We start from the raw sequence: 113693 nt of genomic DNA on the forward strand, positions 1-113693 counted from the left end.
ACCGCCGCGGCGAACGGCACGATCTTCGCCTCCGCGAGCGCACGCACCGACTCCCGGAGCATGTCGTGCTCCTCGGAGGGCCGATACAGGTCGAAATCAGAAGAACCTGACACTCTCACTCACTCCCACACTTGCTAACTACCGTTAAGTAACTCAAAGGGTAGGGCGTGCCCCTGCCCCGGACCAGAGCGCGACTATGCTCGGGCAGGCATTCCGCCCGACGTTCACTGGAGACCCGCATGGCCCTCAAGATCACCGTGATCGGCACCGGCTACCTCGGCGCCACCCACGCCGCGGCCATGGCGGAACTGGGCTTCGAGGTCCTGGGGATCGACGTCGTCCCCGAGAAGATCGAGCTGCTGTCCTCCGGCCGGGTCCCGATGTACGAGCCGGGCCTGGAGGAACTCCTCGCGAAGCACGTGGCCGGCATCGAGGGTTCGAGCGGCCGGCTGCGCTTCACCACCTCCTGGGAGGAGGTCGGCGCCTTCGGCGACGTGCACTTCGTCTGTGTGAACACCCCGCAGAAGCACGGCGAGTACGCCTGCGACATGAGCTACGTGGACGCCGCCTTCGCCTCCCTCGCCGAGGTCGTACGCGAAGGGGCCCTGGTCGTCGGCAAGTCGACCGTGCCCGTCGGCTCGGCCGAGCGGCTCGCGGGCGTGCTCCCGGAGGGCGTGGAGCTGGCCTGGAACCCGGAGTTCCTGCGCGAGGGCTTCGCCGTGCAGGACACCCTGCACCCGGACCGGATCGTCGTCGGCGTCCAGGGCGAGCGGGCCGAGAAGCTGCTCCGTGAGGTGTACGCCGGGCCGGTCGGCGACGGTTCACCCTTCGTGGTGACCGACTTCCCCACCTCCGAGCTGGTGAAGACCTCCGCGAACTCCTTCCTCGCCACCAAGATCTCCTTCATCAACGCGATGGCCGAGGTGTGCGAGGCGGCCGGCGGCGACGTCGCCAAGCTGGCCGAGGCGATCGGGCACGACGACCGGATCGGCGCCAAGTTCCTGCGCGCCGGCATCGGCTTCGGCGGCGGCTGCCTGCCCAAGGACATCCGGGCCTTCATGGCCCGCGCGGGCGAGCTGGGCGCCGACCAGGCGCTGACCTTCCTCCGCGAGATCGACTCCATCAACATGCGGCGGCGCGGCCAGATGGTCGAGATGGCGCGCGAAGCCCTCGGCGGCAGCACCTTCCTGGGCCGCCGGGTCGCCGTCCTCGGCGCCACCTTCAAGCCTGACTCGGACGACGTCCGCGACTCCCCCGCGCTGAACGTGGCCGGTCAGATACACCTCCAGGGCGGCCAGGTCACCGTCTACGACCCCAAGGGCATGGACAACGCCCGCCGCCTCTTCCCGACCCTCGGATACGCCGAGTCCGCCCTCGAAGCGGTACGCGGGGCGGACGTGGTGCTGCACCTGACGGAGTGGCGCGAGTTCCGCGAGCTCGACCCGGCGGAGCTCGCCGAGGTCGCCGCCTCGCGGGTGATCCTGGACGGCCGCAACGCGCTGGACTCCGCGCGCTGGCGGGCGGCCGGCTGGACGTACCGGGCGATGGGGCGCCCGCGCGCCTGAGGACACGGAGCAGCAAGGAGGGGGCGCTGTCGTCAGCGCCCCCTCCTCCGTTCCCGCGGTCAGGCCGCCGCCGGCCTGATGCGGTTCGTCCGCGCCAGGAACTCCGTCTCGCGGAGCGCCCGCGTCACGTTGGCGTGCGCGAGGCCGACCAGTTCCTGTGCGGTCCAGCCCCGCCGGAGGAGCTCCGCGAAGAGCGGGACGTAGCCGACGGCCGGGGCGGTGGTGTGGGAGACGCCCACGCAGTGCGCGCCCGCCTCCGTACGCACCCGGTCCAGGACGTCGGCGACGGCGGCCGGATCGTCGGTCACCGTGACCATGCAGACGGCGCCGTTCTCACCGAGCAGGCCCAGGACGTCGTCGGGCAGGCCTTCCGGGGCCGCCCTGGTCAGCAGGGCGGGGGCGCGGGTGACCGCGAGGGTGCGGCGGACCGTGTCCTGGTCGGCGCCGGAGAGGTCCACGGCCAGGCCGATGCGGTTCATCTCCCGTACCGCCTCGCGGGCGAAGCGGTCGAAGCGGGTGAGGGTGACGGCCCGTACCCCCAGGGCGTGGTACGCCCGCAGGGTCGCGGCGGAGGCGCCGAGCGCCGTCCAGCTGACCGGGCCGAGCAGGGCGGCGACGCGGCCGCAGTTGCGGGCGTGGGTCATCTCGGAGGTCGTGTGGGCGAGGCGCAGGTCCTCGGGGCAGGCGGCGACGAGCGCGCGGATGGCGTCGATGCGCCGCAGGGTCCCGATGACGCCGGCCGCGTCCTCGCCGGGTCCGACGTGCAGCGACCAGAACTGGGCTCCGGCCTCCGCCGCGCGGACGGGCGGGAGGTCCTCCGGGTCGAGGGCCCGGGGCAGTTCGGTGTGTCCCTCGACGACGGGCTGGGCCGCCAGGATGGCGCGGGCGCGGGACGTCTCGTCGAGGGGCGGGGGTGGGTCGGGGGGCGCTGGCTCCACGGCGGCGGCAGGGAGGGTGGGGAGGGTGGGATGGGCGTCCAGCAGTTCCGCCATGGTCTTACTCCAACTCGGCGATGCAGTACCGCCCCGCCGAGTTGGGCGGGGCAGCACCGTCCACCGTGCCACCGGGCCCGCGCGGGGGCTCGGTGGGCTGAGCCGTCCGGGTGAACGCGGGGACCGCGGGCCGGGCCGGGAGCCCGGCTCCCGGCGCCTGCGCTGCCGGGCGTTCACGCGCCGTCAGGCGCCCGGCGCGTCCAGGGAGTCGATCGTCGCGTTCGACGGTGCCGTACGGCTCCGCAGGTCGCGCGAGACCGCTTCCGCGTCGCGGAGGACGCGGACGGCGTTGGACCAGGTCAGCTTCGCCAGGTCCGGGTGCGACCAGCCGCGGTGCAGCAGCTCCGCGATCAGGTTCGGATAGCCGGCGACGTCGTCCAGGCCGGCCGGGGTGAAGGCCGTGCCGTCGTAGTCCCCGCCGATGCCGATGTGGTCGATGCCGGCGGCCTCGCGCATGTGGTCGAGGTGGTCGGCGACCGTGGCGGCGGTGGCGATCGGCCGCGGGTTCGCCTCCTCGAAGGCGCGGTGCAGCTTCATCGCCTCGGCGGTGGTGTCGAGGTGGTCGAAACCGTGCGCCCGGAGGTTCTCGTCGGCCCGCGCGGTCCACTCGACGGCCTCGGGGAGGATGAACTTGGGCACGAACGTGGCCATCGCGACGCCGCCGTTGGCGGGCAGCCGCTCCAGGACGTCGTCCGGGATGTTCCTCGGGTGGTCGCAGACGGCCAGGGCCGAGGAGTGCGAGAAGATCACCGGCGCCACCGAGGCGTCGAGCGCGTCCCGCATGGTCGTCGCGGCGACGTGCGACAGGTCGACGAGCATGCCCGAGCGGTTCATCTCGCGGACGACCGCACGGCCGAAGGCGGAGAGCCCGCCGACGCCGGGCGCGTCGGTCGCCGAGTCCGCCCAGTCGTTGTTGTCGTTGTGGGTGAGCGTCATGTAGCGCACGCCGAGGGTGTGCAGGGCGCGCAGAGTGGCGAGGGAGTTGTTGATCGAGTGGCCGCCCTCGGCGCCCTTGAGGGAGGCGATACGGCCCTGCTCGCGGGCCGCCTCCATGGCGTCGGCCGTCAGTGCCGGGGCGAGGTCGCCCGCGTACCGCTCCAGGAGCTGGTCGACGATGTCGATCTGCTCCAGGGTCGCGCTGACCGCGTCGTCGCCTGCCAGCCGGCAGGGCACGTACACCGACCAGAACTGGGCGCCGACGCCGCCGGCCCGCAGCCGCTTGAGGTCGGTGTGCAGGGCGCCGGTCTGGTCCGCGCCGATGTCCATCCGGTCCAGGTCGTACCGGACGTGCTCGCGCAGCGCCCACGGCAGGTCGTTGTGGCCGTCCACGACGGGGTGGGCGGCGAGCAGCTCACGGGCCTCGGCGAGGCGGTCGGCCGCGCCGCCGGAGGCCCGGTCCGCGGCGCTCACTTGGCGAAGCCGAACGACTCCGCGCCCTCGACCTTGGCCCGCAGGCGCTTGCCCTTCTCGGTCGCCTGGTCGTTCAGCTCCTGCTGGAACTCCCGCATCCGGGCGAGCAGTTCGGGGTCGTGCGCGGCGAGGATGCGGGCCGCGAGCAGGCCCGCGTTCCGCGCGCCGCCGACGGAGACCGTGGCGACCGGCACACCGGCCGGCATCTGCACGATGGAGAGCAGCGAGTCCATGCCGTCGAGGTACTTCAGCGGCACCGGCACGCCGATGACCGGCAGCGGGGTGACGGAGGCGAGCATGCCGGGCAGGTGGGCGGCGCCGCCCGCGCCCGCGATGATCGCCTTGATGCCGCGGCCCGCGGCCTCCTCGCCGTACGCGATCATCTCGCGCGGCATCCGGTGCGCGGAGACGACGTCGACCTCGTACGGGATCTCGAACTCGTCGAGGGCCTGCGCCGCGGCCTCCATGACGGGCCAGTCGGAGTCGGATCCCATGACGATGCCGATCACGGGGGCGGTGGAGGTGGTGGCGGGGGCTGCGGCGGGGCTCGTGCTGCTCACTCGGTGATCGTTCCTCGCAGATAGCCGGCGGCGTGACGCGCGCGCTCCAGCACGTCGTCCAGGTCGTCGCCGTAGGTGTTGACGTGCCCCACCTTGCGGCCGGGCTTCACGTCCTTGCCATACATGTGGATCTTGAGCTGCGGGTCCCTGGCCATGCAGTGCAGGTACGCGGAGTACATGTCCGGGTAGTCGCCGCCCAGGACATTGCACATCACGGTCCACGTCGCGCGCGGGCGCGGATCGCCGAGGGGCAGGTCGAGGACCGCCCGGACGTGGTTGGCGAACTGCGAGGTGATCGCGCCGTCCTGGGTCCAGTGGCCGGAGTTGTGCGGGCGCATCGCCAGTTCGTTGACGAGGATGCGGCCGTCCGTGGTCTCGAACAGCTCGACGGCCAGGTGGCCGACGACGCCGAGCTCCTTCGCGATGCGCAGGGCCAGCTCCTGGGCCTGGCCGGCGAGCTCGCCGTCGAGGTCGGGCGCGGGTGCGATGACCGTGTCGCAGACGCCGTCGACCTGCCGGGACTCGACGACCGGGTAGGCGACGGCCTGGCCGTGCGGAGAGCGGACGATGTTCGCGGCGAGCTCGCGCGCGAAGTCGACCTTCTCCTCGGCGAGGACCGGGACACCCGCCAGGAAGGGATCGCGGGCGTCCTCGGGCTTCCGGACGAACCAGACGCCCTTGCCGTCGTAGCCGCCGCGGACCGTCTTGAGGATGATCGGGAAGCCCCCGACCTCGGCGGCGAAGGCCGCCGCGTCCTCGGGGTCCGCCACGATGCGGTGCCGGGGGCCGGGTGCGCCGATCGCGTCGAGCTTCGCGCGCATCACCCCCTTGTCCTGGGCGTGCACCAGCGCGTCGGGCCCGGGGCGGACGGGGATGCCGTCCGCTTCCAGGGCCCGCAGGTGCTCCGTGGGGACGTGCTCGTGATCGAAGGTGATCACGTCACATCCGCGCGCGAAGTCACGCAGCGTAGCCAGGTCGCGATAGTCGCCGATGACGACCTCGCTCACCACCTGCGCCGCAGAGTCCTGCGGGGTGTCGCTGAGGAGCTTGAACTTGATGCCGAGGGGGATGCCCGCCTCGTGGGTCATTCGGGCGAGCTGACCGCCACCGACCATGCCGACTACCGGGAACGTCACCCTCTTAGGGTATCCGCACCATCCGGGAACACGCGTCCGGCTGTGGTTTGGCACAAGAACGACGCTGGTGGCGGGCCGGTTCGCCAGCGGTTTCCGAGGTACACGGGCGGGTGACAGGAGCGCTGGTTAGCATGGTTGGGTTGACGTCACCCGGACGTCATCCGGACGGACGGGACAGAGCCATCACCATGAGTGAACCCGGCGCGCTGCGCACGCGACTCGACCGGCTCGCCCGGGAGGTCGCCAAATTCGGGGTGGTGGGCGGTCTCGGCGTCCTGGTGAACCTCGGCGTCTTCAACATCGTCCGGGGTGCGACGGACATCCCGATGGTCCGGGCCAGCCTGATCGCCACCGTGGTCGCGATCGTCTTCAACTACGTGGGGTTCCGCTACTTCACGTATCGCGACCGGGACAAGTCCGGACGCACCAAGGAGATGTCGCTGTTCCTGCTGTTCAGCGTCGTCGGCATGGTCATCGAGAACGGTGTGCTCTACGCGGCGACGTACGGCTTCGGCTGGGACGGCCCGCTCGCGAGCAACTTCTTCAAGTTCTTCGGCATCGGGATCGGGACGCTGTTCCGCTTCTGGTCGTACCGCACCTGGGTGTTCCGCGCGCTGCCGGCGAAGGAGGCGGTGCAGACCGCCGAATCCTTCCTGGAACAGGCGCCGCGGCAGGCGGCCAGGCGGCAGCCCGACCGCGTCTGAGCCACAGAACGTCGAAACCCCTGGTCAGCTCTTCCGACCAGGGGTTTCTTCCTGCCGTGGGCGAGCGGAGCGCTCGCGTCAGCGAACGGGGCGCTCCCGCTGCCCGTCCGAGACGCTGCGGACCTCCCGGCTCAGGAACAGCGCGAAGACCGGCGGCTGCTGCTGGAGGAGCTCCAGACGGCCGCCGTCCGCCTCCGCGAGGTCCCGGGCGACAGCCAGGCCGATGCCCGTGGAGCTGCGGCCGCTGACGGCCCGCTCGAAGATCCGTGCACCGAGGTCCGCCGGAACGCCCGGGCCCTCGTCGGTGACCTCGATCACCGACTGGTTGCCGGTGACACGGGTCCGCAGGGCGACCGTGCCGCCGCCGTGCATGAGCGAGTTCTCGATCAGGGCCGCGAGGACCTGGGCGACCGCGCCCGGGGTGCCGACGGCCCGCATGCCCTGTTTGCCCGAGTGGACGATGGCCCGCCCCGCGCTGCGGTAGGCGGGCCGCCACTCCTCGATCTGCTGCTTGATGACCTCGTCGAGGTCGAAGGCGACGGCGGAGCCGGTACGCGGGTCCCTGGAGTTCGTGAGCAGCCGCTCGACGACGTCGGTGAGCCGCTCGACCTGGGTGAGCGCGATCGTCGCCTCCTCCTTGACCGTGTCCAGGTCGTCGGCGAGCGCGACCTCCTCCAGACGCATGGAGAGGGCAGTGAGGGGCGTACGGAGCTGGTGCGAGGCGTCCGCGGCCAGCCGGCGCTCGGCGGTGAGCATCCGGGCGATGCGCTCGGCGGAGGCGTCCAGGACGTCCGCGACCCGGTCCAGCTCGGGCACCCCGTACCGCTTGTGCCGGGGGCGCGGGTCGCCGGAGCCGAGGCGCTCGGCGGTCTCCGCGAGGTCGGTGAGCGGGGACGTCAGCTTGTTGGCCTGCCGTACGGCGAGGAGGACGGCGGCGATGACGGCGAGCAGCGCGACCGCGCCGATGATCATGAGGGTGCGGCCGACCTCGGCGGTGACCGCCGAACGGGACTCCTCGACGACCACGGTCTCGCCGCGCTCGCCCTCGGCCAGGCCGCGGGTGACGTCGCCCTCCGGGCGGGTGCCGATCTCGATCGTGTCGCGGCCGGGGATGTGGATCTGGGCGTACCGCTTGGCGCCGCTCTGCTCGGACAGGATGTCCGGGTTCACCGGCTCGCCGCCGATGAGCCGGCTGTCGACGATGGAGACGATGCGGAGCGCCTCCAGGTCCACGCTCTCCTGGGCGCTGCTGGAGATGGTGCGGGTCTCGACGATGACGAGCGAGACGCCGAAGACGGCGATGACGACGAGGACGACGGCGAGGGTGGAGTTGATGAGGCGGCGACGCACGGCTGCCCTCCGGGCGGGAACGGGAGACGCTCCCGACCTTACGGGCCCGGGCTAGCTCTTCTCGAAACGGAAGCCGACGCCTCGGACCGTGGCGATGTAGCGGGGGTTCGCCGCGTCGTCGCCCAGCTTCTTGCGGAGCCAGGAGATGTGCATGTCCAGGGTCTTCGTGGAGGACCACCAGGTGGTGTCCCAGACCTCGCGCATGAGCTGGTCGCGGGTGACGACCCGGCCCGCGTCGCGGACCAGGACCCGCAGCAGGTCGAACTCCTTGGCCGTGAGCTGGAGCTCCTCGTCGCCCATCCAGGCCCGGTGCGACTCGACGTCGATCCGTACGCCGTGGGTCGAGGGGGCGGCGACGGGCTCGGTCGAGCCGCGCCGGAGCAGCGCCCGGACGCGGGCGAGGAGCTCGGCGAGCCGGAACGGCTTGGTGACGTAGTCGTCGGCGCCCGCGTCGAGCCCGACGACCGTGTCGACCTCGTCGGCGCGGGCGGTGAGCACCAGGATCGGGACCGTGTGGCCCTCGGCGCGCAGTCGCCTGGCGACCTCCAGGCCGTCCATGCCGGGCAGGCCCAGGTCGAGGACGACCAGGTCCACGCCGCCCTGGAGGCCGGCGTCGAGGGCGGTCGGGCCGTCCTCGCGGACCTCGACCTCGTACCCCTCTCTCCGCAGGGCGCGGGCCAGCGGCTCCGAGATGGATGCGTCGTCCTCGGCGAGCAGTACACGGGTCATGGGGTGATGGTAGTCCGCACGGGTGGGGGGCCGGGGCATGATCCACAGTGAGCGAGGGAACCCTGGGGATCTTGTGGGTATCTTGCACATGACCTTCGAATGACCCTGCGCGGTTGCACCCTCACCTGTGATCCATCTCTCAAGTCCTTCCATATCCGGCACTGTCGTGTCGTATGGTGGCTCGACGTCTGTAGCGGTAATCGGGGACCTTTGGCCAGCTTCGCGCGCCAAGGTCCTCTTTCTGCGTGAGGTCGGCTCAGCCGAACCTTGAGGACGGTGAATGACCTGTGGGCCGGGTCCCGGGACGCGAAGACGCATCTCCCGGGGCGTGGATCCCGGTGGAGTCCACTCCGACTCCGCCGGTGCCGGCCTCCCCCACCGGGCGCACCACGCTCACAAGGCGCGCGTCCCGACAGAGCAAGGATCGACATGGCGTCCAGCCTGACGAAGGACTCGGCCGAACCCCTCGGCTACGAGAAGACCTTCCTCGGCCACCCCCGTGGTCTGGCCACTCTCTTCATGACCGAGATGTGGGAGCGTTTCTCCTACTACGGCATGAGGGCCCTTCTCGTTCTGTACCTGGTCTCCGGCGGCGTGGACGCCGCTACGGGCAGCCAGGGCGGCGGCCTCGCGATGACCGCGGCGACGGCGACGGCGATCTACTCCGTCTACGTCTCGATGGTCTACCTGATGGCCATGCCCGGCGGCTGGTTCGGCGACCGCGTCTGGGGCGCCCGCAAGACCGTCGCGATCGCGGCCTCCGTGATCATGCTCGGCCATGTCTCGCTGGCCATCCCCGGCCAGGCGATGTTCTTCGTCGGTCTCGCGCTCGTCGCGGTCGGCTCCGGCCTCCTGAAGGCCAACATCTCGACGATGGTCGGCCACCTCTACAAGGGCGCGGACGACCCGCGCCGTGACGGTGGCTTCACGCTCTTCTACGTCGGCATCAACCTCGGCGCGTTCTTCGCCCCGCTGGTCATCGGCACCGTCGGCGAGAAGGTCAACTGGCACCTCGGCTTCGCCCTCGCCGCCGTCGGCATGGGCCTCGGCCTCGCCGTCTTCCTGATCTTCGGCAAGACGCTGAACCCGAAGAGCAGCGAGGTCCCGAACCCGCTGTCCGCCGCGGAGCGCAAGGCCGTCATCACCAAGGTCGCCGTCGGCGCCGTCGTGATCGCCGCCTTCTACGGCGCCGTCGTCGCGATGGGCATGTACACCCTGAACTGGGCGATGGTCCCGATCACCCTCGCCGGCCTGATCATCCCGGTCGCCGTCCTGGCCCGCATCAAGCGCGACAAGGACCTCGACTCGAGCGAGAAGTCGCGGGTGACCGGCTACATCTGGTTCTTCGTCGCCGCCGCCATCTTCTGGATGATCTACGACCAGGGCGGCTCGACGCTGTCCCTGTTCGCGGACGACAAGACCGCCGACACGATCTTCGGCCTCGGCTTCCCCGCCACCTGGTACCAGTCGCTGAACCCGCTGTTCGTGATGGCGCTCGCCCCGGTCTTCGCCTGGCTGTGGCTGTGGCTGGCCCGGAAGAACCAGGAGCCGAACACCATCGTGAAGTTCGCGATGGGTCTGGTCCTCGTCGGCGCCTCGTTCTTCGTCTTCATCGTCCCGATGAACATGGCGGGCGACGGCACCAAGGTCTCCCCGATGTGGCTGGTCACGATCTACATGATCCAGACCATCGGTGAGCTGTGCCTCTCCCCCGTCGGCCTCTCCGTCACCACGAAGATGGCGCCGAAGAAGTACGCCTCCCAGATGATGGGTGTCTGGTTCCTCGCCGTCACCGCCGGAGACTGCACCACGGGTCTGCTCTCCATCGCGGGCGTGGACCTGAACGGGACAGGGATCATCGCCATGCAGGCGGCGCTCGCCGTCGCCGCGGGCTTCGCGATCTACATGTACCGCAAGAAGGTCCAGGCGCTCATGGGCAGCGTCCACTGACCCTCCCCCGTACGGCCGTGAGGGCCGCCGCACCGATCCGGTGCGGCGGCCCTCCGCCGTTTCCGGCCCGCGTCAGCGCCTGAGGCGCGCCCACGGGGTGAAGGTGAACACCGCGCCGCCGAGCAGGATCACCGTGCCGGCGACGAGGGCGAGGGCGCGCAGGGCGCCGTCGTCCTCGGCGCCGGTCTCGGCGAGGTTCCCGCCGTCGGAGCCGCCGGAACCGCTGCCGGAACCGGAGCCCGACCCGCTGCCGGAGCCGGAGTCGTCGCCGGAGCCGCCCGCCGCGCCGCCCGCCTGCTTGCTCGTGTCCAGTTCGAGGGAGGCCTTCACGGCGCCCTTCACCTGGCACGGGATGTCCATCGTCGAGCTGCCGAGGGTGACCTTGATGGTCAGCGTGCCGGGGCTGAGCGTGGACGTGCCGGTCGCTCCGGGCTTGTACGTGCCCTTCATGTCCGGCAGGTTCACCGGGTCGCCCAGCTTCAGCGCGGTGGGGTTCGGGGGTCCCGAGACGTTCACCGTGCCGCTGTCGGCCCCGCCGATCCTGACCGCCATGGAGCCCTTCAGTGCGCCCGCGGGGAGGGCGGCGGGGCTGTTCATCACGCCCTTGGCCGTCCTGACCGTGAGGTCGTACACACCGCCGTTCTTCTTGGCGTCGATCGTCACCTTGCCGTTGATCGGGTCCGGGCCGGGGGCCTGGCAGCCGAACGTGACGGCGACCTCCTTGCCGGGGAAGGACGTCTCACCGCCGCCCCCGCCGCTCGCGCCGCCGCTGGAGGATCCGCCGGTGGACGAGGTCGAGCCCGAGCCGGAGGATCCGCCGGAGCCGCCGGAGGACGAGGTCGAGGAGCCGCCGGTGGTGGTCGAGCCGCCGCTCGTCGTGGTCGAGCCGCCCGTGGCGCTGCCGCTCGCGGTGCCGCCCGACGTCGTCGTACCGCCGGTGGTCGTCGTGGACCCGCCGTTCGTGCCGCCCGTCGTCGTACCGCCGCCACCGGCCGTGACCTTGATCGTGGCGGCGACCGGCACGGTCTCCTTCGGGGCGCACTTCGTGTCCGTCGACAGCGGCTTGGACACGTTGATCGTGTACTTGTCGGGGGTGAGGGTGATCTCGCCCGCCTTCGTCAGCTTCAGCTTCCCCTTCATCTCGGGCAGCACCATGGGGCTGTTCTTGGGAATCGGCGGGTTCTTCCGGGGCCCCTCCATCGCCACGGTGCCGGTCCCCGCGCCGCCCACGGTGAGGACGCCGGTCGGCTTGACCGTGTCCGCGCCGAGGTCGAGCACGTCGGGGTTCTTCGACGCGGCCTGGACCGTCTTCCAGACGATCTCGACCTCGTCGCCGACCTTGGCCTCCGCCGGTGCCGTGATCAGCACCTTCGTCGTGCCTTGCACGGGCGGAAGCCCGGAGATGGACGGCGGGATGCACTCCGTCCGGTACGAGACCTCGGCGGCCTGGGCGGGGCCGGCGGAAATCATGATCCCCGCGCCGCCGAGCATCAGCGCGACTCCGGCCGCGCTCATCCTCCGTTGCGTACTCACGCATGTCCCTTCGTCGTCGGGCTGCTCTCTGGGGCTGACGGTGCGGAGTCAGGACTGAACCACGGCAGGACCGCGGTCGGTTCGTCGTCCCCCGGGCCCCGGAGCGCGGAGTCGCGCGCGGGGCCGGGGGCACGTGTACGGAGCCGGGCCAGGGGTGCGGTCCGGGGCCGCGCGCGGGTCCGGGGCCGGGCGGGGCTCGTCGCCGGGCGGACGCGGTCCACCACGGCCATCCCGATCCGGAACAGCGCCGCCGGGACGACCACGGCGAGCAGCAGCCAGAAGAGCGTCACGCCCCAGGGCCTGCCGACCCCCCACGGCTGCTCGACCAGGACCTTGCCCGCGTACCGCACGGAGACCTGGTAGTCGCCGTGCGCGCCCGCCGTCAGTTCGACGGGGAGCCGGACGAGGGCCTTCTCGCCGGGGGCGATCGTGCCGCGCCACTGCCGTTCCTCGTACTGCGGCGCGAACACGCCGTGGCTGGAGCCGACCTGGAAGACCGGGTCCTTCACGGGGGCGGAGCCGAGGTTGCCGACGGTGAAGACGACCTCACGGCTCGGGGGCGCCCCGAACCAGGTGAGAAGGCCGCTGGAGCCGTCGAGGCGTACGGCGGCGAGGACGGCGAGCCGGCCGTCGCCCGAGGCCTCGGGGAGCGGCGCGACGGGATGTCCGGCGACGGTGAACTCCCGGTCGACGGCGTCCTGCCGGCCGGTCACGCCGGCGACGTGCACCACGCACGGGCAGGGCTTGGGCGGTTCGGCGACCGGGAGCTTCGCGCTGAAGCCGCCCCGGGCGTCGACGGTGGCGGCCCGGCCCTCGGTGTTGGCGCAGGAGTTGGTGCCGCCGATGACGCCCTTGCCGGGCGCGGCCTGGCCGCAGATCAGCAGCATGAGCAGCGCGCCCGGTTTCCAGCCGCTGCCGCTGACGGTGACCTCGCCGCCCTTGCCGCCCTCCGCCTGGGAGAGCTCGACGGCGGGACCGGGGGCCGCGGCGGCGGGGGCGGCCGGGACGAGACCGAGGGCGAGCACGGTCAGGAGCGCCGCCGCTGTACGTATCCACCTCATGTGGTCACTCCCGCCGAGGCTCGCTGGGTACGGGACCTGCCGCGCCGCCGTACCGCGAATCCGCCGCCGCCCGCAGCGAGCAGCAGCAGTCCGGCCGCCCCGGCGAGCGCCGGGCCCGAGGCGAAGGAGGCCTGGGCGCGGGCGGTGGCCGGGGCCGCGCCCTCGGCGGTCGCGGTCAGCCGGACGGTGACGGCGTCGAGGGCCGGCGGGTCGGGCCAGGCTTCGGTACGGGTGGCCCGCTGACCGGGCTTCAGGGTGAGCGGCAGGGGTCGGCCCGGCCGGTCGAGGACGGTGCCGAGGACGCCGTCGGCGCGCACCGCGAGGTGCGGGGCGAGGACGGTGGTGCCCCGGTTGACCAGGGTGTACCGGAGGACGCCGGTCGTGGTGTCGACGTGGACGTCCTCGACGGTGAGCGCGGCGATCCGCGGGCCGCTGACCCGCAGCCGCAGGTCGACGCGTACTTCCCGGCCGGCCGCCGAGGCCCGTACCGTCCCCCGGTGTTCGCCGGGCGGGGTGTCCGCGGTGACGGTCACGGCGAAGGGCACGTCCGCCCGGGTCCTGGCGGGCACGGTCACCGTCGGGGCGGCGAAGGACACCGGTGCGCCCTGCCCGCTGAGCCGGACCGTGAGCGGCCGGGCGCCCGGGTTGGTCAGCGACAGGGTGTCCTGGAGGACGCTGCCGGCGGGACCCTCCAGATAGGCGTACGGCCGGCCGGCGGCGGGCGCGGCCGTCCAGGAGGCGGGGGCCGCGGCCGGGACGCCGACGGGGGCCGCCGCCCCGGCATCGGCGGACACCACGGCCCGGACGTCGGCGGGGCCCGCGGCCCGGGCGCCCGAAGGCGCCGCCGCGACCGCGCCGACGAGGGCGGTCGCGACGGCCACGAGCCCGGTGCGGGCCGCCGTCCGCATCAGCGAGCCGTGCGCCGCGTGAGCCAGAGGACTCCGGCCGCGCCGGTGAGGAGGACGGTGCCGCCGAGGGTTCCGAGGGCCACGGCGGAGTCGAGCGGGCCGGTCTTCGGCAGTTCGGCGCCCGTGTTCTCCTCGTCGTCGCCCTCGTCGGCGGGCGGCGGTGTGTCGGTGCCGCCGGAGAGCCCCGTCACCTCCAGTTCGAGGGAGGGTTCGGGGTTGTTCTTCGGGGTGCAGACGGCCGCGTCCATGCCGAGCGCGTGCACGGTCAGGGTCCCGGCGGTGAAGGTGACCTTGCCGTTCTTCTTCGGGGTGTACGTGCCCGTGAGCGTGCCGATCCTGATCGGGGTGTCGGGCGGGATGGCGGCCGTGTTCGGCGTTCCCTTGACCTTGACGGTGCCGGAGTCCGCGCCGCCGAGGACGAGGTCGGCGCGCGGCGTCATGACGCCCTTGGGCAGCTCGACCGGGCTGTCGGAGACGCCCTTCTCGAACGACATCGTGATCGTGTACGCGCCGCCGCTCTTGACGGCCTTGATGTCGACGGGCGAGACGGCGCCCTTGGGCCCGATCTTCGTCTCACAGGCGTAGTTGACGTCGACGACGGCCGCCTGGGCGGTCGGCGCGCCGGCGAGCACGGCCACGCCCGCCACCGCGACCGCCGCCGTGAGCGCGGCGGTCGTTCTCCTCCGGTTCGGCTCCTTGGACACCCCGAGCACCCCTCACCGCAATGGAACTGACGGTCTTTCAGATTGGCCGTCAAGGTACGCCCGGGGCCTTACGGAGGGAAGAAGAGAGACGGTGAAAGTCCTAGGGGATGTCTTGTCGGTCGGGCTGGGCTCGCGACGCCTGACGCCGCTCCCTGATCCGGCCTGACCGACAGGACACCCCCTAGGCGGGTGCCGAGAGTTCGGCCCAGACCGTCTTTCCGGGGGCGCCGGGGGTGCGCTCGATGCCCCAGTCGAGGCAGAGCCGCTGCACGATGAACATGCCGTGGCCGCCCGGGCGCCCGGACCGGTGCGGGGTGCGGGGCGCGGGACTTCCGGCGCCCCGGTCGGTGACTTCGAGGCGCAGGGCCTTGGGCAGCCGCAGGACACGGAGGCGCTCGGGGCCCTCGGCGTGCAGGCAGGCGTTGGTGACGAGCTCGGAGACGACGAGCAGGACGTCCTCGGCGGCGGCCCTGCGGTCGGCGGTGGCGGCCGGCAGCCAGCCCCACTCCTGGAGCGCGGACCGCGTGAAGTCACGGGCGAGCGGCACAGTGCCACTGGTCTCGCCGAGGGCGAGCGTACGGACGTCGGAAGCTTGGTCCATCAGCGCTTCACCTCACCGATCGACGGGACAGAGGGCGGGACGTACGGGCGGTGCGTGGCCGGGTCGTGGGGGCGGGCCCGGCCGGACGGCTCAGCCGGGCAGGGCTGTGGCGAGTGTCTCGTGCACGGTGAAGACGGCCTCCGCGCCCGTGATGTGGAACACCCGGGCCACCGCGGGCCGCATCCCCACGAGATGGACGCCGCCACCGGCGGCTTCCGCCCTCAGCCGGGCACCGAGGAGCACGTTGAGCCCGGTCGAGTCGCAGAACTCCAGGCCCGAGCAGTCGACGACGAGCCGCGCACGGCCGGCGTCCAGAGCCTGGTCCAGCGGGGAACGCAGCAGTTCGGCGGTGTGGTGATCGAGCTCACCCACCGGAGCGAGGAGTTCGCTCCCGTCCATGGTCCGGACCTCGACCCGCAACCGCGCGGGCGGTGCGCTGCCGATGTTCTCGCGGTCCATGGCCATGCCTCTTCTCGCTCTCGCGGATGCCGACTGACGTCCTCGAACCCTACAAGCGAGACGCCCTCCGATGCACACGAGGTCCACCACATAACGGGACAAAGCGGATTATCGATACTTGCGACCTTCACCGTCGAGCAGGTAGGGCTAGTAGGTAACACCCGGCACGACCGGCCTCGGAGGCGCCGCAAACCGCAGCAAGAACCCACGAAGGAGACCCATGTCACCCCGGCTCGACGCCCCGCGCACCCCCGACGCGCCGTCGGCAGAACTCCCCCACGACCACCCGCTCGGCCACCCTGCCGGGCTCCCCCACGAGACCTTTCCCGGGCTCCCGCACGACCGGGCGCTCGAACTTCCCCTCGACCGGCCGCTCGACGGCATCGGACCGGTCGACGCGCGCGCCCTGTCGAAGCAGCTCTTCGCCCGGCTCGCCGAGCTCGAAGAGGGCACGCACGACCACGCGTACGTCCGCAACACCCTCGTCGAACTGAACCTGGCCCTGGTCAAGTTCGCCGCCGCCCGCTTCGGCACCCGCAGCGAGCCGATGGAGGACATCGTCCAGGTCGGCACCATCGGCCTCATCAAGGCGATCGACCGCTTCGAGCTCACCCGCGGCGTGGAGTTCCCCACCTTCGCGATGCCCACGATCATCGGCGAGATCAAGCGCTTCTTCCGCGACACGTCATGGTCCGTGCACGTGCCCCGCAGACTCCAGGAGCTGCGGCTCGACCTCGCCAAGGCGGGCGACGCGCTCGCCCAGCGACTCGACCGCGCCCCGACCGTCGCCGAACTCGCCGAGGAGCTCGGCATCGCGCCGGAGGAGGTCGTCGAGGGCATGGCCGCGAGCAACGCGTACACCGCGAGCTCGCTCGACGCGCAGCCCGACGAGGAGGAGGGCCCCGGCGGCGAGGCCACGCTGGCCGACCGGCTCGGCTACGAGGACCACGGCCTCACCGGGATCGAGTACGTCGCCTCCCTGAAGCCGATGATCGCCTCGCTGCCCGCCCGCGAGCGGTACATCCTCTCCCTCCGCTTCGTCTCCGGCATGACCCAGTCGGAGATCGGCACCGAGCTCGGCATCTCGCAGATGCACGTGTCCCGACTGCTCTCCCGCACCCTCGCCACACTGCGCCGGGGGCTCACTCTGGAGGAATGACCTCCACCGGCTTCCCCGAGCCGCCAAAATGGCTGCGGAAAGGGCCCGTTCACGGTCTTTCGACCCGTGACGGGCCCTTCCGCACGCCACGTCCCGAGCCACTCCGGCGGCAGCTCGCACGATCAACCGCGCGCCCGGAGGGCCTTGTTGACGCGGCGTCCGGAATGGGCCACATTGAGCCCGGGGGTTCAGGGGGGAATCACATGTTTTCTGCGTACGCGGAACTGGAAGAACGCATGCGCGGCCGGCTCGGGGGCAGGGAGTGCCTCTACGTGCCGTCGTGCCGCTTCGGGCTCTATCTCGCGCTGCGGCACTGGTGCCGGCCCGGCGGCAAGGTGCTGATGTCACCGGTCAACGACGACGTCATCTTCTTCGTCGTCCTGGCCGCCGGGCTCCGCCCCGTCCAGGCACCGCTCGACCCCCGGGACGGCTCGATCGACACGGCCGCCGTGCCCGAGTCCGTCTGGCGGGACCTCTCCGCCGTCCTGACCACCAATCTGTACGGGAACCCCGACCCGGCTCCCGAGCTGCGGGGCCACTGCGACCGGCTCGGCATCCCGCTGATCGAGGACGCGGCCCACGCGATCGGCTCCGCCGTCGGCGGCCGCCCGGTCGGCACATACGGCGAGGCGTCCGTCTTCAGCCTCTCCAAGCACACCGGCGCCAAGACCGGCGGCTTCCTGACCCTCGCCGACCCGGCGCTGCGCGAGGAACTCGCCGCCGCCCGCGAGGCGTTGCTGCACCCGACCCGTCCCACCGCCGAACTCGCCCACCTCGTACGGCCGTACGCCGAGTCCACCCTGCGCGGACTGCGCCTGGTCGGCGCCGCGCGGGCGGCCGTCCGGCGGCTCGGCCTGGAGGAACGGGAGGAGATCCGGATGCCGCTCCGCGCCGAGGAGCTGACCCGGGCCCTGACGGCGGCGCCCGCGCTCGAACCCTTCCACTCCTGGGTCCGGGTCGACATGCACGACTACCGGCTGCGGCCCGGAGCCGGCCGGCTCCGCCGCACCACCCGCAGGTTCGCCCGGCTCGACGACGTCCTCGACGCCCACCGGGCGGGCACCGCCCTGCTCCTGGCCGGCGAGTACGGCGCTGCGGAGGCGTTCCCCGGCGACGTGCCGGAGAAGTCCCCGGCCGGCGCGCCGCCGCAGCCGCTCTACCGGGTGCCGCTGCTCGTCGACGACCGGGACGCGGCCGTCGCCGCCCTCGCCCGGCGCCGGATCACCACCGGCTACCTCTACGACCCGCCGCTCGACAGCTACGCGGGCGAGGCCTTCACGGACCCCTCGCCCGCGCCGGAACCGGCCGCCTGGTTCGCCCGGCACGCCCTGCCGGTGGACCCCCGCCGCGCGGCCGAGGCCCTCGCGGTCCTGCGCGACGCCGGGATCCGCCCGGCGCGGCGGTCGATGGTCCCCGGCGGGTCGCGGTGACGGAGACGGTACGGCTGCGGGGGTCCGACCGGGACGACGCGGCCGACACGGCGAGCTGTGGACCCGCGCCGGCCGAGCCGCCGGCGGAGAACAGCCAGAGCGCCGGCTCCACCGACAACTCCATGTTCCGCAACGCCTACGCCCTGATGCTCTCCACCGGCGTCTCGGCGGCCCTCGGGCTCGGCTTCTGGCTGATCGCCGCCCGCTACTACTCGGAGGAGGCCGTCGGCCAGGGCTCCGCCGCCATCGCCGCGCAGCGGATGCTCGCCTCCCTCACCGCCACCACCATGATCGGCGCGGTCGTCCGTTACGTGCCCCGGGCCGGCCGCGCCACCGGGCCGCTCGTCCTGCGGATGTACCTGGTCAGCACCGTGGTCGTCGCCGTCGCCTGCGGCGTCTTCCTGCTCACGATCGACTGGTGGGGACCCTCGTACGCCCCGCTCGGCACCCTGTCCGCCGGGATCTTCTTCACCGCCTCCTGCGTCGGCTGGGCGCTGCTCACCCTCCAGGACGGCGTCCTCACCGGCCTCAGACGGGCGGTCTGGGTCCCCGTCGGCAACGCGGTCTTCTCACTCGGCAAGCTCGTCCTGCTCGTGCTGCTCGCCACCGCCCTGCCCGTGCTCGGCGTCTTCGTCTCCTGGTCGGCGGCGATCGCCCTCTCGGTGATCCCGCTCGCCTGGCTCGTGTTCCGGCGGCTCATCCCCCGGCAGGCCCGCGCCGACCGGGACCGCGAACCGCCGAGCCTGCGCGAGATCGGCCGGTTCATGGCCGGCGACTCCGTCGGCGCGCTCTTCAGCCTCGCCATGATCAATCTGCTGCCGGTGATGGTCGCCGTCCGCTTCGACGCCGCACACAACGCCTTCTTCTACACGGCCTACACCGTCGGCGGCACGATGGAGTTCATGGCCATCAACATGGCCTCCTCGCTCACCGCGCACGCCTCCCACAGCCCCGAGTCCCTCGCCGAGGGCGTCAGGGGCGCGCTGCGCCGCATGGCGCTGCTGCTCGTCCCCGTCGTCCTCGTCCTCGTCGTGCTCGCGCCGGTGATCCTGGCACCGTTCGGCCCGGACTACGCCGAGCACGGTACGACCGTGCTCCGGCTGCTCGCCGCCGCCGCGCTCCCCCGGGTCGCGGTGGAGCTGTACATCGGCGTCCTGCGCGTCCAGGGACGTACGGGCAGGCTCGCCGTCCTCCAGGGCGCGATGTGCGTCCTGGTCCTCGGCAGCGCGGCCCTGCTCCTCGGGCCCGTCGGGATCTCCGGCGCCGGATTCGCCGTCCTCGCCTCGATGACGCTGATGGCGGCGGTGTCGGCGCCGGGTCTGCGGGCCGCGCTCAAGGGGCGCGCGCCGGTGGAGCCGCCCCGCGAGGCCACGCGTGCGAAGCCGCGCGCGGAGGACGGATACGGCACCGGCTGGGCGCGGGAGAGCGCCTATCTGCGGGGCGCCCACGACTCGATGACCCCCGCGTTCGGCATCCCCGTGTTCGTACCGCCGCAGCCGGGCGACGGAGCCTCGGGCCGGACGGCGCCCTCGCCCGCCACGGCCGCACCCGTACCGGGGACGACGGACGGGGCGGACGGGGCGGACCGGTGGGTGACCTGGCTGTGGCTGCTGCTCGGCCTGGCGGCCGGGCTCTTCTGGTTCCCGCTCGCCCACTCCGGCGAGCTGGAGGTGGCCCGGCTCTCCGGGACGGGTCTGCTCGCCGCGCTGCCGCCGGTCACCCTCCTCGCCGGGCTGCTGCTCGTCGCCCTCCAGGGCGCCGCCGTGGGACTCCGGGTGTTCCGGCCCGTGTTCGCCGGGACGGTGCTGCTCGCCACCTTCCTCGCCCTGCACACCGCGCCGCCGCTCCTCGGCCTGCGGCCGGCCGAGGCGGCCGGTCCCGGCGCCGCGCTCCTGGGCGAAGGGGTGGAGCGGGCCGTGGCGCCCATCGCGCTCCAGGCGCTGTGTCTGCTGCTCGCGGCCGTGCTGCTGCGGGTGGTCGGGGTGGGCGCGCGGGTCACCGCCGGGGTGGTGTGGGTGCTGGTCTGGGCGGGCTGGGCGGGTCAGCAGGCCTTCGCCACCGCTCCGCTGCCGCTCTTCCTGGGCCTGGCCGGCGGGACGATGGCGGTGTGCGCCTTCCGCGGTCTGACGTCGGGCCGAGGAAGGCCCTGAGGCCCCTCTCGGCGGGTCAGCGGTCCGGTACGTCCTGCCGGAAGTACGGGTCACGTCCGGCGATCCGGTACCCCTCCAGGCCGGGCCCCGCGTCGACGGTCAGGTCGCAGCCGGGACCGGGAACGGCCCGGTTCCAGTGCACGTACGCCCGCGCCGCCGGCAGGGTCGGCGCCACCTCCGGGATCGCGGTGTACCAGTCGCGCTGCCGCTCGGGCCGCTTCGGGTCGGGGGCGGTGGAGAACTCGGAGAGCATGATCGGCTTGTCGCCGGAGATGTTCTTCCGGAGCCAGTCGTAGCTCGGGCGCTGGCTCCTGTCGAAGTCGAGCCAGTCCGGCGACTTGTGGCACAGGTAGTAGTTGTACTGGTCCATGCCGATCCAGTCGACGTAGTCGTCGCCCGGGTAGAGCGCCTTCATCTGCGGGGCGTTGCCGAGCCAGCCGGAGACGGTCCACACCCACACCACGTTGGTGACGCCCAGCTTCCGGAAGCGGTCGTGGAGGTGGCGGTAGGCGGCGACGTACTCCTCGGGGGTCCCGGCGCCCTCGGGGATGCGGAAGTCCGCCTCCTGGTCGAAGGAGAAGAAGACCCGCTTGCCGTACTCCTTGATCCGCCGTGCCTGCGGATCGATGACGGAGGTGTCGTACCGCCCCGAGGCGATGTTCTTCCAGCCGAGCTGCCGCTCGGTCCAGCCGGCGTGGTGCTTCTCCGTCCACACGGTGGACTCCCAGGCCAGCATGAGGAGTCGCTCGCGGCCGAGTTCGCGCTCGTCGGCGGTGATCAGCTCGCCGTCCGCCGTGCTCCCCGACATGTCGTGGTACGTGTACACGAGGTCGAGCTTGCGGCCGATCTTCTTCTCGAAGGCGTACACGGGCCGGGTGAGCGAGCTGTCCTCGTCGTACGGGATGTACGCGCCCCACCAGGCCCCGCACGGGGCGACGAGGGCGGTGTCGGGGGTGCAGCGGTCGTCGCCCTCGGCGAAGGTCGACCAGACCCCTATGCCGGCGGTCAGCGCGCCGACGGCGGCGAGCGCGATCGCGAGCCGGGTCCAGGGGCCGCCCCGGCCGTGCCGCCGGGTCATCCGCCCCCACCGGCCCCTCGTTTGCGGAACTGCGGGACACGGAACCGGAAGGTGCCGGTCCCGGCGGGCCGGGCGCCGTCGCGCTCGACGGCCCCGCGCGTGGCGGCGGGCAGCGGGACTCCGGGCAGGGTGGCGACGACGCTCACGAAGACGGCGAGGACGACGAGGAAGACGGTCAGCGAGAAGGCCTTCGCCAGGAACAGGGTGGTCGCGACGAGGGTGGCCACGGACAGGCTGACCGGCGCGGCCAGCGCCAGCGCCTCGAGACGGGCGCCGGGGCGCAGTCCGAGCGGCTGCGGGAGCAGCAGGGCCAGGCCGGGCGCGAGGACGACGAAGGCGAGGACGGGGATCCAGCGCGCCGGGGAGCCGCCGGGGAGGGCGGTCGCCGCGAGGGCGACCCATCCGGAGGCCGCGAGCGCGGCTCTGCGCTGGGCGCGCGGGGTCAGGCGTGGGTGGGCCATGGCGTACCTGCTCCTCGTACGGGTGGGCCGGCGGACGGGTCGTCGGCGGGGTGTGCGGCCGGTGGTGGGCGGTCGTGCTCAGCCGGTGGTGGTGGGCCGGTAGCGCAGGACGAGCCCGTACCGGCTCTCCTCCACGACCGCGAACAGCGGCGAGGCCTTGAGCGCCGCGCCGAGGCGGTCGAAACCGCCCTCCGGGAGGTAGCCCTCGCCGATGACGGCCTCGCCCTGGGTGGGGGTGAGGATCACATAGGCCGGGCGGCCCGCGGGGATGCCGCCGGCGAGATAGCCGGCCGGGTCCTTCAGCATGCGGAGGTTCTCGTCGACCTCCTGCTCGGTGAAGAACCAGCGCTCGTACTGGTCGTAGCGGTAGTACGAGTCGGCGAACGCGCCGGTCGCGGCGAGGATCAGCGCCCCCTCGGGCGCCCGGTCGAAGGCGCGGCGGGTGAGCGCGGTCTCGCCGGGCGGCGCGTAGTGCATGCCCTCCTTGCCGTAGTACGAGGGCAGGAAGCCGGCGAGCATGGCGACGAGGGTGAGGGGCAGCGCGACGGTGGCCGTGCGGCGGGCGATCGTCGCGGCGCGGCTCGCGGCCCCGGCGGCGGGGACGAGCGCGGCGGCCGCGAAGAAGGCGGCGCCGGGAAGGCCGAAGAGGTAGACCCGGAAAATCATCTCGCCGCCGTAGTCGTTCACGGCGAACATCGGGAGGGGCGCGGCGGCGACGAGCAGCAGCGGCAGCGCGCTGCGGACCAGCCTGCGGCGCAGGAGCACGGCGGCGGCGGCGAGACCGCCGAGCGCGAGCACCATCAGGATGTTGGCGCTGCCGACGAGTTCGGGGCCCGGCCCGGTGGGGTCGCCCGCGAAGCCGGGGCGCGAGTTGCCGAGCAGGTCGCCGGCCTTCTCGCGCAGGGTGCCGAGGGTGTCGAGGAACAGCTCCCGGCCCATCGTCAGGTTCCAGGCCAGCATGATCAGGCCGGTGACGGCGAGGAGCCCCAGGTTGCGGTAGCGCCGGGTGAGGCAGAGGGCGAACAGGCTCGCGCACAGCATCACGGGGGTGAGCTGGTGCGAGGCGTTGATGGTGGCGATGATCGGGACGAGGAAGAGGACGGCGACGGCCCGCTGCCGGGTGGTCGTGGGCGGCGGCACGGCCGCGGCGGCCGGGTCGAGCGTGGCGCGGTCGCGGAGCGTTCCCGCCGAGCCGGGCAGCACGAAGTGCCGGACGACGACGGCGAAGACGGTGAGGTACAGCAGGTACGAGAAGCCCTGCGGGGAGAGGTAGTCCTGGCCCACCCAGTTCGCGAGCTGGAAGATCCACACACCGGTCCACACGAGGCGCCAGTCGTCGCTGAACGTGCGGTAGACGAGGATCAGGACGGGGACGGTCAGCAGACCGAGCGCGACGGGCGCCCAGTTGATGAACGAGGCGGCGGCGTCCACGCCGAAGGCCCGGACGAGGGCGGCGTCCAGCGAGAAGAAGCCGGGCCACTGGTCGTAGGCGGACATGCCGCCGGAGAGCTCGGTCCCGGGGTGGACGGTGCCCTGGGCGAGGAGCCTGCTGATGATCGCGTCGTGCTTGGACGCCCAGGCGTAGCGGACGGTGTCGTAGAGGATCGCGGGCGGCGCCTTGAGGGCGACGAGCATCGCCGCGCAGTAGGTCGCCGGCCAGAGCGGCGCGGTGCCGGCGCGGCGCAGGGTGATGACGAAACCGCAGGTGAGGACGGCGAGGGCGGCGTAGAAGGTGAGCGGGAAGCGGTCGAGGAGACCGAACTCGTCCATGCTCCGGAAGTCGATGCCGGGCAGTGCCCAGAGCCAGAGGGCGCCGGCGACGAGGAGGGGGACGAGGTTGAGGGCGTCGGGGGACCGGAGGACGGCGGCGAGCCGGGCCCGGGGGGCGGCGGCCCGCTCCCCGGACGCGCGCTCCCCGGACGCCCGCTCCGTCGCCTCCCGCGCCCCTGGCGCCGGGTCAGCCGCCGTCCGCTCCCTCGCCTCGCGGTCCTCCGCCCCGCGGCCACCCGCCTCGCGGTCCTCCGCCTCGCGGTCCGTGGCGGAGGGCCGCGGTGGCGCACCGCTCCCGGTCACCGGTGCGGGCCCCTGACGCTGCACGGCCTCTCCCCCCACGAACTGTCCTTTTCGACGAAGTACAGGAAGGTACTTCGGTTTTGTTCGGGCTTTCAACTGCCGGGCCGGTCGCCGGAGTTGTCGATCTCGGGACACACCGGCACTCAACCGGCGAACTCGGGCCCCTTCACCAGGGCGCGGGCCCTGCGGTACATCCGCCAGCCGACCGTGGGCAGCGAGTCGGGGTACGGAGCGGTCTTCGCGCCGCGCCCCTCCATCCACCGCTCGATGTCCGCGACGGTGTGCCCGCGGCGCAGGATCAGCCGGGCGATGCGGTAGATCTCGTCGGTCCCGGAGCTGAGCGCGTGCCGGACGGCGACGGCCGAGGTGTACCCGGCGGCCGCGGCGGCCCGCCGTACGGCCGGGCTGTTGTAGCCGTGCGGGTAGGCGAGATGGCGGACCTCATGCCCGAGGACGTCCTCCAGGACCGCCTTGGACTCGCGCAGTTCCCGGCGGAGCGCGGCCGGCGCCAGGGTGTCGAGCTGCGGGTGGGTGGCGGTGTGCGCGCCGACCTCCATCCCGTACTGCTCGAGGCGCGGCGCCTGGGCCAGGGTCATCATCGGCGCGGGCGGCAGCAGACAGGGCCGGCCGCGGGTGATGGCCCCGGTGGTGAGGTACGCGGTGGACGGCAGGCCGCGGGCGGCGAGGGCCTCGGCGGTCGGCCCCACCAGATCGGCGAAGCCGTCGTCGAAGGTGAGGACGACGGGCCGGGGCGGCAGCGGGGCGCCGGTGGCGAAGTGCGCGGCGAGGGTGCCGACGGTGACGGCGGTACGGCCGCTGGCGACGATCGCGTCGAGCTGGGCGGCGAAGTCCTTGGGCGAGACGGTGAATTCGGCGATCCAGTCCGGGGGGTCCTCCATCACGGCGTGGTAGAGGAGGACGGGTATGCGGGAGCGCGCGGCGGTACCGGTCATCGGGCCACCGCCGAACCACCGCGCGGCGCCTGCGAGCGGGCCCGCGCCGGAGCCGTGGCGCGGGCCCGCGTACGGGTCTGTGCGCGGGCCTTGGCGTAGCCGATCGGGCCGTAGAGCATGCCGCGCCGCTCCAGCCGGGAGAGGGAGGCGGGCCAGGGGTGGTGCTGGGTGCCGTGCTCGCCGGGCACGCCGCCGTCGGGGGTCTCCCCCCGCTGGGCGGTCATGGTCCGGGCGTACGCGAGGCCGCGCGGCAGCCGGGCGAGCAGGGCGGGCAGCAGGCGGGGGCTGCGGACCAGGGTGGCGGTGAGGTACGCGGTGAGCCCGGCGCCGTAGCCGTACGCCTGGTTCCGCAGGTCCTGCCAGGTGTCGCGGTGGTGGTGCCAGACGAGGGCCTCGGAGGTGTAGCGGAGGCGGAAGCCGGCGGCGAGGACGGCGACGAAGGCGTACAGGTCGTCGCCGCCGCGGGCGGCGGTCCCGGTGCCGGTGGCCGGGTCGAAGCCGCCGGCCCGGCGGAGGGCGTCGGCGCGGAAGGCCATGTTGGCGCCGGAGCCGAAGCTGCCGGCGGTGAAGGGGAAGAGGGGCTCGTCGGCGGGCGGACGCGCCGGGTCGTAGAGCCGGGGCGCGAAGCCCTTGGCGAAGCCGCCGTGGGATTCGAGGAGGATCTGGGCGGGGGTGCCGAGGCGGGCGGGCAGGATCAGACCGGTGACACAGCCGAGGCCGGGATCGGCGGCGAAGGGCGCGGTGAGGGCGGTCAGCCAGTGCGGGTCGGCGATCACGTCGTCGTCGGTGAAGGCGACGACGGCCCCCTCGGCGGCGGCGAGGCCGGTGTTGTGGGCGGTGGCGAGACCGGGCGTGTCCTCGCGCACGTACCGGACACGGACGGCGCGGTCGGCGTCGTCGGCGTCGTCGGCGTACTTCCGGGTGACGAGCTCGTGGGTGCCGGTGGTGCGGGGCGCGTTGTCGACGACGATCAGCTCGAAGTCCGGGTGGTCCTGGGCGAGCAGCGAGTCGAGGGCGCGGGCGAGGGACTCGGGGCGCTCACGGGTCGCGACGACGACGGAGGTACGCGGCGGCGTGGGCGCTTCGAGGGCGGCGGGCCGGGCGGCGGCGAGGCGTTCGGCGTCGGTCCCGGGCCCCTCGGCCTCGGCGAGCCGTCGCCTGGCGAGGGCGGCGAGCACCTCGGCGGGGTCCTCGCCGTCGGGGACGGTCCCGACGACGGTGGCGGCGGGCCGGCCCCGGAGCCGTACGAGCGCGTAGACGTCACCGGGCACGACGGCCGGCGCGCCGGGCGCGGGCCTGAAGCCGAGGACGTGCCCGTCGGGCGCGTCGAGATCGAGCTCGGCGACGGAGAGGGGCCGGGGGGCGGGGGTGCTGCTCATCGGGGGTCTCCCCAGAGACGTACGGAGGCGGGTGGGGCGGGTGGGACTGATGCGGCAGATGGGGCTCGTTCGGCGGTGGGGCTAACGGTGGCCCCGCAGGCGGGCGAGACCGTTGAGGACGGCGCGCCCACGGGCCGCGAGCGCCGGCCGGGTGCGGACGAACCGGTGCACGCGCAGCGGGGGCTCCCGGCGCAGCCAGTGCACCGCGCCCAGCACACCCGGCCGGACGACGGCACCCTCGTGCACCGTCAACTCCCCCGTCTTCAAGGCGTCCTTGTACTCGGCCGCGCCGCGCCCCAGGTCCAGCATCCCGATCCCGGCGGCGGCCGCGGCCTCGGCCATCCGCAGATGGAGGACGAGCCCGGGCGAGTACTTCGCGAACTCGGGGTCGTACGCCGGGAACCAGCAGGACAGCACGGTCCGGGACCGCAGCCCGAAGTGGGCGGCGATCGGGCGCTCCCCCACGTACAGCACGGACAGGACGCCGGAACAGCCGGGCGTGCGGAGCGCGTGGAGGCGGCGGACGAGCGCGCTGATCCACTCCTGGGCGAAGCGGTCGCCGCGACCGGTCCTGCGGTACTGGGCGGACTTCCACGCCATGAGGGTGCGCAGGGCCGCCGGATCGCGCTCGTCGAAGACGAAGCGCACCTCGCCGTCCGCCTGGCGGCCGAGCTTGCGCTCCTTGGCGAGCGTGGTCCTGAGGAACTTGGGCGACTGGACGCGGAGCAGGGCCTCGTAGGCCGCGTACCCCTCGCCGACGTCGATCACGGGCGAGGCGAAGGACTCGGTGGCGGCGCCCTCGAAGACCGGCTGCCCGTCCTCCAGGTTGTCGAACCGCCAGACGGCGAGACCGCAGGCGCGCAGCAACGCCCGGGCGCCCGGGCGCAGTCCGGAGCGCAGGACGGCTCCCTGGCTGTCGGAGACCCCGAAGCCGATGGCCCGGCCCCCGCCGAGCAGGCCCTTCTCGTACGGGAAGAAGCCGACCGGCTCGCCGTCCTCCCACCAGACGGCGACCCGCGAGCCGGGGCGGACCTCGGCGACCGCGCGGGTGAACTCCGGTTCCATGAAGGGATTCGCGGGCCCGCCGGCTTTGGCGCGCAGCTCCCGCCAGGCCTCGATCTCGCGCTCGCCCAGCTCCCCCGGCCGCACGACGCGGACGCTCACAGCACTCACTTGCCGACCCCCCGGTCTACCCCCTGAGCACTACCAGGACAGGACGCTACCGGTCCGTGGTCACCCGCGGCAGGGATACTGGGGCTTTCCGTGACCAACCCGTGAAGGAGGGGACATGACGGGGATCCGTGGTGATCAAGAGGCTCGCGGGGTGGACGAGTTGGAGATCATCGGGTGGGGCAGGACCGCGGACGTGTACGCGCTGCCGGGGGACGACGCGTGGGTGCTGCGGCGCAACCGCGACGGCGGCGGCACGGCCCGGGAGGCCGAGGTCATGACGCGGCTGGCGCGGCAGGGCTACCCGGTCCCGGCGGTGCTGCGCGCGGAGGGGTCCGATCTGGTGATGGAGCGCCTCACGGGGCCGTCCCTCCTGGACGCCCTGCTGTCCGGCACGTACGAACCGGAACCGGCGGGCGCGCTGATCGCCGAGCTCCTCACGAGGCTGCACGCGCTGCCGGGGGCACCGCCGGCGCATCTGGACCTGCACCCCGGCAACGTCCTCCTGACGGCCGGCCGGGGGCCCGTCGTCATCGACTGGGAGACGGCCGAGGAGGGGCACCCGCCGGGCCTGGACCACGCGATGTCGGCGCTGATCCTCGCGGAGGTGGCGGTCTCCCCTGCCCCGTACGCCCCGGGCGCCCGGGCGGGCCTGGCCGCGCTGCTTTCGGCCGCGACGGCCCCCGTGCTGCCGTACATCGCCACGGCCCGGGCACGGCGCGCGGCGGACCCGCACCTGACGGAGGGGGAGGTGGCGGCGCTGGGCACGGCGGCGGAACTCGTGACGGAGCTGGCGGCGGCCTGAGCGGCGGGGCGGCGGGGCGCGGGAGCGGCCTGGGCGACCCGGCCGCCGGGAGCGGCCTGGGTGACTTGGCCGCCGGGAGCGGCCTGGGGCCCGGCGAAACCCGGTGGCCCGCCGCCCGGCCCCGTCGATACCGTCGGGGCCCCCGCGGACCGGCGTCCGCGGTCCCCCGCGAGAGAGAGTGAACCCCCGTGACCGCCGCCCACCGCCCGACCACGACCCTGTGGCGCCCCACCGGCCCGGCCGAGCTGGACCTCGTGCGCGAGCTGGAGTGGCGGGCCTGGCCGCCGCGGCTGCCGGAGCAGCCGATCTTCTACCCGGTCCTCGACGAGGAGTACGCGGTGATGATCGCGCGCGACTGGAACGTCAAGCACGACGGCGCCGGCTTCGTCACGCGCTTCGAGGTCGACACGGAGTTCCTGCGCAGGTACCCGGTCCGGCAGGCGGGCGGCCGGACGATCCTGGAGCTGTGGGTGCCGGCCGAGGAGCTCGACGAGTTCAACGCGCACATCGTGGGCGGGATCGAGCTGGTTCACGAGTTCCGCTGAGCCCTGCTCGCTAGGGTGCGGTCATGGGAGCACTGACGACCGCCGTCCGCGGGCACGAGGAAGCCGCCCGGTTCCTCGCCCGGCCCGGCGCCTTGGAACTCGACCGTCGCCGGCACGCCGAGGAGGGGAGCCCCCGATGACGATCCGCCGCGCGGTGCCCAACCTCCACACCGCCTCCCTCGGGGAGAACCGCGACTTCTACGCGCTGCTCGGGTTCGAGGCGGTGATGGACCACGGCTGGATCACCACCCTCGCCTCCCCGTCGGCCCCCACGGCCCAGATCAGCCTGATGACCCACGACCTGACCGCCCCGGTCACCCCGGACCTGAGCGTGGAGGTCGACGACGTGGACGCGGCGTACGCGACGCTCCGTGCGGCGGGCGCCGAGATCGTCCACCCCCTGACCGACGAACCCTGGGGCGTGCGCCGCTTCTTCACCCGCGACCCGGACGGCCGGGTGATCAACGTCCTGGGCCACCGGGCCTAGCGTTCCCTTCCCGGGCCGGGTCACGAGCCGTTCGGCCCGCGCTTCACCTTGGTGACGTCGGTGATCGGCGTGTCCGGGAGCCCGAAGGGGTCCGCTGTCACCCCGGCGGCGGTCGTGGTGACGTCCACGGCCAGGTTCTCGATCACGCCCGTGGGGCGGAGGTCGAGCCGGACCCGGGGCCTGCCCCCGTGGTCGGGCATCCGGTGGATGCCTTCCGGAAGGTAGTGCAGGGCGATCAGCCGCTCGCGCAGTTCCGCGTAGCCGGCCGGGGCATCGCCGTCGAACGCCTTCCGGATGCGCTCGGCGTGGGCGTTCCCGACGCACGTGCCGAGGGGGGACAGGGGTGCTTCCTCGGCCGGCTCGGGCCTCGCCCGCTCGGAGAGGGGCGGTTCCGGGAGGTCCGTGGGGAGCGGAACGGGTTCGGGGCTCTCCGTCGCGTACGGGTCCGGTCCCACCGAGAGGTCGTCGACCGCCGGCAGGGCCGGCAACTCGGGCATGCTGCCCGGCGCGCAGGTGTTCGCGATGCGGGTCTCCAGCGCCAGCGACCTGACCTCCGGGTCGGGGTGCTTCTCCAGGGCTTCCGGCGGGATCATCCGCGTCGGGGGCGTCGCCGTCGGCTCCTGCTTCGCCGGGGCGGTCGCGGCGGACACCTTCCCCTGGGCCCGGCCCGTGGTGGCGTCCGCCGTACCGCACGCGGACAGGGCCATGCCGCCGAGCGCGGCGGCCAGGACGATCTTCGTGAAGCGGGTCGCGTTCCTCATGCGGGAATCATGCGGGCGGGTGATGCCCGCCCACATGAGTAGCCCTACTCAGCGATCGCGGTCTCCCGCACTCAGACCACGCGTACGCCCGCCCGCCAGACCTCCGTCACCAGCGGGACGCCCGGTCGGTACGCCAGGTGCACGTGGGACGGGGCGTCGAGGAACGTGAGGTCCGCGCGGGCGCCCGGCGTCAGCCGGCCGACGTCCGTGCGGCGCAGGGCCGCCGCGCCGCCCGCCGTGGCCGACCAGACCGCCTCGTCCGGGGTCATGCCCATGTCCCGCACCGCGAGGGCGATGCAGAAGGGGACCGAGGACGTGAAGGACGAGCCGGGGTTGCAGTCCGTGGACAGGGCGACCGTCACGCCCGCGTCCAGGAGGCGGCGCGCGTCCGGCCACTGGGCGCGGGTGGAGAACTCCGCGCCCGGGAGGAGGGTCGCGACCGTCGATCCGTTCGCGAGCGCGTCCACGTCGGCGTCCGTCAGGTGGGTGCAGTGGTCCGCGCTGGCCGCGTCCAGCTCCACCGCGAGCTGGACGCCGGGGCCGTACGTCAGCTGGTTCGCGTGCACCCGGGGGTGCAGGCCCTTCGCCTTGCCGGCGGTCAGGATCGCGCGCGCCTGGTCGCCGTCGAAGGCGCCCTTCTCGCAGAAGACGTCCACCCAACGGGCGTACGGGGCGCACGCGTCCAGCATCTCGCCCGTCACGAGGTCCACGTACGCGGCCGGGTCGTCGGCGTAGTCCGGGGAGACGATGTGCGCGCCGAGGTAGGTGACCTCGTCGGTGTGCTCGGCCGCGATGCGCAGCGCGCGGGCCTCGTCCTCGACCGTGAGGCCGTAGCCCGACTTGGTCTCGAAGGTCGTCGTGCCCTGGCGGAGGGCCTCGCGGAGGTAGCGGGCGACGTTCTCCGAGAGCTCGGCGTCGGTGGCCGCGCGGGTCGCCGCGACGGTGGTGCGGATGCCGCCGGCCTTGTAGGGCTGGCCCGACATGCGGGCGTTGAACTCGGCGGTGCGGTCGCCCGCGAAGACGAGGTGCGAGTGGGAGTCCACGAAGCCGGGGATCACCGCCCGTCCACCGGCGTCGACCCGGTTGTCAGTGGCCGGTGCTTTGCTGGATTCACCGACCCAGACGACGCGGTCGCCGTCGATGACGACGGCCGCGTCCTGGATCAGACCCAGGGCACTGCTGTCACCGAGGGAGGGATCGTTCGTGACGAGGCTGGCGATGTTGACGATGGCGGTGGCGGTCGTCGCCACGGCGCTGTTCGCGCTCGTGGGGGCGGAGCTCGCCATCGGGTTGTTCGTCGCCGCGGGGCCCGTGTTCATGGTGAGGGGTGTCTCCTTCAGGCGCTTCAGCCGCGCAGTGCGGCGATCGAGTCCGCGAGGGCGCGGGGCACGTCCGGCACGGTCTGGTGGACCCCGTCCCGTACGACGTGACGTCCGCCCACGACCGTGTGCCGGACGTCCGCTGCCGACGCTGCGAATACCGCCGTCTCGGCTGCCAGACGCGGTACCGGTCCCGCTGTCCTGACCGAGTCGAGCGCGATCGTCGTGAAGTCGGCGAGGGCGCCGGCCTTCAGGGTGCCCGCGTCGGTCCAGCCGAGGGCCGCGTGACCGTCCGCCGTGGCCGCGCGCAGGAGGGCCGCCGCCGTCCAGTGGCCGCGGGTGCGGGTGCGGAGGCGTTCGTTCAGTTCCATCGCGCGCGCCTCCTCCAGGAGGTCGATCACCGCGTGGCTGTCGCTGCCCAGGGACAGCGGGGAGCCGGCCCGCTGGAGGGCGACGGCCGGGCCGATGCCGTCGGCCAGGTCCCGTTCCGTCGTGGGGCACATGCACGTGCCGGTGGACGTCGAGCCGATCAGGGCGATGTCGGCGTCCGTCATGTGGGTGTTGTGGACGCCCGTCGTCCGGGCGCCGAGCACGCCGTGGTCGGCCAGGAGCTGGGTGGGCGTGCGGCCGTGGGCCGCGAGGCAGGCGTCGTTCTCGGCGGTCTGCTCCGAGAGGTGGACGTGGAGGGGGGCCTGCCGGTCCTGGGCCCAGCGGGCCACCGTGGACAGCTGGTCCGCGGGGACCGCGCGGACCGAGTGGATCGCCGCCCCGATCCGTACGCCGTCCCGTTCCTTGAGGCCGCTCGCCCGCTCGGCCCAGGCCTCGGCCGTGCCGTCGGAGAAGCGGAGCTGGTGCCGGTCGGGTGCGGCGCCGAAGCCGGCGGAGAGGTACGCGGTGTCGAGGAGGGTGATGCGGATGCCCGCCTCGCCCGCGGCGGCGATCAGGGCCTCGCCCATGGCGTTGGGGTCGGCGTACGGGGTGCCGCCGGGCGCGTGGTGCAGGTAGTGGAACTCGCCGACGGCCGTGACGCCGGCCAGCGCCATCTCCGCGTACACGGCGCGGGCGAGGGCGAAGTAGCTGTCGGGGGTGAGGCGTTGGGCGACGTTGTACATGACCTCGCGCCAGGTCCAGAACGTGCCGGAGCCGACCTGGACCGTGCCGCGCAGGGCGCGGTGGAAGGCGTGCGAGTGGGCGTTCGCGAGGCCCGGGATCGTCAGGCCGCGCAGCACGACGGCGCCGGGCGGCGGGGTGTCGACCCCGGTGCGGACGGCGGTGACGCGGCCGTCCGGGGAGCCCGCGGCGGAGCCGCCGGTGGACACGGTGAGGGCCACGCCCGGCTCGACGTTCGTGTCGAGCCAGGCGTGCTCCAGCCAGTACGTCGTCAGCGGCACGCCAGCTCCTCCAGTACGTCGGCGAGTGCGAGGACCCCGGCCACGCAGTCGTCCTCGGCCGCGAACTCGGCCGGGGAGTGCGAGACGCCGGTGGGGTTCCGTACGAACAGCATGGCGGTCGGAATCGATTCGGAGAGGATTCCCGCGTCGTGTCCGGCACCGGTGCCGAGGACCGGGACCTTTCCGGAGTCGCCGAGGATCCGGGACAGCTCGTCGCGCAGGGCGTGCGAGAAGTCCACGACCGGGGTGAAGGACTCCCGGACGACCGTGAGGTCGATGCCGTGCCGCTGGGCGTAGTCGCGGGCCGCCGTCTCGACGCCCGTCACGACCGTGTCGAGCGCGTCCTGGTCGGCGGCGCGGGCGTCGAGCCAGCCGCGGACCAGGGACGGGATGGCGTTGACGCCGTTCGGCTCGACCGCGATCTTGCCGAAGGTGGCGACGGCGCCCGCGAGCTCCGCCTCGCGGCGGGCGGCGAGGACCGTCTCCGCGTAGGTGAGCATCGGGTCGCGGCGGTCGACCAGGCGGGTGGTGCCCGCGTGGTTGGCCTCGCCGGCGAAGTCGTACCGCCAGCGGCCGTGCGGCCAGATGGAGGAGGCGATGCCGACGGAGTCCCCGGACAGGTCGAGGGCGCGGCCCTGCTCGACGTGGAGTTCGACGAACGCGCCGATGCGGGCGAGCCGTTCGGGGTCGGGGCCGATGGCCGCGGGGTCGTACCCGGCGGCCTCCATGGCCTGCGGGAGGCTGATGCCGGAGGCGTCGCGGAGCTCGTACGCCTGCTCCTTCGTCAGCCGGCCTGCGGTGAGGCGGGAGCCGACACAGGCGAGGCCGAAGCGGGCACCCTCCTCGTCGCCGAAGTTGGTGATGGCGAACGGGCGCTTGAACGAGACGCCGCGCGAGCGGAGTTCGTCGAGGGCGGCGAAGGCGGAGACGACGCCGAGGGGGCCGTCGAAGGCGCCACCGTCCGGGACGGAGTCCAGGTGGGAGCCGGTGACGACGGCGTCCCCCGCCGTGGGGTCGCCGAGCCAGGCCCACTGGTTGCCGTTGCGGTCGGTCTCGACGTCCATGCGGCGGGCCTCGGCCTGCATGCGGAACCAGAGCCGGCAGTCGGCGTCGGCCTCGGTCCAGGCGTAGCGCCGGTAGCCACCGGAGGCGGCGCTGCGGCCGATGGGCCGCAGCGACCGCCACATGGCGTCGAAGCTCGCGCTCACGCGTCGTCGCCCTCGCGCATCGGGACGCGGACGCCGCGCTCGTCGGCGACCCGCTCCGCGATGTCGTAGCCCGCGTCGACGTGCCGGATGACGCCCATGCCGGGGTCGTTCGTCAGGACGCGGCGGATCTTCTCGCCCGCGAGCTTCGTGCCGTCGGCCACCGAGACCTGGCCGGCGTGGATGGAGCGGCCCATGCCGACGCCGCCGCCGTGGTGGATGGAGACCCAGGACGCGCCGGAGGCGACGTTCACCATGGCGTTGAGGAGCGGCCAGTCGGCGATGGCGTCGGAGCCGTCGAGCATCGCCTCGGTCTCGCGGTACGGGGAGGCCACCGAGCCGCAGTCGAGGTGGTCGCGGCCGATGGCGAGGGGCGCGGCGAGGGTGCCGTTGCCGACCATGTCGTTGAACATGTCGCCGGCCTTGTCGCGCTCGCCCTGGCCGAGCCAGCAGATGCGGGCGGGCAGGCCCTGGAAGTGGACGCGCTCGCCGGCCATCTTGATCCAGCGGTGCAGGGACTCGTTCTCCGGGAAGAGGTCGAGGATCGCCTTGTCCGTCTTGTGGATGTCCGAGGCCTCGCCGGACAGGGCCGCCCAGCGGAACGGTCCCTTGCCCTCGCAGAACAGCGGGCGGATGTACGCCGGGACGAAGCCGGGGAAGGCGAACGCGCGGTCGTAGCCGGCCAGCTGGGCCTCGCCGCGGATCGAGTTGCCGTAGTCGAAGACCTCGGCACCGGCGTCCATGAAGCCGACCATGGCCTCGACGTGCTTGGCCATCGACTCGCGGGCCCGCACCGTGAAGCCGGCCGGGTCCTTCGCGGCGGCGTCGGCCATGTCGTCGAAGGCGACGCCGACCGGGAGGTAGGACAGCGGGTCGTGGGCGGAGGTCTGGTCCGTCACGATGTCGATCGGGGCGCCCTCGGCGAGCATCTGCGGGAGCAGCTCGGCGGCGTTGCCGAGGAGGCCGATGGAGAGCGGACGGCGGGCGTCGCGGGCCTCGGTGGCCAGCTGGAGGGCGTGGGCGAGGTTGTCGGCCCTCACGTCCAGGTAGCGGTGCTCGATGCGGCGCTCGATGGCGCGCGGGTCGACGTCGACGCAGATCGCGACGCCGTCGTTCATCGTCACGGCGAGGGGCTGGGCGCCGCCCATGCCGCCGAGGCCGGCGGTGAGGGTGATCGTGCCGGCCAGGGTGCCGTTGAACTTCTTCGCGGCGACGGCGGCGAAGGTCTCGTACGTGCCCTGGAGGATGCCCTGGGTGCCGATGTAGATCCAGGACCCGGCGGTCATCTGGCCGTACATGGTGAGGCCGAGCTGCTCCAGGCGCCGGAACTCCTCCCAGTTGGCCCAGTCGCCCACCAGGTTGGAGTTGGCGATGAGGACGCGCGGGGCCCACTCGTGGGTCTGCATGACGCCGACGGGGCGGCCGGACTGGACGAGCATCGTCTCGTCCTGCTTCAGCGTCCGGAGCGTGCGGACCATGGCGTCGAAGGAGCGCCAGTCGCGGGCGGCCTTGCCGGTGCCGCCGTAGACGACGAGCTTGTCGGGGTGCTCGGCGACCTCGGGGTCGAGGTTGTTCTGGAGCATCCGGAGGGCGGCCTCCTGCTGCCACCCCAGGGCGCTCAGTTCCGTACCGCGCGGGGCCCGTACGGGGCGGGGTCCTGACATGGCGGTGCCTCCTCGAATGTCGTTCAGATATTCACATCCTGGCGGCTTGAATAGTTGTAGTCAACAGCTGCGGGGGCGCACGTCCCGGTGATGGGATGGACACATGGCCTCCTCCCGCCGCGATCTCGCCGTCCGCGCCGCCGTCGACCAAGGGCTCCTCTCCCCCGCCGAACCGGTCGTCGCCCTCCTCGACACCGCCGGCATCCGCGCCTCCGCCGCCGCCCTGACCAGCGCGTTCGCCGCCGTCACCGACGCGCCCGTGCTGCACGCCTTCGCCGTCAAGGCCGCCCCGCTCGTCCCCGTGCTCCGCCTCCTGCACGAGGCCGGGCTCGGCGTCGAGGTCGCGAGCCCCGGCGAGCTGGCCCTCGCGCGCGCCGCCGGGGTCCCGCCCACCGCCACGGTGCTCGACTCCCCCGCCAAGACCCCCGCCGAACTGCGCCAGGCCCTCGCGCTCGGCATCGCCGTCAACGCCGACAACCTCCAGGAACTGGCCAGGCTCGACGCGCTCGTCACCTCCGCGCCCACCGCCTCACCGCTCGGGCTCCGGGTGAACCCGCAGGTCGGAGCCGGTTCCATCGGCGCCCTCTCGACCGCGACCGCCACTTCCAAGTTCGGCGTGGCACTCCGCGACGAGGGCGCCCGCAAGGCCGTCGTCCAGGCCTACCTGGAGCGGCCCTGGCTGACCCGGCTGCACACCCACACCGGCTCCCAGGGCGTCCCGCTCGCCCTGATGGCCGAAGGCGTCGGGGAGGCGTACGCGCTCGCCGAGGAGATCAACCGCGCGGTCGGCCGGCAGCAGATCGACACCCTCGACATCGGAGGCGGCCTGCCGGTCAACTTCCACTCCGACGAGGAGACACCGACGTACGCGGAGTACGCCCGGCTGCTCGCCGACACCGTCCCGGGGCTCTTCGACGGCCGCTACGGCCTGGTGACCGAGTTCGGCCGCTCGCTGCTCGCCAAGCACGGCACGGTCCTCGCCCGGGTGGAGTACACCAAGAGCTCCGGCGGCCGCCCCATCGCCGTCACCCACGCGGGCGTACAGGTGGCCACCCGGACGGTCTACGCCCCCGACACCTGGCCGCTGCGCGTCCTCGCCTACGACTCCGAGGGCCGCCCCCGCACCGGGGAAGTCACCGTCCAGGACGTGGCGGGCCCCGCCTGCTTCGCCGGGGACCTGCTCGCCACCGGCCGGGCGCTGCCGCTGCTGCACCAGGGCGACGTGGTGGCCGTCCCGGACACCGGCGCGTACTGCTTCGCCCACCACTACGCGTACAACAGCCTGCCCCGGCCGGGAATCCACGGCTTCACGGTGACGGAGAACGGGGACGGGGACGCGGGCGGCCTCGGGAGCGGCGACGGGGCCGGCGGCGGGGTGGTCACCTTCAGGACCGTACGGAAGCCCCAGACGCTCGCGGAGATCGTCGCCGAGTCGGGCGGGGCGCACGCGGACGCCCTCGTCGGGTAGCGCGGGCCGTGCGTCGCGGTTTCGATGAAGCCATGACTGGAACGGGAACCGGCTCGAACACCACGACCGTCGTCGTCGAGCGGCGGGTCGACGCCTCCCCCGGGCGGGTCTGGGAGTCGATCACCGACCTGCCGGACATGCCCCGCGTCCTCTCGGGCGTCGAGCGGGTCGAGGTGCTCACCGAGGGCGGCTTCGCCGTGGGCACCCGCTGGCGCGAGACCCGGCGGATGCTGGGCAAGGAGGCCACCGAGGAGATGCTGGTGACGGAGTGCGAGCCGCCCGACCGGTACGTCACGGTCGCCGACTCGCACGGCATGCACTACGTCTCCGAGATCACCCTCACCCCCGACGGGACCGGGGCGACCACCCTGCGGATGACGTTCTCCGCCCGGCCCTCCCGCGGCCGCCGACAGGGCTTCCTGGGGCGGCTGATGACCCGCTTCGGCGCGAAGGCGGTCGCCAAGGCGCTCACGAAGGACCTGTCCGAGATCGCGAACGCGGTGGAATCGAAGACCTGAGGGTCGACCTGACACACATCCGAGCCCGATTGTCGTCGGGTGCTGGCATGTTCCGATGGAAAATGCCAGAACACCCCCCTGAGGCCGCTGCGTTGAGTAACGTCACCGTCACTGCCGCACGTTCGCACGCCGCATCGGGAGGGGAATCCGCGTGCCCGGAATCGACGAGTGCCTTCTGGAGGCCATGGCCCTGCCGGGCGCTCGCGGGGCCTCCCTGGTCGACTGGACCAGCGGGCTCGCCCTCGGGACGGCGGGTGACTCACCGGTCGGCGACCATGAGACGACGGCCGCCGAGACCGCCGAACTCGCCCGCGCCGCCGCCGAGTTCGACTCGTTCGCGGCCGCGGACGAGGACCCCGGCGACGAACCGCCCGTAGAGGACCTCATCGTCACCACCCGCGCCGGCTACCACGTCCTGCGCTTCGTCGAGACGTCCTTCGACAGCAGCGTCTTCCTCCACCTCTGGCTCGACCGCGACACCGGCAACCTCGCCCTCGCCCGCATACGGCTCCGCGACCTCGCCGAACGGCTGGTCCTGGGATGAGCGCGCCCGGAGCGACCGCCGTCGCCACCCCCGTCTCCCCGATGCTGGTCCGGCTGGCCGCCGAGAAGGCCACCGGCGCCCTGCTCCGCGACCACGGCACGCTCTACCTCGTCGACGGCCGCGTCGTGCACGCCGAGAGCCCCGCCGCCCCCGGCGTCGACGTCCTCCTCACCACCGGCGGACGGCTGCCCCGCGAGGGCTGGGACGAGGCCGTCGACCGGGCCGGGGCCCACCGTGCCGTCGGCCGCTTCCTCGTCGACAGCGGCCGGCTCCACGACGGCGAGCTGGAGATCTGCCACCTCGGCGCCGTCTTCGACGCGGCCTTCTTCGCCCTCTCCCCCACCAGCGGGCCGACCCGCTTCCGGTACGGGGTCGGGCACTGGTTCGGGACGGTGCGGCCGGTATCGGCCGAGGCCGTGGAGCGCGAGACGGTACGGCGCCGCGAACTCCTCGACGCCGTCTGGCCGTACGCCGCCGTGGACACCTCCCCCGTCGTGCCGCGCGCCGCCGCCCCCGGCCAGACCGTGGGGGCGCGCCAACGGGCCCTGCTCGCCGCCGCCGACGGGCGGCGGACCCCGGCGGAGCTGGCCCTGGTACTCGGCCGCCCCGCCTTCCACACCCTCCTCGACGTCCGGCGGCTCGCGGCCGCCGGACTCGTCGAGACGCCGCTCGACCCCACCCCCGAACCGCTGCCACCGCCCTTGCCTGCCCTCTTACCGGCCCTGCCGGTGGCCGATCCCGACATCGCCCTGCTGCGCCGGCTCCGTGACGCCCTGGAGGCACACCTGTGATGAGGCGTGCCCTGCGCCTGCGCGCCGAAAGGAAACAGCTCATGACGGCAGAAGCCGAGGTACTCGGCGAGCTCAGACGGCTGCGGGCCCGGCTGCCCCAGCTGACCGGAGCGCTCGCGGCCAGCGCCGACGGGCTCGTCCTGGCCCACGACACCGTGGACGGCGAGGCGGAGAGCGTGGCCGCGCTGACCGCGGCGGCGCTCGGTGTCGGCCAGCGGCTGACCGACAGCACCGGCCAGGGCCGGTTCCGGGAGCTGCTGGTACGCGGCGAGAACGGCTACGTGGCGACGTACGCGGCGGGCGGCTCGGCCGTCCTGACGCTGCTCGCCGAACCCCGGATCAACGTCGGGCGGCTCCATCTGGAGGCCCGCAGGTCCAGCGTCCGGATAGGCGAACTCGTCGACGGCGCGCTGGAGCGCAGAGACCTGAACTGACGCACCGCACCACGCAGAACGAGCCCCACGCAGAACAAGCATCACGCAGAACGAGCATCACGCAGAAGACACGTACACGAGAAGGAAGTGCGACACCCATGGCGAACACCGAGACCTCCCTCAAGGAAGCGGCCTCCATCGAAGGCGCCCTCGGCGCGGCCCTCGTCGACTACACGAGCGGCATGGCACTCGGCACGATCGGCGGGGGCAAGGACCTCGACCTCAACATGGCCGCTGCCGGCAACACCGACGTCGTCCGGGCCAAGGTCCGCACGATGGAGATGCTCGGCCTCGGCGACGAGATCGAGGACATCCTGATCACCCTCGGCCGGCAGTACCACCTGATCCGGCTGCTCAAGGGCCAGGGCAAGAACGGCCTGTTCCTGTACCTCGCGCTGGACAAGGACCGGGCGAACCTGGCGATGGCCCGCCACCAGCTGAAGAAGGTCGAGACCGACCTGGAGGTCTGACCCGGCCTGTACGGGCGGGAGCCGGCGGGGGTCTATTCGACGAACAGGCCCCGCGCCGCCGCCTTCGTGTCGAACTCCTCCAGACGCGCCTGCGCGTCCGGGAGTTCGTCGGCCATGGCCTCCAGGAGGACCCGGCCGAGCATCATCGGCGCACAGGCGGTGTCGAAGGCGAGCCCGGTGCCGACGGCGGCCGGGATGAGCAGGTCGCTGTGGGCGGCGACGGGCGCGAACGCCGACTCGGCGACGGTCACGACCGTGAGCCCGGCCGCCCGCGCGTACTCCAGTGCCTCGACGACCTCCCGCGGGTGCCGGGGCAGCGCGAAGCACAGCAGGGCCGTGGCCCCGGCGCGTACGGCGGCGTCGACGCGGTCCGTGAGCATGGAGCCGGCCTCGTCGAGGAGCCGGACGTCCGGGTGCACCTTGGCGGCGAAGTAGGCGAAGCCACGCGCCTGCGAGGAGGCGGCCCGCAGACCGAGCACGGGCAGCGGCCGGGAGCCCGCGAGCAGCCGGCCGGCCCGCTCGACGGGCGCGGGGTCGGCGAGCAGTCCGGCGAGGTGCCGGAGGTTCTCGATCTCGGCGAGGACGGCCTGCTGGTACTCGTTGAGCGCCTCGTCCTCCCCCTCGGCCGCACCGGGCTCGGGGGGCGCGACCTCGCGCAGATGGCGGCGGAGCGCCGGATACCCGTCGAAGCCGAGGGCGACGGCGAAGCGGGTGACGGAGGGCTGGCTGACCCCGGCGAGCTCGGCGAGCTCGACGCTGGACAGGAAGGGCACGTCACCGGCGCGCCGCACCATGCAGTGCGCGATCCGCCGCTGGGTCGGCGTCAGCCGGTGCCCCTCGAAGAGCGCCTGCAGCCGACCGGCCGGGCTGTCGCTCATGCCGCCGCCCCTCTCTCTCGCCTATTCACCCACGAAGGGCTCTGCATAAGGATATGCAGCGGGTGGTCGGGAGAGAAGCGCGAAGGGGAAGCCGGCGGGAATCGTGAGCGGGAGGCCCGGCGGAGGATCACGCCCGGGGGGGCTCGGTGGAGGGTCACACGCGGGCGCGGCGGACGGTCACACGCGGGCGGCCCGGCGGGGCATCGCGCCGGGGCGCCCGCCGGGAAAGCCCGGCCGAGCCGGAAGAGGTCGGCGCGGGGACCGCCGCACCCCCGAAACGGGGGGCGGGACGACGGCGGTCCCCGCGAGGACACGGGCCCGGGTCAGGGCCGGCCTCCGCGTCCGCGGCGTCGTCAGGAGTCCGGGAGCCGCTCCGGAAGTCCGTGACGCCGACAACCACCAATGTGCCGGACGCGTGTTAAGCGGGTGCTGCGCGTACGTGTCGCGCTCGTACCGATTGCGCGAACGCGCCCGCAGCACCCACCGCTACGGCCCGGGGAACTACTTCGCGCCGCCGTTGGCCAGGAAGGCCAGCAGGTCCTGGCGGCTGACGACACCGGTCGGCTTGCCCTCGACCAGGACGATCGCCGCGTCGGCGGCCTCGCCGAGGACGGACATCAGGTCGGCGACCGGCTCACCGGAGCCGACCTGCGGCAGCGGCGCGCTCATGTGGCGCTCCAGCGGGTCCTCCAGGGAGGCGCGCTGCTTGAAGAGCGCGTCGAGCAGCTCGCGCTCGACGACCGAGCCGACGACCTCGGCGGCCATCACGTCGGGGTGGCCGGCGCCGGGCTTCACGATGGGCATCTGGGAGACGCCGTACTCGCGGAGCACCTCGATGGCCTGGCCGACGGTCTCGTCCGGGTGCATGTGGACCAGGGAGGGCATGGTGCCGCCCTCCTTGTGGCGCAGGACGTCGGCGACGGTGGCCGTGGAGGTGTCCTCCAGGAAGCCGTAGTCGGCCATCCACTCGTCGCTGAAGATCTTCGACATGTAGCCGCGGCCGGAGTCCGGCAGCAGGACGACGACGACGTCGTCCGGGCCGAGCTCCTTGGCGACCTCCAGCGCGGCGACGACGGCCATGCCGCAGGAACCGCCGACGAGGAGGCCCTCCTCCTTGGCGAGGCGGCGGGTCATCTGGAACGAGTCCTTGTCGGACACGGCGACGATCCGGTCCGTGACGTTCCGGTCGTACGCGGTCGGCCAGAAGTCCTCGCCGACGCCCTCGACCAGGTACGGACGGCCCGAGCCGCCCGAGTAGACCGAGCCCTCCGGGTCGGCGCCGATGACCTTCACGGAGCCGCCGCTGGCCTCCTTGAGGTAGTTGCCGGTGCCGGAGATCGTGCCGCCGGTGCCGACGCCCGCGACGAAGTGGGTGATCTTCCCCTCCGTCTGCTCCCAGAGCTCGGGACCGGTGGTCTCGTAGTGGGAGCGCGGGTTGTTCGGGTTGGAGTACTGGTCGGGCTTCCAGGCGCCGGGCGTCTCACGGACCAGGCGGTCCGAGACGTTGTAGTACGAGTCCGGGTGCTCGGGGTCGACCGCGGTGGGGCAGACGACCACCTCGGCGCCGTAGGCGCGCAGTACGTTGATCTTGTCGAGGGACACCTTGTCGGGGCAGACGAAGATGCACTTGTAGCCCTTCGTCTGCGCCACGATCGCCAGGCCGACGCCGGTGTTGCCGGACGTGGGCTCGACGATGGTTCCGCCGGGCTTGAGCTCACCGCTCTGCTCGGCCGCCTCGATCATCCGCAGGGCGATCCGGTCCTTGACCGAGCCTCCGGGGTTGAAGTACTCGACCTTGGCCAGAACGGTCGCCTGAATACCCGCTGTGACGCTGTTGAGCTTCACCAGCGGGGTGTTGCCGACGAGGCTGATCATCGAGTCGTGGAATTGCACCGTAATCTCCGGGGTCTCCGTAATGGTGTGGCCAGCGTATGCGTAGTCGGAGCGGGTTACGGGGCAGTTAGACCCTGAACGGCTTGAAGGAGGTGACGGCCCCATGTCGAGGGCGAGGGTGGCGCGGCGGATCGCGGCGGGTGCGGCGTACGGCGGCGGGAGCATCGGACTGCTGGGTGTGGCGGCGGTGGGCGTCCTGCTGGCCGAGATGCAGATCGCGAAGCGGACGGTGGGCGGCGGCGCGGCCCCCCTGCCGCCGGGAGCGGACGGCCTCTACGGCCGCGCGTTCGGCACGGACACCCCCCTGCGGCTGGCCCTTCTGGGTGATTCCACGGCGGCGGGTCAGGGCGTGCGCCGCGCGGGCCAGACGCCGGGCGCGCTGCTCGCCTCGGGGCTCGCGGCAGTGGCGGAGCGGCCGGTGGTGCTGCGGAACGTGGCGCTCTCCGGTGCCCGCTCGGACGACCTGGAGCGCCAGGTGTCGCTGCTGCTCGCCCAGCCGCTCGGGCCGCCGGACGTCTGCGTGATCATGATCGGTGCGAACGACGTGACGCACCGCATGCCTCCGACGGAGTCGGTACGGCTCCTGGCGTCGGCGGTCCGGCGGCTGCGGACGGCCGGCGCGGAGGTGGTCGTCGGGACCTGCCCGGACCTCGGGACGATCGAGCCGGTCTACCAGCCGCTGCGGTGGCTGGCCCGGCGGGCCTCCCGGCAGCTGGCGGCGGCACAGACGATCGTGGTGATCGAGCAGGGCGGCCGGACGGTGTCGCTGGGCGACCTGCTTGGGCCCGAGTTCGCGGCGAACCCCCGCGAGATGTTCGGGGTGGACAACTTCCACCCGTCGGCGGAGGGGTACGCGACGGCGGCGATGGCCGTGCTGCCGACGATGTGCGCGGTGCTGGGGGTGTGGCCGGAGACGGACCGCCTGGAGCCGGCGCGGCGGGAGAACATGCTGCCGGTCGCGAAGGCGGCGGCGGAGGCGGCGAAGGAGGCGGGCACGGAGGTCACGGGCGCCCGCGCCCCGTGGGCCCTGCTGAAGCACCGCCGCAGGAGGCGGCTGCCGGTCGCGGCGGACGCGTCGCCGGAGGCGCGGGGGGAAGGGGCCACGGAGACACCCGCCCCCACCAACTGAGCGCTCGCTTAGAAAAGAGGTCCGCATCACATGCCCAGGCCGGTGACCCCATGCGGTACGTACGGGTAACTTCCCTTTCAGTCCGCTCACTCCGCACCCTCATGGAGCCGTGATGCCCGAAGCCGTGATCGTCTCGACCGCCCGCTCGCCCATCGGCCGGGCCTTCAAGGGCTCCCTCAAGGACCTGCGGCCGGACGACCTCACCGCGAACATCGTCAAGGCCGCCCTGGCCAAGGTGCCGGAGCTCGACCCGCGCGACATCGACGACCTGATGCTGGGCTGCGGCCTGCCCGGCGGCGAGCAGGGCAACAACCTGGGCCGCATCGTGGCCGTGCAGATGGGCATGGACCACCTGCCGGGCTGCACGATCACCCGCTACTGCTCCTCCTCGCTGCAGACCTCCCGCATGGCGCTGCACGCGATCAAGGCCGGCGAGGGCGACGTCTTCATCTCGGCCGGTGTCGAGATGGTGTCCCGCTTCGTGAAGGGCAACTCGGACTCCCTGCCCGACACACACAACCCCTTCTTCGCCGAGGCCGAGGCCCGTACCGCCGAGGTCGCCGCCTCCGAGGGCTCCACGTGGCACGACCCGCGCGAGGACGGCGTCGTCCCCGACGCGTACATCGCCATGGGCCAGACCGCGGAGAACCTGGCCCGCCTCAAGGGCATCAGCCGCCAGGAGATGGACGAGTTCGGCGTCCGCTCGCAGAACCTCGCCGAGCAGGCCATCAAGAACGGCTTCTGGGAGCGCGAGATCACCCCGGTGACGCTCCCGGACGGCACCGTGGTCTCCACGGACGACGGCCCGCGCGCCGGCGTCACCCTGGAGGGCGTGCAGGGCCTCAAGCCGGTCTTCCGCCCCGACGGCCTGGTCACCGCCGCCAACTGCTGCCCGCTGAACGACGGCGCCGCCGCGCTCGTCATCATGTCGGACACGAAGGCCCGCGAGCTCGGCCTGACCCCGCTCGCCCGCATCGTCTCCACCGGCGTCTCCGGCCTCTCCCCCGAGATCATGGGCCTCGGCCCGGTCGAGGCGTCGAAGCAGGCCCTCAAGCGCGCCGGCCTGACCATCGGCGACATCGACCTGGCCGAGATCAACGAGGCCTTCGCGGCCCAGGTGATCCCGTCCTACCAGGACCTGGGCCTTGACCTGGACAAGGTGAACGTCAACGGTGGCGCCATCGCCGTCGGCCACCCCTTCGGCATGACCGGCGCCCGCATCACCGGCACGCTGATCAACAGCCTCCAGTTCCACGACAAGCAGTTCGGCCTGGAGACCATGTGCGTCGGCGGCGGCCAGGGCATGGCCATGGTGATCGAGCGGCTGAGCTGAGCCGCAGCGGAGGGTAGGGGTCGCCTGAGGAACGAAGGCGGCACCTGCCCGCAGCGGAGGCGAAGCTCAGCGCGACCGAAGCGAGCGCCTGCCGTGAGGCCCGAAACCCAGGATCGAACGCCTGTCGCAGGACGGGGAGTGCGCCGGGGCGCGTCTCCTCGTACCGAGGGCTCCAACCGCTCCGCGTCCGAGCCGTGACCGAATCTCCCCCAGGATGTGACCTACGTCCCGGGGGAGTTCGTTTTCCCAGGTCAGAGCCGTTTCGGGACTAAACACCTGGTAGAAATACCTGTCCAATTCGTGACGTAATGCACTGACAGCGGGCCCCACCCCAGGACAAGCTGATGTAGGAAGTCGGGGGATCGACTCGGAATCGGGAGTACGTCAGTGAGCGCCATGCCTCTTGCCCTGCTGCTGACCACGGCCGCTGCCACGGCCGTGGGCGCCGCCGCCCTGCACGCAGTCCACGGTCTCCGTAAGCAGGTCACCGCCCTGCGGAGCGAACTGGCGGCCGGCCATGGCGTCACGGTCCCCGCGGCCCGCACCGCCACGCCCGCCGCCGAGATACGGGCCGCGGTCGCGGAGGCGCTGGCCGAGGAGCGCGAGCGTGAGCTCGCCGAGGCGCGGGCCTTCTGGGCCGCGCAGGAGGCCCGGGACGCGGCCGACGCCCCGTCCCTGCTGGGCGGCCTCGGCGGCCCGGTCGACGACGGCACCTTCTTCGTCCCGCGCCAGGCCGACTTCGTGGGCCTGGAGGCGATGGCCCTGGAGGCCATGGAGGCGGAGGCGGCCGCGCTCGACGGCGCCGACGCGCTGGACGCCCTCGACTCGGTCGACGCCCTGGAGGAGTACCCGGAGGACTCGGCCGAGCTGGCCGCGGCCCGCCGCCGGCACCCCTCGCACCCGGACTTCGTGCCGGTGCAGACCCCCGTCGTCACCGACCACGAGCGGACCGTCGCCCGCCTGGAGGAGCTCGCCGACACGGCCACGGCGCTGACCGACGTGCGTCCGGGTCCGCTCGGCACGCTCGACGTGTACGTCTTCGCGGACGGCACGACGCTCTGTATGACCCCGGGGCACCGCGAGACCGCTGAGCGCCTCGCGGAGGCCCTGCGCTCCGGTCGTACGCCGGTGCTGCTCGGCGGCTCGGGCGTCTCGGGCGCGTTCGCCCTCACCTTCTCGTACGGCGAGGCGGACGACGAGAACGTCTACATCCTGGCGGACCGCGTCATCGCGTCCCTCTGAGCACGCGCCCCTCGCACCGCGCCGCGGCGGCCTCCGACCGCCGACCGCGGGGAAGCCCCTCCCTCCGACCGACGCATCGGGCGACGCCAGGGCCTAGAGCCCCGAGCGCTCCGCCGCCTCACGGACCAGCCCCACGGCCTCCGCCAGTTCCCCCTCGCGGGAGTCGGCCGGGGCCGTTCGCAGGATCTCGGCCAGATCGTTCCCGGCGACGACCAGCTGGTCGGCCACGGTGAAGACCCCCGCGTCCGGCATCGTCCTCGGCTCCCGCTCCGGGTCCTCGGCGCGCTGGGCGCGCACCGCGAGCTCGCGGGCGAGGGCAAGTCCCTCGGCCGCCGCGCCGCGCTGGAGGCGGCTCTGCGGGGCGGCCCGCAGCCGGTCGGCGAAGCGTTCGACGGCGGCGGTCAGTTCACTCGTATCGCGCACCCCGCGACCCTACGCGCCGTCCCGGGCCTCTTGCCAACGGGCGAACACTTGGGCACGGTGACGTGAAGAAGTGCCAGGAGTACGAGGAGCACACGGTACGACGCGTCCGGAGGCGCCGATGTCCCATACATTCTCCGAAGAGACCCACCGCAACATGCTGGCCCGCATCCCGGGCCGCACCGGTCGTGAGATCGCCGACTGGATGCGCACCGTCGAGGAGGGGCCCTCCCTCCTCCGATTCGAGGAGCGGGTGAGCTGGCTCCGCGGGGCCCATGAGCTGGCGTACGGCCACGCGAAGGCGATCCTGCACGAGTACGACCTGCGGCGGGCGGCCCGGAGACTGCTCTGAGGTCCGAGCACCACCTCGTCCGACGGGGGGACCGCCCCGTCCCGACCGGGAACGCGGAAGGGCCCGCCCGGCACGAAGCCGGACGGGCCCTTCCCCCCGAGTCGGGACGCGTCAGTCGTCGCCCTGCAGGATCGACAGCAGACGCAGCATCTCCAGGTAGATCCACACCAGGGTCATGGTGAGACCGAAGGCGGCCAGCCAGGCCTCCTCGCGCGGCGCGCCGTAGGTCACGCCGTCCTCGACCTGCTTGAAGTCGAGGGCGAGGAAGCAGGCACCGAGGATGATGCCGATGACGCCGAAGAGGATGCCGAGGCCACCGCTGCGGAAGCCGAGGCCGTCACCGCCGGCGAAGACGGCGAACAGCAGGTTGGTCACCATGAGGAGCATGAAGCCCATCGCGGCGGCCATCACGAAGCCGTAGAAGCGCCGGTTGACCCGGATCCAGCCCATCTTGTAGGCGATCAGGACGCCGGCGAAGACCGCCATCGTGCCGAGGACCGCCTGGATGACCACGCCGTCGGCGATGTACGTCGAGACGGCGGCCGAGATCACTCCGAGGAAGACGCCCTCGAAGGCCGCGTAGCTCAGGATGAGCGCCGGCGACGGCTTGCGCTTGAAGGACTGCACGAGCGACAGCACCAGGGCGACCAGGGCGGCGCCGATGGCGATGCCGTAGGACTTGCCCAGGTTGGCGGGGTCGACCGGCAGGAGCAGCCAGGACAGCACGGCGGTGAGCACGACCGTACCGAGCGTCATGGCCGTACGGCTCACGACGTCGTCGATCGTCATCACATTGCCGCGGGCCTGCTGCGGGGCACCGAGCTGGGTGTCCTGCGGGGCGTACGGGTTGGTGGCGTACGGGTTCGTCGCACCCTCGGCATACGGGTTGCCGGTGGCGTACGGGTTGGTTCCGACGGCGGGGCCCCCGGCCTGCGGCTGCTGGCCGTTGAAGCCCGCGGTGCCGTTGTCGCGGCTGAACCCCCGTCGCGAGAAGACCGGGTTGCTGCTCCTCATCTCACTCCTCCATGGCGTGCCGCATGCGCGCGGCCTCGCGTCAAGAGTAATGCGTAGGCAAAAGAAACTCTCTAGTGCTCGGGGAGGATCTTTTCCCGTACTTTTTCGATCTTCGAGCGGGCCGGCGCGGGGGGCGCGAGGGTCCGCTCGGTGAGTGAGGCGCTCCGCCGGGCCACAGGCGTGACACCTGGGGCCCGGGTGGTGCCCGGAACCGGACTCGAACCGGTACGGCCCGAAGGCCAGCGAGGTTTAAGCTCGCCGTGTCTGCATTCCACCATCCGGGCGTCGCGAAGCTCCGCGTTGGCACATGAGCCTATCCGGGGCGCTTCCCCCGTTCAGCGGAACATCCTCCCGATGTTGTCTTATTTTATTGACGCCTGAGGGTGTGTCAGTGCAGGTGGGGGCCGTTTCACCGAACTGTGACAGGGGTCGCAGGCGCAAAGCCGCACCCCCTGGAATGACGAAAAGTCGTCGCACGTGTGTCACGTCGGCGTGAACCCTGCTCTCAGGGGCGCCGTCATACCAAAGGAGGAGGATCGGGGCCCCCGGTCCGACTCGAGACTGCCCCGGGAACGGGCATGTGGGCGGACGCTCCGAGCCCGAACGCTCGACACGATGGAGGGGTTCCCGAAGAAGCCCCGCAGTGACAGGAGTCCCTCGTGACCACCACCCCCACCGTGTCCCGCGCCACCGCGGTGGCCGCCCGCGCCACGGATCTCTCGAAGGTCTACGGACACGGCGAGACCCAGGTCGTCGCGCTCGATCACGTCACCGTGGACTTCCGCCAGGGCGAGTTCACCGCGATCATGGGCCCCTCCGGCTCCGGCAAGTCGACGCTCATGCACTGCGTCGCCGGCCTCGACTCCTTCTCCTCCGGCTCGGTCCGGATCGGCGAGACGGAGCTCTCCACCCTCAAGGACAAGCAGCTCACCCAGCTGCGCCGGGACAAGATCGGCTTCATCTTCCAGGCCTTCAACCTGCTGCCGACGCTGACGGCCCTGGAGAACATCACGCTGCCGATGGACATCGCCGGCCGGAAGCCCGACAAGCAGTGGGTCCAGCAGGTCATCGACATGCTCGGACTCTCCGCCCGGCTCAGCCACCGCCCCACCGAGCTCTCCGGCGGCCAGCAGCAGCGCGTGGCCGTGGCCCGCGCCCTCGCCTCCCGCCCCGAGATCATCTTCGGTGACGAGCCCACCGGAAACCTGGACTCCCGCTCGGGCGCCGAGGTCCTCGGCTTCCTGCGCAACTCCGTCCGTGAGCTGGGCCAGACCGTCGTCATGGTCACCCACGACCCGGTCGCCGCCTCCTACGCGGACCGCGTGATCTTCCTCGCCGACGGCCGGATCGTCGACGAGATGCTGCACCCGACGGCGGACGGCGTGCTCGACCGCATGAAGGCCTTCGACGCCAAGGGCCGTACGAGCTGACGCGACGGCGCCGGAACCGGACTCGAACCGGTACGGCCCGCGCCTCGCGCTCCCGCCCGCCGCCCCTCCCTTCCTCCAGGACACACCCATGTTCCGTACCGCCCTGCGCAACGTCCTCGCGCACAAGGCGAGACTGCTGATGACCGTCCTCGCCGTGATGCTCGGCGTGGCCTTCGTCTCCGGCACCCTCGTCTTCACCGACACCCTCGGCCAGGCCTTCCGCAACCAGTCGGCCAAGAGCTACGACGACGTCGCCGTCGCCGTCGAGATGTACCCGTCCGCCGAAGACGCCCGGAAGACCCCCGGCCTCTCCCACCAGGACGTCGACAAGGTCGCGAAGCTCCACGGGGTCGCCTCCGTCACCCCCCGCGTCGACGGCTTCGCCGGCGTGCCCGACAAGAACGGCAAGCTGATCGGCGTCGGCTGGTCCAACAAGGGCACCAACTTCGCCCCCGGCAAGGACGGCAAGGACCGCGCGTACGCCTTCACCTCCGGGAACGGCCCGGCCTCCGACGGCCAGATCGCGCTCGACAAGGACACCGCCGACAAGGGCGGCTACAAGGTCGGCGACACCGTCCGCGTCGCCACCACGGGCCCGGTGAAGGAGTACGAGCTCTCCGGCGTCTTCACCACCGAGGACGGCGCCGTCAACGCCGGCGGCAGCCTCGTCGTCTTCGACACCGCCGTCGCGCAGAAGCTCTACCTCAAGCCCGGCTACTACCGGGACCTGGCCGTGAGCGCCACGCCCGGCACGGACGACGAGAAGCTCCTCGCCGAGGTCCTGAAGGTCGTCCCCAAGGCGGCCACCGCGCAGACCGGCGAAGCCCTCGCCGAGCAGCAGGCCAAGGACATCGAGGCCGGTCTCGGCGCGCTCAACCAGGTGCTCCTCGGCTTCGCGGGCATCGCGCTCTTCGTCGGGATCTTCCTGATCTCCAACACCTTCACCATGCTGGTCGCCCAGCGCACCAAGGAACTGGCGCTGATGCGCGCCGTCGGTGCCTCGCGCAAGCAGATCACCCGCTCCGTCCTCGCCGAGGCCGGTCTGGTCGGCCTGCTCGCCTCAGCCGTCGGCTACCTGCTCGGCATCGGCCTGGCCGTCTCGCTCCGCTCGGCCATGAGCGCCTTCGAGATGAAGGTCCCCGGCGGCGGCCTCGTCCTCACCGCAACCCCGGCCGTCAGCGCCTTCGCCGTCGGCGTCCTGATCACGATGCTCGCCGCCTGGCTGCCCGGCCGCCGCGCCGCGAAGATCCCGCCGGTCGCCGCCATGAGCAGCGTCCACGCCACCCAGAGCACCAAGTCGCTCGTCGTGCGGAACTCCATCGGCGCGGCGTTCAGCGCCCTCGGTGCCGTGCTCATCGTGCTCGGCGCCGGCCAGGGCGGCGACGAGGGCCGCATGCTCATCGCGGGCGGCGCCTTCCTCGCCCTCATCGGCGTGATCGTGCTGATCCCGTTCCTGTCCCGGCCCGTGATCGCCGTGATCCGCCCCGTCTTCGTGAACCTCTTCGGGGTCTCCGGCAAGCTCGCCGGCCTGAACGCGGTCCGCAACCCGCGCCGCACCGGCGCCACCGCCTCCGCGCTCGCCATCGGCCTGACCCTCGTCACCGGTCTCTCGGTGCTCGGCGCCACGGTCGGCACGGCCCTCGACAAGGCCACGACGGACCAGATCAAGGCCGACTACATGGTCACCATGGCCAGCGGCAACAGCCTGAGCCCGGAGGCACTGACCGCCCTGGAGAAGGCGCCGGGCGTCACCGCGATCTCCCCGCAGCAGGCCGGCGCCCTGGAGATCAAGGGCTCGTACGTCTCGGCCTCCGGCGTCACCCCCGGCGACATCGGCAAGGTCCTCAACCTCACCGTCGTGAAGGGCTCGCTGTCCTCCCTCGACAAGGGCGCGATCGCCGTCGACGAGAAGACCGCCGCGAAGCGCGGCCTGAAGGTCGGCGACACCGTCCCGGTCGAGTACCCCGACAAGCAGAAGGCCAAGCTGACGGTCGGCGCGGTCTTCGAGCCCAGCGAGTTCGTCTCGCCGGTCCTGATCGACCACAAGCTGGTCACCGCGCACGAGGAGCGGGCGGAGATCCGTCAGATCTTCGTCTCGACCGAGGGCGGCGCGAGCGCGGCCAACGAGCGGGCCCTGGCGAAGGCCATGGGCGACAACCCCGACATCACGGTGATGGACCACAAGGGCATCCGTGACTCCTTCGGCGGCCCGATCAACCTGATGCTCAACATCATGTACGGCCTGCTCGGCATGGCCCTGATCATCGCGGTCCTCGGTGTCGTCAACACCCTCGCGATGTCCGTCTTCGAGCGCCAGCAGGAGATCGGCATGCTGCGGGCGATCGGCCTCGACCGGCGCCGGGTCAAGCGGATGGTCCGTCTGGAGGCCGTGGTCATCTCGGTGTTCGGCGCGGTCGTCGGCATCGGCCTCGGCTCGTTCCTCGGCTGGGCGATCGGCGAGACCATCAGGGAGCAGATCCCGGGCTACGCCCTGGTCCTGCCCTGGGACCGGATCGGGATCTTCCTGGTCCTGGCCGCCCTGGTCGGCGTCCTCGCCTCCCTGTGGCCGGCCCGCAGCGCGGCCAAGCTGAACATGCTCGCCGCCATCAAGGCCGAATAGCACGGCGGCTGTGCGAGAGAGGGCCGGTCCCCCACCCGGGAGGCCGGCCCTTCGGCGTGCCTCAGGCCTTCTCGTTCCAGACGCGCGGCCGCAGCGCCGTGCCGCTCCTCCCCGACACCGGGGTCTTCACCGCGAGGAACTGGTTGACGCCGATCCGGTTGCGCTCGAAGGAGACGGCCGAGGCCGCCATGTACAGCCGCCAGATCCTCGCCCGGCCCGGAGAGGTCAGCCGGACCGCCCGGTCCCACTCGCGCTCCAGGTTGGCCACCCAGCGGCGCAGGGTGAGGGCGTAGTGCTCGCGGATCGCCTCCACGTCCCTGACCTCGAAGCCGGCGTCCTCCAGGGTGCTCAGCGTGCGGCCCATGGGGGCGAGTTCGCCGTCGGGGAAGACGTACGCGTCGATGAAGGCGTCGACCTCGTACGCCTCCTCGTCGGGCTCGGGGCGCCGCGAGATCTGGTGGTTGAGGAGCCGGCCGCCGGGCTTGAGGAGCCCGTACAGGATGTCGGCGTACTCCCGGTACCGGACGGCGCCGACGTGCTCGGCCATGCCGATCGAGGAGATCGCGTCGTACGGGCCGTCCGTGACGTCCCGGTAGTCCTGGACGCGGATCTCGATCAGGTCGGTCAGGCCCTCGTCGGCGACCCGCTTGCGGGCGTACGCGGCCTGCTCGCGGGAGAGGGTGATGCCGACGACCCTGGCCCCGTACTCCCGGGCGGCGTGGAGCGCCATGGAGCCCCATCCGCAGCCCACGTCGAGGAGCCGGTCCCCCTCCTTCAGGTTCAGCTTGCGGGCGATCAGGTCCAGCTTGTCGCGCTGGGCGTCCTCCAGGGTCGCGTCGGGGCCGTCGGAGGCCCAGTACGCGCACGAGTAGACCATCGACGGGCCGAGGACCAGCTCGTAGAAGTCGTTGCCCACGTCGTAGTGGTGACTGATCGCCTGCTTGTCGCGGCGCCGGGTGTGCCGGCCGCCGCTGCGGCCGCGCATCTCCTCGGCCGGCGGCTGCGGCGGCAGCGGCGGACCGGCCAGTCTCAGCAGGGCGCGGGCGGCGGCGCGCAGCCGCGGGTCACGCGCGGACGCGAGCAGCCCTCTGGTGTCCCCATCACGCTCCCAGAGCACGCCCGAGAGCCCGTCCAGCAGCTCGTACAGGTCTCCCTCGACGTCCAGCTCCCCGGCCACCCAGGCGCGGGCCAGGCCCAGTTCGCCGGGCTTCCAGATCATCCTCCGCAGGGCGCGGCGATCGCGGACGATCAGGACGGGGCCGCCCACTGGACCGGCCTCACTGCCGTCCCAGGCTCGCAGCCGGACCGGGAGCGGTCCGCCGAGCAGCTCCTCGGCGAGAGTCGTCAGCCGCGACGCGGCGTCGGCCATGGTGCACACCTCCGTGATCTCGTGCCCCAGAAATGCTCGTCACCAAGGGAACACCGTCCGTAGGCGTTTGCAGTCCCGGCACAGCGCAATCAGTCGGCAAAACACGCGAAGGGCCGTCCGCACCACGGATGGCGGACGGCCCTTTTACGGCCTTGCGTGTACTGCTGGTACTGCTCGGTGCTGCTGGTCCCGCGTGTACTGCCGGTGCCTAGGAGGCCTTGGCCTTCTCCTGCGCCGGGGCGGCCGGCGCGGGGGCGGGCTTGGCGGCCTCGTAGAACTCCTCGCGCGGCGTCTCGATGGCGCCGAGGGAGACGACCTCACGCTTGAGGAACATCGCGAGGGTCCAGTCGGCGAAGACGCGGATCTTGCGGTTCCAGGTCGGCATCGCCATGCCGTGGTAGCCACGGTGCATGTACCAGGCGAGACGGCCCTTGAGCTTGATCTTCACCTTGCCCATGACGATCATCGCGACGCCCTTGTGCAGACCGAGGCCCGCCACCGCGCCCTTGTTGGCGTGGCTGTACTCCTTCTGCGGGAAGCCGCGCATGCCGGCCACCACGTTGTCGCCGAGGACCTTGGCCTGGCGCAGGGCGTGCTGGGCGTTCGGCGGGCACCAGGCGTTCGGGTTGCCCGCCTTGCGGCCGACCATGTCCGGGACCTGGGCGTTGTCGCCCGCGGCCCACGCGTAGTCGAGGCCGTTGATCTGGAGCTTCTCGTTGCAGTCCACGTGGCCGCGGGGGCCGAGCGGCAGACCGAAGCGGGAGAGCGCCGGGTTCGGCTTCACGCCGGCGGTCCACACGATCGTGTTGGAGTCGACCTCAAGGCCGTTCTTCAGCACGACGTGGCCGTCGACGCAGGAGTCCATGGAGGTCTCGAGGTAGATCTCGATCCCGCGGCTCTCCAGGTGCTCCTTGCCGTACTGGCCGAGCTTGGGGCCCACCTCGGGGAGGATCTTGTCCGCCGCGTCGACCAGGACGAAGCGCATGTCCTCGCGCGACACGTTCTGGTAGTACTTCGCGGCGTCGCGGGCCAGGTCCTCGACCTCGCCGATGGTCTCCGCGCCGGCGAAGCCGCCGCCCACGAAGACGAAGGTCAGCGCCTTGCGGCGGACCTCCTCGTCGGTGGTCGAGTCAGCCTTGTCGAGCTGCTCGAGGACGTGGTTGCGCAGGCCGATGGCCTCCTCGATGCCCTTCATGCCGATGCCCTGCTCGGCGAGGCCGGGGATCGGGAAGGTACGGGAGACGGCGCCCATCGCGATGACGAGGTAGTCGAAAGGCAGCTCGTACGCCTCGCCGACGAGCGGCGCGATCGTGGCGACCTTGCGGTCCTGGTCGATGGTGGTGACCCGACCGGTGAGCACCTCGGCTCCGCGCACGACGCGTCGCAGCGGGACGACGACGTGGCGCGGCGAGATGCTGCCGGCGGCGGCTTCGGGGAGGAAGGGCTGGTAGGTCATGTACGACCGCGGGTCGACGACCGTGACGGTCGCCTCCGCGTAGCGCATCTTCTTGAGGATGCGCCGAGCTGCGTACAGGCCTACGTACCCGCCGCCTACTACGAGGATCCTGGGACGCTCCGTGGTGCTCATGAGATCGAGTATCCACCCCTCCTGAGGGGGGTGCTCGTGCGCCCCTTCACAAGGTCTCGGGACACCTCTGCTACACTCCGCCGCCCACGTGATCCATGTCATGGTGCTGCAAAGGAACCGGGGTGCGCGGGCGAACGTTGTTCACCCCTTGTGAACTGGCCTGGAGAGCCCCCGTTAACGCTGAACCACGGGGCCCGTTCACGCGATGGAAACATCGAGCGAATCGGCCCCCACGCCTGCGAAAGGGCCCTGAGACGCCACCCGAAGGACCCAAAGACCCCCCTCGGACGCCATCAGGGCCCTTTTCCTTGTGAAGAACTTCACGAACTTTCCCGACGACATGTCGCCGGGGGGCGTCGATAGGTGCCTGCTATGCGACGGATAGGGCGATCCCATCGAGGATGTCGTGCTCGCTGACGACGACCTCGTGGGCTCCGACCCGCTCGACGATCTCCCTCAGGACGAGTGCGCCGGCGATGATCACGTCGACCCGGCCGGGGTGGATGACGGGGATCGCGGCCCGCTCGGCGTGCGTGGAGGCGAGCAGCCGTTCGGTGACCTCGGCGACCTGGGCGGCGGAGATCCGGGCGTGGTGGATCTTCTCGGAGTCGTACTCCGGGAGCCCGAGGGCGATGGCGGCGACCGTGGTGACCGAGCCGGCGAGGCCGACGAGGGTCTCGGCGGTGTCGATCGGGACGGTCTCGGCCGCCAGGTCGAGCGCGGCCCGGACGTCGGCGCGGATCGCGTCGGCCTCCTCGGCGGTCGGCGGGTCGTGCCGGACGTGCCGCTCGGTGAGCCGGACGCAGCCGATGTCGACGGAGCGGGCCGCCTCGACGTGCCGGTTGCCGACGACGAACTCGGTCGAGCCCCCGCCGATGTCCACGACCAGCCGGCGGTCGTCGCCGTGCAGCTCGCCGGTGGCGCCGGTGAAGGAGAACGCGGCCTCCTGGTCGCCGGTGATCACCTCGGGTTCGACGCCGAGGATCTCCACGACCCCGTTCACGAAGTCCGCGCGGTTCTCGGCGTCGCGGGAGGCGGAGGTGGCGACGAAGCGGACCTTCTCGGCGCCCAGCTCCTTGATGACCTCGGCGTACGCGCGGCAGGCGGCGAAGGTCCGCTCCAGGGCCTCGGGGGCGAGCCGGCCGGTCTTGTCGACGCCCTGCCCGAGCCGGACGATCGTCATCCGCCGGTCCAGCTCGATCAGGTCACCGGTCTCGGGGTGGACGTCGGCGACGAGGAGGCGGATGGAGTTCGTACCGCAGTCGATTCCGGCGACCCGGGTCACTCCGCCCCCTCCTTCTTCTCCTCGTCCTTGTCCGCGCACGGCGTGACGCAGGCGCCCTTCGCCCACCACTCCGGCAGCATCGCGAGCGCCTCGTCGCCGAACGGGTTCACGCCCGGTCCGGCGGCAAGCGAGTGGCCGACGAGGACGTGCAGGCACTTCACGCGGTCCGGCATGCCGCCGGCGCTCGGGAAGCCCTCCAGGACCTCGATGGCGTCACGGCGCGCGATGTAGTCCTCGTGCGCGGCCCGGTAGGCGGCGGCGAGCTCCGGGTCGGTGGCGAGCCGGGCCTGCATCTCCTTCATGACCCCGTTGGCCTCCAGGGTCCCGATGGCCGAGGCGGCCCTGGGGCAGGTCAGGTAGTACGTGGTCGGGAACGGCGTGCCGTCGGGGAGCCGGGGCGCGGTCTCGACGACGTCCGGGTTGCCGCACGGGCAGCGGTGCGCGATGGCGCGCAGGCCGCGGGGCGGCCGGCCGAGCTGGAGCTCGAAGGCGGCGATGTCCCGCTCGGTGGGCTCGGTGCGTTCGGTCTGCGGAGGGGGCGTTTCCATGTTTCTCTCGGTTGCCTTGCTCGTCTGGTGCGGAGGAGGGGTCAGGGGCGGTCGGCGCGGTCGACGCCGTCCCAGAGGTTGTCGTACCAGGGGCGGTCCGCCGCGCCCTGGTCGCCGCGGGGCCGTTGCTCCGCGGCGGGGTCGTTCACGGTGAAGCCGGTCTCGCCGGGCAGCACGTAGTGGAGGTGCTCGCGGGCGAGGCGGCGGACGTAGGCCGGGTCCTGGAGGCGGGCCTTCTCGTCCCTGAGTTCCTCGACCCGGCGGGCGGCGTCGGCGGCCCTGCGCTCCTGCTCGGCGATCTCGCCCTGCTGGGAGACGTAGCTCCGCATCGGGTAGGCGAGGGCCACGACGAGGGAGCAGACGACCAGGGCGAGGAAGGCCGCGCGGCCGGTGAGCCGGGAGCGGCGGGCCTGGCGGCGGGTCTGGGAGCGGTAGACACGGGCGGCGGTCTGCTCGCCGAGCAGTCTGATCCGGGTCGCGGTGGAGAACCGGTCCCGGTCCTTCGCGGCCATGTCGTGTCGCCTCCCCTGTTCACGCGGACGTCCCCGCACACGGTACGGGACCGAGTACGGGGACGTACGGAAGCCGCCCTGCGGAGGGGCTCAGCCGTCGATCAGCCTGGCGGGGTGATCAGCCCTTGAAGCGCGGGAAGGCGCTGCGGCCGGCGTAGACCGCGGCGTCGTCGAGGATCTCCTCGATGCGCAGCAGCTGGTTGTACTTGGCGACGCGGTCCGAGCGGGCCGGGGCGCCGGTCTTGATCTGGCCGCAGTTCACGGCGACCGCGAGGTCGGCGATGGTGACGTCCTCGGTCTCGCCGGAGCGGTGGGACATCATGCACTTGAAGCCGTTGCGCTGGGCGAGCTCGACGGCGTCGAGGGTCTCGGTCAGCGAGCCGATCTGGTTGACCTTGACCAGGAGGGCGTTCGCGGTGCCCTCCTCGATGCCGCGGGCCAGGCGCTCCGGGTTGGTGACGAAGAGGTCGTCGCCGACGATCTGGACCTTGGTGCCCAGCTTGTCGGTGAGGACCTTCCAGCCGGCCCAGTCGTCCTCGTACAGCGGGTCCTCGATGGAGACCATCGGGTACGCGGAGACGAGCTCCTCGTAGTACTCGGTCATCTCGGCGGCCGAGCGGGACTTGCCCTCGAACTCGTACTTGCCGTCCTTGTAGAACTCGGACGCGGCCACGTCGAGCGCGAGCGCGACGTCGGAGCCCGGGGTGTAGCCGGCCTCCTTGATGGCCTCGACGATGAGGTCGAGGGCGGCGCGGTTCGACTCGAGGTTCGGCGCGAAGCCGCCCTCGTCGCCGAGGCCGGTGGAGAGGCCCTTGCGCTTCAGGACGGCCTTGAGGGTGTGGTAGATCTCGGCGCCCCAGCGGAGGGCCTCGGAGAAGGACTCCGCGCCGATCGGGGCGATCATGAACTCCTGGATGTCGACGTTGGAGTCGGCGTGCGACCCACCGTTGAGGATGTTCATCATCGGAACGGGCAGCAGGTGCGCGTTCGGGCCGCCGAGGTAACGGAAGAGCGGGAGGTCCGAGGCCTCGGACGCGGCGTGCGCGACGGCGAGGGAGACGCCGAGGATGGCGTTGGCGCCGAGGGAGCCCTTGTTCTCGGTGGCGTCCAGGTCGAACATGGCCTGGTCGATCAGGCGCTGCTCGGTGGCGTCGTAGCCGACGAGCTCCGGGCCGATCTGCTCGATGACGGCGAGGACGGCCTTCTCGACACCCTTGCCCAGGTAGCGGTTCGGGTCACCGTCGCGAAGCTCGATGGCCTCGAACGCACCGGTGGAGGCGCCGGACGGAACAGCAGCACGACCGGTGCTGCCGTCGTCGAGGCCGACCTCGACCTCGACCGTGGGGTTGCCTCGGGAGTCCAGGATTTCCCGGGCTACGACGACGTCGATGGACGGCACGAGCATCTCCTTTTTGGGATGTGACGCTGGATGTGACGCAAGGTCGGTGCAGGGTCGCTTGGCCTTGCGACAAGAGCCTAACCGGCTCGGGGGCTCCGGCCAGCCGGGCGCCCGCCCCCTGGGACGAAAAAGGACCCAAGGGCATGCATGTCGGGACGAAGGGCCCCAGAACTACCGGCCGGTAACCGGGGCGGGCCGCCCGGTTCTCCCGCGAGCCCTCCTCCTGGTACCGCTGCCGGTCCCTCCGTACGCCTCCGGAAACGGGGGAACCCCGGCCCGACGCGCACGGGGGATGGGCGCGTCGGGCCGGGGTGGTCACCGCGGGAGGGTCGGAGGGGCCGCGTGAGCCGCCGGACTCACGCGGGCCGCCGGGCTCACTTCAGGTGAAGCTGCTGGCCCGGGTAGATCAGGTCGGCGTTCTCGACGACGTCCTTGTTCAGCTCGAAGAGCTTGGCCCAGCCGCCCTTGACGCCGTGCGCCTGGGCGATCTTGCTGAGGGTGTCGCCGGCCGCGACCTTGTACTCGCCGTCACCCTTCTTGACCTTCTTGCCGGTCGGGGTGGTGACGGTCTTCTTCGCGGCGGCCTGCGGAGCGGCCTGCTGCTGCGTGGCCTTCTTCGGGGCCTGGCGCTGCTCGCTGCGGGTGGTCGGCTGCTCGGCCTTCCGCTCCTGCTTCGGCTGCTGGGTGCTCTGCTGCGGCGCGCTCTCGGCGGCGCCGGTGTTCGGCGAGGCGCTGGAGAGACCCACGCCGCAGGACGGCCAGGCGCCCTTGCCCTGGCCCGCGAGGACCTTCTCGGCGATGGCGATCTGCTGGGACTTCGACGCCTGGTTGGCGGTCGAGGCGTAGGCGGTGCCGCCGTACGCGGCCCAGGTGGAGGCGGAGAACTGCAGGCCGCCGTAGTAGCCGTTGCCCGTGTTGATGGACCAGTTGCCACCGGACTCGCACGCGGCGACGGTGTCCCACTCGGAGACCGTGGCGGCCGAGGCGGTGCCCGCGGTCATCAGCGGGGCGGCGACGGCGACACCGGTGACGCCGACGAGCGTGACGACCTGGGTGGCCTTGGAGGGACGGCGGTGTTTGCCCTTACCGGAAAACAGCATGGAGATTCTCCTCACCGACGCCTGTGAGGTGAGCTGTCGGGTTCGGGCCGGAAAGTTGCCCGGCCGCGTGTCCTAGCACGCGGCTTCACCCCAAGCCGTTCGCCGGCCGTCTGTCTCAACGGCCGGGACCGGCACTTACCTTGGGTCCCCCACTCCTGCCTTCGGCGCTTGCGCGACGACTGTTCCCATCGGCCGACGGCAGGATTCGGCGTTTCGGTCGACGGGGCCCGCGGTGGCGAGCGGTGACGACCGTAGACACAGACCCACCGGAAGTTCAAAGAGGCGTATTGCGGAAATAACGCCCCTACTTGCCTTCCGGTGGGGGGTGTTTATGCAGGTGAGAGGTGACGGAAGCGAAGTTTGCGGGCGTGACACGCCAGTTGGGGCGAAGAGACCCATGTCTCACTTGCCCAGAACCGGACATACGCCCCCGAATCACTCCGCCGACGCGGTCGAACCCGTCGTCAGGTCGAGAGCCTGACCAGGGAGGATGAGGTCCGGATCGAGGCCCACCGTCTGCCTGTTGGCGTCATAGAGGGCCGTCCAGCCGCCGGGGAGTTCGTTCTCCTGGGCGATGTCGGACAGATTGTCGCCCGGCTGTACGAGGTAGGCGCCCGACTTGCCCTGACTGTCCGTTGCGTCCGATTCCTTCGAGGCGTCAGCCGGGGACCCCTTCAGAGGGCTTTCGGTCAGCTTGTTACCCGATGAAGCATGTCTACCCGAATCGACAGAACTGTCCGGGTTGCCGGTTTCCTCCGGGGCGGCGTCGCCCCGGTGCTTCCCGGTTCCGGGAGTGGCCGACGACACGTCATCCGTCGGCCCGCCGGGCGCGGTGGCCCCCGGCGCGGTGGGCGTACCGGGCGTAACCGGCGTAAGGGACTCATCGGGCGCGCCCGGTGTGGTGGGCACGGTCGGGTGGCTCGGGTCCGTCGACACGGAGGGGCTCGCCGGGGTGGTCGGCGTGACGGGAGCGGTCGGCGAGACGGGCGCGGCGGGTGCGGTGGGCGAAGCCGTCCCCGTGGCCTTCTTCGCGTCCGCGGACGCCTCGGCCTTCTCCGGGGACCCCTCCGAGGCCCCGGGGAGGCCGGTGGTCCAGTTCGACTCGGGAACCGGCCCCGTGGGGGCCTTGGGGACGCTCGCGGGTCCGGGGTCCACGCCGGGCGACGTGCCGTCGTTCGTCAGGCCGGCGATCGGCGCGCAGGTGGCCCACTCGGTGGAGCCCTTGGCAAGGGCCTTCTCGGCCACCGCGATCTGCTGGGCGCGGCTGGCCAGGTCGGGGCTGGGCGCGTACGCCAGACCGCCGTTCCGCTCCCAGCTGTCCTGGGTGAACTGGAGTCCGCCGTACATGCCGTTGCCGAAGTTGGCGCTCCACTGGCCGCCGGACTCGCACTCGGCGACCCGGTCCCAGGTGGCGGCGTCGGCGGCGGAGGCGGACCCGGTGGCGAGCAGCGGGAGCGCCATGGCGGAGCCGGTCACGCCCGCGGCGACGACGATGGCGGGGGCCTGACGGGGGCGACGGTGACGTCCGTTCCCGGAACGCATAGGGGCGCCTTTCGCGTGACGACTGTGTGGACGGCCCGAGTTGCCGAACGTGGCTGAATTACTCAACGACGTTGACGAACCGGGCTGACGGGGAAGGTAGCCGTATTCGAACGCTCATCACAAGTCGATGCACCCGCGATCACGCGAAGATCACAGTTCTGATGAACCGTCACTTCGTGGAGGTCGTGCGGAAGGGGAGAACTCCACCGGAAGCGTGCGCAATCCGCGCATGATGAGCCCTCCGCGCCAGCGCAGTTCCTCGGGATCGGCGGCAAGTCGCAGGTCCGGAAGCCGAGTCAGCAGGGTGGCGAGCGCGGTCTGTCCCTCCAGCCGCGCGAGCGGCGCGCCGAGGCAGTAGTGGATGCCGTGCCCGTACCCGAGGTGCTGGTTGTCGCGCCGGGAGAGGTCCAGCGTGTCCGGCCCGTCGAACCGGTCCGGGTCCCGGTCCGCGGCGGCGAGCACCACGAGGACGGGGTCGCCCGCCGGGATGTCCTGCCCGCCGATGCTGAGCGGCTCGGTCGCGTACCGCCAGGTGGCCATCTCCACCGGCCCGTCGTACCGCAGCAGCTCCTCGATCCCGGTCTCCAGGAGCCCGGTCTCCCCCGCCGCGATCGACGTCTGGAGCAGCTCGCGCTGCGCGGGGTGGCGCAGGAGCTGGTACATGCCGTTGCCGATGAGGTTGACGGTCGTCTCGAAGCCGGCGAAGAGGAGGATGAAGGCCATGGCGGCGGCCTCGTTCTCGGTGAGGTGCTCGCCGTGGTCGGAGGCCTTGATGAGCCCCGAGATGAGGTCGTCCGCCCCTTCTTGCCGCAAGCCTTCCCGCTTCCGGTGAATCAGCTCGGCGAGATAGCCGCGCATCTTCTTCACCGACCGCGCGACCCCGCCGCGCGGGCCGCCGCCGTGCCGGATCATCATTCCGGCCCAGTCGCGGAAGTCGTCCTGGTCCTCCTCGGGCACGCCGAGCAGGTCGCAGATCGCGTAGATGGGGAGCGGGAAGGCGAACTCGTGGATGAGGTCGGCGCTCCCCTTCTCCACGAAGGCGTCGATGAGCCGGTCGGTCAGCTCCTGCACGCGGGGGGTGAACTCGGCGACCCGGCGCGGGGTGAAGGCCTTCGAGACGAGCCGCCGCAGCCGGGTGTGGTCCGGCGGGTCGATGTTGAGCAGATGCGTCATCAGCTCGGCCTTGCGCTCGCCCGGGATGCCCGTCTTCCCCTTGGCGTGCGGGGACTCGTCGTGGTGCGCGGGGTTCTTGGAGAGCCGCTGGTCGGCGAGGGCCTGCCGGGCGTCCCCGTACCGCGTCACCAGCCAGGCCTCGACCCCGCTGGGCAGCGTCGTCCGGTGCACGGGCGTGTGCTCGCGGAGCCAGGCGTACGCGGGATAGGGATCGCTCGCGAACTCCCAGGTGAAGAGCTCGGGCGCGGGGGGCGACGCGGGGCAGGAGGCGGGACCGGTTCCGGGGGTGGTGCTCACTCCCCGACCGTACAGGGCGGTCCGGAAGGTGAGGTCTGTCGGATCCTGTGATCAAGAAGGGGGTGGTGCCCTAGATTCTTGTCGGTGGATCCTCAGATGCTCAGAACCACGTTCGCGGTCGTCGAGCGACGGGCCGAACACGCCGTCACCTTCTTCTACTCGCATCTTTTCTGGAACAACCCGGCCATGCGCGAGCTGTTCCCCGCGGACATGCAGCCCCAGCGGGACCGGCTCTTCGCCGCGCTCACCCATGTGGTGACCCATCTGGAGTCCCCGGGGCTCGCCGCGTACCTGGGGCAGCTGGGCCGCGACCACCGCAAGTTCCTCGCCTCCCCCGCGCTGTACGCCGCCGTCGGGTCGAGCCTGCTCGCCGCCTTCGCGCACGCCGCCGGGGCCGCCTGGAGCCTGCAGGCCGAGAAGGCCTGGACCGAGGCGTACGGGCACGTCGCCGATCTGATGCTGGCGGGCGCCGAGGAGGCGGCCGGGGCCGGGGAGCCGGCCTGGTGGGACGCGGGCGTCGTCCGGCACGAGCGGTACGGCGAGGACCTGGCCGTGCTCACCCTGCGGCCACGGCAGCCCTTCCCCTTCCTCCCCGGGCAGTACGTCAGCGTCAGCTCGCTGCGCGTCCCGCGCGTCTGGCGCACGTACTCCCTCGCGGACGCGCCCCGCCCCGACGGCACGGTCGAGCTCCATGTGAGCCGGATCCCGGGCGGCGCGATGAGCACGGCCCTCGTCGACGAGACGGGCCCGGGCGAGACGCTGCGGCTGAGCGCGCCCGGCGGCGGCCTCACCGCGTGCACGGAGCCGGGCGGACTCCGTACCTATATATCCGCGGGTACGGGCTGGGCGCCGGTGAAGGCGCTCCTCTCCGAGGCGGCGGAGGCCGAGCCGGAGCTGAAGGGCCGGCTGTTCATGGTGGCGCGCGCGAAGGAACATCTGTACGGCCGGTGGGACGCGGAGCGACTGAAGAAACGTCTCAGCGGACTCAGCGTCACCTACATCACCTCGGCCCCCGGCCACCGCAAGGACCAGGCGACCGAACGGCTCCTCCAGGCACTGCGGGCCTGCGTCCACTGGCCCTCGCACGACGTGTACCTCGCCGGCCCGCCCGGCTTCCTCACCGAGGTCGCGGAGGCGCTGGTGGAGCTGGGCACCGACCCGTACCGGATCCACCACGACACCCTGCAGCCCGTGGGCCGCTTCACCGCCCGCCCGAACACCGCGGCGGAACGCCTCCTGGGCCCGCCGCCCCCGCTGTGGCACAACCCGGGCGCCCGGGTACCGCGCGAGCCGTGACGCCCGCCGCCGTCGCCCGAGCCTGAGCCAAGCCCGAGACCGAGCCGGCCGCGAACGGCTACGCCTTCACACCCTCCGCCGCGCGGATCGCCTCCCGGTACGTCCGGGCCGCCGCGCGCAGCGCCGCCTCCGGGTCCACGCCCTCCGCCTCCGCGCGGACCGCGAGGGCGAGCAGGTCGTAGCCGATGCCCCGCTCCGCCGGGAGCACCACGTCGAGGCCCGCCGCGCGCGCCCGGCCGCCGAGCTTCGCGGCGAGCGCGAGCCCCGGCTGCCCCAGCGGCACGCCGTCCGTGACGGACTCCCGCTGCTTCTCGATCGCCTTGGTGCGCAGCCAGTGGGCGCGTACGTCCTCCGGCGTCTCCGCCGTCGCGTCCCCGAAGACATGCGGGTGCCGGTGGATCAGCTTCTCGACGAGGGCGCCGGCGACGTCGTCCACGGAGAAGGGGTCCTCCGGGTCCTCCTCGGCGATCCGGGCGTGGAAGATCACCTGCAGGAGGACGTCCCCGAGCTCCTCGCGCAACGCGTCCCGGTCGTCGTCCTCGATCGCCTCGACGAGCTCGTACGCCTCCTCGATGCCGTACTTGACGAGCTCCTTGTGCGTCTGCCGCGAGGACCACGGGCACTCGCGCCGGATGCGGTCCATGATCTGCACGAGGTCGAGGAGCCGGGCGCCGGGCAGGTCGTACGAGCCGGGCAGCAGTTCCAGGTCGGGCATCGTGAGGCGGCCCGAGCCGGCGAGCCGGGCGAGGCCGTCGGTCAGCGCCCGGTCGCCCTCGCCCGAGGGCAGCAGCAGGACCGTACGGCCTCCGGCGCATGCCTCGACGAGCTCTTCGGCGGTGGGCCTGAGGTGCTCGACGGCGACACCGGCCTCCCGCAGATACGGCAGCTGGGGGTGGTGCTCGTCGGGGCAGAGCACCCGGTCCGCGCCATGCAACGCCTGCCAGGCGGGCCAGGACAGCAGTCCGGGCGCCACACGGTGGCTGGCGGTGAGCAGAACGATGCGGCCGGGGCTCTCAGATGTCACCCCTTGAACTTACTCCGCCTCACGCACCGGCCGGCACGGCGCCCGGGTCCTGGCTGAGCTGCCGCAGCCAGGGCGCGGTGGTGCTGCCGAGCCGGACCTGGGCGTCGTCCCAGGCGCCGTAGCGCGGGTTCACGTCGATGGCGAGGTCCTTGGAGGCGGCGGAGAAGACCTCCGTCAGCTTCCGCTGGCCCTCGGGGGTGTCCGTGACGCCCAGCTTGGCGGCGATCTTGTTCATGAGGACGTTGCGGCGGACGACGTCGTCGATCTGGCCGGGCGCCACGCCCTGCTCCTGGAGGAGGACGTCGGCGAGCCGGTCCTCGCCGCCGCTCTCGCGGACGAACGCGGTCCTGGTCTCCTGGAGCTCGGCGCGGGTGACACCGACGCCGTTGTCCGCGGCGACCTTGTCGACGACCCGGTCGAAGATCATGACGTTGAGCTTGCGGCGGGGCAGGTCCCCGGTGGCCTGGACGAGCTGGGCGGCCTGCGGCGAGCGCTCCTGAGCGGCGCGCACGTCCTGCACCTGCGCCTGCAGGCTGGAGACGTCGATCCGCTCGCCGCCGACGACGGCCGCCGCTCCTGGGTGGGCGTCACTGCCGCAGGCGGTGAGCAGCGGGGCCGCGGCGAGCAGTGCGGCGGAGACGGTGAGCGCAGTGCGGCGGTGCAAAGGAGCCTCCCGGGCTGGTCGTGCGTCAGTTGAACGACCTTGCGGTGATCGATGTTAGGGAGTCGCCCGGGCCGGAGCCACTACTTCGGTGCGACTGTTTCCCACAACGACTCACCGGCACGCCGGGTGTCGGCCGGTGCCCGTCCCGTGTCCGCCCCCTCGCGCGCCCCTTCGTACATCCCTTCGTACGCCCCCTCGTGGGTCTCCTTGACCAGGTAGTGCGGCCGCCGCTTGACCTCGTAGTAGATGCGGCCGACGTACTCGCCGATCAGTCCGACCATCACCATCTGCACGCCGGCGAGGGCGGTGACGGCGACGAGGAGGGTCACGTAACCGGGGGTGTCGACGCCGTTGACCAGCGCGTCCCCGACGATCCAGGCCGCGTGGCCGAGGGCGACGAGGACGAGCAGGAAGCCGAGGTGGACGGCGGCCCTGAGCGGCTTGTTGTTGAAGGACAGGAGGCCGTCGAGGCCGTAGTTGAGGAGCTTGCCGAAGGTCCACTTGGAGCGGCCCTCCTCGCGGACGGCGTTCTCGTACGAGAACGCCGTCGTCCGGAAGCCGACCCAGGAGAAGAGGCCCTTGGAGAAGCGGTTGTACTCGCCGAGGCCGAGGATCGCGTCGACGGTACGGCGCGACAGGAGCCGGAAGTCGCCGACGCCGTCGACGAGCTCGACGTCGACGAGCCGGTTGATCGCCCAGTAGTAGAGGCGGGCGGTCAGGGTGCGGGTGACGCGGTCGCCCTCGCGGGTGCGGCGGGCGACGACCTGGTCGTACCCCTCGGAGTGCAGCGCGACCATGCGGTGCACCAGCTCGGGCGGGTGCTGGAGGTCGGCGTCCATGATCACGACGGCGTCGCCCGCGGCGTTGCGGAGGCCGGCCAGCATCGCCGCCTCCTTGCCGAAGTTCCGGCTGAAGGAGACGTACCGGACATGGCGGGAGTCGCGCGCGGCGAGCTCCTGGAGGAGCGGGAGCGTCCCGTCCCGGCTTCCGTCGTCGACGTAGACGATCTCGAACTCGGCGTCCAGCTCGGCGAGTTCCCTGGTCACGTGGTCGTGGAAACGAGCGAGGACGTCTTCCTCGTTGAAGCACGGGACGACGATCGAGAGCAGCACGCCGACCACGACAACGGAGTCCGGTGTCCCGGCCGGTCCCCATGGATGGCGTTCAGGCGACCATTGCGTGAACTGGGTCGCGGGGAACGGATTTTCCTGGTCGGACGCTGGCATATTCGACGGGTCATGCCGAACGCCACTCGAACGCGGGGCGCCGCGCCACCCGCCCCCACGCCCGCCACCGCGGGCACCACGACCCGGCTCACGGCCGAGGGCACGCGCTCCCCGCTCCTCGCCGCGCTGCTCACCGTGCTCGCCGTCTGCGGCGGCGACGCCGTCGCCCGGATCTTCCCCTTCGGGCCGCGCCACCGGGCCGTCAACGACCTCGCGAACCAGTTCGTGCCGTTCCACGCGCACCTGTGGGACCTGCTGCGCGGCCGGGCCGACGGCGGTCCGCTGCTCGACTGGCAGGCGGGCTGGGGCACGAGCTTCCTCCCCGACTACGGCACCTACGTGTCGAGTCCCTTCGCGCCGCTGGTCGCGCTCTTCCCGCGCGGGGACATCGAGTACGCGGTGTACGGAATCACCGTCCTGAAGACGGCGGTCGCGGCGGCCGCCATGACGTACCTGCTGCGCCGCCTCGGCCCCGGCACCTGGTGGTGGGCGTCGGTCCTCGGCGCCTCGTACGCGCTCTGCGGCTGGTCGCTCGCGGAGGGCACGTACAACCCGATGTGGCTGGACGGCCTGATCGCCTTCCCGCTGCTCTGTCTGGTGGGCGAGTGGGTACGGGAGGGCAGACGGCCGCTGCTCGGGCCGCTGGTGGTCGCGGTCTGCTGGGTGGCGAACTTCTACACGGCGTACATGGCGACGATCGGGGCGGCGCTGGTCCTGGCGGTGCGGCTCCTGGCGGTCCGGCGCGCGACGGCGGACGCGGCGGACACGGCGGCGGTTTCGGCGCGGAGGACGCGCTCCGGTGGCGATGGTGCCGACGGTGGCGGTGTGGGGCACGGTGCCGGCGGCAGCGGTGTGGGGCGCGGTGCCGGCGGTGGCGGTACGCGCCTCGGCGCCGTCCGTACGCTGCTGCGGGCCGGACTGACGACCGGGATCGGGATCGCCCTCGCGGCGCCCGTCCTCGTCCCCGTCTTCCTCGGTTCGCGTCACGCCCACCCGGGCCTGGTGCGGGAGTTCGCCCCGGCGTCCGCCACGGACGTCCTCGCCCGGCTGCTCCCCGTGACGTACAGCTTCTCGACCCCGGCGGCCTTCGTCTCCACGGCGGTGCTGCTGCTCGTCGCCGCGCTGCTGTTCCGCCGCGAGATCCCCGGCCGGGAGCGATGGCTGTGGACGGGCCTGTGCCTGGCGGTCCTGGCCTCGATGCAGTGGGGTCCGACGCACCTCCTGTGGCACGCCTTCGCCACCCCGAACGGCAGCCCGTACCGCCAGACCTTCGTCCTCTCCGGCGTCCTCGTCCTCGCCGCGTGGACCGGCTTCGCCCACGGCCTCCCGGACCGCCGGGCGCTGCTCGGCGGGACGGCGGTGGTCGTGGCCCTGTCCCTCGGCTCGCTCCCGAGCCCCTTCCTCACGTCCTGGGCGCTCGCCCTCACGACCGTGGGCCTGGTGGCGGTGGCGGGTGCGCTGCTGCTCCCGCGCCGGGGCCGGTACGGGGTGCTCGCCGCGCTCCTGGTCGCCGGCACCGTGGTCGGCCAGGCGGCGGCGACGACCGCGTACGCCGACCGGGAGCGGCTGGTCCGGCTCGACGACTACCCGCCGTGGGGCGCCGGGCAGCAGCGCCGCGCGGACGCCCTGGCGGAGGCGGACGGCTGGCCCGCGTACCGCACGGACTCGGGTCTGCCCCGGGTGGCGGGCAACGATCCGCTGCTCCTGGGCGGTCAGGGCGCCGCGTACTACAGCAGCCACACCCCGGCGGTCCTGACGGAGACGCTGACCGCGCTGGGCGGCGGCTGGACGTCCCGGGGCCGGAACCTGCTGAGCCTGGACAACCCGGTGACGGACGCGCTGTTCGGCGTGGGGGCGCGGTGGCGGGACGGGGAGGTGGTCCGCGCGGAGCCGTCGGCACCGCCGCTGCCGCTGGTGACGGTACGGCCGCCGGGCCCGGCCCCGGTGTACGGCAGGTCCCCCTTCCGCAACCAGGAACTCCTGCTGGGTGCGCGGGTGTACGAGGCCCCGGGGGCCGGCGGTGCGTGCCGGGTCGGCACGGAGGTCTTCCTCTGGGCCCCGGACGCGACGGGCCCCGCCCGCCTGGGCGCGTACGAGACGCGGCTGCTCGGTGGCCGGCCGAAGCGGCTGGCGGCGCTGACGTCCCTGGGCGTGCAGCGGCGGGAGGGCGAGAAGCCGCAGGTCCCGCCCGGCGGGACCGCCGAGATCGCCTGCCTGGACCACGACCGGCTGCGCGCGGCCGTGGCGGGGCTCCGCGCCCGGTCGGCGACGAGGATCGACGTCCGCTCCGACGGCCTGACGGCCACGCTGCCGCCGGGCGTGAGGGGCACGGCGGTGGTGGCCGCTCCGAGGATCGCGGGCTGGCGGTGCGCGGGCGGGGAGGCGGGTGCGTACGGCGGCCTGCTCGCCCTCGACGTCCGTCCGGGGACGACGACGATGACCTGCGACTTCCGCCCGCCGGGCCTGCGGGCGGGGCTGGCGGCGGGCGCGACGGGCACGCTGCTGCTCGCCGCGTCCCTGTGGCTCGGCGCCAGGGCCCGCCGGAGGGCGGGAGGCCAGGGGGTGTCGTGTCGATCAGGCCGCGAGCCCGGCCCGGTCGGCAAGGCCCCCTGCTCCCCGCTCAGTCCGTGACCGCGACGATGCGCCAGCCCACCGAACCCGTGGCGCCCGCCAGGCCGGGGACCGTGAGGGGGAGCCTGACCGGCGCGCTCGCGATCCGGTGCGTCACGGGAACGCCGTCGCACGCCACGGCCGGGATCTTCTCGCCGCCGACGACGGGCGCGATCGTCCCTTCCCCCGCGCAGACGAACGCCACCTGGTAGGCGGACCCCTTCGTCAACGTGGAGTAGTGGTGCACCCCCTCCGCCAGTCGATCGGTACCGGACTCCCTGAACTCGGGGTCGTCGGGGGAGATGGTGTCCAGGGCGTCCTTGACGCGCTGCTCGTACGCCGCGGCCGCCGTACCGCCGGCGGAGGGCGCCGACGTGGGGGTCGAGGTGGGGGTCGAGGTGGGGGTCGAGGTGGGGGTCGAGGTGGGGGCGGCCGTCTCCTGCCCGGTGCACCCGACGGCACCGATCCCGAGAAGCCCGAGCGCGGCCCCCGTCACCAGACACTCACGCAACCTGGTCATAGCTGTTCTCCCCGTGGTCGGTACTGCCCCGAACCACGACGCTAGATCATCTCGCGTGGGCACGGACGAGCAATTCGACTTCGCTGAGCAAGACTTGAGGAAGAGTCAGCTGGTCAGTCCTCCTCAAGGCCTACGGAGACGGCGGGACCCGTCGGGGCGACCACGCGCGCCTCCTGCCGGATCTGTGGCGGCAGGTGCCGTCGCGCGTCCTCGTGGAAGATCAAGGCCCGGCCGTCCTGCGGCACGATGGTGGCACCGAGCGCCTCGGCGAGCCGGGCGAGGACGTCGACCATCGCGCCGAACTGGAGGTGCGTGAACGCCACGGACCCCAGGTCGCCGGGAGCGGCACTGAAGTAGACGTCCGCCTCGCCCCCGTCCTCCGCGCGGAGGTCGACGGCCCCCTCGCCGTCGTCCGGCCAGCCTCCCACCGCGTACGGCCCGGCCACCTGCCGGAACCGTTCCCGGTCCATCGGGGCGACCTCACCGTCCTCGAACCGGAAGAGGTGGAAGGAGTAGCTCATCCGGCGGCCGGCCGCCGCTCCCAGCGGATCTCGCCGTCCTCCACCCGGTCCGTGGGCGTGAGTCCGGCCGCGCGGGCGACCGCCGCCGACGCCGTGTGGTCCGGGTGGACATGGGCCACGATCGTCCGCGCGCCGTGCTGCACGAGCAGCGCGACCAGGCCCCCGGCCGCTTCCCGTGCGATGCCCCTGCCCTGCCACTCCGTGCCGATCACCCACGCGACCTCGGCGACCCGGCCGTCCTCCGTGACCGTCGCCTGTACGGTCCCGGTCAGCCGGTCCTCGGCGCGGAGGCGGACCACCCAGTTCCCCCAGACCGTCGCCGGGTCCGGCGAGCCGGCCGCCAACCGCTCGTACCGGGAACGCAGTTCGGGCGGGGTCAGCGGGGCGCCACCGATGAAGGTGTGCAGGGCGGGGTCGGCGAGGACCCCGGCCATCTCCTCGGCGTGCGCGACGGCGAGCGGGACGAGGTCGAGGCGCCCGGTGCGAACGGGCACGGTCAACTCCCCCGCGCTCACACGTTCCCCAGGAATCCGGGGTCGCTCTCGTCGAGCCCCACGCTCGTCTCCCGCTCGAAATCCAGGAGTTCCGCCATCGTCACGACACGGCGGCTGGTCGCGGCCAGGTCCTGGTGCGCCTCCGCCGACCACAGCGGCGGGTAGAGGGTGAGCCCCCGGTCACCGTCCAGCCGGCGGACCTCGTCCTGCCAGCCGGGCCAGCGCAGACCCTCGTAGAACTCCTCCGTTCCGCCGGCCAGCATCCACGCGAGCCAGGCCCCGTAGCCGGCACCCAGCGCCTCCCAGCTCAGCGAGTCCGGCGCGAAGTACACCATCTCGCCGGGCTGGCCCGGCAGCCCGACCTGGTCCGCGGGCCCGCCCTGGAGGACGAACACCCCGCCGAGCACGTCGTGGGCCACGACGAGCCCCGCGGCGGGCCGCCATCCCGGATCGGCCGTCGCGTCCGCGGGGAAGTCGTTGACCTGCGCGAGCGACGGCAGCCGCCGGTCGTTGTCGGCGGCCGGGCTGCCGTACACCCGCAGCCAGCCGTCGTCGACGAACGCCCCGCCGCTGTGGAGGACGAACGCCCCCAGGAACGAACGCACGGTCACCTGCGTGCGCAGCAGCGCGGCGGCGCCCCGCGTCGCGTCGGCGTCCAACAGCTCGACGGGTACGGGCGCGGCCCGCAGCTTCTCGCCGAGGACCGGCCACGCCGGGTCCTCGACCTCGATCAACTCACTCAGTTCACGCACGGGGGCATGCTCGCACGTCCACCGGCGCGACCGGCCCCGCCGCCCTCTCGCTACCCTGCCCACATGACACACGAGCAGACACCGCGCTGCGCCTGGGCCGACCACCAGCTCGACGACAGCCACTGAGGGGAGGACGCGCGCGATGACCGGCCACCACGGAGATCTTCTCGCGGCGCGGGCGCTCGTCTTCGAGCCCTGCGGCCTCGCCTGCTCTCAGGCGGTGCCGGAGCCGGAGTCCGCCGACTACGCGGCCCACGCCTTCACCGTCGGCGGCCGCTCCGTCCGGTTCCGGGTGGCGAGGACGACGCCCACCAAGGTCGGCCAGTTCGTCACCGTGTGGAAGAGGACGCCGGCCGGGCCGATCGCGCCGTTCGACACGGCGGACGGCATCGACCTCGTCGTCGTCAGCTGCCGGGACGACCAGGAGGCGGGCCGCTTCGGACAGTTCGTGTTCCCGGTGGGGGCGCTCCGCCGGCACGGCGTCGTCTCGGAGAACGGGTCGGGCGGGAAGCGCGGGTTCCGTGTGTACCCGCCCTGGGTGACCACGACCAACAGCCAGGCCGCCCGCACGCAGACCTGGCAGCGGGACCACTTCCTGTACGTGCCCGAGGACGGCACGCCCCTCGACCTGGCCCGGGCCCTGGCGCTCTACGGCCGCTGACCGCAGGGCGGGCCGCGGAAGCCGGGCCCCGTGCCCCGCCGCTCACGCACTCGCTCTCACGTACCCGCTCTCACGCCCCCGCGCGCCGGATCCCCGTCAGCAGTCCGTCCAGCGCCGCCACCGTCCGCTCCAGCGCCTCGGCCGACGTCGCGCCGTCACCCCTCGCCAGCCACAGCGCCGCCTCGTTCATCGCGCCCGACAGCAGCCGTGCCAGTGGTTCCACCGGCTGCTCGGCGACGATGCCCGCCTTCACGAGGCCCTCCAGCGCCTCCGTCAGGTGCCGCGCCGAGGACTCCTCGTCCAGGGCACGCCACTCCTCCCACCCCAGGACCGTCGGCGCGTCGACCAGCACGATCCGTCGTACGGCCGGGTCGGAACCGGCCGCGAGGAAGGCCCGGCAGCCGGCGCGCAGCTGCTCCCAGGGGTCGGCCTGTCCGTCGGCCGCCGCCGCGACCCGGTCCCCCAGCTCTCCCTGGACCTCGGCGACCACCGCCCGGAAGAGCCCCGCCTTGCTCTCGAAGTGGTGGTAGGCCGCCCCCTTGGTGACCCCCACCGCCCGGGCCACCTCCGCGAGCACCACCCCGTGGTACCCGTCCTCGGCGAACCGTCGCCGACCCTCCGCGAGGAGCGCCCGCCTCGTCGCCGCCCGCTGCTCGGCCCGGAGGCCCTGGGCGCCGCCGGGTCCTGCCGCACCGTCGCGGGCCCGGTCGCCCGCCGCCTGTTCGTCCGGCATCGCCGCACACCGCCCTTCCCGTTTCACATACCCGAGGTATGTTAGCTCTCAACACTCACATACCCTGGGTATGTGAAACCGGAGCGAGCGACGCACGACGAGGAGAGCCACCCCATGACGACCGGACGACTCAGCAGCTTCTACCCCGTGATCTGCACCCGCGACGTCGCCGCCTCCCGCGACTTCTACACCCGCCACCTCGGCTTCACGACGACGTTCGCGTCCAACTGGTACGTGAGCCTGCACCGCCCCGACGCGCCCCAGTACGAGCTCGCGCTCCTCGACCACAGCCACCCGACCCTCCCCGAGGGCCACCGCGTCCCGACCCGGGGCGGACTGCTCCTCAACTTCGAGGTCGAGGACGTCGACGCGGAGCACCGCCGCCTGATCGGCGAGGCCGGCCTCCCCGAACTCCTCCCGCTGCGCACCGAGGACTTCGGCCAGCGCCACTTCATCCTCGGCGCGCCCGACGGCGTACTGATCGACGTGATCACCACGACCCCGCCGACCGAGGAGTACGCCGCCCAGTACACCGCCGCGACCGGGCCCGCGTAGCGCGCTCGGTCGGCGGGAGCCGTCTACGCCCGAGCAGCCCTGGTGGCGCTGCCGAGGATCCTGGTCGGCGTGATGCGGACGACCACGCGGACCTCTTCCGCCGGAGCCTCCGCGTACTCCTTGCCGCCGCCCGGACCGAGGTACTCCTCGGCGATGCGGACGGCCACCGCCCGGCCGGTGTCCTCGGTGACGGTGGCCGTGCCGCGTATCTCCACGTACAGGTCGGGGTCGGCGGGATCGAAGACGGTCAGGCCGACGCGCGGGTCCCGCAGCATGTTCACCGCCTTGCGCCGGCCCCGTGTGGTGGAGATCAGCAACTCGCCGCCGTCGCGGCTGACCCACACCACCGAACTCTGCGGGGCTCCGTCGGGGTCGAGGGTGGCGAGTACGGCCATGTGCGGGGCGTCGAGCAGGCGGCGTACGGCGTCGTTCATCTCAAGGGACATGCCTGGGAGGCTATGCGGGCGCCCGGCGAGACGCACCGGAATACCCCGGGGCGGCTCGGCGGCCCTTCGCGCCAGCGCGGGCTACGCGTCGCAGAGGGACCGGTCGTACAGCGACTTCAGGGCTGTGTCGATGGGGTGGGGCCGCGGGGTCCCCTCCGCGCTCCGGGGGTTCCAGCGCTGGAGGTTGACCGCCATCGACATCTGGCGGCCGCCGTCCGCCCGGGTCAGGGAGATCGTGCCCGCTCCCCAGACCGTGCCGTCGTGGCCCCAGAAGGTGCCGCAGTCGGGGATGACGACCTTGTGCAGGCCGAGGCCGTACTCGATCATCGTCCCGTCCAGGGCGCGGACCGGGACCGTGCGCTGCATCTGCGCCAGGGACGACCGGCTGACGATCCCGCCGTCGAGCAGCCGCGCGTAGAAGCGGTTGAGGTCGTCCATGGTGGAGACGAGGGCGGCCCCCGTGCCCGTCCACGACATGTTGTAGACGCTGTAGTCGCGCGGCGGTTCGAGCAGACCCCACAGGGCCTCGTACATGCGCGCGTGCGGCCCGTCGATCGTCGGCCCGTCAGGGAACGCGGTGTGCCGCAGCCCGGCGCGCTCGATGACGTGACGGGTGATGTAGCGCTCGGCGGTGGTTCCGGTGACCCGTTCCAGGAGCCGGCCGAGCAGCAGCCAGTTGGTGTTGGAGTAGACGCCCGTGGGGCCGCCGGGCTCGCCGGCGGGCGGCGCCGCGAGTCCCAGCGCGATCAGCTCGGCCGGCCGGAACTCGCGGAAGCGGTTGTCGTCCAGGCTGGCGGGCGAGTTCCGCTGGAGGGAGGGGAAGGCGTACGGGATGTAGTCGGGGATGCCGCTCGTGTTGTTGAGGAGCATCCGGACGGTGATCCTCCTGCCCCGCTCCCCCGGTACGAGGTCGGGCAGATACGCGCCGACGGGCGCGTCCAGCCGGATCCGGCCCCGCTCGACCTGCTGCATGACGGCCGCGGCGGTGAAGGTCTTGGTGATGCTGCCGACGCGGTGGCGCATGTCGGGGCTCACCGGCCGTCCGGTGGCGAGGTCGGCGACGCCGGAGGCCCCGCGCCAGGTCCGTCCGGCGTCCCGCACCTCGCCGAACACCCCGGGGACGCCTGCCCGGTGGACGGCGTCCATGGCGGTGCGCAGCCGTGCCGGGTCGACACGGGCCGGCGTCGCTGCCGCCCCGGCCGTCGTCCCGGCTGCCGCCTCGGCCCTCGTCCCGGCCTTCGTCGTGTGCGGGGCGCGGGCGGCCGCCACCGTGCCGACGCAGGCGGTGAGCGCGGCCACTCCCACGATCAGGGAGAGGCGGATCGTCGATCGGAGTTTCACGGCGTACGTACTCCTTCGGTTGGTGGGGGTGGTTCCGGCAGGCCTCATCCGGCCAGGGCTCGGCGCAGGACGGCGCCGAGTTCGGCGTTCTGCCGCTGCGAGACCTCGGCGGAGAGGAGCGCCTGCGAACCGTGGAAGGTGCCGGGCCACTGGTGGATCTCGACCGACACCCCCGCCTGGAGCAGGCGCAGCCCGTACGCGAGGCCCTCGTCGCGGTTCGGGTCGAACTCGGCGGTGGCGAGGTAGGCCGGCGGCAGGCCGGTCAGGTCCTCGGCGCGGGCCGGGGCGGCGTACGGGGTCGCGGGGCGGCCGCCCAGGTAGTGCTGCCACGAGGCCAGGCCCTTGGCCCGGTAGAACCACGGTGTGTCGGTGAAGTGCACCGCCGACCACGAGTCCTGCCGGTCGTCGAGCCCCGGCTGGTTGAGCAGCTGGAAGCGGATCGGCGGCCCCTGCCGGTCACGGGCCCGCAGGGTCACCGCGGCGGCCAGGTTGGCGCCGGCGCTGTGGCCGCCGATCGCGATGCGGTCCGGCTCGACGCCGAGTTCGGCCGCGTGCCCGACGGCCCACTCCAGCACGGCGTACGCGTCGTCCAGGGCGGCCGGGTAGGGGTGTTCGGGGGCGAGCCGGTAGCCCACCGAGATCACCACCGCTCCGGAGGAGGCCGCGATCCGGCCGGCCCACGGGTGTTCGGTGTCCAGGTCACCCATGAGGAATCCGCCGCCGTGCAGCCAGACGACGGCGCCCCGGGCCCCGTGCGGGCGGTAGACCCGTACAGGCACGGGCGATTCGGCCGGAACCACGTGGTCCTCGACGTCCATGTCCGTGGTGTCGGGGGCCGGTACGGCGGCGGCCAGTCGGGCGAAGCTCTTCCGCGCGGTGACCGGGTCGGCGAGGTCGGTGCGGGGGAAGAACGGTACGAAGGCTTCGAGTTCGGGGTCCATGACGGTCATCCTCGGGGAGCGGCCCGCGCCGGTTCGTCCGCCGTCCGTCGGGCATCGGGGGCCGATCGCGCGCCGATCGGCGCCCGCGTCCCGCCGGCCCGGCCTCCTATCCTGCTGCCATGGAGGCTTTGGCCGTACGGCTGTCTGGACTCGATCCGTACGTCGACGGCGCGCTCCGCATCGTCGCGTTCTACGACACCCTGATGCGCAGGCGGGTGGACCTTCCCGCGCTCGCCCGGGCTTCCGCCGGTCTCGCCGAGTGCGTCGCCGGCGTCGGACTCCGCGGCACCGGGCGGACGATCCGCGTCGGACCCGACGGTCGGGAGGTCCCCGGTCCGGCGGGGCCCGCTTCCGGTACGGCTCCGGTCCTCCTCGACGAGGAGGAGATCGGCACGGTGTGGCTGGAGCGGGCCGGCCCGGTCGGCCCGCTCGACGAGGTGCTGCTCGACCGGCTGGCCCTCGCCGTGGCGGGGGCCGTGGAACGGTACGGTCCGGCCCGTACGACCATGGCGGACCCCGCGCTCGTCGAGCTGGTCATCAGCGCCGGGACCGACGAGGCGGCCCGCGCGCGGGCGCTGCGACTCCTCGGCTTCGTCGCCGGGCCGCCGGTCCGGGTGGCCGCCGTACGGTCGCCACGTCTGCCGCTCGACCAGGTGGGCACGGTCGTCTGCCCCGGTCGGCCCGTGAAGGCGGCCCGGATCGGCGGGGTCGGCGTGCTCCTGGCCTCGGCGGTGGACCGGGCCCTGTTCCCCGCGGGCGTCCGCGCGGGCATCGGCGCGGCGGACCGCCCCGACCTGGCGTGGCGGGAGGCCCGTACGGCCCTGCGTCTCACCTGCGCGCGCGAACCCGTCGTCGATCATGCCGAGTTGGGTGCGCTGGCGCTGCTCGCGGAGGTGCCGAGGGAGGTGCTGCGCGGCAACCCCGACGTCGCGGCGCTCCTCCGGGTGGCCGGAGCCCCGGGGGATCCCGCGGAACAGACGCGGGAGACCCGGGAGACCCAGGCGGCCCGGGAGGCCCGGGAGACACTGGACACGCTGGAGGCGTACTGCGCGGCGGGGTCGCTGCGCCGGGCCGCCGACGTCCTGCACCTGCACCACAGCAGCGTGGCCCGCCGCATCGACCTGATCGGCAGGGCCCTGTCCGTGGACCTCACCACCCCGACGGGCCTGACCCGGGCCCGCTTGGCCCTGGCGGCATGGCGGCTGCTGGGCGACTAGGAGCCGCACGGCGACGGGACGACAGGCCGGCGGGCGGGCGGGCTCGGTGGGGTTGCGTCGAACGGGCCGGCGGGCGCGAGGCCCGCGGCCCCGGGCCGGCGTACAGGCCGCGGGCGCACCCGAGCCCGCGGAAACTTTCTCGGGGCCGGTCGCAACCTCGCGGGGTGACGCACGTCTGGTGGGGTGAAGGCGCCCTTCACCCGCTCCACCCGACCGTGTCCGTCCCTTCCTCGGGAGAACCCCATGTCCAGCCACGCCAAGCGGAACTTCCGCCCCCGCCCCCGCATCCTGGGCGTCGTCACCGGTGCCGCGCTCCTCCTCGGTGGCGGCGGCTTCGCCGCGCAGGCCCTCGCCGACTCCGGTCCGCGGCCCGTGCCGGCCGCGCCGAAGGTCTCGGCCCCGGACGCGGCCCCGGCGGCTCCGGCCGCCGCCCCGAAGGCCGCTGTTCCCACCCCGGCAGCTCCGGCCGCCGCCCCCGCGCCGGCCGTCGCACCGAAGGCCGTTCCGAAGGCCGCCGCGCCCGGCACGCCCGCCCCGGCGGCCAAGCCCTTGGCCGCCCCGGCTCCGGGCGTCGCCCCGAAGGTCGTCTCGCCCGGCCCGGCCGCCGCGCCCGCGCCCGTGCCCGCCGTCGACCAGGGGGCTCGCCCCGCCCCCGCCCCGGCCCCGGCGGTCAAGCCGACGGCCGCCCCCGCGCCCGCCCCGGCTCCGGCCGGCGCCGCGCCCCGCGTCCAGAAGTAGCGGCACGCGGTAGCACCGAGGAGCGGGTGGCCCGGCCGGGCTCGCGCGGGTCCGGCCGGGCCACCCCTCCGTCCCGCAACGGATCGAGGACCGTGCAGTTGTCGTACGCCATACCCGCACCCGGACGCCATGACCGGCCGTCGCCCTGGTGGGCCCGGCTGCTCGCCCGTATGCCCCGGACCCGGACCCGGGCCGACGACGCCCCCGGGACCGTACGGCGGCGGCATCTGCGTGCGGTGGACGCCCCGGAGGACCCGGGGCCGCCGCCCACCCTCACCGAGCTGTACCGGGCCCGGCGGCTCGACATGGTGCGGCTCGCGCTGTTCCTCGTCGACGACCTGCACACCGCCGAGGACGTCGTCCAGGACGCGTTCGCCGCCGTGTGCCGGACGTACGGCACCTCCCTGCACGGGCTCCAGGACCCGGGCGCGTACCTGCACACCGCCGTGGTCAACGCCGCCCGTTCCGTCCTGCGCAGGCGCCGCACCGCGCGCGCGTACACCCCGCCCCACCCGGTCTCCGAGCCGCCCGTCGACGAGGGACTGCTGCTCGCCGAGGAGCACCGGCACGTCCTCGACGCGCTCGCGCAGCTGACCGGGCGCCAGCGCGAGGTCCTCGTCCTGCGTTACTGGTCGGAGCTGACCGAGGCGCAGATCGCGCAGACGCTCGGGCTCTCGCGCGGCACGGTGAAGTCGACCGCGAGCCGGGCGCTCGACGCCCTGGAGAAGAAGCTGGAGGCGGGCCGATGAGACCGCGTGCCGAGGACCCCCTCACCGTCACCGAGGAGCGGCTGCGCGCCGCGTTCGCCGCGCGCGCGGCCCTCGTCACCTACCGGGACCTGCGCCGTGACGAGCCCCCGGAGGGGCGGAGCTGGGGGCTGCGGCGGGTGCGCGGAGTCGCCTTCGCGTCGCTGGGGGCCGTCGCCGCCGCGGCGGCCGTGGCAGCGGCGTACCTGCTCCTCCTGGTGCCCGCCGGCCCGGTCTCCCCCACCCCCGCGCCGCCCGCCCGGCCCCCCGGCGTCAGTGAGTCCCCGGTCACGCCCACCCCCTCTCCGGTCGCCCCGTCGGTCACCGGACCGGGAGCGGCACCCGAGCCGGGGGCGGTGCAGCCGTCCGGGGGCGGTCCGGAGCCGGGGGCGGTGCCGAGGCCCGGGGCGGAGCCGGCGGCGGGGACGGTTCCTCCGCAGCCCGGAGCGCGTCCGAAGCAGGGGGCGGGTCCGACACCCGACGCCGGTCCGACACCCGACGCCGGTCCGACGCCCCCGGCGGATCCGAAGCCCGCCGGCCGGCCCTAGCCGGCGAGTCGGACGCGGCATGCGGGAAGGGCCGGAACCCCCCGTGGGTTCCGGCCCTTCCTGGACGTGCGGGTGCGCGCGAACTACTTCGCGGGGACCTCTTCCAGGCACAGCACGAACTTGTCCGACTCGAGCTGCTGCGCGAGCGCCGAGAGCTCCGCGCCGCACTGGTTCACGTCGAAGGTGTCGTCGATGACCTTGACGACCTTGAACAGGTCGGCCTTGCCCGAGGAGCAGTCCGTGGTGTCGACCTTGGGGTCGTTGTCCGGGCCCGTCACGGTGACGCACTCGCCGGCCTTGGCGTGCACGGGGGCGTCGCCGGTGAGGTACGGCAGACCGAGCTTCACGGCGAGGGCGAGGGCGATCGCGAGGACGACACCGCCGACCTTCTTCAGGATGCGGCTGCCCTTCTTCGCGGGGGCGGGCTGCTCCGGAGCGGCGGGCTGCTCGGGGGTGAAGGGCGCGGGCGGCGTCGTCATGAGGGATTCCTTGGGGACGTGAACATGATCTGACGCGAACGCTACATGCGCCAAAAAGGGCAAAAAGGATCAAGGAGATCCATTGACCGATCAGTTGTCGAGTCGTGACTCTGGCGCTCCGTCAGGAGCGCGGTCCCAGCTGACGCTGATGCTCCAGCACCCGCCTCAACTCCGCCGGAAGCGGGTGATACGGACCGAACGCGCGCTCCGCGTCGAACAGCAGCCGCTGGAGCTGGTCCCGCCCGGCGGTGTGCTCCCCCGTCGCCACGAGGAGCAGCGCGATCCGCTGCCGGATGTCGAAGGCACGGGCCGGATCGCCCTCGTAGTACGGCAGGACCGCACGGAACTCCGCGAGCGCGGCGGCCGTCTCCCCCAGCTGCTCCAGGCACAGGGCGACGTCATAACGGAATTGAAGAGCCTGCGGATCCGCCGGCCCGGCCTCCGCGTCGCGGTCCGCCGCGAGGCGGCGCAACTCGGGCAGCGCACGCCGGTACTGGCCGTCGTCCATCAGCGTGGACGCGTACTGCTTGCGCAGGATGCGGACGACCGGCGACCGCTCGCCGTGCTCGGCCGCGGCGGCGGGCAGGATCCCGCCGAGCATGTCGACGGCCTGGGTGAGCGCCCCCTCCCCCAGCAGCCGCTTGACCTCGTCTACGGCGCCGGCGACGTCGGGGCGGGCGGGGGCGGGGGACGCCGGGGGCGCGGGGGCGGTCGGGGCCGGCCGCGGATACGAGGCCCTCGGATCGCCCCCGGGAGCGGTCACGGGCAGAGGCGGCGGCGCCTGCGCCGGAACGGCCGGCGCGACGGGTGCGACAGGTTCGACCGGCGCGGCCACCGCCGCCGGGCGGTCCGGCCAGGGCGCGTGCGGGCGGAGGAACGGCCTGGTCGGGTCCATCGGCCCGGCCGGGACCCCGCGCGCGGGGAGCAGCGGAAGCAGCCGCTCGTACACCTCGTGCGCGCCGGACGGCCGCTCCCGCGGGTCCTTGGCGAGCAGCCGGAGGACGAGCGCTTCGAGGGGCTCGGGGACCTCGGGCCGCAGCTGACGGAGCGGCACGGGAGGCTCGTACAGATGGCGGTGGAGGACACCGAGCGCGGTGGACCCGGCGAAGGGCACGTTGCCGCTGAGGAGTTCGTGCAGCAGCGCACCGAGCGCGTACAGGTCGGTGGAGGGTCCGACGGCGCCGCCCATGGCCTGCTCGGGCGCCATGTAGGCGGGGCTGCCGATGGGCTCACCGGTGTGGGTGAGGCGGGTGGTGTCGCTGTCCAGGACGGAGGCGACGCCGAGGTCGAGGACGATGACGGACCCGTCGGGACGGACCATCACGTTCCGCGGCTTGAGGTCGCGGTGCACGATCGGTACGGCGTGGACGGCCGCGAGCACGGCGCACAGCTGCGCGGCGACGCCGACCGCCCACTCCCAGGGGTACGGGTCGTGCTCGGCGAGGTGGTCGGCGAGGTCGGCGCCCGCCACGTACTGCATGACGAGGTACAGGTCCTCGCCCTCGCTGCCCGCGTCGTGGACGGTGACGAGGCCGGGGTGGTCGACGTGCGCGGTCACCCGGCACTCGCGCACGAAGCGGCGGCGCAGCTCGTCGGCGGCGGTGGACGGGCCCGTCATGGTGGCAGGCCGGAGCAGCTTCACCGCGACCCGGCGGTCGAGCCTGCGGTCGTACGCCGTCCAGACCTGGCCCATGCCGCCCTGCCCGATGACGGTGGCGAGCTCGTAACGCCCGCCGATCACCCGCCCGTTCATGCCCGACCGTCGTTTTCCCCGGTCTGCCGGAGCAGGTCACTGAGCTCGTCGAGCTCGGCGCGGACCTGGTCGATGCGGGGGGCGTGACCGGGCAGGGGCGGCGGGGCGGCCTGACCGGGGGGCGGGACGGGGACGTACGGGCTCGGGGCCGGCCCCGGGCCCGGGGCCGTGACGGCGGCGGGCGGGTAGCCGTACCCCGGCGTCGCGTACCCGGGCATGCCGTACGGGTACGCCTGCGGCGACGGGTGCGGGGACGGGACCATGACGACGACCGGCGCCGGCTGGTGGTGGCGGATGTCGACCACCAGGAAGTAGCAGGTCACGAGCGCCATCTGGACGAGCAGCACGATCATGCCCGTGGTGTTCATCCAGGTGTCGGCGAAGCGCTGCTCCAGCGGCATTACGCACCCGATGTTCAGCGCCAACTGGGCCCAGAAGAACGCCCAGTCGCGCCCGGTGCGCCGCATGATCGCGATCCGGAGCATGGCGACCCACGCGAGGAAGCCGAGCGACAGGACCACCAGGACCGTGATGAGGACGCGGACGGTGATCGTCGCCGCCGTCGGGCCGGTGGCACGCGGCGGCGCGGGTGCGGGTGTGGGCACCTGACCGTACATTCGACACTCCCCCAGGACGGACGATCAGGCCTCTGCGGTCGATCGGACCATGTCGGACCAAGAGAGTATGACGGCCTTCACGCGGGCTCCACACTTCCGTCCGCGAGACCGTCGTACAGCCCCTGGACCAGCTGCTCGCCGAGGCGGGCGGCGAGCCGCAGGGCCTCCTCGAACTCGGCGAGCGACTTGAAGTGGGCGCCGTGGCGGCGCTGGTCGGCCAGGGGCAGCCGGGGCAGCTGGAGACGGCGTACGTCGAGCCGGGTCGCGGTCGAGGCGAAGCTGCTGGCCTGCCGGTTGTTGGCGGTGCCGCGCAGGAATCCGGCGAGGAACCAGGGGTCGAGGGCGGCCGGTTCGGGCCGCAGGAGCTGGAGGTTGCGGCCGAGGGCCGCGCCGGCGGTGGCGGCGTCCACGACCCGGGCGACGGAGCCGCCGCCGAGGACGGGGACGACGACATCGCCCTCGGTGACGAGGACGGGCTCCTCGCCCCCCTCGCCCGGGCCGCCGCCGGCGGGGAGGGTGCCGGAGGGCGCGCCGCCGGACAGGACGTCGTGCTCGGTGAGGACGGGCGCCCCGCCGCCGGCGGGGGCCGTGCCCGAGCCGCCCGTGCGGAGCTGGAGGGCGCCGGTGCGGGCGAGTTCGCCGACGGTGGTGAGGGGGCGGGGCGCGGGGCGGGCGGGGACGGGGGTGGGGGCGAGGCCCTGGGTGCGGCGCAGGGTCTCGTCCAGGCGGTCGCGGACAGCGGCGAGTTCGGGGGCCGTGCCGCCGGCGGCGGGGGCGGTGAGATAGCGGGCGGGGGCGAGGTCGACCTCGTCGTCGAGGAGTTCGATGACGGGGACGGCGCGGGCGACGGACTCCTCGCCGCCGCGGCCGGCCCAGGCGTCGAGCACGGTGTTCCGCAGGGTGGTCCAGGGGAGTTTGTCGCGGCCTGCGTCCGGGACGAGCCCGGCGGTGTCCACGAACAGGGTCTCCGCCGGGGGCCGGTCGGCTCCGGGGCGTACGAGGACCCAGAGGTGGAGCGGGATGCCGTACGGGGGCGCGGCGCCGGCCGGGAGGGCGACGACGGCCCGGAGGGCGCCGCGGCGCAGCAGGTCGGCGCGGATGCGGCGGCCGGAGCGGCGGGAGGCGACGGCGGGCGGCATGAGGAGGACGGCGGCGCCGCCGTCGCGGAGCCGGGCGAGGGCGTGCTGCACCCAGGCCAGCTCGGACTCGGTGCGGGCCGGGAAGCCGTACTCCCAGCGGGGGTCGTAGGCGAGTTCGTCGTGGCCCCAGGCCCGCTCGTTGAACGGGGGGTGGCACAGGACCGCGTCGACGTTCAGGGTCGGGAAGGCGTCGGCGCGGAGGGTGTCGCCGATGGCGGCGCGGATGTCGGCGTCGCCGTGGAGGGCGAGCCGGAGGGCCGAGAGGGCGGCCATGTCGGGGTCGGCGTCCTGCGCGTAGAGCGCGGTGGGGTGCGGGACGGCGCGCAACAGGCCGCCGGTGCCGGAGGCCGGGTCGAGGACGGTGGCGACGGAACGGCCCTCGGGGGCCGCGGCGGCGGCGAGGGCCGCCATGAGCTCGGCCAGCGGGGGCGGCGTGAGCGTGTACTGGCGGGGGTTGGCGTCGAGGTGGCGGCCGAGCAGGAACTCGAAGGCCTGCCGGGCGCCGCCCAGCTCGACGGCCAGCTCGACGGCGGCGCGGAGCAGGGGCACGGAAGGGAGCGTGTCGGCCGGGGTCGGGGTGTGAACGGACCTGGGCAGGCCGAAGCGGGTGGTGAGGACCTCTTCGAAGACACCGGGCAGGAGTGCGCCGAGGCGGTCGTCGGGGAGCGCGGCCAGCTCGGGCCAGGCGCCGGGGCGGGCGCGGAGGAGGAGCAGGACGCAGCCGGTCTGCACGAGGCCGGCGACGGTGCCGGAGGGGTGGCCTGCGAGCTGCTGCCACACGCGCTCACGGAGCGGCACTTCGGCGAGTTTGCCCTGGTCGCGGAGCCACTGCTCGACGTCCGCCAGGGAGAAGGAGGGGCTGGTCTCGGTGCCGCCGACGGGCTTGGGGAAGTCGGCGTGGCGCCGGCGCCAGTTGCTGACGGCGGCCCTGCCGACCCCGGCGAGCCGGGCGATACCGGCGGCGGTGACCTCTGCCGTGCTGTCTTCGGGCACCTGTCCGTCTCCCCTCGTACGTGTGTGAACACATCGAGCATAGCTCCCGAACCGATTCACGGCGTGATCCGACTCAAGGCTCGTGAACCGTGTTGACTCGGTTCACAGTCTCTGCTGTGATTACTCCATCGGAACACGGAGTCCCGAAAGCGGAGCCCTCACAGCGCCCGGAAGGTGCCACAGCCATGTCTCAGCAGCAGCGCAACTGGTTCGCCCGCCACAAGGTCCTCACCGCCACCGGCGCCGTCGTCGCGGTCATCGCGATCGGCGCGGCGATGGGCGGAGGCGGGGACGGCGACACCGCGCCCTCCAAGGCGGGAGCGCGGCAGGAGCAGCCCGCGAAGCAGGGCGGCGACAAGAAGGCCCCCGAGTCCAAGGCCCCCGAGAAGAAGGCCGTCACGATCGACGGCGACGGGGACTTCGAGGTGGGCGCCGACGTGAAGCCCGGCCTCTACCGCTCCACGGGCAACAAGGACGCCGGCTGCTACTGGGAGCGCGCGAGGAACGCCTCGGGCGACCCGGACTCGATCCTCGCCAACGACAACGTGACGGGCACGTCGTACGTCGAGATCAAGGCCTCGGACAAGCTCTTCAAGTCCTCGGGCTGCGGCACCTGGGAGGCCGTCGACGCGAAGGCGAAGGGCACGCCCGCGGCGACCCTCAAGGGCGACGGCGGCATGTTCAAGGTGGGCGTCGACATCGCCCCGGGCACGTACAGGTCGACGGGCAACAAGGACGCGGAGTGCTACTGGGAGCGCGCGAAGGACGCGAGCCACGGCACGGACTCGATCCTGGCGAACGACAACGCGACGGGCACGGCCCTCGTGAAGGTCTCGGCGACGGACGGCTACTTCAAGACGACGACGTGCGGGGACTGGGTGAAGGCGGGCTGAGGCACCACCGGTGCGGGGCGCGGCACAGCACGAGGGCCGCCCACCCGGTGTTCCCGGATGGACGGCCCTCGTGCTCAGCGGGATCCGCCCTCAGCAGCCGCGTTCTCGGCAGGACGCGTTCTCGGCGGGACGCGACCGGCGGCCGGACGGCCGCCGGGGTCAGTTCAGGTCCTCCAGGACCTCGGCGGGGGCCGGCGCGTGCTCCCGGGCCTCGCCGTCGACGGTCCACGAGCCGTTCCACTCGATACGCCGGACCCGCCCGTGACGGTTCTCGTACTCCACGAAGCTGCCGGGCGCGCCCTCCAGGAGCTCCAGCTCCCGGAGCAGCACGTCGGGGGTGGTGAAGCCACGGAGGTCGCCTTCGCTTCCTCCGCCGGTCCTCGTGTTGTCGAACCTCATCCGGAGGAACGGAGCGGCCTCGCGGGTCATGTCCGCCGCGTTCAGCATCCGCTTGAAGCGGAAGAACGCCTCCTCGGGCGTCTCGTTCCCGGAGAACTCCCGGACGTACGCCGGGAAGACCCCGACCACGACCTCGTTGAGCTCCTCGTTCCGGCCCACGTAGTAGCCGTGGATCTCGGGCTGGATGGCCACCACGGCGTCGAAGTCGTACCCGGGGTGGGAGAACCCGGGAACGACCTCGAACGGGCGGGGGTTCTCCCCGAGCCCGGCACGGTGCTCACGCGCGAACGTGAGCACCGCCCGGGCCAGGTCCTCGTCGAAGGAGTCTCGGGCGTTCACCTGATAGATGCGCGTCCCCTCCGTGTTCATCGCCAGCGAGAACACGAACCGGAACATGGGCGACCAGCGCCACGCGCGCGCGAGGCCGGGAAATTCCTCAACCTTCGGAATTTCCCGCACGGCCTGCTCCACATCAAATGCCACCCTCGGTCTCCTTTAATTCGAGTAGTTGGGACCCGTGTCCTGCCGATAACGCGCCTTCATTTTACCACCGCCACTCGAATTGGCCTTCCGGCGCATCGGATGCATTTTGGATGCGTCATTGAAGAACTTCGCGCGCTGGCTTTTGCTTTGGTTGTACCCCTCGGCGTTCCAATGGTCGACGACCGCGTACGTGTGCTCGTACGTCAGCTCGTCGTCCGGAACGATATTACCGTCGTTGTCCAGCCAATTACCGTCGCTGTCCTTCCAATTCCTCTCCATTTCCCGGTGGGTGTCCGCCCAGTATCCCGACGGGTACTGGTTGTCGCGGTTGAGCCGGCTCGGGTTCGGGTTCGGGTTGGAACCCATGTTCCCGTTCGCCATGCGCGGCTGGTTTCCGGCCGCGCAGGTGCACGTGGGCGAGTGAGCCGGGTTGCTGCCACCGCAGTTGTGGACCAGGACCGCGGCGCTCTTGTCGACCGCCTGGATCTGGTCGCCCGCGAACACGAAGTACGTGTGCAGGCCCTCGACGCTGAGGTCGTACGTGACGCGATCCGCCTGGTACGACTTCAGTCCGACGACGGCCGCCGGGGCGCCCTCGCCGTTCTGGAGCTTCTGGCCGACCTTGAGGTCGCCCGCCTGCGTCCAGGAGTTGCGGGTGGACTCGTAGAACTGGTGGTGCCTGGTGGTCTCGATCGTCTTGCGGCCGGCCTTCGCGACGATGGTGACGTCGACGTAGTCGCGGTCGGTCTGGGTGACGATCACCTTCTTGACCTGGTGCACCTCCTTGGTCTTCTTGCCGGGCTCGGCCGTGAGGACCTTGTCGCCCGCCTTGACCTTGGAGATCTCCTTGGTCTTGCCGTCCGCCATCAGGACCGGGGTCTTGCCCGTGAAGCTGTGCGGCGTGCCGGCCCGGCGGATCGGGCAGCCGGGGCCGGAGCTGTCGCCCGCGGACGCCTTCGACTTCGGGCCGTTGCCCTTGCCCTTGGCACCGAACGCGCCGCCCATGACGGCACCGATCGTCGCCGCCTTCGCGGCTCCGGCGACCGAGCAGCCCTCCTCGCTGTTCACACAGGAGGTGCCGTACTCGACCGCGCCCGTGAGGGCTTCCTCACCGGCGCTCTCCGCGACGTTCGTCGCGATCTTGCCGGCCGTGCCGGAGAGCAGCTTGCCCGCGGCGCTCGCCGCGAGACGGCCACCGACGCCACCGGCCGCACCGGTGACGGCGCCGATGGCGACCGCGCCGAGGAAGCCGCCGACGGACTTCGGACCGTCGTTCATCATGTAGCCCACGCCGTTGGCCGCGGCACCCGCGAGGGCGGCGCAGCCGATGGCGCCGACACCGGCGGTCAGCGCGGTGCAGCCCGCGAAGACGGCGATGCCCGTGGCCACCGAGGCGATGGTCGAGGCGTGCTGCTTGACGAAGTTGGCTGTCGCCTTCGCAGCCTTCTTGACGGCTTTACCGACCTTCTTGGCTGCCTTGACCACCTTCTTGGCCACGTGTTTGACCGCCTTGGCGACCTTCCGCACGGCCTTCTTGACGTGTTTGACGACCTTGTGGACGACACGCTTCACACGCTTGTACACGCGTTTGACGTATCTCTTGACCTTCTTGACGCTGTCGGCGACATACCGGACCGCCTTTCTGACGACCCGCTTCGCCCGCTTCACCACCTTCTTGGCGGCCTTCTTGACGGCCTTGGCGGCCTTCTTGACGACCTTGGCAGCCGTCTTGACGACCGCCTTCGCCTTGTGGTACGTCGACTTCGCGACGTTCGTGACCTTCTTGGTGACCTTCTTGAAGGCCTTCTTGATGGAGTCGAACCAGTGGCCCGTCGGGTCGACACCCGTCATCGGGTTGCCGTTCGCGTACGCGTACCGGTTCGCGTTCACCGAGTCGGGAAGGGGCGAGTTGCTCGCCGTGTCCCGGTTGCCGAACTGCCCGGTCTCCGGCGAGTACCAGCGCGCGGCCATGTTGACCTTGGCCGTCTGCGGGTCGGTCCACCCCGACTGGTAGCCGAGCGCGCCGGCCATCGTCGAGGACTGGACGACCTTGCCGAAGGGCGAGTAGGTCGTCGACCCGGCCAGCGCCTCACCGGAGGCGGTGAACTGGGCGATCACGTCGGTGTGCAGGTCCGTGAGGGCCAGTACCGCGGTGACCGCGCTCTTCACGCCGACGACGGAGCCGTCCGCGTCCCGGCTGTAGGTGGACACACCGTCCGAGGCCACGTCGTTGTCCGTGCCGCTGTACTGGAAGGTGTGGATCGCCGCACCGTCCTCGTTGGCGGTCAGGACCCGGTCGAAACCGTCGTAGGTGTAGGTGCGGTCACCTTCCTGGATCACCCGGTTGAAGGCGTCCGTCTTCATGTTCGTGACACGGCTGGCATCGTCCGTCACGGAACTCAGCGAGCCGCGCGCGGTGTACGTGTACGAGCTGTGGCCGTCCGACGTCAGCCGGTTCCGGGCGTCGTAGGTGTAGGTGTCGCCACCCACCCGGGTGCGGTTGCCGGACGCGTCGTAGCCGTAGACCTCCGTCGTCGTCCCGTTGTTCCAGGACGCCAGGCGGTCGGCCCAGTCGTACGTGTACGTGTTGGCGGAGGCACCCACGACGCCGGCCGTCGTCTTCGACGCCATGTTGTCGTTCTCGTCCCACCCGTAGGTGACGGACGAGAGCGTCTTGCCCGTCGGGGACGTCAGCGTGTCGCTGGTCAGACGCTGCAGCTTGTCGTAGCCGAAGCTGCGCTTCGCCTTGCCCGTGCCGTAACCGACCGACTTGACGTTGCTGTTGACGTCGTAGTCGTACGTCATCGTCGTGCCGGTGGCACCGTCGTTGGTCGTCTTGAGACGACCGGCGGTGTCGTAGCCGTACGTCGACGTGCCGGCGGCGTCCGTCCGGGTGGTCATCGCACCGTCGCCGTTCCAGGCGAAGGACGAGGCACCCGAGGGACCGGTGGCCGTCAGGAGAAGACCGCGGTCGTCGTAGGAGAAGGTGTTCTTCTCCGTACCGAGGCCCGCGACGGCCGTCAGACGGTCGTCCTCGTCATAGGTGTAGGTGTGGTCGGCCGTGGCGGCCTCCGCACCCGTACCCGTCTGCTTGACGAGGCGGCTCTTCACGTCGTACTCGAAGGAGTTCGTCACCCCGCCCGGGGACCGGGACTCCTTCACCCGCCCGGCGAGGTCGTAGACGGCCGTGAAGGTCCGGTCCGCGACGTTCGGGTGGGTCGGGGTCGACGGCTCGACCACGCTCTCCGGCATGCCCCACGTGTTGTACGTCGTCAGGAACGGGTTGCCCCGTCCGTCGGTGAACCGGGTCCGGTTGCCCGCGGCGTCGTAGCCGAAGGTCGAGGTGATCGACTCGGTCGCGGAGACCGGCTCGACCGCCTTCGTGATCTGGCCCGCCGCGTCGTACGTGAGGGTCTTGGTGTGCTGACGGTAGTCCGTCACCGAGACCGCGTTGCCCATCCGGTCGTACGACGTACGGGCGGTCCGCAGCACGGCGCCCGTCGCGTCCAGGTCCTCGGTCTTCACCAGCTGGCCGAAGCCGTCGAACGTGTTGCGGGTGCTGGTGCCGTCGGGGTCCGTGGACAGGAGCGGCCGGCCGTCCATGTCGTACACGAAGCGCGAGACGCTTCCGGCGGAGTCGGTGACCTCCGTCATCTCGCCCAGCGCGTTGTACTTGTACGACTGGCTCACACCGTTCGGCGAGACGACGCGCGAGAGCTCGCCGCCCGGCGCGTTGTACTCGTTGATCGCCGTGTACGCCCGCTGGGTCGGCTGGCGCACGATGTCCGTGCTGGTCAGCTCGCGGCCCAGATAGTCGTACGTGCTCTCCTGGCGGGCGCCGTTCGGCCGGGTGGCCGACAGCTGGTCGCCGTTCGTGTCGTACGTGTACTTCGTCGTACCGCCGCCCGGCTCGGTGACCGAGGCGAGGTCGCCCAGCTGCGTGTACGAGTAGGTGGTGCGGTTGCCCAGCGGGTCGACCTCGGCCGTGACCTGTCCGAGCTCGTTGTACTCGTTGTAGGACGTGGCCGTGACCGGGGCCGAGGCACCCGGAGCCAGGTACTGAGGCGTCGTGACCGACGCCTCCTGGCCCTCCGCGTCGTACGCCGTCGTCGTGACGTTGCCGAGCGGGTCCGATATCTCGGTCGGTTCACCGAAGGTGTTGTACCCGGACATCGTCACCGGGCGGACCGAGACCGGAGTCCCGCCGTTCTGCTCCGTCATCACCGCGGGCTCGGTGACCGACGTCTGCTGCCCGAGCTCGTCGTAGCCGTAGTCCGTGACGTTGCCCGAGGTGTCCGTCTGGGACATCGGCAGACCGCGCTGGTCCAGCTTCCACGTGGTCGTGCGGACCGAGCTGCCGGCCGCCGGCAGGGTGCCGCCCTTGACGGCGGTGACCTGCGCCGCGGTCAGCGCCTCGCTGTAGACCTGGACGTCGTCGATACCGCCCTTGAACTCGTAGTCGTAGTTCCCGGCGCCCATCTTGTGACGGCCGATCTGGAACGGACCGGTCGCCTCCCAGTTGCCCGAGACCGCGACTTCCTGGGCGAGCGTGCCGTTGACGTACAGCCGCAGCTTGGACGCCTGCGCGTCGTACATGCCGACCAGGTGGGTCCAGGCACCGGCGACCGCCGCCGACGGAGCGGAGACCGCCCGGTCGTAGGCGAGGGGCAGCGCGTCCGTACGCGGCCGGGCGAACGCCCAGCCGGTGTTGGCCGCGTAGTACAGCACGAAGCCGTACACACTGCCCGCGTCCTGCGACAGCACCGTGCGGCCCGTGGTCAGGTCGGACAGCTTGGCCCACGCGGAGACCGTGAAGCTGCCCGCCGTGTTCACGACGGGACCCGGCGCCTGCGCCCAGGAGTTGACGTCACCGTCGAAGGCCCCGCTGCCGCTCCGGTCGATGTTCCAGTGCATCCCGGTGCCATGGGTACCGGTGTTGTTGGCGCCGGAGGAGTCCGCGAGGCCGAAGCCCGTGGTCTCGTCCAGCTTGTAGCGGGCCACCGGAGCCGTGGTGCCGTCGTGGATGGTGGTGCCGGTGATGTTGCCCAGGGCGTCGTACCGCGTGTCCGTGGTGGACACGTCACCCGTCGCCGGGTCGCGGTCCGTCTCGGTCACCACGTTGTCGTCGGGGTCGTAGGCGGTGTGCGTGGTCCTGGCGAGCCCGTTGGGGTCGAGGATCTCGGACACCGTGCGGTCGGCCGCGTCGACGGTGAAGGTGGTGCGGGTCTGCCCGTCGTTGGTGACCTGCTCGACCAGGTTGCCGGCGGCGTCGTAGGTGTTCGCCTGCTCCGTGAAGGACTTGCCGGTCGCCGGGTCCTTGCGGACCACGGAGGCCGACAGACCGTCGTCGGTGTAGGTGTACGCCGTCTGCCAGCCCATCGAGTCGGTGATCGACGCGAGGCGGCCGGCCGGGTCGTAGGCCCGGGACTCCTGGACGAGGGTGGTCGCCGGCGAGGGGTTGAACGGATCGCCGGTGTGGTTCAGCAGGCTGGTGACGAGAGGCCGGCCCTCGGCGTCGAAGGTGTAGGTGTTGACCGTGCCCGCGGGATCGGTCTCCTTCACCTTGTTGCCGTAGGCGTCGTACTCGAACGACGTGGTGTCGCCGCCCGGGTCCGTCCTGCTCGCCAGCAGATTGTTCGCGTTGTACGTCATCGACGTCACGCGCGCGGTGTCGCCGCCGGTGAGGTCGACGACGCTCTGGGACAGGATGTTGCCGTCCGGGTCGTACGCCGTGGTGGTCCTGGCCTGGTGCTTCGCGCCCGTCACCCGGTTGGTGACGGCCGGCGTGGTCTCGGTCAGGACCTGGTCGTTCTTGTCGTACGTCTGGCTCGTGACGATGCCGGCCGGATTGGCGTCCGAGATCTCCGTCTTGGAGATCTCACGGCCGAGGTTGTCGTACGTGTACGTCACCGTGGCGCCGTTGGCGTCGGTGATCCGCGCCAGGTCGCCGTTGGCGTAGTACGTGTACGTCGTCCTCCGGCCGCCCGGCGTGGTGACCTGCGCCACCAGCCCCGCCGGCGTCACCGCCGCGCCGCCCTCCGCCGCCGGGGTGGTGGCGGTGGTGTACGTGGTGCTCGCGGTCCGGCCGTTCGGGTGACCGGCCACGGGCGGCGTCGTCACCGACAGCAGGTTGCCGCCGGCGTCGTACGCGTAGCTGGTCAGGTACGCGTTGTCGGCCGGTCCGGTGGAACGGCCGTCCCGCTCGGTGAGCAGCAGGTCGTTCCGCAGGTCCATCGGCGGGAAGGCCGTGGTCGCGTCCGGGTAGTACGTGTAGTACTCCGTCGAGCACTTGTTGGCCTTCGTGTCCTGACAGACGGTCTGGGAGACCGCGTTGCCGCGCACGTCGTGGCCGGTGATCGAGCGGTTGCCGTTGGCGTCCGTGATGGTGTGGAGGAAGCCGCCGGTGTCGTACCCGTAGGTGGTGCGGTCGCCCTCGGTGTCGATCGCGGCGAGCAGGCGGTTGCCCATCTCGGCGTCGTACACGTAGGTGAGGGTCCTGTCCGTCGGGGTGGTCAGCTTCACCGTCTTGACCGGGGCGATGCCGGAGGACGCCTTGTAGGCCGACCAGTGCGTCGCCACGTCCGCGTCGGTCAGGCCCTTGGCGTGGACCGCGACCTCGGCGACGGAGCCGGTGAAGTAGCTGACGCCACCCGGCGAGCTGTACCAGTTGGTGCCGAAGCCGGCGCCGACGAACGTCCGCGAGGTCGTCTGGTCGTTCGGGGCGCCGGTGCAGGTGCCCTGGCTGACGCCGTCGAGGTAGAGCGTCTGGGTGGTGCCGGTGGCCGACAGGACGGCGTGGTGCCACTTGTCGTCCGTGACCGTGCCCGTGGAGCCGAGGGTCGCCGCGCCGTTGCAGGTGGAGCTCCACCAGTGGCCGTGCAGCTTGCTGTCCGCGCCGACGTAGAGCAGGTTGCTCCAGCTGCCGGTGACTCCGCCCGGGTTGTTCGGGGCGACGCTCTGGTCGCTCATGATGACGCCGGGCGCCGCGGTCTTGAACCACAGCTCGACCGAGCGGTCGGCCTTGGCGTGCAGCGGGCCGTACGGCACCTCGGCGAAGGAGGTGGACCCGTCGAACGTCGACGCGCTCGCGTCACCCGGACCGAAGGGGCCCTCGGCGCCCTGGATGACGTTGTTGTACGTGCCGAAGCCGGTGTTCACCTGGTTCGCGGCCTGCGCCGCGCCCTGGGTGTCGTCCAGGCGCCAGTAGCCGGCCGGGGCGGAGCCCAGGACGGCGGAGCGGTAGACCTGGGACGAGCCGGTGATGGTCGGCGGGTTGAGCTTCCAGGTGCCGCCGTTGCCGTCGGTGGCCTGGAGGACGCGGTCGTCGGTGGTGTCGTAGACGACCGAGGCCTGGGTCTTCAGACCGGGCGTGGTGATCTTCTGGAGCAGTCCGGCCGGCCGGATGGCGGAGTCGTACTGCGTCTTGATCACGTCGGCCGAGAGCGGCTCGGAGAAGATCGCGACCTCGGCCATCTGGCCGTTGAAGTGCCCGAGCTTGTCGCCCGCGTTCATCGCCGGCCAGCCCATGGTGTTCACACCGGCGCCGAGGGCGATGTACGGCTGCACCCAGTCGTTGATGGTGCCGCCGAGCGAGCCGACCGCCGCACCGTCGAGGTACAGGGTCTGGCTGTTGGCGACACCGGTCAGGACGGCGTTGTGCCACTTGCCGTCGGTGACGACCGGGGTGGACGTGATCGTCGTCATGCAGCCCGGCGACATGGCCAGGCAGCCGCGCAGCTTGCCGTCGGTGCCCACGTACACCGCGGGGGTGTTCTTCGTGGTGTTGGCCACCGGGTCGGGGTCGCTGAGGGGCTTGTCGCCGTAGTAGAAGAGCACGCCTCCGGCGGTGCTCGTCCTGAACCACAGCGAGACGGAGGTGTACGAGGGCGTGGCGCCCGGCGCGGCCGGCATCTCGACGTACGAGGTGGTGCCGTTGAAGGTGGCCGCCTTCTGGGTGGAGCCCGCGAGGGGACCCGTCCCGCCCAGCGTCACGTTCTTGTACGTGCCGTTGTACTGGCCCTGGTTCGCGTCGAGGGCGTCCTTCGCGACGGTGCCCGAGGTCTCGCCGAGCCGCCAGTAGGCGAACGGGTCGGCGTCGAGGACCGTGGTGCGGTAGTGGTTGCCGGTGGCGTAGGTGTACGTCGTGCACTTGGACCAGTCGGCCGGCGGGCACACCTTGGTGAGCTGGTCACCGGTGTAGGTGTACTGCCAGGTCTGGGCCGAGTTCGCGTCGCCGACCGTGGACTGGTCGGTGTAGACGGTCTGGACGTGCCAGGCGGTGGCCGAGGCCGGCTGGTACCAGGTCAGGCCCAGGTTCCGCTTGGAGACCTCGTTCGTGATCTTCGTGAGGCGCTTGTTGGCGTCGTACGTGAAGGTCTCGGTACGGCCCGAGTAGTCCTTGATGGTCTTCAGCGCGTAGGTGCCGGCCTTCGCGGTCGCCTGGGTGAAGGCGTACTCCGTGAAGTCCTTGTCGGTGAGCGCGTAGCCGCCGGTGACGGCCGCGAGGCGCGCGTAGCGGCCCAGCGGGGGCACGAAGGTGCCGTCCGAGTTCCGGCCGAAGGCGACCTGCTCACCACCCGGGTAGGTGATGATCACGCTGGTGAGGGCGCCGCTGCCGTCCTTGGCCTCGACGGCCTTCATGTCGACGATCGTCGACCAGCCGGCGCCGAACGCGGAGTCCACGCGGGGGTCGAGGCTGTTGTAGGAGCGCTCGATCTCCAGCGACGGGCCGATCACCGGCACGTCGGCGTCGGTGTCCTCGGTCGTGTAGTTGCCGTCCGAGGGGTCGAACTCGTGCCCGTCGGTGTTCATCGACAGGCCCGAGGTGACCGGCGGCTGCGGCACGGCCGTGGTGAAGCGGCTGCCTTCCACGACGGCCGAGGTGCCGTCGCTGGCCTCCACGTACCAGTCGTAGTTCTCCGACCACTTCAGCTTGCCGGCGGGAACCTTCCAGCTGCCCTTGGCGATCGTGCCGGACGTGGCCACCAGCGTGGGGGTGCCGGTGGCGTCGCCCTCGTAGACCTCGAAGGTGTAGGAGAGGGGGCTGGGGCCCTTGTCGGCGTCGCTCGCGTAGACGAGCAGCTCCGGCTGGAGGGTGTTGGCCTGGAAGTTGGCGGGCGGGTACTGGGCGTTGATCTGCGGCGCCGAGTTCGGCGTGTAGGTCAGGTCCAGGGCCGGGCGGAAGCCGGCCGTCGTCGCGTTGTCCGAGTGGAACTTCTTCCAGTGGAGCATGTCGTTGGTCGGCGCGGTGAGCGCCAGACCGTAGTTCGCGGCCCCGCCGGCGACGTTGTTGAACCACGTCGTGCTGAGCGAGACCGGCATGCGCACGCCGACGCTCGCCGAGCCGGAGCTGTTGGAGCAGGAGGCTCCGGGCGCCGGGGTGGCGGTGCCGATCGCGGCGCCGAAGGACGGGCCGGGGTACGCCGTGACGGCGGACGGCGTCCACGACTGCGTGATCGGGTGCACCGAGAACGACTGGGCCGCGCAGGTCGAGGACCACAGGGCGTACACGTTCAGGGTGGCGGCGGTGACCCGCTGCCCCGCGAGCGCGGTGCCGAGGGAGCTGAACTGCAGGAACGAGTTGGTCTTGTTGGTGCCCGAGTCGTACGAGCCGACCTTGATCTGGGTCTCGGTGGAGTGGTCCCCGCCGATGGTGTTCTGCGTGTACGTCGAGTTCGACGCGGTCACCGTCGGGTCGACGGTCACCGGGTAGACGCGCGCGGGGTCGTCGAGCCAGGCGCGGTCTGCGGTCATCCGCAGGGCGGGCTGCCCGTCGGCCTTGCCGTCGACGGTCGTCAGCTCGTAGGTGACGGCCCGGGACTGGGCGCGGTCGCCGGAGCGCGGGTCGACCTTGGAGTCCTCCATGTACGCGTGCGGGATGGTCGCGGTGACCTTGCCGTCGGCGTCGGTGAACTCCACGTCGCCGTCGACGGCGACGCGGGGGGTGAGTCCCTTGAGGTCGAGCGCGAAGACCCAGGAGTTCTCGGCCCGCGGGGAGCGCAGGACGACGTTCTCCTTGAAGCCCTCGGCGAGCGGTACGAGCTGCACGTCGGTGTCGGGGAGGACCCCGGCGTACGTGAGGGTGCCGTCGGCGTCGACGGTGGGCTCGGTCTTCGCCGCGTCCCGCAGGGCGTAGGCGAGGGAGCGGCCCTTGCCGAAGTCGACGGAGGCGAGGGCCTTGTCGGCGGCGGTCGGCGCGAACTCGACGTCGAGGGAGTTGGCCGTCTGCTGGAGACGTCCGTCCTTGTCCTCGGTCAGGCTCGTGTCGATGGCCTTCCACGTGCCGTCCGCGGCCTTGAAGTTGGTGCGGCCGGGGTAGTGGCGGACGGTGGTCGAGCCGTCGGCGTTGACGTAGTAGTCCGAGGTGGCGCCGGACTTCCTCGCGTCGCGCTTGCTGGTGCGCGCGTCGAAGCTCTTGGCACCGCCCGGCGCCTTGCCGGTGCGGACCTCGGGGGGGTCGTCGGTCTCCCGCTCGAACAGCGGGAGCTCGCCCTTGCCCTTGCCGGGCTTGCGGCCGGCCTCGCCCTCAAGGCTCGTGGCGTCGGAGGAGGCCTCGTGGCTCTTGCCGCGGGCCGTGCCGCCCTGCTGGTCAGGGGTGTCGAGAGGGCTCTCGCTCACCCACTTCCACAGCCCGGAGAGGGAGAGCTTGGGCATCTTCACCGGTTCGAGCGTGACGCCCGCGGCGAGCGCCGACTCGGTGGTGAGCATGAGGAACAGGGAGATCAGTACGGAAAGAGCCGTAGCCCTCAACCTGCGTCTACCGGTGCGACCCGGTGGGAACAGGCGAGGGCTACGGACCCGGCGTATACGCATGGGCCAGCCTTTACTAACGCGATACTTACAAAGCTTCGCGAGCCTGCCCGATGACGGATCACCAGTTCACACCAGGGTGCCGAACTTTACTCCGGCTTTACCCGATGGAGGGAACCCTTCCGGACAACTCCCTCCGGGCCGCCCAGACGGGACATCTTCCGGTCCGTCAGCCCTCGCGGGCCAGCCGCTTCACCGTCGCCGTGATGTCGTCCTTCAGGGACGCACCGGGCGCCACCCGGACCAGGTTGCCGTGGGCCGTGCCGGCCGCCTCACCGACCGTCACGAACCGGATCCCCGGGTTCTTCTCCACCGCCTCCTCGGCGGCCGCCACCTGCGGAGCGCCCGAGGCGACGACGATCTCGCAGTCCCGCTGCAGCAGACCGTTGAGGAACGGGCGGGCGTTCTCCACCGACTTCCCGCCCATCACCGGCACGAACGTCACGCGGATGTGCTTGTCCAGGGACGCCGTCTGCATCCCCTCCCAGACGGGGGCCGCCGGCGCCCCGGTCACGATGCCCCGCTCGTCGGTCAGCAGACAGGCGTCGTAGTCCTGATAGGCACGGGCCCGGGTGTCGGGCGGGGTGCCCCGGCTCTCCGACCCGGCGAACAGCCAGGCACCGACGAGACCGAGGGCGAGGACCAGGACCGAGCCGAGGGCCCAGCCGGCCCGGCCGCGCAGCGCTCCCGCACCGGCGGCGAGCAGCCCGGGAATCCGGGCCGCCCCGGACTCCGCCGCCTCCCTCTTGGCCGCCTCCCGCTCGGTGGCGCGCCAGGCACGACGGGTCTTCACCGGCCGGCCTCCCCGCCGGTGAGGCAGTGCGCCGCCGCACCCAGGGTGGAGGTCGCGAGCAGCAGCACGTCGAGGAGGTACGCGAGGCCGTGGGTCTCCTCGGGCGTCAGCGCGATCTGGAAGCACCAGCCGACCGAGGCGGCCGTGAACAGCAGCGCGGCGAGCCAGTCGTTCCGCGTCCCGCGCCGCAGGGCGAGCGTGAGCGAGGGAACGAATCCGAGGACACCGAGACTCAGCAGCGGCACCAGCGCGAGCCCGACCCGGGCCGGCCGGCCCGGCAGCTCCTTGGGGCGCGGGGACTGCGCGCCCTTCTCCAAGCGGACGGCCTGGTTCACGATTCGCTGGACCTCTCACGGAGGCGCACTCCGGGAGCGGGGCGCACGGGTGTACGACAGGGGACGCCGTACGGTACATCCCCCGCCGTGAAGATCACCCCCGGGGTCCCGCTCCCCGGCGGGCCCCCGGGCGCCTCAGGTGCGGTGCCGCACCCACACGTTGGGCTCGACGTAGACCGCGTAGCCGCGCGAGACGTCACAGTGGACGGGCACGAGCGCGCCCTCGACCTCGACCGGGCCGTCCGCGTCGAAGGGGAGACCGGTCCAGGTGCGCCACTGCTCGACCGAGCCGGAGACGGTCATCGAGGCCGGGGCCACCGCCTCGATGACACCGCCCGCGCGCACATGGACGCGCAGCCAGGCGTCGTGCGGCAGACCGTCGGACTCCCGGGTACGGAACGCGTACTCGTGGATGGAGGACGCGGCCTCCAGGTGCTTGCCGTTGGGACGGACCGGGGCGACCAGCTCGGAGAACCCGCGCCGCTTGGCGTTGTCCCGCATGGCGGCCAGCATCCGGTGCGAGAGGCCCTGGCCCAGGGCGCTCGTGTCGACCGTGATCTCGATGGCGCTGACGGTGTCGGCCTCGCGGCCGTGCTTCAGGTCGGAGAACGCCCAGAGCAGCACCTCGTCCCAGCCGCGCGCGGGCAGCTCGCGGCGCCCGTCCACGTCGAGACGGAAGGGAACGCTGAAGCCACGGGCGACGACCTTGCCCTCGGCGTCGGTGGCGACGAGCACGTACTCCGGCAGCTCACGCACGATCCGCCCGATGTTCGCCCAGCCCACCGGGTCGTACATCATGAACTCGGGCCAGAGGTCGCGCATGCCCCACATCGGCCCTTCCAGTTCGGGGCGCTCGGCGAGGGTCGATATGTTCAGGTCCATGAGGGCAGAGTAAAGATCATTTTTCCCCGCACCAAGAGGTTTTCCCCTCCGCGGGGAGCGCTACGGAAGTTTCTGCTGCGGGCAGCCGGCGAGGACACGCTTCATGGCGTCCCGCTCGCCCCCCGTCACCCACACGCCGTACTTCTTCTTCACGGCGATCTGCCGCGCCACGTACGTGCAGCGGTACGCCTTGTTCGGCGGCAGCCAGGTCGCCGCGTCGCCGTCGGACTTGCGGCGGTTGGTGGAGGCGTCGACGGCGAGCAGGTTGAGCGGGTCGTTGGCGAACCGGCGCCGGGTCTCCGCGTCCCACGTCCCCGCGCCCTTCTGCCAGGCGTCGGAGAGCGCGACGACATGGTCGATGTCGACCTTGCTGCGCCCGCGGACGAAGGGGACGGTGGTCCCGGTGTACGGGTCGTCGGTGAGGGTGCCGGAGGCGACCTTGCAGCGGCCGTCGGTGAACCGGACGCCGGTCAGGTCGCGCTTGAGTATGTCGTCCCGGGTGCCGCAGCCGTTGCCGTCGACGTCCACCCAGGCCCGCCCGAACTTCTCCCGCTCGTAACCGGTCTTCGGCGCCCGCCCCTTCACGGTGAGCGTCTCCACGGCGGCGAGTGCGGTCCCCCGCGCGGCGGGCTTGCCGCCCCCGCCGCCGCCGGTGCCCGGGCTCTCGTCGGCTCCGGGTGAGCAGGCGGTGGCGAGGAGCGTGGCGACGGCAAGCGCCGAGGCGGCCAGGGTCGTTCGAATCGTCCGCTCTGCAAGCATCCGGGAATTCTAGGGGGTGGTCCCGCCGGGAGGCGCGGTCCCGTCGGCCCCTCGACCCGTCAGATCTTGCCGATGCCCAGGGTGTTCTCCGAGGGCAGCAGGCCGGAGCCGATCGCCGCCAGCCAGGGACCGCCGAGCAACTCCGCGAGACGGGCGGTGCCGTCCGGGCCGAGGGCGACCCAGGGGGCGGCGGCGAGTTCGTCCGTACGCCGCTCGACCTCGGCGCGCAGGGCGCGGCCCGCCTCGGTGGCGCCCCCGTCGGCGGTCAGGAGGCCGCGGGCGGTGAGGCGGGTGCGCGCCGCCGCCCATTCCTCGCCGCTCCAGCCGCGGCTTTCGAAGACGGGCTCCGGTGCGGCGCCGATCGCCGCGAAGGAGACGAGCGACTCGACCGGGTCGAGTCCCGCTTCGGCCAGGGCTTCGAGGTGACCGTCGCCCCGGTGCTCGCGGAGGACCGTGGCGGACTGCCAGAGGACCAGGTGCGGGGCCTCGGGCCGGGGCAGGGCGGCGTTGGCGGCGGCGAGCGGGCGGGAGACGGCGGGCTCGGCGGCCGCCGCCGCGCCGTCGGCGGCGGTGCGGGCGAGCGCGGCGGCCTCGGCGAGTCCGGGGCTCGCGAGGAGTTCCTCGCCCAGGACGGCCCGGTAGGTGCGGTCAATGGCCCGGAGCCGCGCGGCGAGGACGTCGGCCGGGGCGGCGGTCTGCCAGGCGGCGGGGACGTACCGGGCGATCATCGCGGGGCTGAAGCTGTAGAAGGTGCCCGCCACCCGGTCCGGACCGGCGGGGCCGAGGGGGGCGGCGCGCCAGGCGAAGTAGGAGGGCCAGCGCTCGGAGGTGTCGTAGCCGAGGGCGGCCGCCTCGTCGAAGGCCTCGGGGGCGTAGTAGAGCAGGGCGTGCAGGGGTTCGAGCAGGTGCCACATCTGACGTACGCGGCCGGATTCCACGGCGGGCTCCTCTTCACTCGCTCAGCATCTAGTCACTGACTAGACAGTGCTCCGCGCCCCCGAACTTGTCAATGCCTAGATGGGGGCTAGGCTCCTCCCATGACGCCTACCAGCCGGAGCTCCTACCACCACGGCGGCCTGCGGCAGGCCGTCCTCGACGCCGCCCTCGACGTCATCGCCGCCGACGGACCAGGGGCGCTCAGCCTGCGCGACCTCGCGCGCCGCGCCGGCGTCTCGCACGCCGCACCCGCCCACCACTTCAAGGACCGCACCGGACTCCTCACCGCCCTCGCGACCGAGGGGTACGGACTCCTCGCCGAGGCCCTCGCCGCCGCGCCCGAACTGCGCGAACGCGGGGTTCGGTACGTGCGGTTCGCGGTCGAGCACCCCGCCCACTTCCAGGTCATGTTCCAGCCGGACCTGCTGCGCGCCGACGACCCGGACCTGCTCGCCGCCAAGGAACGCGCCTCCGCCGAACTCCGCGCCGGCGTCGCCGACCTGACGGACGTCCCCGATCCCCGTACCGCCGGCATCGCGGCCTGGTCGCTCGCCCACGGTTTCGCGACGCTGCTCCTCACCCACAACGTGACGGGGGCACTGGGCGACCGCGCCCCCGAGGAGTACTTCCGCTCCCTCACCGGCCTGCTCTTCACCGGCCAACTCCCGCCGGAGGATGAGGGGAAGCGGGAATAGCCCGCGTCGGTCAGCAATTGACGGAGAACATGAGAACCACGAACACCCTCCGTCGCACCGCCACAGCCCTGCTCACCACGGCGACCATCGCCTTAGCTCCCACCGCCCTCGCCGCCCCCGACCACTCGGGATCCGGATCGCCCTGGCGCGGCGCCTGGGCCACGTCCCCGCAGGCGCCGAGCGCACCACTCGGCCCCAACTGGTCGCAGCAGGGCTTCGACAACCACACCGTGCGGCAGACCGTCCGCGTCAGCGCCTCCGGCACCCGGGCCCGGATCGAGCTGAGCAACCGGTACGGCACGACCCCGCTGCGCGTCACCGGCGCGACCGTCGCCCGTACGGCCGAGGGCGGCGCGGTGCGGGCCGGTTCGGTACGCACCCTGCGCTTCGACGGCCGCGCGTCGGCCACGGTCCCGGTCGGCGGGACCCTCCTCAGCGACGGCGCGCCGTTCCCGGTCAAGGCCTTCGAGACGCTGACCGTCACCCTCTACCTGGCGGGCGAGACCGGCCCCGCCACCTTCCACCAGTTCGCCGGATCGACCACCTACCGGGCCGCCGGCGACCACCGCGCGGACCTGTCCGGCGCCGCCTTCACGGAGACGAGCACGGCCTCGTACTTCCTGACCGGCGTCGAGGTCACCGGTGGCCGTGACACCGCCCGCCACGACGGCATCGTCACCTTCGGCGACTCGATCACCGACGGCGTGGGCTCCGCGACGGACGCGGACAACCGCTACCCGGACGAGCTCGCCGAGCGCCTGGCCGCCGCGGGCAGCCCGCGCGCCGTCCTCAACCACGGGATCGCGGGCAACCAGGTCGTCAACGACACGACCTGGGCCGGCGAGAAGGCCCTGACCCGCTTCCGCCACGACGTCCTGAACGAGCGGGGCGTCCGCACGGTCATCCTCCTCGAAGGCATCAACGACATCGGCGGCAGCACGGTGAACTTCCCCGCCGCGCCCACCCCCGACGTCTCCGTGACCGAACTGATCAAGGGCCACCGCACCCTGATCCGCCAGGCCCACGCCAAGGGCCTGAAGGTGATCGGCGCGACCCTCACCCCGGTCAAGGGCTCCTTCTACGACACCCCGGCCAACGAGGCCAAGCGCGACGCCTTCAACGCCTGGGTCCGCACCTCGGGCGCGTACGACGCGATCGTCGACCTCGACCGGGCGGTCGCCGACCCGACGGACCCGGACCGCATCCTCCCGGCGTACGACTCCGGCGACGCCCTCCACCCGAACGACGCGGGCTACCGCGCGATGGCCGGGGCACTGGACCTCGACGAGCTGTAGTCACCGGCCGGGGTGCGCGGCGACCGGCCCGCGCGCCCCGGCCACGCACCCCGCCCGCACACCCCGGCCCGTGTCCGCTACGACCCCAGGATCGTCGTCAGGAACTCCCCGGTCCACGCCAGCAGTTCACGGCCCACCACCGGCTTCCCGCCGATCTTGCCCGACGTCGGGCGCGGTACCAGGATCTGGTGGACGGCCGGCTTGATGACGGTCCGCGGATAGAGCCGCTTCAGGCGGAGCTCCTGCGACTCGCGCAGTTCCACCGGGGCGAAGCGGATGTTCGGACCCTGCAGGACGATCTCGCCGACGCCGCACGCGCGCGCCAGCATGCGCAGGCCCGCCACCAGGAGGAGGTTCTCGACCGGCTCCGGCAACTTGCCGTAGCGGTCGATGAGTTCCTCGCGGACCGCCCGGATGTCCTCCTCCGAGTTCGCCGAGGCGATCGAGCGGTAGGCCTGGAGGCGGAGCCGCTCGCCCGGCGCGTAGTCGTGCGGCATGTGGGCGTCGACCGGCAGCTCGATCTTGACCTCCAGCGGGGCCTCCTCCTCCACCCCGCCCTCCATCTGCGCCCGGTAGTCCGCGACCGCCTCGCCGACCATCCGGACGTACAGGTCGAAGCCGACGCCCGCGATGTGGCCGGACTGCTCGCCGCCGAGCAGATTGCCCGCGCCGCGGATCTCCAGGTCCTTCATCGCCACGTACATGCCCGCGCCCATCTCGGTGTGCTGGGCGATCGTCGCGAGCCGCTCGTGCGCGGTCTCGGTCAGCGGCTTCTCCGGCGGGTACAGGAAGTACGCGTAGCCGCGCTCCCGGCCACGGCCGACGCGGCCGCGCAGCTGGTGGAGCTGCGAGAGGCCGAAGTTGTCGCCGCGCTCGACGATCAGGGTGTTGGCGTTGGAGATGTCGATGCCCGACTCGACGATGGTCGTCGAGACGAGGACGTCGAACTTCTTCTCCCAGAAGTCGACGACGACCTGCTCAAGGGCCGACTCGGACATCTGGCCGTGGGCCGTCGCGATCCGCGCCTCGGGGACGATCTCGCGCAGCCGCGCCGCCGCCCGGTCGATCGAGTCGACCCGGTTGTGGATGTAGAAGACCTGCCCCTCGCGCAGGAGTTCACGCCGGATCGCGGCGCCGATCTGCTTCTCCTCGTACGGGCCGACGAAGGTGAGGACCGGGTGGCGCTCCTCCGGCGGGGTGGTGATCGTCGACATCTCGCGGATGCCGGTGACCGCCATTTCGAGCGTACGGGGGATGGGCGTGGCCGACATGGTCAGCACGTCGACGTTGGCACGGAGCTTCTTCAGCTGCTCCTTGTGCTCGACGCCGAAGCGCTGCTCCTCGTCGACGATGACCAGACCGAGGTCCTTGAACTTGGTCTCCGAGGAGAAGAGACGGTGGGTGCCGATGACGATGTCGACGGAGCCGTCGCGCAGCCCCTCCAGGGTCGCCTTGGACTCGGTGTCGGTCTGGAAACGGGACAACGCCCGCACCTTCACCGGGAACTGGGAGTACCGCTCGGAGAAGGTCCCGAAGTGCTGCTGCACGAGCAGCGTCGTCGGGACGAGGACCGCGACCTGCTTGCCGTCCTGCACCGCCTTGAAGGCGGCCCGTACCGCGATCTCCGTCTTGCCGTAGCCCACGTCGCCGCAGATCAGACGGTCCATGGGGACGGTCTTCTCCATGTCCTCCTTCACCTCGGCGATGGTGGACAGCTGGTCGGGCGTCTCCGCGTACGGGAAGGCGTCCTCCAGCTCGCGCTGCCACGGGGTGTCCGGGGCGAACGCGTGCCCGGGGGCCGCCATCCGCGCCGAGTACAGCTTGATGAGGTCGGCCGCGATCTCCTTGACGGCCTTCTTCGCGCGCGCCTTCGTCTTCGTCCAGTCCGCGCCGCCGAGCCGGTGCAGGGTCGGCGCCTCGCCGCCCACGTACTTGGTGACCTGCTCCAGCTGGTCCGTCGGGATGTACAGCCGGTCGCCGGGCTGGCCGCGCTTGGCGGGGGCGTACTCGACGAGGAGGTACTCGCGGGTCGCGCCCTGCACGGTCCGCTGGACCATCTCCACGTACCGGCCGACACCGTGCTGCTCGTGCACGATGTAGTCGCCGACCTCCAGGGTCAGCGGGTCGATGGTCTTGCGGCGCTTGGCCGGCATCCGCTGGCCGTCCTTGCCGGCCGCCTTCTGGCCGGACAGGTCGGTCTCGGTGAGGACGGCGAGCTTGAGGGCCGCGTCGACGAAGCCGTGGTCGAGGGAGCCGGTCGACACGTGCACGACCGACGGGGAGATCTCCGTCAGGTCCGCGTCGAGGCGGGCCGCGATGCCCTCGCCGCCGAGGACCTCGACCGTACGGGTCGCGGGGCCGTGGGCCTCCGTGACGTAGACCGTGCGCCAGCCGTCGGCCAGCCAGCCCTTGGTGTCGGCGAGCGCGCGTGCGGTGTCGCCGCGGTACGACTCGGGGGCGTGCATGCCGAGCGCGAGGGTGTCCCCGTCGGCGCCCTCGGCCGTCGCGTCCGCCGCGAACGGCGACACCGACCACCAGGACATCCCCAGCTCGCGCGCCCGGTCCCGGACGTCCGCGATCCCCCACAGGGAGGCCGCGCCGACGTCGATCGGGGCCTCGCCGCCGCCGGCCGTGGCCGCCCAGGACGCCTGGAGGAACTCCTGGCTCGTGGCGACGAGGTCCGAGGCCCGGGTCCGCACCCGCTCCGGGTCGCAGACCACGGCCATGGCGCCCTTCGGCAGGACGTCGAGCAGCAACTCCATGTCGTCGACGAGGACCGGCGCGAGGGACTCCATGCCCTCGACCGCGATCCCCTCCGCGATCTTGTTGAGGAGCTCGCCCAGCTCCGGGTGCTCCTCGGCGAGCGCCGCCGCCCGCTCCCGTACGTCCGCGGTGAGCAGCAGCTCGCGGCAGGGCGGCGCCCAGAGCCCGTGCTCGGCCACTTCCAGGGACCGCTGGTCGGCGACCTTGAAGTACCGGATCTCCTCGACGTCGTCGCCCCAGAACTCGATCCGGAGCGGGTGCTCCTCGGTCGGCGGGAAGACGTCCAGGATGCCGCCGCGCACGGCGAACTCGCCGCGCTTCTCGACCAGCTCGACCCGGGAGTACGCGGCGGCCGCGAGCCCCTCCACGATCTCGTTCAGATCAGCGGTCTGACCGCTTCTGAGCGCCACCGGCTCCAGGTCTCCGAGGCCCTTGACCTGCGGCTGGAGCACGGAGCGGATGGGAGCCACGACCACGCTCACCGGGCCGGCCGCCGGGTCGTCGTCCCTCGGGTGCGCGAGTCGGCGCAGTACGGCGAGACGGCGGCCGACGGTGTCGGAGCGGGGCGAGAGCCGCTCGTGCGGCAGGGTCTCCCAGGAGGGGTACTCGACGACCGTGTCCGGGTCGAGCAGGGACCGCAGCGCGGCGGCGAGGTCCTCGGCCTCCCGCCCGGTCGCGGTCACCGCGAGCACCGGCCGCCCCGAGTCACGGGCGAGCGCGGCGACGGCGAAGGGCCGGGCGGCCGCGGGACCGACCAGGTCCACGTGCGGGCGGTTCCCGTCGGCGGCGGCCTTCACCGCCTCGGCGAGGGCCGCGTCCTTGACGACGACATCGAGCAGACCGTGCAGGCTCATGAAGCTTTCCATCCCGAGGGGTGACGGGGGCGGGCAACGCGAACAGCCCGACACGTCGCACGGGCCGGGGTGTCCAGCCTACGACGCGCCACGGACACCCGCGCCCGCAACGCACCCCGCCCACCCCGAAGCCCGAGCCGCGCGGGGCCCCGGGCCCCGCCCCGGCGTGCGGTCATCCGCCCCACCCCCGTGCGGGCGGATGACCGCACCTCTCCCCCACCCCCGCGCGGGCTGCGCCCGTCACCTCGCCCACCTCCGTGTGGGCAGTCGTCCCGCTGGGGCGTGGGGGTCCCCCGGACGGAGTCCGGGGGAGGGTGGGCACCGCCTCGGTGGAGCGAAAGGGCCACTACCCGGGGACGAACCGGGCGGGTGGGTACCGCCCAGCGGTGCGGAGGGGCACAGCGTCGGGGCGGGTGGTTTCTACTCGCTCGCGATCGCGTTCAGGACGTTCATCCGGCCCGCCCTGAACGCCGGGACCAAGGCCGCGAACAGTCCCACGAACGCCGCTCCCACGAACACCGTCAGGATCGTCGGCCACGGGATCTCCAGCACCCCGAGACCCTCCAGCGCGAGGAGCTTCTGGGCCGCCGTGCCCCAGCCCATGCCCAGACCGAGGCCGAGCAGCGCGCCGAACAGGGCGATCACCACCGACTCCAGGCGGATCATGCGCCGCAGCTGGCGGCGGGAGAGGCCGATGGCCCGCATGAGGCCGATCTCCCGGGTCCGCTCGACGACCGACAGGGCCAGGGTGTTCACGACACCCAGGATCGCGACGACGATCGCCAGGGCGAGGAGCCCGTACACGATGTTGAGCAGCTGTCCGACCTGGTCCTGCAGCTGTTCCTTGTAGTCGGCCTGGTTGCTCACCTTGTACTGCGGGTACGGCACGAGCGCGTCCTTGAGGGCCTGGTAGGCCTCGGTCTCCTGGCCGTCCTTCGCGCCGGCGAGCAGGAGCAGGCTCTGCGGCATGCGGTCGGCGGGGACGTACTCGGCGAGGGTGGTGACGTTGATGTACATCGCCCCCTTGTCGACCTGCCCCGTGTCCGCGGTGATCGCCGCGATCTTCAGCTTCGCCTTCTCGCCGCCCTTGAACGCGACGGTCAGCACGTCGCCGACCTTCACCCCGTGCTCGGTGGCGTAGTCGCTGCCGACCGACATCGCGCCCTTGCCGTACGCGTCGGTGAGGGTGCCCGCGGTGGTCTCCCGGCGCAGGTCCTTCACGTACGACGGTTCGGTGGCGGCCAGGTCGGCCGTCGTGGTCTTTCCGCGCGGGTCGGTGACGGTGGCGTCGACCCACCGGTACTCGGTGACGTGGTCGAGGCCCGGGGCCTTCTCCAACGCCGCCTGGGCCTGCGGGACGATCGGCTGCCCGGTGCCGGACCGCACGATGAAGTCGGCGCCGACGGACCGGTCCAGCTCGTCGGTGGCCGAGGCCACCATCGAGGAGCCGACGACCGACAGGGCGGCGACGAGCGCGAGCCCGATCATCAGGGCCGCGGCGGTGGCGCCGGTGCGGCGCGGGTTGCGGAGCGCGTTCCGCTCGGCCATCCGGCCGACCGGGCCGAAGATCCGCAGGACGACGACGCCGAGGGCGCGGACGACCGCACCCGCGAGGAGCGGGCCGACGACGACGAAGCCGAGGAGGGAGAAGAGGACGCCGAGGCCGAGCCAGAGGGAGCCGGGGCCGGCCTCCTCGGCGCGGGCCGCCGCCACGAGCGCGGCCGCTCCGGCCGCGGTGAGGGCGAGACCGATGCCGCCGCGGATCCGGCCGGCCCTGCCGTCGGCGGGGGTGCCCGCGTCGCGGAGGGCGGCCATCGGGGAGATCTTCCCGGCGCGGCGGGCCGGGATGTAGGCGGCGAGGACGGTGACGACGATGCCGAGGACGAGACCGACGGCCGGGGTCGTCCACGCGACGGTGAGGTCGTCGGTGGAGAGCTCCATGCCGATCGAGGACATGAGCTTCATCAGTCCGACGGCGAGTCCGACGCCCGCGCCGACTCCGGCGACGGAGCCGAAGAGGCCGAGGAGCAGCGCCTCGATGAGGACGGAACGGTTCACCTGCTTGCGGCTGGAGCCGATGGCCCGCATGAGGCCGATCTCGCGGGTGCGCTGGGCGACCAGCATCGAGAAGGTGTTGACGATGAGGAAGATGCCGACGAGGAAGGCGATTCCGGCGAAGCCGAGCATCGCGTACTTCATGACGTCGAGGAAGCCGGCGACGTCCTCGCGGCCCGCGTCGGCCGCCTCGGCGGCGGTCTGCAGCGTGTAGCCGCCGCCGATCGAGGCGGCGATGTTCGCCTTGAGGGCGTCGTCGCTGACCCCGGTTCTGGCGTCGGCCGTGATCTGGGTGAACAGGCCTTCCTTGCCAAGGAGTTCGCGCTGGGCGGTGGGCGTCTCGAAGTAGACGACCGTGGCGCCCGGATTGGTGACCTTGAAGTCGACGATGCCGGAGATCTTCGCGGTGAAGTCACCCACGACGGAGATCGTGCGCAGTTCGTCGCCGAGCTTCAGGCCGTGCTTCTCGGCGGTGTCGCCGTCGACGACCACCTCGGTGGGACCGCGCGGCTCATGTCCAGAGGCCATCTCCACCGAACGGAGCTCGTTGGGGCTCCAGTTGACCGCGATGGTCGGCGCGCCGCTGGTGGGCCCGACGTTCTTGTTCTTCGCGTCGACGACGGTGACGCCGGTGGAGACGACCGAGCCCTGCGCGGCCTGGACGCCGTCGGTCCTGCGGACCCGCTCGACCAGCGAGGCCGGGAAGGCCTCGGGGCGGCCGCCCTGGGGCACGTCGCCGGGGTCGGTGTCCTTGGGGCTGACGGTGACGTCGGAGGCGGTCGACGCGAAGAGCTTGTCGAACGTCGTGTTCATGGTGTCGGTGAACACGAGGGTGCCGCTGACGAACGCGACGGACAGCAGGACGGCGATGGCGGAGAGCGCCATGCGTCCCTTGTGCGCGAAGAAGTTGCGCAGCGAGGTCTTCAGGACGCTCATGACGTCCGCCCGCGCGCATCGAAGTCCTTCATGCGGTCGAGGACGGCGTCGGCGGTCGGCCGGAGCATCTCGTCCACGATCCGTCCGTCGGCGAGGTAGAGGACCCGGTCCGCGTAGGAGGCGGCGACGGGGTCGTGGGTCACCATGACGATCGTCTGGCCCAGTTCGTCGACCGAGGTGCGGAGGAAGCCGAGGACCTCGGCGCCAGCCCGCGAGTCCAGGTTTCCGGTCGGCTCGTCCCCGAAGATGATCTCGGGGCGGGCGGCGAGGGCGCGGGCCACGGCCACGCGCTGCTGCTGGCCGCCGGAGAGCTCGTTCGGGCGGTGCTTGAGCCGCTCGGAGAGACCGACGGTGTCGACGACCCGGCGCAGCCACTCGGCGTCGGGCTTGCGGCCGGCGATGTCCATCGGCAGCGTGATGTTCTCGATGGCGCTCAGGGTCGGCAACAGGTTGAACGCCTGGAAGATGAAGCCGATCCGATCCCGGCGCAGCTGCGTCAGCCTCTTGTCCTTGAGCCGGGTGATCTCGGTCTCGTCGAGGAAGATCTCGCCGCTGGTGACGGTGTCGAGCCCGGCGAGGCAGTGCATCAGGGTCGATTTGCCGGAACCCGAGGGTCCCATGATCGCGGTGAACTGTCCGCGGGCGATGTCGACGTCGACGGAGTCCAGCGCGACGACCCGGGTCTCCCCGGAGCCGTACGCCTTGACGACCTGACGCGCCCGCGCAGCGACGGCCGTACTCCCACCCGCCTCCCGACCACCACCCCTCAACGAGGCGCCACGCGCCGCACCTTCGTCATCTCCCCCGTGCCTGGGGATGGTCACAGCCGTGGTCACGGTTTTCTCCTAGCGGTGGCGTGGAGCAGTGGGTGGGTTTGTAAGTTCAAGTTAAGAACCGCGAGGGCGAGTTCTCCTCCTCCGCCGGGACGAAGCGCCCCTGGCCCGTATGGGGGAGACGCCCCTAGGGGTTTCTCCACCCGTGGTCGGGGTGGGACCCTGACCACGATCATTTAGGTGTACGAAGAAAGGAATGCCGCGGTGACGGAGCCGTACGTGAAAGGGGCCGCGACAGCGTCGTCGGCCACCCCAACAGCCCGCCGCGGTCCCGTAGTGGCCGCCCTCATGCTCGGCATGGGGCTCGCCGCCATCGACGGCACCATCGTGTCCACGGCCGTCCCCCAGATCGTCGGCGACCTCGGCGGACTCGCCGTCTTCTCCTGGCTGTTCTCCGGCTATCTGCTCGCCGTGACGGTCACCCTCCCGGTGTACGGGAAGCTCAGCGACACCTTCGGCCGCAAGCCGGTCCTGATCGCCGGGGTCGTCCTCTTCCTCATCGGGTCCCTGCTGTGCGCGGCCGCCTGGAACATGGCCTCCCTCATCGCCTTCCGCGTCGTCCAGGGCCTCGGCGGCGGCGCGCTCCAGGGCACGATCCAGACCATCGCCGCCGACCTGTACCCGCTGAGGGAACGCCCCAAGATCCAGGCCAAGCTCTCCTCCGTGTGGGCCGCGTCCTCGGTCGCCGGCCCGGCGGCCGGCGGACTCCTCGCGGGGTACGCGGACTGGCGCTGGATCTTCCTGATCAACCTGCCGGTGGGGGCGGTGGCGCTGTGGCTGATCGTCAGACACCTGAGGGAACCGGACCGCACCACGCCACGCGCGCGCGTACGCATCGACTGGGCGGGAGCGCTCGCCATCTTCGCCACCGGAGCCCTGCTCCTGACCGCCCTGGTCCAGGGCGGCGTCGCCTGGCCCTGGCTGTCGGCCCCGTCCCTCGGCCTCCTGGCCGGGGCGGCCGTCCTCGGCGCGGTCACGGTCCTCGTGGAGCGGCGCGCGGCCGAACCGATCATCCCCGGCTGGGTCTGGCGCCGGCGCACGATTTCCGCCGTCAACCTCGCGCTGGGCGCGCTGGGCCTGCTCATGGTCGCGCCGACGGTCTTCCTGCCGACGTACGCGCAGTCCGTCCTCGGACTCGGGCCGATAGCGGCCGGGTTCGTCCTCTCGGTGATGACCCTGAGCTGGCCCATCAGTGCGGCGTTCTCGAACCGGGTCTACGGCCGGATCGGCTTCCGCCTCACCGCCGTCATCGGCATCTCACTTGCGCTGCTGCTGCTCCTGGTCTTCCCGTTCCTCCCGTTCCCCGGGGAACCCTGGCAGCCCGCGCTGATCATGCTGCTCCTGGGCGGGGCGCTCGGCCTCTTCCAGCTGCCGCTGATCGTCGGGGTGCAGTCGACCGTCCCGTACGAGGAGAGGGGCACGACCACCGCGTCGGTCCTCTTCTGCCGCCAGGTCGGCCAGAGCGTGGGCGCGGCCCTGTTCGGCGCCGTGGCGAACGGCGTCCTGGCCGCCCGCCTCGGCGGCGGCGACCTGGACACCCTGGCCCGCGCGCTCGACGCCCCCGGCTCCCTGACGGCCGAGGCCATGGACCACCTGCGCCGGGCGGTCGACACGGCGGTGGACTACGTCTTCGTGGGCGCGGCGGGAGCGGCCGCCCTGGCCCTCCTGGTGCTGCTGACCCTCGCCCCGCGCCGCTTCCCGGTCCTGAAGGAGGTCACGGGCGACGACCGGGCCGAAGGGGCACAGGCCTGAGGCGGGTGGGAGTCGACGGCGTCGTCAGATGTCACCCTGGACCAGGGCGTGCAGATGCTCGTCGTGCCATCCGTCCGCGTGCAGGAGGGCACTGCGCATGGTGCCTTCGAAGGAGTACCCCGCCTTCTCCGCCACACGGCAGGAGGCCGCGTTGGCGACCGAGTGGGTCAGCCGCAGGCGATGCAGGCCGAGTTCGTCCAGGGCCCAACGGTTGACACGCTCCGTCGCCTCGACGGCGACGCCCCCGCCCCGCGCCTCCGGCAGCAGCCAGTAGACGATCTCGGCGCTGCCGCCCGCGAGGTCGATGTCGCCCCAGCCGATCATGCCCGCCGCCTCGCGGCCCGGCCGGGCGATGGCCCAGATCGCACTGAGCTCGTCCCGCCACCGCCGGCGCATGCGCTCGATCCGCTGCCGTGCCTCCTCCTGGGAGTCCAGCAGCAGACGGTTCCAGTGGCGGATCGCCTGGTCCTGGCCGGCCGCCAGCAGGGCCCCGGCATCGCTGGACTCCCAGGGACGCAGCTCCCACCCGCTGGGCAGTCCGAGGACGGGTTGCTCCATGCCGGCCAGCCGGCCGGCGGGAACGGCGGGCGGCAGGCGCCGGGAAGAGATCATCGCGGCATCGTGCCACACACGCCCCGGCCCCGGTCCGGAGGTCTCGGACGGGGGCCGGGGTGTTGCTCGTCGACGCGCTCGCACCCGACCACCGGGGCCGGAGCCGGTGCCGGAGCCGGTGCCGGTGCCGGAGCCGGAGCCGGTGCCGGAGCCGGAGCCGGTGCCGGTGCCCGAGGCTCGCGCTAGAAGGCGGCGTCGTAGGACGAGTCCTGGGTCAGGCTCACACGGGCGCCCGGCTTGAAGGGCGCCCGCCAGTCGCCCGTACCCGCGTAGAAGGTCTCGTCGCCGTTCCAGGCGACGAGGTCGGCGCGTCCGTCGCCGTTGGCGTCACCGACGGCGGTGAGCCCGGTGAAGGCACCCCAGCCGGTGCCGACCCGGGTGCGGGCGGCGAAGGTGCCGTCGCCCTTGCCGAGGTAGAGCCAGAGGACGCCGGCCCTGTCGCGGGCGAGGAGGTCACCGGCCGGGCCGCCGGCGAGGTTCCCCACGGCCGCGATCTCGTTGTAGACGCCCCAGCCGCCGCCCATCGCCTTGCGGGCGGAGAAGGGGCCGGCGGC

General features: G+C 72.4%; 96 protein-coding genes, 1 tRNA gene and 1 riboswitch (1 of these 98 running past the window's edge). Of the genes, 33 read left to right on the plus strand and 64 right to left on the minus strand.

Annotated features, from left to right (window positions below; translation table 11 throughout):
* The first annotated feature begins 239 nt into the window (after positions 1–239).
* Positions 240–1565 carry a UDP-glucose dehydrogenase family protein gene (locus ACIP8Z_RS34275; RefSeq protein ID WP_402090391.1) on the plus strand — a complete coding sequence of 442 codons (1326 nt, stop codon included), beginning with the start codon at positions 240–242 and terminating at the stop codon, positions 1563–1565.
* A gap of 59 nt (positions 1566–1624) precedes the next feature.
* Here the strand turns inward: ACIP8Z_RS34275 and ACIP8Z_RS34280 are convergent, their stop codons facing one another.
* From ACIP8Z_RS34280 to ACIP8Z_RS34295, 4 genes are all read right to left on the minus strand, one after another.
* Positions 1625–2557 (minus strand): membrane dipeptidase, encoded by a 933-nt coding sequence (locus ACIP8Z_RS34280; RefSeq protein WP_402090393.1) that lies wholly within the window; start codon positions 2555–2557, stop codon positions 1625–1627.
* 183 nt (positions 2558–2740) lie between these two features.
* Positions 2741–3967 (minus strand): dipeptidase, encoded by a 1227-nt coding sequence (locus ACIP8Z_RS34285; RefSeq protein ID WP_402090395.1) that lies wholly within the window; start codon positions 3965–3967, stop codon positions 2741–2743.
* Positions 3964–4461: a 5-(carboxyamino)imidazole ribonucleotide mutase gene (purE, locus tag ACIP8Z_RS34290; protein ID WP_383867705.1), complete on the minus strand. Its 498-nt coding sequence runs from the start codon at positions 4459–4461 to the stop codon at positions 3964–3966. The genes ACIP8Z_RS34285 and purE overlap by 4 nt, the downstream gene beginning before the upstream one ends.
* 62 nt (positions 4462–4523) lie before the next feature.
* The gene (locus tag ACIP8Z_RS34295; protein WP_402090397.1) at positions 4524–5663 is read right to left on the minus strand and encodes a 5-(carboxyamino)imidazole ribonucleotide synthase; all 1140 of its coding nucleotides are present in this window, start codon (positions 5661–5663) and stop codon (positions 4524–4526) included.
* 188 nt (positions 5664–5851) lie between these two features.
* On the opposite strand from ACIP8Z_RS34295, the gene ACIP8Z_RS34300 reads away from it, so the two are divergent.
* Entirely contained in the window at positions 5852–6367 is a 516-nt protein-coding gene (locus ACIP8Z_RS34300) for a GtrA family protein (protein ID WP_030315173.1), read from the plus strand.
* A 78-nt stretch (positions 6368–6445) separates the two neighbouring features.
* Here the strand turns inward: ACIP8Z_RS34300 and ACIP8Z_RS34305 are convergent, their stop codons facing one another.
* A complete protein-coding gene (locus ACIP8Z_RS34305) occupies positions 6446–7717 on the minus strand; it encodes an ATP-binding protein (RefSeq protein WP_402090399.1) in 1272 nt (423 codons plus the stop codon).
* Between the two features lie 51 nt (positions 7718–7768).
* Positions 7769–8446: a response regulator transcription factor gene (locus ACIP8Z_RS34310; protein ID WP_376441877.1), complete on the minus strand. Its 678-nt coding sequence runs from the start codon at positions 8444–8446 to the stop codon at positions 7769–7771.
* 429 nt (positions 8447–8875) lie between these two features.
* On the opposite strand from ACIP8Z_RS34310, the gene ACIP8Z_RS34315 reads away from it, so the two are divergent.
* Entirely contained in the window at positions 8876–10396 is a 1521-nt protein-coding gene (locus tag ACIP8Z_RS34315; RefSeq protein ID WP_402090401.1) for a peptide MFS transporter, read from the plus strand.
* Positions 10397–10468: 72 nt separating this feature from the next.
* Here the strand turns inward: ACIP8Z_RS34315 and ACIP8Z_RS34320 are convergent, their stop codons facing one another.
* The 6 genes from ACIP8Z_RS34320 to ACIP8Z_RS34345 all read right to left on the minus strand — a co-directional run bounded on the left by ACIP8Z_RS34320 (position 10469) and on the right by ACIP8Z_RS34345 (position 15662).
* Positions 10469–11911: a hypothetical protein gene (locus ACIP8Z_RS34320; protein ID WP_402090403.1), complete on the minus strand. Its 1443-nt coding sequence runs from the start codon at positions 11909–11911 to the stop codon at positions 10469–10471.
* Positions 11912–11925: 14 nt separating this feature from the next.
* The gene (locus ACIP8Z_RS34325) at positions 11926–12990 is read right to left on the minus strand and encodes a hypothetical protein (RefSeq protein WP_402090405.1); all 1065 of its coding nucleotides are present in this window, start codon (positions 12988–12990) and stop codon (positions 11926–11928) included.
* Complete coding sequence (locus ACIP8Z_RS34330) at positions 12987–13898, minus strand: hypothetical protein (protein ID WP_402090407.1); 912 nt, start codon at positions 13896–13898, stop codon at positions 12987–12989. Before ACIP8Z_RS34330 ends, ACIP8Z_RS34325 begins: the two co-directional genes overlap by 4 nt.
* On the minus strand, positions 13898–14602 hold the full coding sequence (locus ACIP8Z_RS34335) for a peptidase (RefSeq protein ID WP_402090409.1): 705 nt from the start codon (positions 14600–14602) through the stop codon (positions 13898–13900). Before ACIP8Z_RS34335 ends, ACIP8Z_RS34330 begins: the two co-directional genes overlap by 1 nt.
* A 181-nt stretch (positions 14603–14783) precedes the next feature.
* Positions 14784–15203, minus strand: a complete 420-nt coding sequence (locus ACIP8Z_RS34340; protein WP_402090411.1) for an ATP-binding protein — start codon at positions 15201–15203, stop codon at positions 14784–14786.
* 90 nt (positions 15204–15293) lie between these two features.
* Complete coding sequence (locus ACIP8Z_RS34345) at positions 15294–15662, minus strand: STAS domain-containing protein (RefSeq protein WP_402090413.1); 369 nt, start codon at positions 15660–15662, stop codon at positions 15294–15296.
* A gap of 220 nt (positions 15663–15882) precedes the next feature.
* Here ACIP8Z_RS34345 and ACIP8Z_RS34350 point away from each other — a divergent pair, with 220 nt between their 5' ends.
* The 3 genes from ACIP8Z_RS34350 (at position 15883) to ACIP8Z_RS34360 (ending at position 20401) form a co-directional block, all read left to right on the plus strand.
* On the plus strand, positions 15883–16821 hold the full coding sequence (locus tag ACIP8Z_RS34350) for an RNA polymerase sigma factor SigF (protein WP_402090415.1): 939 nt from the start codon (positions 15883–15885) through the stop codon (positions 16819–16821).
* A gap of 203 nt (positions 16822–17024) precedes the next feature.
* Positions 17025–18251, plus strand: a complete 1227-nt coding sequence (locus ACIP8Z_RS34355) for a DegT/DnrJ/EryC1/StrS family aminotransferase (protein ID WP_402090417.1) — start codon at positions 17025–17027, stop codon at positions 18249–18251.
* Entirely contained in the window at positions 18248–20401 is a 2154-nt protein-coding gene (locus ACIP8Z_RS34360) for a lipopolysaccharide biosynthesis protein (RefSeq protein ID WP_402090419.1), read from the plus strand. The genes ACIP8Z_RS34355 and ACIP8Z_RS34360 overlap by 4 nt, the downstream gene beginning before the upstream one ends.
* A gap of 16 nt (positions 20402–20417) precedes the next feature.
* On the opposite strand, the gene ACIP8Z_RS34365 is transcribed toward ACIP8Z_RS34360, so the two are convergent.
* The 6 genes from ACIP8Z_RS34365 to ACIP8Z_RS34390 all read right to left on the minus strand — a co-directional run bounded on the left by ACIP8Z_RS34365 (position 20418) and on the right by ACIP8Z_RS34390 (position 27509).
* Complete coding sequence (locus tag ACIP8Z_RS34365; protein ID WP_402090421.1) at positions 20418–21479, minus strand: glycosyl hydrolase; 1062 nt, start codon at positions 21477–21479, stop codon at positions 20418–20420.
* Positions 21476–21940, minus strand: a complete 465-nt coding sequence (locus tag ACIP8Z_RS34370; protein WP_402090423.1) for a hypothetical protein — start codon at positions 21938–21940, stop codon at positions 21476–21478. Before ACIP8Z_RS34370 ends, ACIP8Z_RS34365 begins: the two co-directional genes overlap by 4 nt.
* A gap of 78 nt (positions 21941–22018) precedes the next feature.
* Positions 22019–24037 carry a hypothetical protein gene (locus tag ACIP8Z_RS34375; protein WP_402090425.1) on the minus strand — a complete coding sequence of 673 codons (2019 nt, stop codon included), beginning with the start codon at positions 24035–24037 and terminating at the stop codon, positions 22019–22021.
* Positions 24038–24156: 119 nt separating this feature from the next.
* A complete protein-coding gene (locus tag ACIP8Z_RS34380) occupies positions 24157–24966 on the minus strand; it encodes a polysaccharide deacetylase family protein (protein ID WP_402090427.1) in 810 nt (269 codons plus the stop codon).
* Positions 24963–26345, minus strand: a complete 1383-nt coding sequence (locus ACIP8Z_RS34385) for a glycosyltransferase (RefSeq protein WP_402090429.1) — start codon at positions 26343–26345, stop codon at positions 24963–24965. Before ACIP8Z_RS34385 ends, ACIP8Z_RS34380 begins: the two co-directional genes overlap by 4 nt.
* Before the next feature lie 81 nt (positions 26346–26426).
* On the minus strand, positions 26427–27509 hold the full coding sequence (locus ACIP8Z_RS34390) for a GNAT family N-acetyltransferase (protein WP_402090652.1): 1083 nt from the start codon (positions 27507–27509) through the stop codon (positions 26427–26429).
* 124 nt (positions 27510–27633) lie between these two features.
* On the opposite strand from ACIP8Z_RS34390, the gene ACIP8Z_RS34395 reads away from it, so the two are divergent.
* The 3 genes from ACIP8Z_RS34395 to ACIP8Z_RS34405 all read left to right on the plus strand — a co-directional run bounded on the left by ACIP8Z_RS34395 (position 27634) and on the right by ACIP8Z_RS34405 (position 29352).
* The gene (locus tag ACIP8Z_RS34395; RefSeq protein WP_402090431.1) at positions 27634–28320 is read left to right on the plus strand and encodes a phosphotransferase; all 687 of its coding nucleotides are present in this window, start codon (positions 27634–27636) and stop codon (positions 28318–28320) included.
* A 188-nt stretch (positions 28321–28508) separates the two neighbouring features.
* Positions 28509–28865, plus strand: a complete 357-nt coding sequence (locus ACIP8Z_RS34400; RefSeq protein WP_402090433.1) for a hypothetical protein — start codon at positions 28509–28511, stop codon at positions 28863–28865.
* A 136-nt stretch (positions 28866–29001) separates the two neighbouring features.
* Positions 29002–29352 (plus strand): VOC family protein, encoded by a 351-nt coding sequence (locus tag ACIP8Z_RS34405; protein WP_402090435.1) that lies wholly within the window; start codon positions 29002–29004, stop codon positions 29350–29352.
* Between the two features lie 20 nt (positions 29353–29372).
* Here the strand turns inward: ACIP8Z_RS34405 and ACIP8Z_RS34410 are convergent, their stop codons facing one another.
* From ACIP8Z_RS34410 to hutU, 5 genes are all read right to left on the minus strand, one after another.
* Positions 29373–30113, minus strand: a complete 741-nt coding sequence (locus ACIP8Z_RS34410; protein ID WP_402090437.1) for a hypothetical protein — start codon at positions 30111–30113, stop codon at positions 29373–29375.
* 71 nt (positions 30114–30184) lie between these two features.
* Positions 30185–31399, minus strand: a complete 1215-nt coding sequence (hutI, locus tag ACIP8Z_RS34415) for an imidazolonepropionase (RefSeq protein WP_402090654.1) — start codon at positions 31397–31399, stop codon at positions 30185–30187.
* A 59-nt stretch (positions 31400–31458) separates the two neighbouring features.
* Entirely contained in the window at positions 31459–32823 is a 1365-nt protein-coding gene (locus tag ACIP8Z_RS34420; protein ID WP_402090439.1) for a formimidoylglutamate deiminase, read from the minus strand.
* The gene (locus tag ACIP8Z_RS34425) at positions 32814–34010 is read right to left on the minus strand and encodes an allantoate amidohydrolase (RefSeq protein WP_402090656.1); all 1197 of its coding nucleotides are present in this window, start codon (positions 34008–34010) and stop codon (positions 32814–32816) included. Before ACIP8Z_RS34425 ends, ACIP8Z_RS34420 begins: the two co-directional genes overlap by 10 nt.
* Positions 34011–34027: 17 nt before the next feature.
* Complete coding sequence (gene hutU, locus ACIP8Z_RS34430; protein WP_055599403.1) at positions 34028–35692, minus strand: urocanate hydratase; 1665 nt, start codon at positions 35690–35692, stop codon at positions 34028–34030.
* 103 nt (positions 35693–35795) lie between these two features.
* Between hutU and ACIP8Z_RS34435 the strand changes: the two genes are divergently transcribed.
* The 6 genes from ACIP8Z_RS34435 (at position 35796) to ACIP8Z_RS34460 (ending at position 39917) form a co-directional block, all read left to right on the plus strand.
* On the plus strand, positions 35796–37160 hold the full coding sequence (locus ACIP8Z_RS34435; RefSeq protein ID WP_402090441.1) for a diaminopimelate decarboxylase: 1365 nt from the start codon (positions 35796–35798) through the stop codon (positions 37158–37160).
* A gap of 32 nt (positions 37161–37192) precedes the next feature.
* A complete protein-coding gene (locus ACIP8Z_RS34440) occupies positions 37193–37678 on the plus strand; it encodes an SRPBCC family protein (RefSeq protein WP_402090443.1) in 486 nt (161 codons plus the stop codon).
* 151 nt (positions 37679–37829) lie between these two features.
* Positions 37830–38222: a hypothetical protein gene (locus tag ACIP8Z_RS34445; protein WP_402090445.1), complete on the plus strand. Its 393-nt coding sequence runs from the start codon at positions 37830–37832 to the stop codon at positions 38220–38222.
* Entirely contained in the window at positions 38219–39013 is a 795-nt protein-coding gene (locus ACIP8Z_RS34450) for a transcriptional regulator (RefSeq protein WP_402090447.1), read from the plus strand. The genes ACIP8Z_RS34445 and ACIP8Z_RS34450 overlap by 4 nt, the downstream gene beginning before the upstream one ends.
* A gap of 41 nt (positions 39014–39054) precedes the next feature.
* Entirely contained in the window at positions 39055–39447 is a 393-nt protein-coding gene (locus tag ACIP8Z_RS34455; protein ID WP_030315243.1) for a roadblock/LC7 domain-containing protein, read from the plus strand.
* A gap of 98 nt (positions 39448–39545) precedes the next feature.
* Positions 39546–39917 (plus strand): hypothetical protein, encoded by a 372-nt coding sequence (locus ACIP8Z_RS34460; RefSeq protein WP_402090449.1) that lies wholly within the window; start codon positions 39546–39548, stop codon positions 39915–39917.
* 32 nt (positions 39918–39949) lie between these two features.
* Here the strand turns inward: ACIP8Z_RS34460 and ACIP8Z_RS34465 are convergent, their stop codons facing one another.
* On the minus strand, positions 39950–40795 hold the full coding sequence (locus tag ACIP8Z_RS34465) for a MurR/RpiR family transcriptional regulator (RefSeq protein ID WP_319318990.1): 846 nt from the start codon (positions 40793–40795) through the stop codon (positions 39950–39952).
* A 501-nt stretch (positions 40796–41296) separates the two neighbouring features.
* Positions 41297–42688, minus strand: coding sequence for a cystathionine beta-synthase (locus tag ACIP8Z_RS34470; RefSeq protein ID WP_402090451.1), 1392 nt, complete (start codon positions 42686–42688; stop codon positions 41297–41299).
* A 118-nt stretch (positions 42689–42806) separates the two neighbouring features.
* On the opposite strand from ACIP8Z_RS34470, the gene ACIP8Z_RS34475 reads away from it, so the two are divergent.
* From ACIP8Z_RS34475 to ACIP8Z_RS34485, 3 genes are all read left to right on the plus strand, one after another.
* Positions 42807–43817, plus strand: coding sequence for an SGNH/GDSL hydrolase family protein (locus ACIP8Z_RS34475; protein WP_402090658.1), 1011 nt, complete (start codon positions 42807–42809; stop codon positions 43815–43817).
* A 112-nt stretch (positions 43818–43929) separates the two neighbouring features.
* A complete protein-coding gene (locus ACIP8Z_RS34480; RefSeq protein ID WP_319318994.1) occupies positions 43930–45150 on the plus strand; it encodes an acetyl-CoA C-acetyltransferase in 1221 nt (406 codons plus the stop codon).
* Between the two features lie 396 nt (positions 45151–45546).
* Positions 45547–46392, plus strand: a complete 846-nt coding sequence (locus ACIP8Z_RS34485; RefSeq protein ID WP_402090453.1) for a hypothetical protein — start codon at positions 45547–45549, stop codon at positions 46390–46392.
* Between the two features lie 93 nt (positions 46393–46485).
* On the opposite strand, the gene ACIP8Z_RS34490 is transcribed toward ACIP8Z_RS34485, so the two are convergent.
* Positions 46486–46815: a hypothetical protein gene (locus tag ACIP8Z_RS34490; protein ID WP_229313735.1), complete on the minus strand. Its 330-nt coding sequence runs from the start codon at positions 46813–46815 to the stop codon at positions 46486–46488.
* Positions 46816–46933: 118 nt separating this feature from the next.
* Between ACIP8Z_RS34490 and ACIP8Z_RS34495 the strand changes: the two genes are divergently transcribed.
* Positions 46934–47164 (plus strand): DUF4287 domain-containing protein, encoded by a 231-nt coding sequence (locus ACIP8Z_RS34495; protein ID WP_030315254.1) that lies wholly within the window; start codon positions 46934–46936, stop codon positions 47162–47164.
* A gap of 111 nt (positions 47165–47275) precedes the next feature.
* Here the strand turns inward: ACIP8Z_RS34495 and ACIP8Z_RS34500 are convergent, their stop codons facing one another.
* Positions 47276–48178: a Bax inhibitor-1/YccA family protein gene (locus tag ACIP8Z_RS34500; RefSeq protein ID WP_318210159.1), complete on the minus strand. Its 903-nt coding sequence runs from the start codon at positions 48176–48178 to the stop codon at positions 47276–47278.
* A 199-nt stretch (positions 48179–48377) separates the two neighbouring features.
* A tRNA-Leu gene (locus ACIP8Z_RS34505) sits at positions 48378–48462 on the minus strand.
* Between the two features lie 375 nt (positions 48463–48837).
* Here ACIP8Z_RS34505 and ACIP8Z_RS34510 point away from each other — a divergent pair.
* Both ACIP8Z_RS34510 and ACIP8Z_RS34515 read left to right on the plus strand, forming a co-directional pair.
* Positions 48838–49608, plus strand: a complete 771-nt coding sequence (locus ACIP8Z_RS34510; RefSeq protein ID WP_030315258.1) for an ABC transporter ATP-binding protein — start codon at positions 48838–48840, stop codon at positions 49606–49608.
* 88 nt (positions 49609–49696) lie between these two features.
* Positions 49697–52228 carry an ABC transporter permease gene (locus ACIP8Z_RS34515; protein WP_402090456.1) on the plus strand — a complete coding sequence of 844 codons (2532 nt, stop codon included), beginning with the start codon at positions 49697–49699 and terminating at the stop codon, positions 52226–52228.
* 61 nt (positions 52229–52289) lie between these two features.
* On the opposite strand, the gene ACIP8Z_RS34520 is transcribed toward ACIP8Z_RS34515, so the two are convergent.
* The 9 genes from ACIP8Z_RS34520 to ACIP8Z_RS34560 all read right to left on the minus strand — a co-directional run bounded on the left by ACIP8Z_RS34520 (position 52290) and on the right by ACIP8Z_RS34560 (position 63041).
* Positions 52290–53597 (minus strand): class I SAM-dependent methyltransferase, encoded by a 1308-nt coding sequence (locus tag ACIP8Z_RS34520; protein ID WP_402090458.1) that lies wholly within the window; start codon positions 53595–53597, stop codon positions 52290–52292.
* A 208-nt stretch (positions 53598–53805) separates the two neighbouring features.
* Complete coding sequence (locus tag ACIP8Z_RS34525) at positions 53806–55185, minus strand: NAD(P)/FAD-dependent oxidoreductase (protein ID WP_015034097.1); 1380 nt, start codon at positions 55183–55185, stop codon at positions 53806–53808.
* A 370-nt stretch (positions 55186–55555) separates the two neighbouring features.
* Positions 55556–56470, minus strand: coding sequence for an exopolyphosphatase (locus tag ACIP8Z_RS34530; protein WP_402090460.1), 915 nt, complete (start codon positions 56468–56470; stop codon positions 55556–55558).
* Entirely contained in the window at positions 56467–57018 is a 552-nt protein-coding gene (locus ACIP8Z_RS34535; RefSeq protein WP_319319026.1) for a DUF501 domain-containing protein, read from the minus strand. Before ACIP8Z_RS34535 ends, ACIP8Z_RS34530 begins: the two co-directional genes overlap by 4 nt.
* Positions 57019–57059: 41 nt before the next feature.
* Positions 57060–57530: a septum formation initiator family protein gene (locus tag ACIP8Z_RS34540; protein ID WP_383867568.1), complete on the minus strand. Its 471-nt coding sequence runs from the start codon at positions 57528–57530 to the stop codon at positions 57060–57062.
* Between the two features lie 118 nt (positions 57531–57648).
* Positions 57649–58935: a phosphopyruvate hydratase gene (gene eno, locus ACIP8Z_RS34545; RefSeq protein WP_015034101.1), complete on the minus strand. Its 1287-nt coding sequence runs from the start codon at positions 58933–58935 to the stop codon at positions 57649–57651.
* A gap of 368 nt (positions 58936–59303) precedes the next feature.
* The gene (locus ACIP8Z_RS34550; protein WP_402090463.1) at positions 59304–60029 is read right to left on the minus strand and encodes a transglycosylase family protein; all 726 of its coding nucleotides are present in this window, start codon (positions 60027–60029) and stop codon (positions 59304–59306) included.
* Positions 60030–60032: 3 nt separating this feature from the next.
* Positions 60033–60206: riboswitch (cyclic di-AMP (ydaO/yuaA leader) on the minus strand.
* 258 nt (positions 60207–60464) lie between these two features.
* Positions 60465–61571: a transglycosylase family protein gene (locus tag ACIP8Z_RS34555; RefSeq protein ID WP_402090465.1), complete on the minus strand. Its 1107-nt coding sequence runs from the start codon at positions 61569–61571 to the stop codon at positions 60465–60467.
* 150 nt (positions 61572–61721) lie between these two features.
* Positions 61722–63041: a cytochrome P450 gene (locus tag ACIP8Z_RS34560; RefSeq protein WP_402090467.1), complete on the minus strand. Its 1320-nt coding sequence runs from the start codon at positions 63039–63041 to the stop codon at positions 61722–61724.
* 96 nt (positions 63042–63137) lie between these two features.
* Between ACIP8Z_RS34560 and ACIP8Z_RS34565 the strand changes: the two genes are divergently transcribed.
* Complete coding sequence (locus ACIP8Z_RS34565; protein WP_402090469.1) at positions 63138–64337, plus strand: globin domain-containing protein; 1200 nt, start codon at positions 63138–63140, stop codon at positions 64335–64337.
* 58 nt (positions 64338–64395) lie between these two features.
* Here the strand turns inward: ACIP8Z_RS34565 and ACIP8Z_RS34570 are convergent, their stop codons facing one another.
* The 3 genes from ACIP8Z_RS34570 to ACIP8Z_RS34580 all read right to left on the minus strand — a co-directional run bounded on the left by ACIP8Z_RS34570 (position 64396) and on the right by ACIP8Z_RS34580 (position 67137).
* The gene (locus ACIP8Z_RS34570; RefSeq protein WP_402090471.1) at positions 64396–65361 is read right to left on the minus strand and encodes a nucleoside triphosphate pyrophosphohydrolase; all 966 of its coding nucleotides are present in this window, start codon (positions 65359–65361) and stop codon (positions 64396–64398) included.
* Positions 65362–65380: 19 nt separating this feature from the next.
* On the minus strand, positions 65381–66025 hold the full coding sequence (locus ACIP8Z_RS34575; protein ID WP_402090472.1) for a SurA N-terminal domain-containing protein: 645 nt from the start codon (positions 66023–66025) through the stop codon (positions 65381–65383).
* A gap of 80 nt (positions 66026–66105) precedes the next feature.
* Positions 66106–67137, minus strand: a complete 1032-nt coding sequence (locus tag ACIP8Z_RS34580; protein ID WP_402090473.1) for a glycosyltransferase family 2 protein — start codon at positions 67135–67137, stop codon at positions 66106–66108.
* A gap of 126 nt (positions 67138–67263) precedes the next feature.
* Between ACIP8Z_RS34580 and ACIP8Z_RS34585 the strand changes: the two genes are divergently transcribed.
* Positions 67264–69882: a YfhO family protein gene (locus tag ACIP8Z_RS34585; protein ID WP_402090475.1), complete on the plus strand. Its 2619-nt coding sequence runs from the start codon at positions 67264–67266 to the stop codon at positions 69880–69882.
* Here ACIP8Z_RS34585 and ACIP8Z_RS34590 read toward each other — a convergent pair.
* The 4 genes from ACIP8Z_RS34590 to ACIP8Z_RS34605 all read right to left on the minus strand — a co-directional run bounded on the left by ACIP8Z_RS34590 (position 69872) and on the right by ACIP8Z_RS34605 (position 72148).
* Positions 69872–70381, minus strand: coding sequence for a hypothetical protein (locus ACIP8Z_RS34590; protein ID WP_402090477.1), 510 nt, complete (start codon positions 70379–70381; stop codon positions 69872–69874). The two genes, ACIP8Z_RS34585 and ACIP8Z_RS34590, sit on opposite strands and share 11 nt — an antisense overlap.
* 113 nt (positions 70382–70494) lie before the next feature.
* Positions 70495–70902 (minus strand): hypothetical protein, encoded by a 408-nt coding sequence (locus ACIP8Z_RS34595; protein WP_402090479.1) that lies wholly within the window; start codon positions 70900–70902, stop codon positions 70495–70497.
* Entirely contained in the window at positions 70899–71402 is a 504-nt protein-coding gene (locus ACIP8Z_RS34600; protein ID WP_402090481.1) for a GNAT family N-acetyltransferase, read from the minus strand. Before ACIP8Z_RS34600 ends, ACIP8Z_RS34595 begins: the two co-directional genes overlap by 4 nt.
* 11 nt (positions 71403–71413) lie before the next feature.
* Positions 71414–72148 carry a DUF2625 domain-containing protein gene (locus ACIP8Z_RS34605; protein ID WP_402090483.1) on the minus strand — a complete coding sequence of 245 codons (735 nt, stop codon included), beginning with the start codon at positions 72146–72148 and terminating at the stop codon, positions 71414–71416.
* 142 nt (positions 72149–72290) lie between these two features.
* Here ACIP8Z_RS34605 and ACIP8Z_RS34610 point away from each other — a divergent pair, with 142 nt between their 5' ends.
* Positions 72291–72809 carry a MepB family protein gene (locus ACIP8Z_RS34610; RefSeq protein WP_402090485.1) on the plus strand — a complete coding sequence of 173 codons (519 nt, stop codon included), beginning with the start codon at positions 72291–72293 and terminating at the stop codon, positions 72807–72809.
* A 70-nt stretch (positions 72810–72879) separates the two neighbouring features.
* On the opposite strand, the gene ACIP8Z_RS34615 is transcribed toward ACIP8Z_RS34610, so the two are convergent.
* Complete coding sequence (locus ACIP8Z_RS34615) at positions 72880–73542, minus strand: TetR/AcrR family transcriptional regulator (RefSeq protein ID WP_402090487.1); 663 nt, start codon at positions 73540–73542, stop codon at positions 72880–72882.
* A 114-nt stretch (positions 73543–73656) separates the two neighbouring features.
* Between ACIP8Z_RS34615 and ACIP8Z_RS34620 the strand changes: the two genes are divergently transcribed.
* Positions 73657–74097 carry a VOC family protein gene (locus ACIP8Z_RS34620; protein ID WP_402090489.1) on the plus strand — a complete coding sequence of 147 codons (441 nt, stop codon included), beginning with the start codon at positions 73657–73659 and terminating at the stop codon, positions 74095–74097.
* 23 nt (positions 74098–74120) lie between these two features.
* On the opposite strand, the gene ACIP8Z_RS34625 is transcribed toward ACIP8Z_RS34620, so the two are convergent.
* From ACIP8Z_RS34625 to ACIP8Z_RS34635, 3 genes are all read right to left on the minus strand, one after another.
* Entirely contained in the window at positions 74121–74543 is a 423-nt protein-coding gene (locus ACIP8Z_RS34625; protein WP_402090491.1) for a PPOX class F420-dependent oxidoreductase, read from the minus strand.
* 81 nt (positions 74544–74624) lie between these two features.
* Positions 74625–75884 (minus strand): serine hydrolase domain-containing protein, encoded by a 1260-nt coding sequence (locus tag ACIP8Z_RS34630; protein WP_402090493.1) that lies wholly within the window; start codon positions 75882–75884, stop codon positions 74625–74627.
* A gap of 44 nt (positions 75885–75928) precedes the next feature.
* Positions 75929–76825 carry an alpha/beta hydrolase gene (locus ACIP8Z_RS34635; RefSeq protein WP_402090495.1) on the minus strand — a complete coding sequence of 299 codons (897 nt, stop codon included), beginning with the start codon at positions 76823–76825 and terminating at the stop codon, positions 75929–75931.
* Positions 76826–76944: 119 nt separating this feature from the next.
* On the opposite strand from ACIP8Z_RS34635, the gene ACIP8Z_RS34640 reads away from it, so the two are divergent.
* From ACIP8Z_RS34640 to ACIP8Z_RS34655, 4 genes are all read left to right on the plus strand, one after another.
* A complete protein-coding gene (locus ACIP8Z_RS34640; protein WP_402090497.1) occupies positions 76945–78042 on the plus strand; it encodes a helix-turn-helix domain-containing protein in 1098 nt (365 codons plus the stop codon).
* A 243-nt stretch (positions 78043–78285) separates the two neighbouring features.
* Complete coding sequence (locus tag ACIP8Z_RS34645) at positions 78286–78780, plus strand: hypothetical protein (RefSeq protein ID WP_402090499.1); 495 nt, start codon at positions 78286–78288, stop codon at positions 78778–78780.
* A 92-nt stretch (positions 78781–78872) separates the two neighbouring features.
* Positions 78873–79529: an RNA polymerase sigma factor gene (locus ACIP8Z_RS34650; RefSeq protein ID WP_402090501.1), complete on the plus strand. Its 657-nt coding sequence runs from the start codon at positions 78873–78875 to the stop codon at positions 79527–79529.
* The gene (locus ACIP8Z_RS34655; RefSeq protein ID WP_402090503.1) at positions 79526–80074 is read left to right on the plus strand and encodes a hypothetical protein; all 549 of its coding nucleotides are present in this window, start codon (positions 79526–79528) and stop codon (positions 80072–80074) included. Before ACIP8Z_RS34650 ends, ACIP8Z_RS34655 begins: the two co-directional genes overlap by 4 nt.
* Positions 80075–80157: 83 nt before the next feature.
* On the opposite strand, the gene ACIP8Z_RS34660 is transcribed toward ACIP8Z_RS34655, so the two are convergent.
* From ACIP8Z_RS34660 to ACIP8Z_RS34675, 4 genes are all read right to left on the minus strand, one after another.
* Positions 80158–80553, minus strand: coding sequence for a hypothetical protein (locus ACIP8Z_RS34660; RefSeq protein ID WP_402090505.1), 396 nt, complete (start codon positions 80551–80553; stop codon positions 80158–80160).
* 121 nt (positions 80554–80674) lie between these two features.
* Positions 80675–82306 carry a protein kinase gene (locus ACIP8Z_RS34665; protein WP_402090507.1) on the minus strand — a complete coding sequence of 544 codons (1632 nt, stop codon included), beginning with the start codon at positions 82304–82306 and terminating at the stop codon, positions 80675–80677.
* A complete protein-coding gene (locus tag ACIP8Z_RS34670) occupies positions 82303–82923 on the minus strand; it encodes a hypothetical protein (RefSeq protein ID WP_402090509.1) in 621 nt (206 codons plus the stop codon). Before ACIP8Z_RS34670 ends, ACIP8Z_RS34665 begins: the two co-directional genes overlap by 4 nt.
* Before the next feature lie 77 nt (positions 82924–83000).
* Positions 83001–85055, minus strand: a complete 2055-nt coding sequence (locus ACIP8Z_RS34675) for an N-6 DNA methylase (protein ID WP_402090510.1) — start codon at positions 85053–85055, stop codon at positions 83001–83003.
* Positions 85056–85240: 185 nt separating this feature from the next.
* Between ACIP8Z_RS34675 and ACIP8Z_RS34680 the strand changes: the two genes are divergently transcribed.
* Positions 85241–85948 (plus strand): hypothetical protein, encoded by a 708-nt coding sequence (locus tag ACIP8Z_RS34680; RefSeq protein WP_402090512.1) that lies wholly within the window; start codon positions 85241–85243, stop codon positions 85946–85948.
* Between the two features lie 159 nt (positions 85949–86107).
* Here the strand turns inward: ACIP8Z_RS34680 and ACIP8Z_RS34685 are convergent, their stop codons facing one another.
* From ACIP8Z_RS34685 to ACIP8Z_RS34715, 7 genes are all read right to left on the minus strand, one after another.
* On the minus strand, positions 86108–86830 hold the full coding sequence (locus ACIP8Z_RS34685) for a hypothetical protein (RefSeq protein WP_402090514.1): 723 nt from the start codon (positions 86828–86830) through the stop codon (positions 86108–86110).
* Positions 86831–86842: 12 nt separating this feature from the next.
* Positions 86843–97537, minus strand: a complete 10695-nt coding sequence (locus ACIP8Z_RS34690; RefSeq protein WP_402090516.1) for a LamG-like jellyroll fold domain-containing protein — start codon at positions 97535–97537, stop codon at positions 86843–86845.
* Positions 97538–97808: 271 nt separating this feature from the next.
* Positions 97809–98432 (minus strand): BMP family ABC transporter substrate-binding protein, encoded by a 624-nt coding sequence (locus ACIP8Z_RS34695; RefSeq protein WP_402090518.1) that lies wholly within the window; start codon positions 98430–98432, stop codon positions 97809–97811.
* Positions 98429–98767, minus strand: coding sequence for a hypothetical protein (locus tag ACIP8Z_RS34700; protein WP_402090520.1), 339 nt, complete (start codon positions 98765–98767; stop codon positions 98429–98431). The genes ACIP8Z_RS34695 and ACIP8Z_RS34700 overlap by 4 nt, the downstream gene beginning before the upstream one ends.
* A gap of 135 nt (positions 98768–98902) precedes the next feature.
* Positions 98903–99649, minus strand: coding sequence for an N-acetyltransferase (locus ACIP8Z_RS34705; RefSeq protein WP_402090522.1), 747 nt, complete (start codon positions 99647–99649; stop codon positions 98903–98905).
* Between the two features lie 60 nt (positions 99650–99709).
* On the minus strand, positions 99710–100408 hold the full coding sequence (locus ACIP8Z_RS34710; RefSeq protein ID WP_402090524.1) for an HNH endonuclease family protein: 699 nt from the start codon (positions 100406–100408) through the stop codon (positions 99710–99712).
* Between the two features lie 59 nt (positions 100409–100467).
* Entirely contained in the window at positions 100468–101322 is an 855-nt protein-coding gene (locus ACIP8Z_RS34715; protein ID WP_402090660.1) for a hypothetical protein, read from the minus strand.
* Between the two features lie 123 nt (positions 101323–101445).
* On the opposite strand from ACIP8Z_RS34715, the gene ACIP8Z_RS34720 reads away from it, so the two are divergent.
* Both ACIP8Z_RS34720 and ACIP8Z_RS34725 read left to right on the plus strand, forming a co-directional pair.
* A complete protein-coding gene (locus ACIP8Z_RS34720; protein ID WP_402090526.1) occupies positions 101446–102039 on the plus strand; it encodes a TetR/AcrR family transcriptional regulator in 594 nt (197 codons plus the stop codon).
* A 29-nt stretch (positions 102040–102068) separates the two neighbouring features.
* Positions 102069–103334 (plus strand): SGNH/GDSL hydrolase family protein, encoded by a 1266-nt coding sequence (locus ACIP8Z_RS34725; RefSeq protein WP_402090528.1) that lies wholly within the window; start codon positions 102069–102071, stop codon positions 103332–103334.
* Positions 103335–103411: 77 nt separating this feature from the next.
* On the opposite strand, the gene mfd is transcribed toward ACIP8Z_RS34725, so the two are convergent.
* From mfd to ACIP8Z_RS34740, 3 genes are all read right to left on the minus strand, one after another.
* Positions 103412–106951: a transcription-repair coupling factor gene (gene mfd, locus ACIP8Z_RS34730; RefSeq protein ID WP_402090530.1), complete on the minus strand. Its 3540-nt coding sequence runs from the start codon at positions 106949–106951 to the stop codon at positions 103412–103414.
* Between the two features lie 420 nt (positions 106952–107371).
* Entirely contained in the window at positions 107372–109942 is a 2571-nt protein-coding gene (locus ACIP8Z_RS34735) for an ABC transporter permease (RefSeq protein ID WP_402090532.1), read from the minus strand.
* Positions 109939–110778 carry an ABC transporter ATP-binding protein gene (locus ACIP8Z_RS34740; RefSeq protein WP_402090534.1) on the minus strand — a complete coding sequence of 280 codons (840 nt, stop codon included), beginning with the start codon at positions 110776–110778 and terminating at the stop codon, positions 109939–109941. Before ACIP8Z_RS34740 ends, ACIP8Z_RS34735 begins: the two co-directional genes overlap by 4 nt.
* Before the next feature lie 201 nt (positions 110779–110979).
* Between ACIP8Z_RS34740 and ACIP8Z_RS34745 the strand changes: the two genes are divergently transcribed.
* Positions 110980–112527 (plus strand): MFS transporter, encoded by a 1548-nt coding sequence (locus ACIP8Z_RS34745; RefSeq protein WP_402090536.1) that lies wholly within the window; start codon positions 110980–110982, stop codon positions 112525–112527.
* Positions 112528–112551: 24 nt separating this feature from the next.
* Here ACIP8Z_RS34745 and ACIP8Z_RS34750 read toward each other — a convergent pair whose 3' ends face one another.
* Positions 112552–113139: a GNAT family N-acetyltransferase gene (locus ACIP8Z_RS34750; protein ID WP_402090538.1), complete on the minus strand. Its 588-nt coding sequence runs from the start codon at positions 113137–113139 to the stop codon at positions 112552–112554.
* Positions 113140–113321: 182 nt separating this feature from the next.
* A protein-coding gene (locus tag ACIP8Z_RS34755; protein WP_402090540.1) for an FG-GAP repeat domain-containing protein crosses the window boundary here: on the minus strand, positions 113322–113693 show its final stretch. It continues 1911 nt past the right edge of the window; the window shows 372 of its 2283 coding nt (coding positions 1912–2283); the start codon falls outside the window, past its right edge — the gene reads right to left on this strand; it ends in the stop codon at positions 113322–113324.

It is taken from the genome of Streptomyces sp. NPDC088553 (genome assembly GCF_044752965.1).
Lineage (GTDB): Bacteria > Actinomycetota > Actinomycetes > Streptomycetales > Streptomycetaceae > Streptomyces.

What these genes read in the sequence shown, in the direction of transcription:
- ACIP8Z_RS34550 (WP_402090463.1), bottom strand. Translation starts at nt 60,029, where the DNA reads ATGCTGTTTTCCGGTAAGGGCAAACACCGCCGTCCCTCCAAGGCCACC.
- ACIP8Z_RS34280 (WP_402090393.1), bottom strand. Translation starts at nt 2,557, where the DNA reads ATGGCGGAACTGCTGGACGCCCATCCCACCCTCCCCACCCTCCCTGCC.
- ACIP8Z_RS34325 (WP_402090405.1), bottom strand. Translation starts at nt 12,990, where the DNA reads ATGAGGTGGATACGTACAGCGGCGGCGCTCCTGACCGTGCTCGCCCTC.
- ACIP8Z_RS34680 (WP_402090512.1), top strand. Translation starts at nt 85,241, where the DNA reads ATGTCTCAGCAGCAGCGCAACTGGTTCGCCCGCCACAAGGTCCTCACC.
- ACIP8Z_RS34585 (WP_402090475.1), top strand. Translation starts at nt 67,264, where the DNA reads ATGCCGAACGCCACTCGAACGCGGGGCGCCGCGCCACCCGCCCCCACG.
- ACIP8Z_RS34525 (WP_015034097.1), bottom strand. Translation starts at nt 55,185, where the DNA reads ATGAGCACCACGGAGCGTCCCAGGATCCTCGTAGTAGGCGGCGGGTAC.
- ACIP8Z_RS34370 (WP_402090423.1), bottom strand. Translation starts at nt 21,940, where the DNA reads ATGGCCCACCCACGCCTGACCCCGCGCGCCCAGCGCAGAGCCGCGCTC.
- ACIP8Z_RS34450 (WP_402090447.1), top strand. Translation starts at nt 38,219, where the DNA reads ATGAGCGCGCCCGGAGCGACCGCCGTCGCCACCCCCGTCTCCCCGATG.
- ACIP8Z_RS34405 (WP_402090435.1), top strand. Translation starts at nt 29,002, where the DNA reads ATGACGATCCGCCGCGCGGTGCCCAACCTCCACACCGCCTCCCTCGGG.
- ACIP8Z_RS34480 (WP_319318994.1), top strand. Translation starts at nt 43,930, where the DNA reads ATGCCCGAAGCCGTGATCGTCTCGACCGCCCGCTCGCCCATCGGCCGG.
- ACIP8Z_RS34620 (WP_402090489.1), top strand. Translation starts at nt 73,657, where the DNA reads ATGACGACCGGACGACTCAGCAGCTTCTACCCCGTGATCTGCACCCGC.
- ACIP8Z_RS34635 (WP_402090495.1), bottom strand. Translation starts at nt 76,825, where the DNA reads ATGGACCCCGAACTCGAAGCCTTCGTACCGTTCTTCCCCCGCACCGAC.
- eno (WP_015034101.1), bottom strand. Translation starts at nt 58,935, where the DNA reads ATGCTCGTGCCGTCCATCGACGTCGTCGTAGCCCGGGAAATCCTGGAC.
- ACIP8Z_RS34425 (WP_402090656.1), bottom strand. Translation starts at nt 34,010, where the DNA reads ATGTGGCGGTCGCTGCGGCCCATCGGCCGCAGCGCCGCCTCCGGTGGC.
- ACIP8Z_RS34395 (WP_402090431.1), top strand. Translation starts at nt 27,634, where the DNA reads ATGACGGGGATCCGTGGTGATCAAGAGGCTCGCGGGGTGGACGAGTTG.
- purE (WP_383867705.1), bottom strand. Translation starts at nt 4,461, where the DNA reads ATGGGATCCGACTCCGACTGGCCCGTCATGGAGGCCGCGGCGCAGGCC.
- ACIP8Z_RS34640 (WP_402090497.1), top strand. Translation starts at nt 76,945, where the DNA reads ATGGAGGCTTTGGCCGTACGGCTGTCTGGACTCGATCCGTACGTCGAC.
- ACIP8Z_RS34515 (WP_402090456.1), top strand. Translation starts at nt 49,697, where the DNA reads ATGTTCCGTACCGCCCTGCGCAACGTCCTCGCGCACAAGGCGAGACTG.
- ACIP8Z_RS34455 (WP_030315243.1), top strand. Translation starts at nt 39,055, where the DNA reads ATGACGGCAGAAGCCGAGGTACTCGGCGAGCTCAGACGGCTGCGGGCC.
- ACIP8Z_RS34465 (WP_319318990.1), bottom strand. Translation starts at nt 40,795, where the DNA reads ATGAGCGACAGCCCGGCCGGTCGGCTGCAGGCGCTCTTCGAGGGGCAC.
- ACIP8Z_RS34350 (WP_402090415.1), top strand. Translation starts at nt 15,883, where the DNA reads ATGTCACCCCGGCTCGACGCCCCGCGCACCCCCGACGCGCCGTCGGCA.
- ACIP8Z_RS34670 (WP_402090509.1), bottom strand. Translation starts at nt 82,923, where the DNA reads ATGTACGGTCAGGTGCCCACACCCGCACCCGCGCCGCCGCGTGCCACC.
- ACIP8Z_RS34540 (WP_383867568.1), bottom strand. Translation starts at nt 57,530, where the DNA reads ATGGCCGCGAAGGACCGGGACCGGTTCTCCACCGCGACCCGGATCAGA.
- ACIP8Z_RS34460 (WP_402090449.1), top strand. Translation starts at nt 39,546, where the DNA reads ATGGCGAACACCGAGACCTCCCTCAAGGAAGCGGCCTCCATCGAAGGC.
- ACIP8Z_RS34555 (WP_402090465.1), bottom strand. Translation starts at nt 61,571, where the DNA reads ATGCGTTCCGGGAACGGACGTCACCGTCGCCCCCGTCAGGCCCCCGCC.
- mfd (WP_402090530.1), bottom strand. Translation starts at nt 106,951, where the DNA reads ATGAGCCTGCACGGTCTGCTCGATGTCGTCGTCAAGGACGCGGCCCTC.
- ACIP8Z_RS34655 (WP_402090503.1), top strand. Translation starts at nt 79,526, where the DNA reads ATGAGACCGCGTGCCGAGGACCCCCTCACCGTCACCGAGGAGCGGCTG.
- ACIP8Z_RS34595 (WP_402090479.1), bottom strand. Translation starts at nt 70,902, where the DNA reads ATGAGCTACTCCTTCCACCTCTTCCGGTTCGAGGACGGTGAGGTCGCC.
- ACIP8Z_RS34535 (WP_319319026.1), bottom strand. Translation starts at nt 57,018, where the DNA reads ATGGAAACGCCCCCTCCGCAGACCGAACGCACCGAGCCCACCGAGCGG.
- ACIP8Z_RS34690 (WP_402090516.1), bottom strand. Translation starts at nt 97,537, where the DNA reads ATGCTCACCACCGAGTCGGCGCTCGCCGCGGGCGTCACGCTCGAACCG.
- ACIP8Z_RS34320 (WP_402090403.1), bottom strand. Translation starts at nt 11,911, where the DNA reads ATGAGCGCGGCCGGAGTCGCGCTGATGCTCGGCGGCGCGGGGATCATG.
- ACIP8Z_RS34715 (WP_402090660.1), bottom strand. Translation starts at nt 101,322, where the DNA reads ATGTGGCACCTGCTCGAACCCCTGCACGCCCTGCTCTACTACGCCCCC.
- ACIP8Z_RS34665 (WP_402090507.1), bottom strand. Translation starts at nt 82,306, where the DNA reads ATGAACGGGCGGGTGATCGGCGGGCGTTACGAGCTCGCCACCGTCATC.
- ACIP8Z_RS34440 (WP_402090443.1), top strand. Translation starts at nt 37,193, where the DNA reads ATGACTGGAACGGGAACCGGCTCGAACACCACGACCGTCGTCGTCGAG.
- ACIP8Z_RS34735 (WP_402090532.1), bottom strand. Translation starts at nt 109,942, where the DNA reads ATGAGCGTCCTGAAGACCTCGCTGCGCAACTTCTTCGCGCACAAGGGA.
- ACIP8Z_RS34645 (WP_402090499.1), top strand. Translation starts at nt 78,286, where the DNA reads ATGTCCAGCCACGCCAAGCGGAACTTCCGCCCCCGCCCCCGCATCCTG.
- ACIP8Z_RS34610 (WP_402090485.1), top strand. Translation starts at nt 72,291, where the DNA reads ATGACCGGCCACCACGGAGATCTTCTCGCGGCGCGGGCGCTCGTCTTC.
- ACIP8Z_RS34660 (WP_402090505.1), bottom strand. Translation starts at nt 80,553, where the DNA reads ATGACGACGCCGCCCGCGCCCTTCACCCCCGAGCAGCCCGCCGCTCCG.
- ACIP8Z_RS34300 (WP_030315173.1), top strand. Translation starts at nt 5,852, where the DNA reads ATGAGTGAACCCGGCGCGCTGCGCACGCGACTCGACCGGCTCGCCCGG.
- ACIP8Z_RS34485 (WP_402090453.1), top strand. Translation starts at nt 45,547, where the DNA reads ATGCCTCTTGCCCTGCTGCTGACCACGGCCGCTGCCACGGCCGTGGGC.
- ACIP8Z_RS34750 (WP_402090538.1), bottom strand. Translation starts at nt 113,139, where the DNA reads ATGATCTCTTCCCGGCGCCTGCCGCCCGCCGTTCCCGCCGGCCGGCTG.
- ACIP8Z_RS34720 (WP_402090526.1), top strand. Translation starts at nt 101,446, where the DNA reads ATGACGCCTACCAGCCGGAGCTCCTACCACCACGGCGGCCTGCGGCAG.
- ACIP8Z_RS34705 (WP_402090522.1), bottom strand. Translation starts at nt 99,649, where the DNA reads ATGGACCTGAACATATCGACCCTCGCCGAGCGCCCCGAACTGGAAGGG.
- ACIP8Z_RS34315 (WP_402090401.1), top strand. Translation starts at nt 8,876, where the DNA reads ATGGCGTCCAGCCTGACGAAGGACTCGGCCGAACCCCTCGGCTACGAG.
- hutI (WP_402090654.1), bottom strand. Translation starts at nt 31,399, where the DNA reads ATGGCGAGCTCCGCCCCCACGAGCGCGAACAGCGCCGTGGCGACGACC.
- ACIP8Z_RS34310 (WP_376441877.1), bottom strand. Translation starts at nt 8,446, where the DNA reads ATGACCCGTGTACTGCTCGCCGAGGACGACGCATCCATCTCGGAGCCG.
- ACIP8Z_RS34710 (WP_402090524.1), bottom strand. Translation starts at nt 100,408, where the DNA reads ATGCTTGCAGAGCGGACGATTCGAACGACCCTGGCCGCCTCGGCGCTT.
- ACIP8Z_RS34500 (WP_318210159.1), bottom strand. Translation starts at nt 48,178, where the DNA reads ATGAGGAGCAGCAACCCGGTCTTCTCGCGACGGGGGTTCAGCCGCGAC.
- ACIP8Z_RS34615 (WP_402090487.1), bottom strand. Translation starts at nt 73,542, where the DNA reads ATGCCGGACGAACAGGCGGCGGGCGACCGGGCCCGCGACGGTGCGGCA.
- ACIP8Z_RS34495 (WP_030315254.1), top strand. Translation starts at nt 46,934, where the DNA reads ATGTCCCATACATTCTCCGAAGAGACCCACCGCAACATGCTGGCCCGC.
- ACIP8Z_RS34590 (WP_402090477.1), bottom strand. Translation starts at nt 70,381, where the DNA reads ATGACCAGGTTGCGTGAGTGTCTGGTGACGGGGGCCGCGCTCGGGCTT.
- ACIP8Z_RS34520 (WP_402090458.1), bottom strand. Translation starts at nt 53,597, where the DNA reads ATGGCCGACGCCGCGTCGCGGCTGACGACTCTCGCCGAGGAGCTGCTC.
- ACIP8Z_RS34345 (WP_402090413.1), bottom strand. Translation starts at nt 15,662, where the DNA reads ATGGACCGCGAGAACATCGGCAGCGCACCGCCCGCGCGGTTGCGGGTC.
- ACIP8Z_RS34435 (WP_402090441.1), top strand. Translation starts at nt 35,796, where the DNA reads ATGGCCTCCTCCCGCCGCGATCTCGCCGTCCGCGCCGCCGTCGACCAA.
- ACIP8Z_RS34355 (WP_402090417.1), top strand. Translation starts at nt 17,025, where the DNA reads ATGTTTTCTGCGTACGCGGAACTGGAAGAACGCATGCGCGGCCGGCTC.
- ACIP8Z_RS34410 (WP_402090437.1), bottom strand. Translation starts at nt 30,113, where the DNA reads ATGAGGAACGCGACCCGCTTCACGAAGATCGTCCTGGCCGCCGCGCTC.
- ACIP8Z_RS34340 (WP_402090411.1), bottom strand. Translation starts at nt 15,203, where the DNA reads ATGGACCAAGCTTCCGACGTCCGTACGCTCGCCCTCGGCGAGACCAGT.
- ACIP8Z_RS34380 (WP_402090427.1), bottom strand. Translation starts at nt 24,966, where the DNA reads ATGACCGGTACCGCCGCGCGCTCCCGCATACCCGTCCTCCTCTACCAC.
- ACIP8Z_RS34330 (WP_402090407.1), bottom strand. Translation starts at nt 13,898, where the DNA reads ATGCGGACGGCGGCCCGCACCGGGCTCGTGGCCGTCGCGACCGCCCTC.
- ACIP8Z_RS34275 (WP_402090391.1), top strand. Translation starts at nt 240, where the DNA reads ATGGCCCTCAAGATCACCGTGATCGGCACCGGCTACCTCGGCGCCACC.
- hutU (WP_055599403.1), bottom strand. Translation starts at nt 35,692, where the DNA reads ATGTCAGGACCCCGCCCCGTACGGGCCCCGCGCGGTACGGAACTGAGC.
- ACIP8Z_RS34365 (WP_402090421.1), bottom strand. Translation starts at nt 21,479, where the DNA reads ATGACCCGGCGGCACGGCCGGGGCGGCCCCTGGACCCGGCTCGCGATC.
- ACIP8Z_RS34385 (WP_402090429.1), bottom strand. Translation starts at nt 26,345, where the DNA reads ATGAGCAGCACCCCCGCCCCCCGGCCCCTCTCCGTCGCCGAGCTCGAT.
- ACIP8Z_RS34565 (WP_402090469.1), top strand. Translation starts at nt 63,138, where the DNA reads ATGCTCAGAACCACGTTCGCGGTCGTCGAGCGACGGGCCGAACACGCC.
- ACIP8Z_RS34625 (WP_402090491.1), bottom strand. Translation starts at nt 74,543, where the DNA reads ATGTCCCTTGAGATGAACGACGCCGTACGCCGCCTGCTCGACGCCCCG.
- ACIP8Z_RS34725 (WP_402090528.1), top strand. Translation starts at nt 102,069, where the DNA reads ATGAGAACCACGAACACCCTCCGTCGCACCGCCACAGCCCTGCTCACC.